The 86,847-nt window shown below is 74.8% G+C and carries 80 protein-coding genes, 1 pseudogene and 1 riboswitch; of the genes and pseudogenes, 52 read left to right on the plus strand and 29 right to left on the minus strand.

The annotated features are described in order from the left end of the window. Positions 1 to 1,812, minus strand: a 1,812-nt coding sequence (locus V6U77_RS15075) for an AAA family ATPase (protein ID WP_334606945.1), incomplete at its 3' end; no start/stop codon positions are given. 185 nt (positions 1,813 to 1,997) lie between these two features. Between V6U77_RS15075 and V6U77_RS15080 the strand changes: the two genes are divergently transcribed. The 5 genes from V6U77_RS15080 to V6U77_RS15100 all read left to right on the plus strand — a co-directional run bounded on the left by V6U77_RS15080 (position 1,998) and on the right by V6U77_RS15100 (position 10,418). After that, the gene (locus tag V6U77_RS15080; RefSeq protein ID WP_334606946.1) at positions 1,998 to 4,892 is read left to right on the plus strand and encodes a helix-turn-helix transcriptional regulator; all 2,895 of its coding nucleotides are present in this window, start codon (positions 1,998 to 2,000) and stop codon (positions 4,890 to 4,892) included. Positions 4,893 to 5,000: 108 nt separating this feature from the next. Then, complete coding sequence (locus V6U77_RS15085; RefSeq protein WP_334606947.1) at positions 5,001 to 5,771, plus strand: DUF5995 family protein; 771 nt, start codon at positions 5,001 to 5,003, stop codon at positions 5,769 to 5,771. Between the two features lie 318 nt (positions 5,772 to 6,089). Further along, positions 6,090 to 6,491: a hypothetical protein gene (locus tag V6U77_RS15090; RefSeq protein WP_334606948.1), complete on the plus strand. Its 402-nt coding sequence runs from the start codon at positions 6,090 to 6,092 to the stop codon at positions 6,489 to 6,491. 85 nt (positions 6,492 to 6,576) lie between these two features. After that, a complete protein-coding gene (locus V6U77_RS15095) occupies positions 6,577 to 8,670 on the plus strand; it encodes an amino acid transporter (RefSeq protein ID WP_334606949.1) in 2,094 nt (697 codons plus the stop codon). 215 nt (positions 8,671 to 8,885) lie between these two features. After that, entirely contained in the window at positions 8,886 to 10,418 is a 1,533-nt protein-coding gene (locus V6U77_RS15100) for a hypothetical protein (RefSeq protein ID WP_334606950.1), read from the plus strand. A 150-nt stretch (positions 10,419 to 10,568) separates the two neighbouring features. Here V6U77_RS15100 and V6U77_RS15105 read toward each other — a convergent pair whose 3' ends face one another. From V6U77_RS15105 to V6U77_RS15130, 6 genes are all read right to left on the minus strand, one after another. Beyond that, on the minus strand, positions 10,569 to 10,700 hold the full coding sequence (locus V6U77_RS15105) for a hypothetical protein (protein WP_334606951.1): 132 nt from the start codon (positions 10,698 to 10,700) through the stop codon (positions 10,569 to 10,571). Between the two features lie 440 nt (positions 10,701 to 11,140). After that, positions 11,141 to 11,347, minus strand: coding sequence for a hypothetical protein (locus tag V6U77_RS15110; RefSeq protein ID WP_334606952.1), 207 nt, complete (start codon positions 11,345 to 11,347; stop codon positions 11,141 to 11,143). A gap of 272 nt (positions 11,348 to 11,619) precedes the next feature. Then, positions 11,620 to 12,780, minus strand: a complete 1,161-nt coding sequence (locus V6U77_RS30055) for a helix-hairpin-helix domain-containing protein (protein WP_442934436.1) — start codon at positions 12,778 to 12,780, stop codon at positions 11,620 to 11,622. A 248-nt stretch (positions 12,781 to 13,028) separates the two neighbouring features. Continuing rightward, complete coding sequence (locus tag V6U77_RS15120; RefSeq protein ID WP_334606953.1) at positions 13,029 to 14,378, minus strand: FAD-dependent oxidoreductase; 1,350 nt, start codon at positions 14,376 to 14,378, stop codon at positions 13,029 to 13,031. Positions 14,379 to 14,394: 16 nt separating this feature from the next. After that, a complete protein-coding gene (locus V6U77_RS15125; RefSeq protein WP_334606954.1) occupies positions 14,395 to 14,745 on the minus strand; it encodes a TcmI family type II polyketide cyclase in 351 nt (116 codons plus the stop codon). 123 nt (positions 14,746 to 14,868) lie between these two features. Further along, a complete protein-coding gene (locus tag V6U77_RS15130) occupies positions 14,869 to 15,678 on the minus strand; it encodes an AfsR/SARP family transcriptional regulator (protein ID WP_334606955.1) in 810 nt (269 codons plus the stop codon). A 414-nt stretch (positions 15,679 to 16,092) separates the two neighbouring features. Here V6U77_RS15130 and V6U77_RS15135 point away from each other — a divergent pair, with 414 nt between their 5' ends. The 10 genes from V6U77_RS15135 (at position 16,093) to V6U77_RS15180 (ending at position 26,130) form a co-directional block, all read left to right on the plus strand. Then, complete coding sequence (locus V6U77_RS15135; protein ID WP_334606956.1) at positions 16,093 to 16,431, plus strand: TcmI family type II polyketide cyclase; 339 nt, start codon at positions 16,093 to 16,095, stop codon at positions 16,429 to 16,431. Beyond that, entirely contained in the window at positions 16,428 to 18,149 is a 1,722-nt protein-coding gene (locus V6U77_RS15140) for an acetyl-CoA carboxylase carboxyltransferase subunit alpha (RefSeq protein ID WP_334606957.1), read from the plus strand. Before V6U77_RS15135 ends, V6U77_RS15140 begins: the two co-directional genes overlap by 4 nt. A gap of 104 nt (positions 18,150 to 18,253) precedes the next feature. Next, a complete protein-coding gene (locus V6U77_RS15145; RefSeq protein ID WP_442934437.1) occupies positions 18,254 to 18,724 on the plus strand; it encodes an acetyl-CoA carboxylase biotin carboxyl carrier protein in 471 nt (156 codons plus the stop codon). A 13-nt stretch (positions 18,725 to 18,737) separates the two neighbouring features. Next, complete coding sequence (locus tag V6U77_RS15150) at positions 18,738 to 20,117, plus strand: acetyl-CoA carboxylase biotin carboxylase subunit (RefSeq protein ID WP_334606958.1); 1,380 nt, start codon at positions 18,738 to 18,740, stop codon at positions 20,115 to 20,117. Further along, positions 20,114 to 20,839 carry an SRPBCC family protein gene (locus V6U77_RS15155; RefSeq protein WP_334606959.1) on the plus strand — a complete coding sequence of 242 codons (726 nt, stop codon included), beginning with the start codon at positions 20,114 to 20,116 and terminating at the stop codon, positions 20,837 to 20,839. Before V6U77_RS15150 ends, V6U77_RS15155 begins: the two co-directional genes overlap by 4 nt. After that, entirely contained in the window at positions 20,832 to 21,236 is a 405-nt protein-coding gene (locus V6U77_RS15160) for a cupin domain-containing protein (RefSeq protein WP_334606960.1), read from the plus strand. The genes V6U77_RS15155 and V6U77_RS15160 overlap by 8 nt, the downstream gene beginning before the upstream one ends. 173 nt (positions 21,237 to 21,409) lie before the next feature. Next, the gene (locus tag V6U77_RS15165; protein WP_334606961.1) at positions 21,410 to 22,684 is read left to right on the plus strand and encodes a beta-ketoacyl-[acyl-carrier-protein] synthase family protein; all 1,275 of its coding nucleotides are present in this window, start codon (positions 21,410 to 21,412) and stop codon (positions 22,682 to 22,684) included. After that, positions 22,681 to 23,928: a beta-ketoacyl synthase N-terminal-like domain-containing protein gene (locus V6U77_RS15170; RefSeq protein WP_334606962.1), complete on the plus strand. Its 1,248-nt coding sequence runs from the start codon at positions 22,681 to 22,683 to the stop codon at positions 23,926 to 23,928. The genes V6U77_RS15165 and V6U77_RS15170 overlap by 4 nt, the downstream gene beginning before the upstream one ends. A gap of 83 nt (positions 23,929 to 24,011) precedes the next feature. Beyond that, positions 24,012 to 24,314, plus strand: coding sequence for an antibiotic biosynthesis monooxygenase family protein (locus V6U77_RS15175; RefSeq protein ID WP_334607020.1), 303 nt, complete (start codon positions 24,012 to 24,014; stop codon positions 24,312 to 24,314). A 430-nt stretch (positions 24,315 to 24,744) separates the two neighbouring features. Beyond that, positions 24,745 to 26,130 carry a class I adenylate-forming enzyme family protein gene (locus V6U77_RS15180; RefSeq protein ID WP_334606963.1) on the plus strand — a complete coding sequence of 462 codons (1,386 nt, stop codon included), beginning with the start codon at positions 24,745 to 24,747 and terminating at the stop codon, positions 26,128 to 26,130. Here the strand turns inward: V6U77_RS15180 and V6U77_RS15185 are convergent. Further along, on the minus strand, positions 26,061 to 26,816 hold the full coding sequence (locus V6U77_RS15185) for a 4'-phosphopantetheinyl transferase family protein (protein ID WP_334606964.1): 756 nt from the start codon (positions 26,814 to 26,816) through the stop codon (positions 26,061 to 26,063). The genes V6U77_RS15180 and V6U77_RS15185 overlap by 70 nt on opposite strands. 15 nt (positions 26,817 to 26,831) lie before the next feature. Between V6U77_RS15185 and V6U77_RS15190 the strand changes: the two genes are divergently transcribed. The 12 genes from V6U77_RS15190 (at position 26,832) to V6U77_RS15245 (ending at position 38,313) form a co-directional block, all read left to right on the plus strand. Further along, entirely contained in the window at positions 26,832 to 27,098 is a 267-nt protein-coding gene (locus V6U77_RS15190; protein ID WP_334606965.1) for an acyl carrier protein, read from the plus strand. After that, positions 27,098 to 27,343: an acyl carrier protein gene (locus V6U77_RS15195; RefSeq protein ID WP_334606966.1), complete on the plus strand. Its 246-nt coding sequence runs from the start codon at positions 27,098 to 27,100 to the stop codon at positions 27,341 to 27,343. The genes V6U77_RS15190 and V6U77_RS15195 overlap by 1 nt, the downstream gene beginning before the upstream one ends. After that, positions 27,336 to 28,418, plus strand: a complete 1,083-nt coding sequence (locus V6U77_RS15200; RefSeq protein ID WP_334606967.1) for a beta-ketoacyl-[acyl-carrier-protein] synthase family protein — start codon at positions 27,336 to 27,338, stop codon at positions 28,416 to 28,418. The genes V6U77_RS15195 and V6U77_RS15200 overlap by 8 nt, the downstream gene beginning before the upstream one ends. After that, the gene (locus V6U77_RS15205) at positions 28,415 to 28,987 is read left to right on the plus strand and encodes a beta-ketoacyl synthase chain length factor (protein WP_334606968.1); all 573 of its coding nucleotides are present in this window, start codon (positions 28,415 to 28,417) and stop codon (positions 28,985 to 28,987) included. The genes V6U77_RS15200 and V6U77_RS15205 overlap by 4 nt, the downstream gene beginning before the upstream one ends. Next, positions 28,984 to 30,600 carry a class I adenylate-forming enzyme family protein gene (locus tag V6U77_RS15210; protein WP_334606969.1) on the plus strand — a complete coding sequence of 539 codons (1,617 nt, stop codon included), beginning with the start codon at positions 28,984 to 28,986 and terminating at the stop codon, positions 30,598 to 30,600. Before V6U77_RS15205 ends, V6U77_RS15210 begins: the two co-directional genes overlap by 4 nt. Next, a complete protein-coding gene (locus V6U77_RS15215) occupies positions 30,597 to 31,835 on the plus strand; it encodes a beta-ketoacyl-[acyl-carrier-protein] synthase family protein (protein ID WP_334606970.1) in 1,239 nt (412 codons plus the stop codon). Before V6U77_RS15210 ends, V6U77_RS15215 begins: the two co-directional genes overlap by 4 nt. A 67-nt stretch (positions 31,836 to 31,902) precedes the next feature. Continuing rightward, positions 31,903 to 33,003 carry a 4-hydroxyphenylpyruvate dioxygenase gene (hppD, locus tag V6U77_RS15220; RefSeq protein ID WP_334606971.1) on the plus strand — a complete coding sequence of 367 codons (1,101 nt, stop codon included), beginning with the start codon at positions 31,903 to 31,905 and terminating at the stop codon, positions 33,001 to 33,003. After that, on the plus strand, positions 33,000 to 33,929 hold the full coding sequence (locus V6U77_RS15225; protein ID WP_334606972.1) for a phytanoyl-CoA dioxygenase family protein: 930 nt from the start codon (positions 33,000 to 33,002) through the stop codon (positions 33,927 to 33,929). The genes hppD and V6U77_RS15225 overlap by 4 nt, the downstream gene beginning before the upstream one ends. A gap of 1 nt (position 33,930) precedes the next feature. Further along, a complete protein-coding gene (locus V6U77_RS15230) occupies positions 33,931 to 34,941 on the plus strand; it encodes a thiamine pyrophosphate-dependent dehydrogenase E1 component subunit alpha (protein WP_334606973.1) in 1,011 nt (336 codons plus the stop codon). Then, positions 34,942 to 35,913 carry an alpha-ketoacid dehydrogenase subunit beta gene (locus V6U77_RS15235; protein ID WP_334606974.1) on the plus strand — a complete coding sequence of 324 codons (972 nt, stop codon included), beginning with the start codon at positions 34,942 to 34,944 and terminating at the stop codon, positions 35,911 to 35,913. It begins immediately after the preceding gene. Continuing rightward, positions 35,914 to 37,272 (plus strand): hypothetical protein, encoded by a 1,359-nt coding sequence (locus V6U77_RS15240; RefSeq protein ID WP_334606975.1) that lies wholly within the window; start codon positions 35,914 to 35,916, stop codon positions 37,270 to 37,272. A gap of 66 nt (positions 37,273 to 37,338) precedes the next feature. Beyond that, positions 37,339 to 38,313 carry a phosphotransferase family protein gene (locus tag V6U77_RS15245; RefSeq protein WP_334606976.1) on the plus strand — a complete coding sequence of 325 codons (975 nt, stop codon included), beginning with the start codon at positions 37,339 to 37,341 and terminating at the stop codon, positions 38,311 to 38,313. Between the two features lie 44 nt (positions 38,314 to 38,357). On the opposite strand, the gene V6U77_RS15250 is transcribed toward V6U77_RS15245, so the two are convergent. Next, positions 38,358 to 39,320 (minus strand): AraC family transcriptional regulator, encoded by a 963-nt coding sequence (locus tag V6U77_RS15250; protein WP_334606977.1) that lies wholly within the window; start codon positions 39,318 to 39,320, stop codon positions 38,358 to 38,360. Between the two features lie 324 nt (positions 39,321 to 39,644). Here V6U77_RS15250 and V6U77_RS15255 point away from each other — a divergent pair, with 324 nt between their 5' ends. Then, positions 39,645 to 41,159, plus strand: a complete 1,515-nt coding sequence (locus tag V6U77_RS15255) for a flavin-containing monooxygenase (protein WP_334606978.1) — start codon at positions 39,645 to 39,647, stop codon at positions 41,157 to 41,159. Positions 41,160 to 41,183: 24 nt separating this feature from the next. On the opposite strand, the gene V6U77_RS15260 is transcribed toward V6U77_RS15255, so the two are convergent. The 4 genes from V6U77_RS15260 to V6U77_RS15275 form a co-directional block, all read right to left on the minus strand. Next, complete coding sequence (locus V6U77_RS15260; protein WP_334606979.1) at positions 41,184 to 41,876, minus strand: SGNH/GDSL hydrolase family protein; 693 nt, start codon at positions 41,874 to 41,876, stop codon at positions 41,184 to 41,186. 94 nt (positions 41,877 to 41,970) lie between these two features. After that, a complete protein-coding gene (locus V6U77_RS15265) occupies positions 41,971 to 42,366 on the minus strand; it encodes an MmcQ/YjbR family DNA-binding protein (RefSeq protein ID WP_334606980.1) in 396 nt (131 codons plus the stop codon). Between the two features lie 9 nt (positions 42,367 to 42,375). After that, positions 42,376 to 43,611, minus strand: coding sequence for an MFS transporter (locus V6U77_RS15270; RefSeq protein WP_334606981.1), 1,236 nt, complete (start codon positions 43,609 to 43,611; stop codon positions 42,376 to 42,378). Continuing rightward, complete coding sequence (locus V6U77_RS15275) at positions 43,608 to 45,203, minus strand: class I adenylate-forming enzyme family protein (RefSeq protein WP_334606982.1); 1,596 nt, start codon at positions 45,201 to 45,203, stop codon at positions 43,608 to 43,610. Before V6U77_RS15275 ends, V6U77_RS15270 begins: the two co-directional genes overlap by 4 nt. A 298-nt stretch (positions 45,204 to 45,501) precedes the next feature. On the opposite strand from V6U77_RS15275, the gene V6U77_RS15280 reads away from it, so the two are divergent. From V6U77_RS15280 to V6U77_RS15310, 7 genes and pseudogenes are all read left to right on the plus strand, one after another. Then, positions 45,502 to 46,776 (plus strand): SGNH/GDSL hydrolase family protein, encoded by a 1,275-nt coding sequence (locus tag V6U77_RS15280; protein WP_334607021.1) that lies wholly within the window; start codon positions 45,502 to 45,504, stop codon positions 46,774 to 46,776. A 67-nt stretch (positions 46,777 to 46,843) separates the two neighbouring features. After that, entirely contained in the window at positions 46,844 to 48,064 is a 1,221-nt protein-coding gene (locus V6U77_RS15285) for a cytochrome P450 (protein ID WP_334606983.1), read from the plus strand. Then, positions 48,061 to 48,999: pseudogene (locus V6U77_RS15290) on the plus strand (alpha/beta hydrolase); the annotation flags it as partial. The gene V6U77_RS15285 and the pseudogene V6U77_RS15290, both read left to right, overlap by 4 nt. Before the next feature lie 71 nt (positions 49,000 to 49,070). Then, positions 49,071 to 50,195 (plus strand): alpha-hydroxy acid oxidase, encoded by a 1,125-nt coding sequence (locus V6U77_RS15295; protein ID WP_334606984.1) that lies wholly within the window; start codon positions 49,071 to 49,073, stop codon positions 50,193 to 50,195. 3 nt (positions 50,196 to 50,198) lie between these two features. Then, positions 50,199 to 51,527 carry an aminotransferase-like domain-containing protein gene (locus V6U77_RS15300; RefSeq protein WP_334606985.1) on the plus strand — a complete coding sequence of 443 codons (1,329 nt, stop codon included), beginning with the start codon at positions 50,199 to 50,201 and terminating at the stop codon, positions 51,525 to 51,527. A gap of 67 nt (positions 51,528 to 51,594) precedes the next feature. Continuing rightward, the gene (locus V6U77_RS15305; RefSeq protein ID WP_334606986.1) at positions 51,595 to 51,855 is read left to right on the plus strand and encodes a hypothetical protein; all 261 of its coding nucleotides are present in this window, start codon (positions 51,595 to 51,597) and stop codon (positions 51,853 to 51,855) included. A 148-nt stretch (positions 51,856 to 52,003) separates the two neighbouring features. Continuing rightward, positions 52,004 to 53,695, plus strand: coding sequence for a ribulokinase (locus V6U77_RS15310; RefSeq protein ID WP_334606987.1), 1,692 nt, complete (start codon positions 52,004 to 52,006; stop codon positions 53,693 to 53,695). A 208-nt stretch (positions 53,696 to 53,903) separates the two neighbouring features. On the opposite strand, the gene V6U77_RS15315 is transcribed toward V6U77_RS15310, so the two are convergent. Beyond that, complete coding sequence (locus V6U77_RS15315) at positions 53,904 to 55,343, minus strand: glycine hydroxymethyltransferase (protein ID WP_334606988.1); 1,440 nt, start codon at positions 55,341 to 55,343, stop codon at positions 53,904 to 53,906. 17 nt (positions 55,344 to 55,360) lie between these two features. Continuing rightward, positions 55,361 to 55,450, minus strand: a riboswitch (ZMP/ZTP riboswitch). 163 nt (positions 55,451 to 55,613) lie between these two features. Here V6U77_RS15315 and V6U77_RS15320 point away from each other — a divergent pair. Beyond that, positions 55,614 to 56,420, plus strand: a complete 807-nt coding sequence (locus V6U77_RS15320; RefSeq protein WP_334606989.1) for an SDR family NAD(P)-dependent oxidoreductase — start codon at positions 55,614 to 55,616, stop codon at positions 56,418 to 56,420. A 91-nt stretch (positions 56,421 to 56,511) separates the two neighbouring features. Beyond that, positions 56,512 to 57,363: a metallophosphoesterase family protein gene (locus tag V6U77_RS15325; RefSeq protein WP_334606990.1), complete on the plus strand. Its 852-nt coding sequence runs from the start codon at positions 56,512 to 56,514 to the stop codon at positions 57,361 to 57,363. A gap of 42 nt (positions 57,364 to 57,405) precedes the next feature. On the opposite strand, the gene V6U77_RS15330 is transcribed toward V6U77_RS15325, so the two are convergent. From V6U77_RS15330 to V6U77_RS15360, 7 genes are all read right to left on the minus strand, one after another. After that, positions 57,406 to 57,906, minus strand: coding sequence for a hemerythrin domain-containing protein (locus V6U77_RS15330; RefSeq protein ID WP_132234652.1), 501 nt, complete (start codon positions 57,904 to 57,906; stop codon positions 57,406 to 57,408). Between the two features lie 114 nt (positions 57,907 to 58,020). Continuing rightward, entirely contained in the window at positions 58,021 to 59,508 is a 1,488-nt protein-coding gene (locus V6U77_RS15335) for a S8 family peptidase (protein WP_334606991.1), read from the minus strand. A gap of 148 nt (positions 59,509 to 59,656) precedes the next feature. Further along, on the minus strand, positions 59,657 to 60,526 hold the full coding sequence (locus V6U77_RS15340; protein WP_334606992.1) for an NAD(P)H-hydrate dehydratase: 870 nt from the start codon (positions 60,524 to 60,526) through the stop codon (positions 59,657 to 59,659). After that, the gene (locus tag V6U77_RS15345) at positions 60,510 to 61,241 is read right to left on the minus strand and encodes a histidine phosphatase family protein (protein WP_334606993.1); all 732 of its coding nucleotides are present in this window, start codon (positions 61,239 to 61,241) and stop codon (positions 60,510 to 60,512) included. Before V6U77_RS15345 ends, V6U77_RS15340 begins: the two co-directional genes overlap by 17 nt. A 139-nt stretch (positions 61,242 to 61,380) precedes the next feature. Further along, positions 61,381 to 62,094: an alpha/beta hydrolase gene (locus V6U77_RS15350; RefSeq protein ID WP_334606994.1), complete on the minus strand. Its 714-nt coding sequence runs from the start codon at positions 62,092 to 62,094 to the stop codon at positions 61,381 to 61,383. Position 62,095: 1 nt separating this feature from the next. Next, positions 62,096 to 62,815 carry a DUF899 domain-containing protein gene (locus V6U77_RS15355; RefSeq protein WP_334606995.1) on the minus strand — a complete coding sequence of 240 codons (720 nt, stop codon included), beginning with the start codon at positions 62,813 to 62,815 and terminating at the stop codon, positions 62,096 to 62,098. 108 nt (positions 62,816 to 62,923) lie between these two features. After that, on the minus strand, positions 62,924 to 63,979 hold the full coding sequence (locus V6U77_RS15360) for a sigma-70 family RNA polymerase sigma factor (RefSeq protein WP_334606996.1): 1,056 nt from the start codon (positions 63,977 to 63,979) through the stop codon (positions 62,924 to 62,926). A gap of 160 nt (positions 63,980 to 64,139) precedes the next feature. Here V6U77_RS15360 and V6U77_RS15365 point away from each other — a divergent pair, with 160 nt between their 5' ends. Continuing rightward, entirely contained in the window at positions 64,140 to 65,123 is a 984-nt protein-coding gene (locus V6U77_RS15365) for a DNA polymerase domain-containing protein (RefSeq protein ID WP_334606997.1), read from the plus strand. Between the two features lie 41 nt (positions 65,124 to 65,164). On the opposite strand, the gene V6U77_RS15370 is transcribed toward V6U77_RS15365, so the two are convergent. Further along, positions 65,165 to 65,671: an Lrp/AsnC family transcriptional regulator gene (locus V6U77_RS15370; RefSeq protein ID WP_334606998.1), complete on the minus strand. Its 507-nt coding sequence runs from the start codon at positions 65,669 to 65,671 to the stop codon at positions 65,165 to 65,167. A 104-nt stretch (positions 65,672 to 65,775) separates the two neighbouring features. Here V6U77_RS15370 and pdhA point away from each other — a divergent pair, with 104 nt between their 5' ends. The 5 genes from pdhA to V6U77_RS15395 all read left to right on the plus strand — a co-directional run bounded on the left by pdhA (position 65,776) and on the right by V6U77_RS15395 (position 72,703). Then, positions 65,776 to 66,942, plus strand: a complete 1,167-nt coding sequence (gene pdhA, locus V6U77_RS15375; RefSeq protein ID WP_334606999.1) for a pyruvate dehydrogenase (acetyl-transferring) E1 component subunit alpha — start codon at positions 65,776 to 65,778, stop codon at positions 66,940 to 66,942. Further along, positions 66,942 to 67,958: an alpha-ketoacid dehydrogenase subunit beta gene (locus tag V6U77_RS15380; protein WP_334607000.1), complete on the plus strand. Its 1,017-nt coding sequence runs from the start codon at positions 66,942 to 66,944 to the stop codon at positions 67,956 to 67,958. The genes pdhA and V6U77_RS15380 overlap by 1 nt, the downstream gene beginning before the upstream one ends. Then, a complete protein-coding gene (locus V6U77_RS15385; protein WP_334607001.1) occupies positions 67,955 to 69,313 on the plus strand; it encodes a dihydrolipoamide acetyltransferase family protein in 1,359 nt (452 codons plus the stop codon). The genes V6U77_RS15380 and V6U77_RS15385 overlap by 4 nt, the downstream gene beginning before the upstream one ends. Positions 69,314 to 69,449: 136 nt before the next feature. Beyond that, on the plus strand, positions 69,450 to 71,114 hold the full coding sequence (locus V6U77_RS15390) for a right-handed parallel beta-helix repeat-containing protein (RefSeq protein ID WP_334607022.1): 1,665 nt from the start codon (positions 69,450 to 69,452) through the stop codon (positions 71,112 to 71,114). 320 nt (positions 71,115 to 71,434) lie between these two features. Continuing rightward, a complete protein-coding gene (locus V6U77_RS15395) occupies positions 71,435 to 72,703 on the plus strand; it encodes a L,D-transpeptidase (protein WP_334607002.1) in 1,269 nt (422 codons plus the stop codon). A gap of 101 nt (positions 72,704 to 72,804) precedes the next feature. Here the strand turns inward: V6U77_RS15395 and V6U77_RS15400 are convergent, their stop codons facing one another. After that, positions 72,805 to 73,824, minus strand: a complete 1,020-nt coding sequence (locus tag V6U77_RS15400; protein ID WP_334607003.1) for an SMP-30/gluconolactonase/LRE family protein — start codon at positions 73,822 to 73,824, stop codon at positions 72,805 to 72,807. A 153-nt stretch (positions 73,825 to 73,977) separates the two neighbouring features. Between V6U77_RS15400 and V6U77_RS15405 the strand changes: the two genes are divergently transcribed. Next, on the plus strand, positions 73,978 to 74,328 hold the full coding sequence (locus tag V6U77_RS15405; protein ID WP_334607004.1) for an STAS domain-containing protein: 351 nt from the start codon (positions 73,978 to 73,980) through the stop codon (positions 74,326 to 74,328). Between the two features lie 351 nt (positions 74,329 to 74,679). Here the strand turns inward: V6U77_RS15405 and V6U77_RS15410 are convergent, their stop codons facing one another. Together V6U77_RS15410 and V6U77_RS15415 are read right to left on the minus strand one after the other, a co-directional pair. Beyond that, positions 74,680 to 75,072 carry an FKBP-type peptidyl-prolyl cis-trans isomerase gene (locus V6U77_RS15410; RefSeq protein WP_334607005.1) on the minus strand — a complete coding sequence of 131 codons (393 nt, stop codon included), beginning with the start codon at positions 75,070 to 75,072 and terminating at the stop codon, positions 74,680 to 74,682. 171 nt (positions 75,073 to 75,243) lie between these two features. After that, complete coding sequence (locus tag V6U77_RS15415; RefSeq protein ID WP_334607006.1) at positions 75,244 to 75,819, minus strand: hypothetical protein; 576 nt, start codon at positions 75,817 to 75,819, stop codon at positions 75,244 to 75,246. Between the two features lie 191 nt (positions 75,820 to 76,010). Between V6U77_RS15415 and V6U77_RS15420 the strand changes: the two genes are divergently transcribed. After that, the gene (locus V6U77_RS15420; RefSeq protein WP_334607007.1) at positions 76,011 to 76,709 is read left to right on the plus strand and encodes a CBS domain-containing protein; all 699 of its coding nucleotides are present in this window, start codon (positions 76,011 to 76,013) and stop codon (positions 76,707 to 76,709) included. 281 nt (positions 76,710 to 76,990) lie between these two features. After that, positions 76,991 to 77,944, plus strand: coding sequence for a TerC family protein (locus tag V6U77_RS15425; RefSeq protein WP_334607008.1), 954 nt, complete (start codon positions 76,991 to 76,993; stop codon positions 77,942 to 77,944). Positions 77,945 to 77,998: 54 nt separating this feature from the next. Here the strand turns inward: V6U77_RS15425 and V6U77_RS15430 are convergent, their stop codons facing one another. Further along, positions 77,999 to 78,733: a helical backbone metal receptor gene (locus V6U77_RS15430; protein WP_334607009.1), complete on the minus strand. Its 735-nt coding sequence runs from the start codon at positions 78,731 to 78,733 to the stop codon at positions 77,999 to 78,001. Between the two features lie 146 nt (positions 78,734 to 78,879). Between V6U77_RS15430 and V6U77_RS15435 the strand changes: the two genes are divergently transcribed. After that, positions 78,880 to 79,746: a phytanoyl-CoA dioxygenase family protein gene (locus V6U77_RS15435; protein ID WP_334607010.1), complete on the plus strand. Its 867-nt coding sequence runs from the start codon at positions 78,880 to 78,882 to the stop codon at positions 79,744 to 79,746. 21 nt (positions 79,747 to 79,767) lie between these two features. On the opposite strand, the gene V6U77_RS15440 is transcribed toward V6U77_RS15435, so the two are convergent. Beyond that, a complete protein-coding gene (locus tag V6U77_RS15440; protein WP_334607011.1) occupies positions 79,768 to 80,334 on the minus strand; it encodes a GNAT family N-acetyltransferase in 567 nt (188 codons plus the stop codon). Between the two features lie 150 nt (positions 80,335 to 80,484). Here V6U77_RS15440 and V6U77_RS15445 point away from each other — a divergent pair, with 150 nt between their 5' ends. Both V6U77_RS15445 and V6U77_RS15450 read left to right on the plus strand, forming a co-directional pair. Then, the gene (locus tag V6U77_RS15445) at positions 80,485 to 81,369 is read left to right on the plus strand and encodes a hypothetical protein (protein WP_334607012.1); all 885 of its coding nucleotides are present in this window, start codon (positions 80,485 to 80,487) and stop codon (positions 81,367 to 81,369) included. Between the two features lie 341 nt (positions 81,370 to 81,710). Continuing rightward, entirely contained in the window at positions 81,711 to 82,979 is a 1,269-nt protein-coding gene (locus V6U77_RS15450; RefSeq protein WP_334607013.1) for a hypothetical protein, read from the plus strand. A gap of 441 nt (positions 82,980 to 83,420) precedes the next feature. Here the strand turns inward: V6U77_RS15450 and V6U77_RS15455 are convergent, their stop codons facing one another. Together V6U77_RS15455 and V6U77_RS15460 are read right to left on the minus strand one after the other, a co-directional pair. Continuing rightward, a complete protein-coding gene (locus V6U77_RS15455; protein WP_334607014.1) occupies positions 83,421 to 83,768 on the minus strand; it encodes a histone-like nucleoid-structuring protein Lsr2 in 348 nt (115 codons plus the stop codon). A 137-nt stretch (positions 83,769 to 83,905) separates the two neighbouring features. Continuing rightward, positions 83,906 to 84,547 carry a response regulator transcription factor gene (locus V6U77_RS15460; protein WP_334607015.1) on the minus strand — a complete coding sequence of 214 codons (642 nt, stop codon included), beginning with the start codon at positions 84,545 to 84,547 and terminating at the stop codon, positions 83,906 to 83,908. Positions 84,548 to 84,641: 94 nt separating this feature from the next. Between V6U77_RS15460 and V6U77_RS15465 the strand changes: the two genes are divergently transcribed. From V6U77_RS15465 to V6U77_RS15475, 3 genes are all read left to right on the plus strand, one after another. Beyond that, entirely contained in the window at positions 84,642 to 85,367 is a 726-nt protein-coding gene (locus tag V6U77_RS15465; RefSeq protein ID WP_334607016.1) for a sensor histidine kinase, read from the plus strand. Positions 85,368 to 85,424: 57 nt separating this feature from the next. Then, on the plus strand, positions 85,425 to 86,294 hold the full coding sequence (locus V6U77_RS15470; RefSeq protein ID WP_334607017.1) for a manganese catalase family protein: 870 nt from the start codon (positions 85,425 to 85,427) through the stop codon (positions 86,292 to 86,294). 69 nt (positions 86,295 to 86,363) lie between these two features. Further along, positions 86,364 to 86,847: putative manganese transporter (locus V6U77_RS15475; RefSeq protein WP_334607018.1), on the plus strand; the 484-nt coding region annotated here is incomplete at its 3' end.

Consider the following 86,847-nt stretch of genomic DNA (forward strand, 5'->3'; position numbering starts at 1 on the left):
CGGCGGACGATCGGCGGGTACGGGCACCGGCGGCACGGGGGCGGCGCAGGCGCCGACGGCGGCCGGCACGGACGTCGCGGCCCCCGGCGCCGGCCGCCCGGTCCGGCGGGCGAACGCGGCCCGCGCCGCCCGCGTCAGCCGGGCGTACGCGACCTCGCGGACCACCGGGTCGGCGACGGCGTACCGGCCGTCGGGGCGGGGGACCAGCAGCCCCGTCGAGGCCAGGGCGCTCAGCACCGGGGCGACCCGCCCGGGCGCCCAGTCGAGCAGGCGCGCCACCGTCGCGGCGGTGACCTCCGCGCCGACGGTCGCGGCGGCCATCAGCACGGCCCGTCGCGCCCCGTCGAGGCGGTCCAGCCGGGCGTCGACCTCCCGGCGCACCGCCTCCGGCACGCCCGGCGACGCGTCCAGCGACGCCACGTACGCGCCGGCCCGTCCCGGATTGCCCCCGACCAGCGGCAGCAGACGGGCGACCGCCGTCACCGGCCGGCCGGCCCGGCCGAGCAGATGGCGCAGGAGCCGTCCGCTCTCCACCGGGCGCAGCGGCGGCACCGCCAGCCGGTGCCGCCGGCCCCGTGGACCGGGCGGCGCGTCCGCCCACTCCGGACGGTGCAGTGCGACGAGCACCAGCGGCAGCGACCGCGCGGTGGCCGCCGCGAAGAGCCGGCGCAGGAAGTCGCCCAGCGCCGCCGTCGCCCGGTCGACGTCGTCCACCGCCACCACCACCGGCTGCCGGGCGGCGAGCCCGAGGAGCACCTCCCGTGCCACCTCGGCGCCCCGGGCCGCCTCGCCGGAGTCGTCCGGCGCGGCCAGCAGCGCCTGCAACGCGTACAGCGCCTCGGTCAGGGCGGCGCGCGGCACCAGCTCCGTGAGGGCGGCGGTGAGCCGTCGCCGTACGGTCGCGGGCGGGTCGTCGTCGCGCAGGCCGGCGAGCCCGCGCACCAGGTCCGCGACGGGTGCCAGGGGACGCGGGTACGGCGGGCAGTGCGCCACGCACCAGCGCACCGGCACCCCGTCCACGGTCCGCACCGCCCGGGTCAGCTCGTGCAGCAGCCGGCTGCGTCCGCTGCCGGCCGGGCCGACCAGCGACAGCCAGCGCGGGCTGCGCTCCCGGACGGTCCGGACGATCAGGTCCCGGGCGGCGGCCAGTTCCCGTCGCCGCCCGACCAGCGGCCCCTCGTGCCGGGCCGGGGCCGGTCGGGCCGTGCCGGTGGCGTGCCACACGTCGACCGGCAGCGCCTTGCCGGCCGGGGCGACCGGCGGCACGCGGCGCTGCTCGATCAGGCCCACGGTGGCGCGGTGGGTGGCCGCGCAGAGCGCCACCCCGCCCGGCGGGGCGTACTCCTGCAATCGGGCGGCGGTGGTGATGACCGCGCCGCTGGCCACGCCGTGCCCGCCGTCGCGCGCCGCGGCGAGGTCCACCAGCGCCTCGCCGGTGGCCACCCCGGCCCGCACCCGCAGGCGCGGCGCGCCGGGCGGCGGTCGCCGGTCGAGGGCACCCTGGATCTCCAGGGCCGCCCGCACCGCCCGGTACGCGTCGAACCCGTCGGACCGGCGGGCCCCGAACAGGGCCATCACCGCGTCGCCGACGTACTTCTCGACCACCCCGTGCCACCGGTGCAGCACCGCGGCGACGGTGCCGAAGTACGCCCGTTGCAGGGCCCGCACGTCCTCCGGGTCGAGCCGGTCGACGAGCGCGGTCGACCCGACGATGTCGACGAAGAGCACGGTGACCAGGCGCTTCTCCTCCGGCACCGGCCAGCCTGCCGACGTGAGGCGCCGCGGCACGGCGACGATGGTGGGTATGGGCATCGCACCCGCCTTTCCCCGCGGTGGCTGACGACGCCTCGGACACTGCCACCGATCGGCGGACGGGGGATCTGCCGAACGACGTATGTCGGGCCTGCGCGAACTTCGGTCGGGATGTCGACGCGGGGAGTACCACAGGCGCGAAAGACCCGTGGAACGGCGCGGGACCTGGGACTAGGCTGCGTGCCATGGCCAGCGAAGTGGACACGGCACCACTCGTCGGCCGGGCCGACCTGGTGACGACCGTACGATCCGTGCTGCTCGACGACGTCAGGCAGGGGCACACCGCCGCCGTCTTCCTCACCGGGGAGAGCGGCGTCGGCAAGACCCGGCTGCTGCGCGAGGTGGGCGCCCGGCTGCGCGACGCTGGCGCCCTGGTGCTCACCGGCTCCTGTCTGGACATCGGCGACGCGTCACCCCTGCACCCGCTGCTGCAGGCGTTGCGTCGCCTCGACGCCGAGCCGACCGGCGCCCACGCGCGGACCTCCTCGGCGGTCCGTGGGCTCCTGCGGATGTTCGCCGAGGAGACCGCCGGCCCGGACGGCGCCGGGGCGCTGCTGGAGCGGGTCTCGCAGGGGCTGCACCTGATCGCCGAGGGCCGGCCGCTGGTGCTGGTGCTGGACGACCTCCAGTGGGTCGACCGCAGCACCCGGCAGCTCCTGCTCTACCTGCTGGCCGGGCTGGGCGACCTCCAGCTGTCCGTGCTCGCGGCGGTACGGGCCGAGTCGTTGCAGGGCGCGCACCCGTTGCGCCGGGTGCTCACGGAGCTGCGCCGGCTGCGTACGGTGCGGGTGCTCGACCTGGCCCCGCTGGACCGCTCCGGCACCGACCAGCTCGCCGCCGTCGTGGTCGGCCGCCCGCTCGCCGGTGAGGCGGCGGAGCTGGTGTGGCGGCGCAGCGGCGGCAACCCGTTCGTGGTGGAGGAGCTGGCCCGCGACCTGCGCGACGGCCGGGACGGGCTCTCCGACACGCTGCGCGAGATCTTCCTGGCCCGGGTGGACGCGCTGCCGCAGCACGCGCACGCCGTGGTGCACGCGGTGGCCGCTGGCGTCGAGCCGGTGGAGCACTGGCTGCTGGCCCGGGTGGTGCGGCTGCCCGAGGACGAGCTGATCGAGGCCGCCCGGGCGGCGGTCGCGCACCGGCTGCTGGTGAGCGCCGACGACGGCTACCGGCTGCGGCACCGGCTGGTCGCCGAGGTGCTGGAGCACGAGCTGTTGCCGGCCGAGCGGGCCGCGCTGCACCGCCGCTACGCCGAGGCGCTCACCGCGGCCCCGGCCGAGCTGCACCAGGCGCGCCTGGCCCATCACTGGCGGCTGGCCGGCGAGCCGGCGCGGGCGCTGCCGGCGGCGATGGCGGCGGCCCGCGAGGCCGAGCGGCTGCACGGCTGGGCCGAGGCGCACCGGCACTGGTCGGCCGCGTTGCAGCTGGCCGCCGCGCCGGGCGTGACGGCGCCGGACGTGGACCGGGTCACCCTGCTCCGGCACGCCGCCGAGGCGGCCCACCACTGCGGCGAGCACGCCCGGGCGTTGGCCCTGCTGGAGGAGCTGGCCGCCGCCGCCGCCGACCCGTCGGCCTGCGCGCTGCACATCCGTCGGGCCCGCTACCTGGCCGCCGCCGGCCGGTCGGCCCCGGCGGAGGCGGAGTACCAGCGGGCCCTGGAGGCCGCCGACTGCACGCCCCGGGAGCGGGCCACCGCCGCGGCGCACCTGGCGGAGCTGCTGCTGCACCTCGGTCGCTACGCCGACGCCGGCCGGCGGGCCCGGGAGGCGCTGGAACTCTCCGCCGAGGTGCCGGGCTCCACGTCGGAGGTGGTGCTGGCCAGCGCCGCGCTCGGCTTCTCCGAGGCCTACCTGGAGGACCCGGACGCCGGGCTGGCGGTGATGCGGCGCGCGGTGGAGATCGCCGAGCGTGCCGGCCGCCCGGAGGACGTGGCGTGCGCGTACCTGCACCTGGCCGAGCTGCTGACCGGCCCGCTGAATGTCCTGGAGGAGGGCGTCGTCGTCGCCCGCCGGGGCGCCGAGCGGGTGGCCGAACTGGGCCTGGGCCGCACGTACGAGACCCGGTTGCTGGCCATCGCCACCAACGGGCTGTTCCGGGTCGGCCAGTGGGCGGAGGCGGAGAAGGTCGTCGCGGCGGCGCTGCGGCACCGGCCCTCCGGCGCGGACGCGGTGGAGCTGCTGCTGGCGCGCTGCCGGCTGTCGGTGGGCTACGGCGACATCGAGGCGGCCGACCGCGACCTGGACGCGGTCGCCACGGTGCTCGCCGGCGGCGGGGCGCGGCACGTGATCCCGTTGCTCACCCTGCGGGCGGGGCTGGCCATGTGGCAGGGCCGCCACGACCTGGCCCGGCAGACGGTGCAGCGCGGCCTGACCGAGAGCCGCTCCGACGACGTGGGCATCCTCGCCGCGCTGGTCTGGCACGGCCTGCGGGCCGAGGCCGAGGCGCACGCCAGCCGCGTCGTGCCCGTCGACCCGACGGCGGTACGGCGGCTGCGGGAGGTGGCCGACCGGGTCGCCCGCAAGAGCGAACACGCCGCCCGCCCGGTGCGCGACGTGGTGGACGGCTTCCTGGCGCTCTGCGCCGCCGAGGTGAGCCGCCTCGACAGCAGCGATCCGGAGCTGTGGGCCCGCTCGGTGGCGCAGTGGGACCGCCGGCACCACCCCTATCCGGCGGCGTACTCGCGGCTGCGGCAGGCCGAGGCGCTGCTGGCCCGGCGCAAGCGCAGCGCCACGGCGGCGAAGCTGCTGCGGCAGGCGTACGAGGTGGCGCAGGGGCTCGGCGCGGCGCCGCTGACCGCGGAGATCCGTACCCTCGCCGGTCGGGCGCGGGTGTCGCTGGAGGAGCGCCCGGCCGCGGGCGGCCCGACCGTCGGCGCGGACGGCGACGAGCTGGCGGCGCTGACGGCCCGGGAGCGGGAGGTGCTCGCCGCGGTCGCCGAGGGGCTGACCAACCGGGAGATCGGCCAGCGGCTGTTCATCAGCGAACGCACCATCGGCGTGCACGTGTCGCACATCTTCGACAAGCTCCAGGTCCGCACCCGGGTGCAGGCCAGCGCGATCTTCCTACGCAACCGGCGCGGCTGACGCACGGCGGGGATACGTCGTTCTACTGATCCGGCCGACCACCGCCGGCTGGCAGTGTGTGCTGCGTCGCCGACGGCACGGGGTGCCGGGAACCGCAGTGGAGGAGAGATGGCCGAACCGGTATGGGGGCCCGTGCATCGGGACGTCGTCGATCTGCTCGCGGACCATCCCGCCGATGTGCCGGCGGTCGTCGACCACCTCACCAAGCTCCAGGACATGCTGGTCCGGCTGCCTCCGTTGGAGGCGAGCTGCCCGCTGGCCGACTTCAACCGGCTGTACCTGACGATCACCGAGAGCGTGCTGAACGGCCTCTACGACGACCGGTTCGCCGATCCGGTGTTCCTGTCCCGGCTGGACGTGGAGTTCGCCGCCCGCTACTTCGACGCGATGCGGCTGTGGACCGACTCCAGCCCCGGCACGCCGAAGGCGTGGTCCTGCCTGTTCGAGCGGATGCGGGGCCCGGACGCCCGGCCGCTGCCGTCGGCGGCCGCCGGGGTCAACGCGCACATCAACTTCGACCTGCCGTTCGCGCTGGTGACCACGTTCGACAGCCTGGAGTCGGAGCCGGTGGACGGCACCGACCAGCACCGCGACTACCTGGAGATCAACAACATCTTCGCGGACAAGATCCCCGGGCTGCGACGTGGCTACCTGGAGCGGTGGCAGCTGCTCATCGACATGCTCAACGGCGACATCGACGACTGGTACCAGGGGGAACTGGTCGAGTACACCCGCGACGTCGCCTGGCGCAACGCGCAGAAGATCTGGCGGTGCCGGCACGACCCGGCCGCCCACGAGTGCGAGCGCGCGCGGTTGGACGACACCGCCGCGGCGCTCGGCCGGCTGCTGCTCTCGCCCCTCGGGGCGTTCCTGCAGTAGCCGTGACGGGGGGTCCCCGCGCTGCGCACCGGCAGGCGGAGCGCGGGGACACGTCCCCGGTGGGCCGGGGACCGGTCCGTCGGGGGCGCGGGCCCGTGGTGGAGGGGCGTCACGACCGGCCGGGGGGTACGCCGGGGCGGGGCGCAGGGTTCGCGGGGCCGGCCGGCCCGGGGGGTGTCGGCCGGCCCGCACGGGGTACGCCCGCGCCATGAGTGACCCGGCCCGTCGGCCCGCCGCCCGACCCCGCCCCCGTCCCACCGCCCCGTCCCGTCCCGCCCGACCGGGCGAGGCGCGCCGTACCGGCCGGGGCGGTGCGCGATGACCGGCGAGGCGAGCCGGTTCGCGTTCCGCTTCGACCCGCTCTTCCGGCCTGCGCTCGCGCTGATCGGTGTGCGGCCGGCGACGGCCTGGGTCGACGTCGACCGGGCCGAGCTGGTGGTCCGGTTCGGCCCGTGGCGGCTGCGCACGGCCCGGCGCAACGTCGTCGGCGTCGCCCCCACCGGGCCGTACCGGTGGTGGCGGGCGATCGGCACACGCGTCTCGCTGTCCGACGCCGGCGTCACCTTCGCCAGCAGCACCGCCAGCGGACTCTGCCTCCGCTTCGCCGAGCCGGTGCCCGCCGTGCTGCCCGGCAGCTGGGTCCGGCATCCCGGGGCGACGCTCACCGTGGCCGACCCCGACGCCCTGGCCCGGGCGTTGTCCGCGCCCCACGGCGACTGAGCCGTCCCGGCTTCACCGTTCCGGCGGGCGGCGCGCCGGCGACCGCCTACGGTCGGGTCAGGACCGCCGAGGGTGGGGACGGGACATGCGGGACGAGCACGGGCCGAGGCCGCGACGCACGCGTGGTCGCCGGCCGCCGCCCGCCGGGCCGCCACGGGACCTGCGCGCCGCCCGGGACCCGACCCGGCCCGGCGGTCGTGCCGGGCGCCCGGTCACCGTCCCGGAGGCACAGGCCAGCCCCGCCCGGCCCGCCGCGCCGCTGAGCCCGCTGCGGCGCTGGCTGTTCGCCCACCGGGTGCAGCCGGTCGGCCCCGAGGCGGCGGAGGGACAGGCCCGCTCGCACCCGTGGTGGCAGGTCATGTGCCTGACCGGGGTGGACTACTTCTCCACCCTGTCGTACCTGCCCGGGATCGCGGCGGTGGCTGCCGGGGCGCTCTCCCCGCTGGCCACCCTGCTCATCGTCGCGTTGACGTTGTTCGGCATGCTGCCCATGTACCGCAGGGTGGCCCGGGAGAGCCCGAACGGGCAGGGCTCGGTGGCGATGCTGGAGCGGCTGCTGCCGTTCTGGCGGGGCAAGATCTTCGTGCTGGTGCTGCTCGGTTTCGTCGCCACCTCCTGGATCATCACGATCACCCTCTCCTCGGCCGACGCCACCGTGCACCTGCTGGAGAACCCGCACGTGCCCGAGGGCTTCGGCGGCACGGGCGTCGCCGTCGGCGTCACGGTCGTGCTGCTGCTCGTCCTCGGCGGGGTCTTCCTGCTCGGCTTCCGCGAGGCGGTCGCGGTCGCCGTTCCGCTGGTCGCGGTCTTCCTGGTCCTGAACGCGCTGATCGTGGCCGACGGGCTGGCCGGGATCGCGGCGGACACGCGGGCACTGTCGGACTGGACCGCCGCGTTGACCGCCGGTGGCGGCCCGGGCGAGGTGGCGCTGACCGCCGTGCTGGCGTTCCCGCTGCTGGTGCTGGGGCTCTCCGGCTTCGAGACCGGGGTGAGCATGATGCCGCTGGTGGCCGGGGCGGGCGCCGACCGGGAGGCGCGGCTGGCGGCGCGGATCCGCAACACCCGCCGGTTGCTCACCGCCGCCGCGCTGATCATGTCGGTGTACCTGGTCTCGACCACCCTCGTCACCACGGTGCTCATCCCCGCCCGGGAGTTCGAGCCGGGCGGGGCCGCGAACGGCCGGGCGCTGGCGTACCTCGCCCACGAGCGTCTCGGCGAGGGGTTCGGCACCGTCTACGACGTCAGCAGCGCGTTGATCCTCTGGTTCGCCGGCGCCTCCGCGATGGCCGGTCTGATCAACATCGTGCCCCGCTACCTGCCCACCTACGGCATGGCGCCGGAGTGGGCCCGGGCCGTACGGCCGGTCGTGATCGTCTACACCGTCGTCAGCGTCGCGATCACCCTGGTGTTCCGGGCCGACGTCAACGACCAGGCCGGGGCGTACGCCACCGGCATCCTCGCGATGATGGTCTCCGCCGCCGTGGCGGTCACGATCTCCGCGGCCCGCCGCCGGCAGCGCCTGGCGGCCGTCGGCTTCGCCGTGCTCACCCTGGTCCTGCTGTACGCGCTCGCCGAGAACGTCATCGCGAAGCCGGACGGCATCGCCATCTCCGCGCTGTTCATCTTCGGCATCGTCGTCGTCTCGCTGGTCTCGCGGGTGAGTCGCACCACCGAGCTGCGCACGGAACGGATCGAGTTCGACGAGCCGGCCCGCCGGTTCATCGCCGAGTCACTCGCGCACGACGGCCGGCTGCACCTGATCGCCCACAAGCGGGCCGCCGGCGCGGTCAAGGAGTACACGGTCAAGGAGCGGGCGCAGCGGGGGATGAATCCCGTGCCGGGCGAGGGCGACATCCTCTTCCTGGAGATCGAGGTGGTCGACCCGTCGGAGTTCAGCCAGGTGCTGCGGGTGCACGGCGTCGAGGTGGGCGGCTTCCGGGTGCTGCGGGCCGCCAGCCCGGCCGTCCCCAACGCGATCGCGGCGATCCTGCTGGCGCTGCGCGACGCCACCGGCGTACGCCCGCACGCGCACTTCGAGTGGTCGGAGGGGGATCCGCTGGCGCACCTGCTGCGGTACCTGATCCTCGGCCGCGGCGACACTCCGCCGGTGGTGCGGGAGATCATCCGCAAGTCCGAGCCGGACCCGGCCCGTCGGCCCGGCATCCACGTCGGCGGCTGACCGGTCGGTGTTGCGCCACGTCGCCGTGGGGCCGTCGGGTCCCGGGTCCCTTCCTCTTTCGCCCTCGCCAAGGCGAATAATACGTTTATTCATGTTCGCCGGACTTGCCCGATTAGCGCCCGTAACGTGACCTTCGGCGGCTGTCGCGACGTCAGCCGTACCGCGTCCCGTTCGACGCGGCCGTGTCACGTACGCGCGAGAGGCAGGGAAGCCTGATGACGACGTATCAAGGAGACCGGCGGGCGGCACCACCCGGGCGGCGGTCGCGGTGGTTCCTAGCCGGCGGTCTCGTGGCGGGCAGCCTGGTGGCGGGGGCGGCCGGGCTGGCCGGTGTCGCCGCCGTGGCCGCCGACCGGGTCGCTCCCACCGCCGCGGACGCGCCGTCGATGGCGCTGCGGGCCGACGACCAGTCCGGGGAGCGCCAGGCCGTCGAGGACCGCGACCAGGCCCGCGAGGAGCGTCGCGGCGGCAAGCCGGAGGGCCACCCCGGGCGCCGGGGGCAGGGACAGCGCCCGGAGGTGGCGGTCCCGTGCGACTCCGCGAAGCTGATCTCGGCGCTGGTCCGGGCCAACGCCGACGGCGGCGCCGACCTGCGGCTCGCGTCGAAGTGCACGTACGAGCTCACCCACGCCTTCCAGCAGCCCGACGACTACGACGGCGGCATCCGCGACGCACGGGAGGCCGCCGACAGCGCGGAGAACCCCGGCGACGCCGAGGCGCCCCCGCGCGATCCGCGGCACGACCGGGCCGGGCTGCCGGTCATCTACCACCCGATCGCGATCCGGGGCGAGGGCGCCACCATCGTCCGGGACGTGCACGCCGAGGCGTTCCGGTTCTTCACCGTCCGCGACGGCGGGGAGCTGACGCTCTCCGACGTGCTGCTGCGCAACGGTCTCTCCGCCGCCGAGGGCGGCAGCATCCACGTCGTGCACGGCGCGTCCGCCGTGGTCGAGCGCACCACCATCGTGGGCAGCACCTCCCTGTCGGCGGAGGGGGGCGGCGGCGGGATCTTCAACGACGGTCACCTGGTGGTCAGCGGGAGCACGTTCGTCGACAACCACGCCGCCGGCACCGCGGGCAAGGGCGGGGGCCTGCTCAACGGTGGCGTGATGAGCCTGCAGACCTCGCAGTTCCGCAGCAACAGCGCCGTGGCGTACGGCGGCGGGCTCGCCAACTACCGGGGCGCGGCCGAGGTGCGCTCGAGCACCTTCGCGCACAACAACGCGGCGCAGGGCGGCGGCGTCGCCAGCTTCTCCGCCCGTACCCGGGTCGCCGACACGAAGGTGGTGGGCAACACCGCCCAGACCGGCGGCGGCATCGCCAACTCGGACGCGTTGATCTTCCTGCGCGGCCTGGAGGTACGCGACAACACCGCCACGGGCAACGGCGGCGGCATCTCCACCTTCCAGGGCCTGCTCCCGCTCGACGACAGCGTCGTCTCGGGAAACACGGCGCGGGGCTCGGGCGGCGGGATCCACGCCCAGAAGTCGAACCTCCTGGTGCGCCGCAGCGAGGTCGAGCGCAACCACGCCGTCGGCGCGAAGTCCACGGGCGGCGGCATCTTCGCGACGCTCGGCCAGGTCTCCCTCTACTCCAGTCGGGTGGCCGGCAACGTCGCCACCGTGAAGCCGGGCGGCCTCTTCGCCGACAAGGCCCGGGTCAAGGTCGACGACGAGACCGACATCATCGACAACGAGCCCACCAACTGCGAGGGCAGCCGGGTGCCGGTCGCGAACTGCTTCCGCTGAACCCGGCGGGCCGCCCCGACCGGGTGGCCCGCCCGATGCGCCGACGCATCCGGCCCCGTCCCGCCGTCACCGCGGGCGGGGCCGGACGCGTCGGCGTGCGCCCGTGGACGGGCCGGGCGCCCCGGGTGCGTGTCGTGCGGTGCGGCCGGCTCAGCCGAGGGCGCGCAGCCGCGCGGTGAGGTCGCCGGCGAAGAAGTCGAGGAAGCCGTCCGGGTCGGGGCCGGCGTCCCGCAGCACGACGTGGTCGTAGCCGGCCTCGGCGTAGGAGCGGACGGCCCCCACGTGACGGTGGGGCAGGTGACCCCGGTGGCCAGGCCGATCAGCTCCTCTTCGCCGCGATCGCCCCGAGCGCGCTCGAAGCCCACCTGCTCGGCCCGGACGGCCTGGCGGATGATCTCCTGGTTCCGCAGCGGCAGCGGCACGACGATCCCCGGAAACCCAGCCTCCTAGGATGCCGTACGCGGGGTGTGGCCCGCCACGACCACCGCCCACCGGTGCGCTCGGACGCGCGTCCGGTCGGCCGGGACGACGCGGAGCCGTCCGGGGATCGGACGGGGCGGGACCGACATCGCCATGCCCTGACCGCGAGCCGCCGGCGACAGCGGTGGGAGAGGCGGCGGCGCCGACGACCGGCACGGTGCGCAGCGGGGGCGCGCCGCGAGAGGCGCCCGGACACGGCTCGGCCCGCGCCCCGTGGGGGCGCGGGCCGGGGGACGGGGGTCCTACTTGGACGGCTGGGGCAGTTCGCAGTCGACCTTCGGGTTGGCCCCGATGTAGTTGAGCGGCCCGGCCACGATGGTCACCAGGATCGTGCCGGCCTCGGCACAGTTCGTGTCGTCGTTGTTGTAGTAGCCGCGTTGCCCGGCGGCGACCGCGCCGATGATCAGCCATATGACGAGCAGTACTCCGAATATCGACGTGCCGCGCATCGCTGCCTCCGCAAGGGTGTGTGGTGGATCGAGGTGCTGCTCGTTGTACCCAATCGCGGTGAACGGCTAACGGCGTCGTCGCCGAGCTGCCGACGGTCCGGCGGACGCAACGGACGGGCCGCCGGAGAGAAGACCGCGTCGCACCGCCGGACCGTGCAGGGCCGACAGCGCGGCGCCCCTCGTACGGGCGCCGCGCTGTCGGCGACGGTCGGTCGTGCGGTGGTGCCGTCCCCGAAGCCGAAGGCAAGGGCGGGCGACCGGGGCGGCGCCGGTCACGCGTCGGTGCCACCCACGGGGGCCGGCAGGGCGGTGGCCGCCTCCTGCGGAGCGCCGGCGAGCACCTTCGCCTGCTGCGGCCAGGTGGCCAGGCTCGGCGCGCCCCGCAGCCCGGCTGCCCGGATCGTCTCCCGCAGGGCGGCCTCGTCAAGCTCCGCCAGCTGCCGGTACGTCCGGATGCCGGCGGCCTGCAACGCCGCGGCCATCTTCGGGCCCACGCCCTGGATCCGCCGGAAGTCGTCGGCGGCGTCGGAATCGCTCGCGTCCGGGGTGGTCACCTCGCCGCGGGGCGACGGCACGACCACCGGCTCGGCCGGTACCTCGGCCGGCGTCTGCTCCGGCTCGGCGGGTGCCCCGACAGCCGTGACAGGTTCGTCCGCGGTGGCGGCCGCCGGGGCCGGCTCGACGGGCGTGGTGCGGGTCGGCTCCTCCAGGATGGCGCGGGTCGGCTCCGGCTCGATGGGCGTGGCGCGGGTCGGCTCCGGCTCGGCCGGGATGTCGGCCGGCTCCGGCTCGACGGGAGACGCGGCGGTGGGGAGGGACTCCGGCTCGGTCGGGGTCAGGGGCGCGCTCGCCGGCGACGGGGTGACGGCGGCCGGGACGGGCTGCGCCGTGGCGGTGGGAACGTCCTGCGGCTCGGTGGCCGCGGTGGGCTCCTGCGCGGGTCGGCGGTCGACGGGGCCGGTGACCTCGGCCGCCACCGGCAGGACGAGCTCGTGGTCCGGCCGGGCGTCGGTGGCGGTGTGCTGCGGTGCGGGGTCGGTCTCGGGCGCCGGCACCGGGTCGTCGGTCAGCGCCATGTCGGCCGGGTCGACCTCGTCGGTCCGGGACGCGTCGGCCGTGACGACCGTGGCCGGCGCGGCGGTGGCGGGGTCGGCGTCCGCGGGGGCCTCCGCCCCGGGTGCGGCGGGGACCCGGTCGGCGACCGCGTCCGGCGCGTGGTCCACGGTCGCGGCTGGCCGTTCTTCGTCCAGGGTGGCGACGGGAGGCGGATCGACCACCACGGCGGTCATCCCGGCGACCGGGTCACCGTCCACCATGGGGGAGTCGTGCGTGGCGGCCGCCGCGTCCTGCCGACCGCGCCAGAACCAGCCGCCCGCCACACCCACCACGAGGGCCACGATCAGTATCAGCCAGTGCCCGAAAGACCACGCCACGGCAAACCTCCCTATCGTTCACGTTTGGAAACCCGCGAGAAAAACTCGCCGCAGCTTCGCACACGCCGGATGTCGCCGGCCGGCAGGACCGGACGTTCACCGTGGCGGTGGGACGGTCCGCACCGGTGGTGTCCGGTGGGCGACGCAGGGTCGCCGTCCGCACGTCGCGGCCGGTGCCGGCGCACCCGACGGGCCGGTACGCGGAAGACCCCGGCGCCCGTGGCGGCGCCGGGGTTCCGGTCGCACGGTCAGTCCTCCTCGCCCCGGTAGCTGTAGAAGTCGTCGACGAAGCGGCGCGCCAGCCGTGGCACCCGGCTGGTGACGCCGAAGTAGCCCCGCGCGCCGAGCAGCGCGAGCCGGCCGACGACCGGCTTGTACATCCGGTCGTCCCCGCTGGTGCCGCTGCGGTTGAGCGAGTCGGCGACCCGGGCGAAGCCGTACGGCACCATCGCGGCCTCGTAGTCGGCCACCGCCTGCAGCAGCGTCTTGTCGCCGGCCGCGGCCTGCCGCAGTTGCCGGCAGAGCAGGGCGGCGTCGCGCAGGGCCGTGTTGGCGCCCACCCCGCGTCCCGGCGTCATCGTGTGGATGGCGTCGCCGAGCAGCGTGACGGTGCTGCTCTTCCAGGGCGGCACCGGTTCGCTGGTCACCACCTTGATCGGCAGGGCGCTGCCCGGGTCGCTGCGGGCGAGCAGCTCGCGCAGGCGGGGGTGCCAGTTGCGGGTGAGCCGCAGGGCGAGCAGGACCAGGTCCTCGCCACGGCGCTGCATGACGTCCGCCGGGAACCGGCGGGCCGTGCTCCAGACGACGAGGTTGATGTTGTCGCGGGTGTTGTCGTGGCGCAGCCCCGGCCACCCGCGCAGCAGTTCGGCGTCCGCGGGGTCGACGCCGGGCTTGAGCGCCCCGTCGCGGTCCCACTTGAAGTCCATCACGTGCAGCACGCCCATCATCCCGCCGGTACCGAAGATCAGCGAGATGCCCTGTTCGATCCGCTCGGGCAGCAGCCCCCGGGTGTGCGGGGTCAGGGGGATGCGGGTGGCGATGTTGATGGTGCCGGCGTCGCGGGTGACCGCGTGCGGCAGGTACTGGCGGCGCACCGCCGAGTGCGTGCCGTCGGCGGCGACGAGCAGGTCGCCGGTGGCGGTGCTGCCGTCGGCGAAGTGCGCGGTCACGGAGCCGTCGTCGTGCTGGTCGTACCGGGTGAAGGTCCTGTCGAAGTGGACCACGTCCTCCATGCCGGTGAGCAGGACCTGGCGCAGGGTCATCCGGGCCACGGACCGTTCGGTGTTCACCGGGTCGGTGTCCGGCCGGAGCGTGAACGAGGCCGTGCGCCGCATCCCCTGGGTGATGACGTTGAAGTAGCGGGGGGAGCGGGCGCAGGTGGCGAGGTAGACGTCGAACAGGGCGGGGGGCAGGCACTCGCGCAGGGCGCGGCTCCCGGTCGGTCCGATGCCGACCCGGTAGCCGAGCAGCCCCTCGCCGCGGGTGCGGTACCGCTCGTAGACGGCGACGCTGACACCTGCCCGGCGCAGGCCGTGCGCCAGGCAGAGCCCGCCGGTGCCGGCCCCGATGATCAGGACGTGGGGTGGTCTGGACGACATGGCGACAGCCCCTCGTTCAGCCGGCCGGCTGCGACGACGACGCCGCGTCGGCGGCGTCCCACCGGTAGAAGCACCCCGCGATCGCGTCGCGCGGCGAGCGCCAGGTCGGCAGGTACGGCGTGGTGTGCGCGGAGAGCCGCTCGTTGACCTGGCGGTAGAGCGGGTGGTTGCGGGCGTCGGCCAACGCGTCCGGGTCCACCTCGGCGGTCTCCATGAGGTGTACGTACAGGTCGTGCAGGCAGTACAGGGATCGATGACGGACTCCGGTGAGGGCGGGTAGCTCGGTCGCGTCGGACTCGGCGAAGATCTGCGCCACCCGACCCTCCGCGCCCGGGATGATCCTGCTGACGATCAGAAGACGGCTCATGGGACCCCTCTCGCCGGTGGTGCTCCGCGACCATGACGGAGCCCACGGACTGTTGTGCGGCCCACCGTGCCCCGGCGACTGTCACCTGTCCGTCACACCCGTCGCCGCGCCGGTGACGCCGCCTCAGCGCGCCCGGGGCGCGACCCGGGTGGTCGGTGTGTGGCCCGGCCCGGCCGGGGTGCCGCGGGTGGCCTGCCGGATGGGCGCGAGGGTGTCGTCGAGCAGGGCGGTCATCGCCGCCGACGGCTCCAGGCGCAGTTCCCGCAGCAGCAGGTCGCGGTAGACGTAGAAGGCGTGCACGGCCTCGAAGGCGTTGCCCTCGGCGAGGTGGATGCGCACCACCAGCCGGTGGGGCGTCTCGCGTAACGGCTCGGCGGCCATCGCCTCCAGCGCGGCTTCCAGCGCCGCGCCGTGGCGACCCGCCGACAGGTGCTGACCGGCCAGTTCCTCCAGCATGTGCAGGCGCAGCTGGCGCAGCCGCTCCCGGTCGGCCAGCACCCAGTCGTCGTACCAGCCGGGCAGCAGGTCGTGCCGGCCGGCGGCGAGCGCGGCGACGGCGCAGGGGTCGTCGCCGTCGCGTACCCTCGCCGCCGTGCCGACGAGCGCGTCGACGTCGACCCGGACGACCGGGCCGAGGGAGACGGTGTCGCCGGAGGTGATGATCGGGCAGCACGGGTCCTGTCGCAGCCGCCACAGCGCGGTACGCAGGGACGACAGCGCCCGATCCTCGGGCGCCTCGGGCCACAGCAGGCCGGCCAGGTGGCTGCGGGTGGCGCCGGGGCGCAGGCCGATCAACGCGAGGACCCGTTGCAGGCCCCGCGGCACGACCACCGGCGCGTCGCCGTGCAGCAGCCGGAACCCGCCGAGCAGGTGCAGGGAGATCTCGCCGTCGTCACGGCACCCGGTGGTCGGCGGCGACGGATCAGCGGCCACGGCGGCACCCCCTGCGGAACGCTCGTCCCGACTCGTCTGCTGTCCCCGGCGCGGCTGCCCATGACCCCACTGTCGGCGCTCCGCCGCGGCACGGCGTCGCACGCCGCGGCCGCCGGGCTGACCGTGACGAAGATTATCAATCGTGGTCACTCTGGGTCAATGTCTTGTGCGGGATCGCGCTTGCCTGCCGGTGTCCACGAAAACCCTTTCGAACTGCGGATAGTCCACTGAGGCGATCGGCATCGCACAGCGGATGCACACCAAGCGTCAACGCAGCGTCACGACGGCTGCGTCGCCGTCGGACGGTCGCCGGTGACGCCGCCGTGACGCCGGTGGCCGCATCGTGTCGCCAGTCGTCCGGCTCGGCCGGTGCCCTCGTCACCGGCGCCGGATGCCGTGGAGGGAGGCCCGCCCATGGAGCGTTCGCTGATCGTCGCGAAGGTGGTGCCGAGCGCCGAGGCGCGCGTCGCCGAGATCTTCGCCGAGTCCGACGCGACCGAGCTGCCGCGCCTGGTCGGCGTACGGCACCGGTCGCTCTACCGGCTGGGTGACCTGTACGTGCACCTGCTGGAGACGGAGACGTCGGGCGGGACGGCGGTCGAGGCGGCGCGGGGACACCCCGAGTTCGCCCGGGTGAGCGCCCGGCTGCGGCCGTACGTGTCGCCGTACCTGCCGACGTGGCGGGAGCCGCGCGACGCCATGGCCCGCTGCTTCTACCGCTTCGACGCCGCGCCCGTCGGTCGGTCGTCGTGACCGCCACCGCGCCCCGGCAGGGGCAGCCCTGGTCCCGGTGCGGCGGCTGCGCCACCCTGCTGTACCGCAAGCGCCTGCGGCGCAACCTCGACGTCTGCCCCGAGTGCGGGGCGCACGCCCGGGTGGACGCACCCGAGCGGCTGCTCCAGCTCGTCGACCCGGGGTCGTTCACCGCCCTGCCGGACCGGCCGGCCGGGGACGACCCGCTCGGCTTCGTCGACGTGCTGCCGTACCCGCACCGGCTCACCGCGGCCAGGGTCGGCACCGGGCTTCACGAGGCGGTCGTCTGCGGCACCGCCACGCTCGGGCGGCACCCGTGCGTGCTCGCCGTGATGGACTTCCGGTTCCTCGGCGGCAGCCTGGGCTGCGTCGTCGGGGAGCTGGTCACCCTGGCGGCCGAGCGGGCCCTGGGCGACGGGATTCCGCTGGTCCTCGTCACCGCCTCCGGTGGGGCGCGGATGCAGGAGGGCACCCTGTCGCTGATGCAGATGGCCACGGTCAGCCAGGCGATCGCCGCGCTGCGCGAGGCCGGCCTGCTCACCGTCAGCGTGCTCACCGACCCGACGTACGGGGGCGTGGCCGCCTCGTTCGCCACCAACACCGACGTAGTGCTCGCCGAGAGCGGCGCGCGGATGGGCTTCGCCGGCCCCCGGGTGATCCGGCAGGTCACCGGCCGGGACCTGCCGGAGGGCTTCCAGACCGCCGACTTCCTGCTGCGGCACGGCCAGGTCGACATGGTGGTGCCCCGGCACGCCCTGCGGGGACGGTTGGTGGCGCTGCTCGCCGCCGCCCGCGCGGGCCGCCGCCCCGCGTCCCGTGCCGGCGTACCCCGTCAGGAGCCGTCGCCGCTGGTGGCGCGCCCGGCCGGCCGGGCCGTCGCCGCGACGGCGCCGGGCCCGGGCGGCGACGCCTGGGAGACGGTACGGCTGGCCCGGCACCCCGGCCGTCCGACCACGCTGGACTACCTGGAGACGGCGTTCGACGGCTTCGTCGAGCTGCACGGCGACCGCCTCGGCGGGGACTGTCCGGCCGTGGTGGGCGGCCTGGCCCGGCTCGACGGCCGGGCCGTCATGGTGGTCGGGCACCAGAAGGGACATACCACCGCCGAGCTGGTGGGGCGCAACTTCGGCATGGCCAGCCCGGCGGGGCACCGCAAGGCGCTGCGGTTGGTGCGGCTCGCGGCCCGTCTCGGCCTGCCGGTGGTCACGCTGGTCGACACCCCCGGGGCGGATCCCGGCGTGCGGGCCGAGGAACAGGGCCAGGCGGCGGCCATCGCGGAGAACATCCTCGCCCTGACCGTGCTGCCCACCCCCGTCGTCGCCGTGATCACCGGCGAGGGCGGCAGCGGTGGGGCACTGGCTCTCGCGGTGGCCGACCGGGTGCTGATGCTCCAGCACGCCGTCTATTCGGTGATCAGCCCGGAGGGCTGCGCGGCCATCCTCTGGCCGGACCGGGGCGCCGCGCCGCAGGCGGCCCGTGCCCTGCGGCTGACCGCGCCCGACCTGTGCCGGCTCGGGATCGTCGACGACCTCGTCCCGGAGCCCGCCCCGGCCGCCCACCACGACCCGGCCGGCGCCGCCCGGGCGCTGCGCGAGGCGGTGCTGGCGCACCTGCTGCCGCTGCTCGACGTGCCGCCCGCCACGCTGGTCCGCCGCCGGCGGCAGCGCTTCCGGAGCTTCGGCGCCGCCCGTCTCGGTGCCCGGGCAGGTGCCCGGTGAGCGCCGGCGGGATCCGGGCCGCCGTGCCACCAGCGTCCAACCCGGAGCCGGTGCCTGAGGCTCGGCCGGTGCCTGAGGCTCGGCCGGTGCCTGAGGCTCGGCCGGTGCCCGAGGCCCGGTCGGCGCCGCAGGAGGCGGGGCACCGCGTGGACGTCGTGCTGACCGGGCTGCGGCGGCACGCCGGGCACCTCGTGGCCGAACTGCCCGGCCCGCTGCGGCGGATCCGGCTGCGCGGCGGCGACACGGTCCTGGAGGTGGAGTGGCACGCCGCCCCGGCCGGGACCGCCCCCACGGCGAGCCCGGTACCCCCGTCGACCGACGCGCCCCCGCCGGAGCGGTACGCCGTGCGGTCGCCCATCGTCGGCACGTTCCACCGCGCCCCGGAACCGGGTGCCGCGCCCTTCGTCGCCGTCGGCGACCTGATCCGGCCCGGGCAGGTCGTCGGCGTCGTCGAGGCCATGAAGCTGATGAACGAGGTGACCGCCGACCGGGGCGGCCGGGTCGCCGAGGTCCTCGCCGCCGACGGCCAGCCGGTCGAGTACGACCAGCCGCTGGTCGCGCTGGATCCGGAGTGAGGGGCGGGCCGCGATGTTCGAGAAGGTGCTGATCGCCAACCGGGGGGAGATCGCCCTGCGGGTGCTGCGCGCGTGCCGCGAGCTGGGGGTGCGTACGGCGGTGGTCTACTCCACCGCGGACGCCGACTCCGCCGCCGTACGCCTGGCCGACGAGGCCGTGCGGATCGGGCCGCCGCCCAGCCGGCGCAGCTACCTCAACGCCGCCGCGATCGTGGAGGCGGCCCGGCAGGTGGGCGCGCAGGCGGTGCACCCCGGCTACGGGTTCCTCTCCGAGGACGCCGACTTCGCCGAGATCTGCGCCGACAACGGCCTGACCTTCATCGGCCCGCCACCCGAGGTGATGTCGGTGCTGGCCGACAAGTCCTCGGCGCGGGCGTCGATGCGCCGGGCCGGGCTGCCGCTGCCGCCGGGCAGCGTCGCGCCGGTGCCCACCGCCGCCGCGGCGGCGGAGGTGGCCGCCGAGGTGGGTTACCCGGTGATCGTCAAGGCGGCGGCCGGCGGCGGGGGCCGGGGCATGACGGTGGTCGCCACCGCGGCGGAGCTGCCCCGGGCGTACGCGCGGACCCGGGCCGCCGCCCAGGCCGCCTTCGGCGACGACCGGGTGTACGTGGAGCGGTACCTGACCGGCGCCCGGCACGTCGAGGTGCAGTTGCTCTGCGACTCCCACGGCAACGGCGTGCACCTGGGCACCCGCGACTGTTCGGTACAGCGCCGCCACCAGAAGCTGGTGGAGGAGGCGCCCGCCCCGGCGCTGTCGGCCGGCACCGCGGAGGCCATCACGGAGTGCGCGCTGCGCGGGGCCCTGCACGCCGGCTTCACCGGCGCCGGCACCGTGGAGTTCCTCGTCGACCCCGACGAGCGGTTCCACTTCCTGGAGATCAACTGCCGGATCCAGGTCGAGCATCCCGTCACCGAGATGATCACCGGAATCGACCTGGTGCACGAGCAGCTGCACATCGCCGCCGGGGTGCCGCTGCGCTGGCGGCAGGAGGACATCCGGCCGCACGGGGTGGCCGTCGAGTGCCGGGTCAACGTGGAGGACCCGGACCGTGACTTCGCGCCGACGCCCGGGCGGCTGGACCGGTTCGTCCCGCCCGGCGGCCCGTTCACCCGGGTCGACACGCACGGCCACGCCGGCTACCTGTTCGGCCCGCACTACGACTCCCTGCTGGCGAAGGTGGCGGTCTGGGCGCCGGACCGGGAACTCGCGCTCAACCGGCTGGAACGCGCCCTCGACGAGTTCGACATCGCCGGCCCAGGGGTCCGCACCACGATCCCGTTCGTCCGGCGGGTGCTCGACGACGCCGGGTTCCGCAAGGGCCGCTACTCCACCGGCCTGGTCGAGCAACTGCTCGCCGGTCCGCCCGACGCACACCACAGGAGGCACCGATGACCGTCACCCATGGCCGTCCGCTGACCGCCGAGATCACCGACATCCTGGTGGCGAACTGCGGGCTGGACGCCGACGCCGCCGCCCGCGCCCCGGCCGCGTCCCTGGAGGAACTCGGCATGGACTCGCTGGCGCTGCTGGAACTCTCCGCCGTGGTCGCCGACCGGTGGCAGGTGCAGATCCCCGAGCAGGCCGGACAGCTCAGCATCGCGGGCGTGGCCGAGCTGGTCGCCCGCGGCGCCGGGACGCCCGGACACACCGAGAACAGCATCCTCATCGCCGCGCCGCTGCCACTGGTGTGGGACGTCACCAACGACGTCGCCAACTGGCCGGAGCTGTTCACCGAGTACGCCCGCGCGGAGATCCTGCACCGCGACGGCGACACCGTGCGGTTCCGGCTCACCATGCACCCCGACGAGAACGGCACGGTGTGGAGCTGGGTCAGCGAACGCACCGCCGATCCCACCACCCGGCAGGTCGACGCCCGGCGGGTGGAGACCGGGCCGTTCGAGTACATGCGCATCCACTGGCGCTACGCCGAGGAGCCCGGCGGGACCCGGATGACCTGGGTGCAGGACTTCGCCATGAAGCCCACCGCGCCGGTGGACGACGCGGGCATGACCGACCGGATCAACGCCAACAGCGCGGTGCAGCTCGCCGTCATCAAGGAGAAGATCGAACGGCTGGCCGGCGTCGAGCGGGCGACGGGAGCCGGCGATGAGTGAGCACGCCCTGCGGCTGGTCGCCGCCGCCGAGGTCGCGCCGGACAGCCGCCGCGGCGGCGAACTGCGGGTGCTGCTCGGCCCGAAGACCGTCGGCAGCACCTCGGGCTTCATGGGGGTGGCGACGCTGCGCCCGGGCGAGCGGATCGCCGAGCACTACCACCCGTACAGCGAGGAGTTCCTCTACGTGGTCCGGGGCGCGATCACCGTCGACCTGGACGACGAGCCGGTGCCGCTGGGCGCCGGAGAGGCGCTGTTCGTGCCGCGCAACGTCCGGCACCGGCTGCGCAACACCGGTGAGGAGCCGGCCGAGGTGGTCTTCCACCTCGGACCGCTGGCGCCCCGGCCCGAGCTCGGGCACGTCGACACCGAACTGGTCGAACAGCGGGGCGGATCGTGAGTGCGAGGAGTGAGCCGGGGTTGCGAGCCCCGCAGTCGCGAACTGAGGTGGCGTCGTGAGTGCGAGGAGTGAGCCGGGGTTGCGAGCCCCGCAGTCGCGAACTGAGGTGATGTCGTGAGTGCGAGGAGTGAGCCGGGGTTGCGAGCCCCGCAGTCGCGAACTGAGGTGATGTCGTGAGCGGGCGCCGCACGGTGGTGACCGGCGTCGGGGTGGTCGCCCCCGGCGGCGCCAGCCGGGACCGGTTCTGGAAGACCATCACCGAGGGGCGTACCGCCACCCGGCGGATCACCTTCTTCGACCCGTCGCCGTTCCGGTCGCAGATCGCCGCCGAGTGCGACTTCGACCCCGTCGCCGCCGGCCTCACCCCGACCGAGCTGCGGCGCGCCGACCGCTACGTGCAGTTCGCCCTCGCCTGCGCCGCCGAGGCCCTCACGGACTCCGGCCTGGAGCTCACCGACGCGCAGCGGGACCGTACCGGCGTGGTGCTCGGCACCGCCGTCGGCGGCACCACGGCCCTGGAACAGGAGTACGTCACGGTCAGCGACGCCGGCCGCCGGTGGCTGGTCGACGCCGGACGCGGCGGCCCGTACCTCTACCAGGCGCTCGTGCCCAGCAGCCTGGCCGCCGACGTGGCGTGCCGGCACGGGCTGCACGGCCCCGCGCAGGTGGTCTCCACCGGCTGCACCTCCGGCATCGACGCCATCGGGTACGCCCACCAGCTCATCGCCGACGGCGAGGCCGACATCGTGCTGGCCGGGGCCGCCGACTCGCCGATCTCCCCGGTCACCGTCGCCTCCTTCGACGCGATCAAGGCGACCAGCCCGGACAACGACGACCCGGCGCACGCCTCCCGCCCGTTCGACGCGGACCGGCACGGCTTCGTCCTCGCCGAGGGGGCGGCGGTGCTGGTGCTGGAGGAGGCCGGGCACGCCCGGCGCCGCGGGGCGCACGTCTACTGCGAGGTCGCCGGCTACGCCAGCCGCAGCAACGGCTACCACATGACGGGGCTGCGGCCCGACGGGCTGGAGATGGGGCTGGCCATCTCGGCCGCGCTGAAGCAGGGGCGCATCGCCCCCGAACAGGTCTCCTACATCAGCGCCCACGGCTCGGGCACGCGGCAGAACGACCGGCACGAGACCGCCGCGTTCAAGCGGGCGCTGGGCCAGGCCGCGTACGGGGTGCCGATCAGCTCGATCAAGTCCATGGTCGGGCACTCGCTGGGCGCGATCGGCTCGATCGAGATGGCGGCGTGCGCGTTGGCCGTCGAGTTCGGCGTGGTGCCGCCGACGGCCAACTGGAGCACCCGCGACCCGGAGTGCGACCTGGACTACGTCCCGAACGAGGCGCGGGAGCTGCCGGTCGACGTGGCGCTCTCGGTGGGCAGCGGGTTCGGCGGTTTCCAGTCGGCGATGGTGTTCCGCCGGCTGCCCGCCGGGGTGCCGGCGTGACCGCGCGGGCCGTGGTGACCGGCATCGGCGTCGTCGCGCCCAGCGGGATCGGCGTGGACGCGCACTGGCGTACGGTGCTCGCCGGCACCCGCCGCACCGGGCCGATCACGCTGTTCGACCCGGCCGGCTACCCCACCCGCCACGGTGGGGAGGTGCCCGGCTTCGACGCCGCCGCGTACGCCGACACCCGCCGGCTGGTGCAGACCGACCGGTGGACGCACCTCGGCTTCGCCGCGACCCGGCTGGCGCTGGCCGACGCCGGCCTGCCCGAGCGCGCCCCCGACCCGTACGGCTACGCCGTGGCGCTGGCCAGCTCCTCCGGTGGGAACCTGTTCGGGCAGCGGGAGCTGCAACGGCTCTGGGGCGGGCCGTCGCGCACGGTCGGGGCGTACCAGTCGATCGCGTGGTTCTACGCGGCCAGCGTCGGGCAGCTCTCCATCCACCACCAGTTCAAGGGGCCGTGCGGGGTGCTGGTCGCCGAGGCGGCCGGCGGGCTGGACAGCCTGGCGCACGCCGCGCGGGCGGTACGCCGGGGCACGCCGGTGGTGATCGCCGGGGCGACCGAGTGCCCGCTGAGCCCGTACGCCCTGGCCTGCCAGCTGCGCTCCGGCCTGCTCAGCGACTCCGCCGACCCGGAGCGGGCCTACCGGCCGTTCGACGCGGCCGCCAGCGGCTACCTGCCGGCCGAGGGCGGGGCGGTGTTCGTCGTCGAGGAGCTGGGCCACGCGCTGTCGCGGGGCGCGCGCGTCTACGGCGAGGTGACCGGCTGGGGCGCCACCCACGACGCCGTGCACACCGGCCCGGACACCGCCGGCGACCCCGGGCAGTACGCCCGCGCCATGCGGTTGGCCCTCGACCGGGCCGGCGTCGCGCCGGAGACGGTCGACGTGGTGCTGCCCGACGCGCTCGGCGTGCCCCGCTACGACCGCAGCGAGGCCACGGCGCTGCGCGCCGTCTTCGGTGACCGCCCGCCCCCGGTGAGCACGCAGAAGCCGCTGACCGGCCGCGCGCACCAGGGCGGCTCGGCGTTGGACGTCGCCACCGCGCTGCTCGCGTTCGGCCACGACACGCTGCCGGCGTCCGCCGGGCCGGACGAGGTGGCCGAGGGCTGCGAGTTGGACTTCCTGCGGGAGCACCGGCGCCCGCGCAGCCGGCTGGCGCTGGTCTGCGCCCGCGGCTTCGACGGTTTCAACAGCGCGCTGGTCCTGCGCGGGGCAGCGCCACAGAGGGGAGCGACGCCGTGAGCGAGCAGGTCACCGGCACCACGCCCGACGGGTCCCGGGTCGGGGCGCAGCGGGGAGCCGACGCGGGCGCGCGCCGGGCGCGTGTGGTGTTCCTCGTGCGGGTGCCGTCCGAGCGTACGGAGGCGTTCCTGGCCGCGTACGAGGCGGTTCGGCACCTCGTGGCCGGCGGCGTGCCCGGGCACCTCGTCGACCAGGTCTGCCGGTCGTCGGCCGACCCGGAGCAGTGGCTGATCACCAGCGAGTGGGCGAGCCTGGCGGACTTCGAGGCGTGGGAACGCAGCCCGGAGCACCGCGACCTGGTGCGGCCGATGCGGGAGTGCTTCACCGACGCCCGGTCGCTGCGCTTCCTCGTCCTCGCCCAGACTCCCGCCGCGTACCCGGCCTGAGCCCCGCCCCGCACCGCCTTCCCGGCCGTCGCGCCGTCCACCTGCATCCGACGTCCCCACCTCGTCGTCGACCGTCGGCGAGGACCTTGGCCCGCCCCCGTCGCCCGGCCTGTCCCGCCCGGCCTGCCCGGCCCGCCCTCCGGCTCGCCCCGCGCGGCCGTATCGGCGTGCCCGAAGAGCACCATCGGCCGTCCGGTGGACGTGCCGCGCCGTACGCACGATGGGTCATCCGGCGGATACCCTCAGTCGGCGTACGCGCCCGATCCTGCCCGCCGAAGCGGTCGTGGGCAATCCGGCCAGCCGCCCTTTCTGATCTAGCCATTTGCATCTAGCTATGCATCCGGACGGCGTCGTAAGGTTCCCCGCAGCACCCCGACAGGCACACCTTATGGGCGATTCCGCCCTGTTCGAGGCTGGGCGGTGAACGGTAGTGACGACGGGAAATCCTGCGCCGACAGACCCGATCTGGGTCGATGAAATTCTGCTCCGAGGCCGTTCCACCGACATTTGTCTCCGGCTTCCCGAACCGGTCGACCGGGGCGCCCTGCGCCGGTTGGTGGCCGACGCGCAGGTTCGCCTCGCCGCCGCCGGACTGCGTCCCGGCGGAGCGGCGGCGCTGCGGATGCCGCCCTCCCTGGCCTACGTGGTGAACCTGCTGGCCACCTGGCGCAGCGGCGCGCAGGCGATCCTGCTCGACCACCGGCTCACCGACCACGAGGTCGACCGGGCCCTGCGGCGGCTCACCCCGCAGGTGGTGGTGGCCCCCGTCCGCACCGGCGACAGTGGACTGCGGGTCTTCGTCGACGTCACCGAGGGCGTCACCGCGTACGCCGACCGCCCGGCGGTCAGCGGGCACGCGGTGATCCAGCTCAGCTCCGGCTCCACCGGGCCGTCCAAGGTGATCGGGCGTACCGCCGACGACCTGGTCGCCGAGGTGCTCCGCTACAGCCGCATCGACGGCGTGGCGCTGCCCGGCGAGCGGATCATCCTGTTGCCCTCGATGGTGCACGTGCTCGGCCTGGTCGGCGGCCTGCTCCACGGCCTGCACGCCGGCGTCGAGCTGGTGCCGCCGCAGCGGCTCGCCGGCGACGCCGTGCTGGCCGCGATCGCCGCCGACGACTCGCCGGCCACCGTGCTCGGCGTGCCGTTCCACATCGGACTGCTCGCCTCCACCCGCCCCACCGGGCCGCTGCCGCAGTTTCGGCGCATGACCACCGGCGGGGAGCTGGTGCCGGCCGCCGTCGCCCGCGCCTTCACCGACCGCTACGGCGTGCCGCTGGGCAACATGTACGGGATGACCGAGGTCGGCGTCATCGGCACCGACCTGCACGGCCGGCACCGTCCGTCGATCGCCCCGGCGCCCGGGATCGAGGTCCGCGACGTCGACGGTGAGCTGTGGGTGAGCTGCCCCGCGTCGCCGTACGTCGGGCTGAGCGACCCCACCCGCTGGGCCGACGGCTGGCTGCGCACCCGCGACGCCGGCACCGTGGACCGGGACACCGGCCTGGTCACCGTCCGCGGGCGGCTCGACTCGCAGGTCTCCGTCGGCGGCCTGAAGGTCGACCTGACGGAGGTGGAGGCGACCGTCGCCGCCCTGCCCGGCGTCGCCGCCGCCGTGGTCGTCTTCGACGGCGGCATCACCGCCTACGTGCAGCCGGACGGGCCGCTGTCGGAGGAGGTGCTCGACAAGCTGCTCGCCGAGCGGCTGGCCGGCTACAAGCGACCCCGCACCCTGCGACTGGTGGATCAGTTGCCGCGCACCACCACCGGCAAGCTGGTCCGCTCGACCGACGCGCTGCGGGCGGCCGCCTCGTGAGCGCTGCACCGCGCCGCCGCGACCGCCCCGTCCGATTCGACCGACACCACCCGGACCGGCACCGCCTCGTCGGCGGCTACCGCGACCGCCAGGACCAGGCCCCCGCCCAGGCGGGGATGCCCGACGCGCAACCGCGCGGCGCCCGGCGGCCGCAGCACCCCGTCGAGGGCGTCGGGCACCGGTCGCAGCACCCCGTCGAGGGCGTCGGGCGCCGGCATGAGCCGCCGCAGACCGCCGTCGCGCAGCCCCGTCCCGAGCGCCTTGCCCACGGCCTCCTTCGCCGTCCACAGCCGCAGGAAGTCATGAGCCCGCCCGTCGGCGCCACGCCCGGCCAGCCACGCCGCCTCGGCCGGCGCGAACCATCGCCCGGCCAGCGCCAGCGCGGGCAACGGGCGGCACCACTCCACGTCGACCCCCACCGGGCCGGCTGCCCGGGCGGCGACCGCGACCACGCCGTCGGCCCGGCTGACGCTGACCGGAAGCTCCACCCGGACCCCCGCGCCGGACACCGCGACCAGCGGACGCCCGTCGCGGCCGTGCTCCACCACGATCTCCGCCTCCGCGCGGCCGAGCAGCGCGGCACCCGCCCGCCGCAACAGCCGCCCGGCCGGGGTCGGCCGACCGCCCACACCCCGACCGATCCACACGTACGCGGTGTCCCGACCGGGCACCGGTAACTGGCTCACGGAAAGAGGTTAACCATGCGACCCGAGATCCGCGCCTTCGTCGTCGAGCAGCTCGAGGACATGAACTACGACGTCGAGGGCATCGACGACGACACCACGCTCGGCCCGTCCGGAGTGGACCTGGAGTCGCTGGCCCTGGCCGACCTCGCCGTACGCGTCGAGGACCGCTACGGCCTGAAGTTCGCCGACGACGAGTCCGAGAAGCTGGCCCTGATGACGGTCGGCGAGTTCACCACGATGATCGCCGACCGGGTCGCCGGGGCGACGAGCGACAACTCCTGATGGCCGGTCAGCCCGACCTGGGGCGCGCCGAGCTGGTGGCCATGCTCGCCGACCTGGCCGGCAAGCCACCCGCGGAGGTCGGTGACCGGATCGGCTCCATGGAACTGGCCTGGCTCGTGCACCTCGTCGAGCAGCGCCACGACCGGCGGCTCGACCTCACCGACGACCAGCTCGCCGCGATCCGCACCGTCGACGACGCCCTGGCGGTCTTCCGGACCGCCCTGACCGCCGCCGCCGATGGCTGAGCCGGCGGCCGTCCGGCTCACCGGCGTCCACGCGAGCAGCGCGTTCGGCAGGGGAACCGACGCGCAGCTCGCCGGTGTGCTCGCCGGCGAACCGGCGTTCCGGCCGGTGGACCGCTTCGACACCGCACCCCGCCGGGTCGACGCCGCCGCCACCCTGCCCGACGCCGGCGACCTCGCCGACGAACTCGCCGAAGCCGTCGACGCCGCCTGCCGGCACGCCGGCCTCGACGCCGGCCGCCGGGCCGGCACCGCCCTGCTGCTGGCCGTGCACGGCGGCACGGACGTGCCGGCGCTCACCACCGCGCTGGCCGCCCGGACGGGGCTCACCGGCCCCACCCGGGCGTACACCACGGCCTGCGTCTCGGCCGGCAGCGCGGTCGTCGACGCCGCCGCCCTGATCCGCCGGGGCGACGTCGACCGGGCGGTGGTGGCCGCCGGCTACCTGGTCGAGCCGGACCAGTACGCGCTCTTCGACGCCGGCCGTGCCCTCGCCACCGACGGCGCGGTGCGCCCGTTCAGCGCGGGCCGCACCGGCCTGCTGCTCGGCGACGGCGTCGCCGCGGTCGTGCTGGAGGCGCGGGCCGGCGCCCGGGAGGCGGTCGCCGACCTGCTCGGCTGGGGCCGGGCCGGGGACGCGTTCCACCCCTGCCAGCCGGAGCCGGGCGGGCGCGGCCTGGCCCGCGCGGTCACGGCGGCGCTGCGCCGTGGCGGGCTCCCGGCGGAGTCGATCGGGTACGTCAACGCCAACGCCACCGGCGCCGTCCACAGCGACGCCGCCGAGGCGAGCGCGCTGCGCACCGCGCTCGGCGCGGCCGCGACGCACGTGCCCGTCAGCTCCACCAAGGCGCTGCACGGGCACGCCCTGGAGGCCTCCGGCCTGCTGGAACTGGTGGTGACCGTGCTCGCCCTGCGGCACGGGAAGCTGCCCGTCAACGCCGGCTGGCTCGGCCCCGACCCGGCCTGCCCGCTCGACGTCGTGCGCGCCGCGCCCCGGCCCGTCACCAGCCGGTACGCGCTGAGCCTCAACGCCGCCTTCGGCGGCGCCAACACCGCGCTGCTGGTCGGTGCGCCATGAGCGCAACCGCCGCCGACCCCGCCGGGCACCTCGCCGTGCTGGCCGAGGCGGCCTGGCCCGAGCCGGGCGACGGGGCGCCACCGCCGGTGCCCGGGTACGTGCACTCCAGCTTTCCGCCCCTCGTCGCGGCCGTCGCCGAGCGCTGCCTGACCCGGGCGTACGGCCGGCGGCCGGCCCCCGGCGGTGAGCGGACCGCGGTCGTGCTGGTCAGCGCGACCGGGGACCGCGCCAGCGCGGCGCACGTGCGCGCCACGGTCGCCGCCGGCGGCCGACCCGGACCACTGTTCTTCTTCCAGTCGGTGCCCAACAGCGTGGCCGGGCACGTGGCCGCCCGCTGGGGCCTCGGCGGGCCGGTGGTCTGCCTCGCACCGACCGGCGACCCGCGCGCCGAGGGCATTGCCGAGGTCGCGCTGCTGCTGCACGACGGCGACGCCGACCGGGCGTTGCTGGTCCTGATCGAACAGGCGCCCGACGACGACGGCGGCGCGGACCGCCGGGCCGGTGCCCCGGGCGGGGCACCCGGGACCGGCACCGTCGCGGTGCTGCTGGGGGGAGGAGACGCACCATGAGGAACAGGGGACTGCGCGCGGCGCTGGCCGCCGACGAGCGCGTCGGCGCCGGCAACGTGCTGACCCGGGTGCTGGCGCACGGTGCCGACCCGGACGGGCCGGGCCTCACCTTCGACACCGCCGTGGACGGCCACCCGGCCGGGCGGGAGCTCACGCTCGGCCGGCTCGAAGAGCGGGTCGCCGCCCGCGCCGCCTGGCTGCACGAGCGGGGGATCCGGCCCCGCGACCCGGTCGCCGTGTGGGCCACCGCCGCCGCCGACATGGTGCTCAGCTTCCTCGCGCTGGCCCGCCTCGGCGCGATCCCGGCGCTGATGAACGGCGGGCTGCGCCCCGAGATAGCCGCCGAGTACGTGCGCCGGCTGCGCGGCGTCGGGGTGCTCGCCGACGACGCGCACGGCGCCCTGCTGGCGGGCCACGACCTCGGCGTGCCGGTGCTGGGTACGCCGACCGAGGCCGGCACCGGCGACCCCGCCGCCGCGCCCGAGCACTACCGGCACCACGCCGACGACCCGGTCGTCATCACCCACACCTCCGGCACCACGGGGGTGCCCAAGGCGGTGCTGCACTCGCACGCCAGCCTCTTCGCCGCCACCCGGCACCTGCTCGCCATGCCGCAGGCGCAGGGCACCCGTCGCATCCTCAACGCGCTGCCCGCCCCGCACACCGCCACCGTGCTCATGGTCAACCAGGCCCTCGGCAACTGCGCCGAGATGCTCCTGCTCTCCGAGCAGGGCGGGGAGCGGGTGCTGGAGGCGATCCAGCGCTGGCGTCCCGACGGGGTGTTCGGGTTCTCCGTGACCTGGGCGGAACTGGCGCGCTTCGACCTGTCCGCGTACGACCTGGACTCGGTGTCGCTGTGGTTCAACACCGGCGACTGCTCGCACGAGCCGCACGTACGCCGGCTGGTCGCGGTCGGCTCCCGCGACGTGGTGACCCGCGACGGGGTCACCCGCGTGCCCGGCTCGGTCTTCATCGACGGGCTCGGCTCCAGCGAGATGGGGCACTCGATGTTCCACGTCACCCACCGCGTCGACACCGACCGCTACGGCCGCTGCGTCGGGCGGCCCTACCGGTTCGCCAGGGTCGCCGTGCTCGACGCCGGGGGCGACCCGGTGCCGGCCGGCGAGGTGGGCCGGCTCGGCATCGACTCACCCTCGCTGTTCCGCGGCTACTGGAACGACTCGGCCACCACGTACCGGTCCCGGCAGCGCGGCTGGTACCTCACCGGCGACCTGGTGTACGCCGACGACGAGGGCCGCTACTACCACCTGGACCGGGCCGTCGACGCGGTCGACGCCGGGGACGGGCGGTGGTTCTACACCGCCCTGTCCGAGGAGCGGGTCCTCGCGGCCTGCCCGGACGTCACCGACTGCACGGTGGTGATCACCTCGGGGGCCGACGGGGTGGTCACCGACGTGCTGCTGGAACTCGCCGCCGGCGCCGACCCCGCCGAGGACCGCACCGGGCGGGTACGGACCGCGCTCGGCCCCGACGTCGGCGCGACCCTGCGCCGGGTCGTGCCGGTCCGCTCGGCGGACATCCCGGTCACCGTCACCGGCAAGGTGCGCAAGGTGGCCCTGCGGGAGCGGTACCTCACCGAGTCGCCGTCATGACCGCCGTGATCACCGGGATGGGGCTGTTCACCCCCGCCGGGCGGGGCGTCGACGCCACCTTCGACGCGCTCTGCTCCGGCCGTTCCGGGCTGGCCCGACCGCCGGCAGGGCATCCGGCGGCCGGGTCGCTGGAGGTGGCCGGCCTGCTCCCCGACGTCGACCCGCGCACCGTCGCCTCCGGGCCGGAGACCAGGGTGCTGGACCGGGTCGTGGTGCTCGCCCTGCTCGCCGCCGCGGACGCGCTCGCCGACGCCGGCCTCGAGGTGGGCCGGGACGTGGACCCGGGCCGGATCGGCGTGATCGTCGGCGGCGTCGGCGGGCTGGCCACCCTGGAGGCGCAGGTGCTCACCCGCGCCGAGCGGGGCCGGGCGGCGGTCAGCCCGTACCTGCTCACCGGCATCCTGCCGAACATGCCGTCGGCCCGCGTCGCCATCCGGTACGGCATCCGCGGCTACACCTCGTCGGTCGGCACCGCCTGCGCCTCGGGCGCCCAGGCGATCGCCGACGCGGTGCGGCTGATCCGTGCCGGGGAGGCCGACGTGGTGGTCTGCGGGGCCAGCGAGGCGCCGCTGTTCCCGACCTTCGCCGACACCTTCGGCAACGCCCGGGCGCTCGCCCGGGGCTGGGCCGACGCGACCGCGGCGAGCCGGCCGTTCGACACCCGCCGCAACGGGTTCGTCCTCGCCGAGGGCGCCGCCCTGCTGGTTCTGGAGAGCGCCGCGCACGCCGCCGCCCGGGGCGCCGCCGGCTACGCCGAGGTCGCCGGGTACGGGGTGAACACCGACGCGTACCACCCCACCGCCCCGCGACCCGACGGCGCCGGCGCGGCGGAGTGCATGCGGCGCGCGCTGGCCAGTGGCGGCGTGCCCGCCGCGCGGGTCGGCTACGTCAACGCGCACGGCACCGGCACGAAGCTCGGCGACATCGCCGAGACCGCCGCCCTGGCCGAGGTGTTCGGCGACGGCGGCGTGCCGGTCAGTTCCACCAAGGCGCTCACCGGCCACCTGCTCGGCGCCTCCGGGGCGCTGGAGGCTGCGGCCACCGCGCTGGCGCTCGGTCGGGGCCTGCTGCCGCCGACGCACAACCTCGACGACCCGGACCCGGCCTGCCCGGCCGACCACATCCGCCGCGAGCCGCGCAGGACGGACACCGGTTACGCGTTGACCAACTCCTTCGGCTTCGGCGGACAGAACGTGAGCCTGCTGCTCACCCGGGCCGCCCGGCCGAGGGACTGACCACGCTCCATCCCGGGCGGACCGCGCCCGGACGGCAACCACGGGCAACCGTGAAAGGGCTGAGGACATGGACATCCGTGGGATAGACCACATCGAACTCTTCGTGGGCGACGCCCGGCAGGCGGCCTTCTACTTCGACCGGGCGGTCGGCTTCCAACTGCGCGGCCAGGGCGGCCCCGAGACCGGGCTGGCCGACCAGCGGTCGCTGCTGCTGAGCCAGGGCGACGTCCGGATGGTGCTCACCACCGGGCTGACCGCCGAGCACCCGGCGTCGAGGTACGTGCAGCGGCACGGCGACGGCGTGGCCGTCGTCGCGCTGGAGGTGGACGACGCCGCCGGCGCGTACGCCGAACTGCTGCGCCGGGGCGCGGTCGGGGTGACGCCGCCGACCACCTACACCGGCGCGGACGCCGAGGTGGTGACCGCCGAGGTCGGCGGCTTCGGCGACGTGCTGCACCGCCTCGTGTCCCGCCGCGGCGACGCCGACGAGTTCCTGCCCGGGGCGGTCGAGACGACGCCTCCCGACGGCGGCGGCAAGCTGCTCGCCGAGATCGACCACCTGGCGGTCTGCGTGCCGCCCGGCCAGCTCGCCGGGACCGTCGGGCACTACCGGGACGTGTTCGGGTTCGCGGAGATCTTCGCCGAGCACGTGGAGGTCGCCGGGCAGGCGATGAACTCCACGGTGGTGCAGAGCCCGTCGGGGCGGGTGACCCTGGTGCTGCTGGAGCCGGACCGCTCGCGCCGGCCCGGGCAGCTCGACGCCTTCCTCGACCGGCACGTCGGCGCCGGGGTGCAGCACCTGGGGCTGCGCACCGACGACATCGTCACCGCGGTCGCCACCCTCGCCGAGCGGGGCGTGCGGTTCGCCGGCACCCCGGCCAGCTACTACGACGCCCTGGAGGCGCGCGTCGGCCCGGTGGACGCGCCGCTGGAGCGGCTGCGCGACCTCGGCGTGCTCGTCGACCGCGACCACGGCGGGCAGCTGCTGCAGATCTTCACCGAGTCCATGCACGTGCGCCGCACGCTCTTCCTGGAGCTGATCGAGCGGCGCGGGGCGCGGACCTTCGGCAGCGGCAACATCAGGGCCCTCTACGAGGCCAAGGAACGGGAACTGGCCGCGGCGGGGACCACCGTCGCGGCCCCGACACCGCAGGAGGTGCGGGCGTGACCGCGACCGAGTTCGAGCCGGTACTGACCGCCGAGGAGGAGGCACTGCTGCCCTCCGAGGAGGACGTGGCGTTCTACGCCGCGCACGGCTGGTACCTGTCGAAGAAGCTGCTCACCGACGACGAGGTGGACGCCCTCGCGGCGGCCGCCGAGCGCTACTACGCCGGCGAGCGGGACCGCCGCCTGCCGGTGCGCCCGCCGAGGCTCGCCTACTGGGAACCGTCGAAGGGCACGGTGCAGCGGCACAACGACTACGTCCACCACGAGCACGACGGGCTCGGGGCGATCCTGCGCAAGCCGCTGATCGGCGCGGTCGCCGCCCGGCTCGCGCGGGCCACCGAGATCCGCGTGTTCCAGTCCACCCTGATCTACAAGCCGCCGGTCTCGGGCGAGCCGTCCAACATCGTGCCCTGGCACTTCGACAAGCACTACTGGGCGTCCTCGTCGTCCCAGGACATGCTCACCGCGTTCATCCCGTTGCACGACTGCGGCGAGGAGATGGGCACCATCACGATGGTCGACGGCTCGCACCGCTGGGCGGAGACCGGCGCCGACGACACGGTGGTGCGTCACTTCGCCGACCGCGACCGCGACCAGCTCGAGGACATGCTCGCCGAGAACGCGGCCCACAACGGCGCGGAGATCCGCAAGGTGCCGATGGTGATCCCCAAGGGGCACATGAGCTTCCACCACTGCCGCACCTACCACGGCAGCGGCGCCAACGTCAGCGGCCGCCCGCGCCGGGCGATCTCGCTGCACCTGCAGGACGGCGACAACGCCTGGCGGGAGTACCGCCTCTCCGACGGCACCCTCGCCGCGTACAACCACGACGTGCTGGTCCGCCGCACCCACGACGGGCGGCCGGACTACGCGGACCCCGAGTACTGCCCCGTCATCTGGCGCCACCGCGCCCCGCGGGGCGGCTGACATGTCGCGCCACGACCGGGGGCGGACCCACCCGGGGGGCGACGGGCCGGACGAGGCGGTCCGGCTCTACCGGACGGTGCGGCTGATCCGCCGGTTCGAGGAGCGGGCCATCGAGCTGGTCCGCTCCGGGCACGTCGTCGGGGGCATCCACCCGTACCTCGGGCAGGAGGGGATCGCCGCCGGGGTCTGCGCCGCGCTGCGCGCCGGCGACGTGCTCGCCGGCACCCACCGGGGGCACGGGCACGTGCTCGCCAAGGGCGCGGACCCGGCCCGGATGATGGCCGAGCTGTGCGGCCGGGTCACCGGCCTCAACGCCGGCCGGGGCGGCTCGATGCACGCCGCCGACTTCGGCGTCGGCGTGCTCGGCGCCAACGCCATCGTCGGCGCGTCCGGGGCGATCGTCACCGGGGCGGTCTGGGCGCGCCGCCGCCGGGGCGACGACGTCGTCGGGGTGAGCTTCTTCGGCGACGGCGCGGTCAACGAGGGGATGCTGCTGGAGGCGTTCAACCTGGCCGCGCTGTGGCGGGTGCCGGTGCTGTTCGTCTGCGAGAACAACGGCTACGCCACCACCATGCCCGTCGCGGGCGCGGTCGCCGGCAGCATTCCCGGCCGGGCCGCCGCCTTCGGCATCCCGGCCGCCGTCGTGGACGGCCAGGACCCCGAGGCGGTACGCGCCGCCGCGAGCGCCGCCGTCGACCGGATGCGAGCCGGCGGCGGCCCCGAGCTGATCGAGGCGCGGACCTACCGGTTCGACGCCCACCACACCTTCGAGCACGCGGTACGCCTCGACTACCGCCCGCCCGAGGAGGTGGCCCGGGGCCGCTCCCGCGACCCGGTGGACATCCAGGGCGGACGGCTCCCCGCCGCCGACCGGGCGGAGGTCGACGCCGAGGTGGAGGCCACGCTGGACGCGGCCGTGCGGTTCGCCCTCGCCGGCGCCGAACCGGATCCGGCCGACGCGCTCGCGTACCTGTACGCCAGCGGGCTGACCGCCCGCACCGGAGGTGGGTAGATGCCCAGGCTGTCCTACCGCAGGGCGCTCACCCGGGCGCTCGCCGACGAGTTGGCCCGCGACGAGTCGGTGTTCCTGCTCGGCGAGGACATCCGGGTGGCCGCCTCGAACGTCACCGCCGGGCTGGTCGCGCGGTTCGGCCCGGAGCGGGTGCGCGACACCCCGCTGTCGGAGCAGGCGTTCACCAGCTTCGCCACGGGGGCGGCCCTGGCCGGGATGCGGCCGGTGGTCGAGTTCCAGATCCCGTCGCTGCTGTTCCTGGTCTTCGAGCAGATCGTCAACCACGCCCACAAGTTCCCGCTGATGACCGGCGGGCAGTGCGCGGTGCCGGTCACCTACCTGGTGCCGGGCTCCGGTTCCCGTACGGGCTGGGCGGGGCAGCACTCCGACCACCCGTACGGACTCTTCGCCCACGTCGGGGTGACCACCGTGGTGCCGGCCACCCCCGCCGACGCGTACGGCCTGCTGGTGTCGGCGGTGCGGTGCGACGACCCGGTGGTGGTCTTCGCCCCCGCCGCGGCGCTGGACGTGCGCGCCGACGTCGACCTCGCCGCCCTCGCGCCGGTGCCGCTGGGCCGCGCCCGGGTGCACCGGCGCGGCGACGACGTGACCGTGGTCGCGGTCGGGCACCTGGTGCACGACGCCCTCGCGGTCGCCGAGGAGCTGGCCGACCAGGTGTCGGTGGAGGTGTTCGATCCGCGCACGCTCTACCCGTTCGACTGGGACGCGCTCGCCGAGTCGGTGGCGCGCACCGGACGGCTGGTGGTGGTGGACGACTCCAACCGCTCCTGCGGCATCGCCGGGGAGATCATCGCGACCATGGTCGAGCGGGTACGGCTGGTCGCGCCGCCCCGGCGGGTCACCCGCCCCGACGGCGCGGTGCTGCCGTTCGCCCCGGCGCTGGACCGGGCCGTGCAGCCCAGCCGCGAGCAACTCGTGGCCGCCATCGGACACGTCATGAAGGACGGTTGAATGAACGACGCCGACTACCGCTGGCCCTCGGCCGCGCGCGCGTGGCTCGACCTGCCCGCACCGGTGCGCGCCGACATGGTGGCCGCCGGGGCCGAATCCTGGCGGGAGGTCTTCGACGGCCGGGCCACCTACAACGAGCAGTGGCGCCTGGCCCGGCCGCCGGTGATGGACGAGACGTCGCTGGGCGTGCTCAACGCCGTCTCCGACCGGCTCGCCCAGCTCATCTTCGAGGCGTGCCGGCGGCGGGCCGGCACGGCGGGGGAGCTGCGCCGGCTGCTGAACGTCGCCGACGGCGAGACCCGGCTGCTCGACGACGACGAGCCGCTCACCGAGGCGCTGCTGGACGCGTTCCGCCCGGACGTGCTGCTCTGCGACGGGGTGCCCCGCTTCGTCGAGTACAACATCGACAGCAGCCTCGGCGGCGCGTTCGACGCGGACACCACGGTGCGCCGCTTCGTCGAGCTCTACCGGCGCCGCGGCCTCACCGACCGGGTCCGGCTGGCGGCGGCACCCTCGGCGGTGGACCGGCGCTTCGCCGCGATCCGCGCCGGTCTCGGCCTGCCCGAGGGCGCCCGGGTCGCCATGCTTGTCGACTTCGACGCCGAGTACCCGGGACTCGACGACCCGCAGCGGTTCATCAGGCTGCTGTCGCCGGTGGTCGAGCGGGCCGCCGCGTCCGGCCTGGACCTGGTCATCGCGCCGGTCTCCCAGGTCGGCCTCGACGACCGGAAGCGCCTGGTGGCCGGCGGCGCCCCGGTCGACGGGGTGTTCCGGCTCTTCGTGCCCAACCGGGTCACCCCGAGCGCCGGGGTGGACGCCCTGGAGGCGGGGCTGGCGGCGGGCACGGTGCCGATGTGGGTGTCGGCGGCGGCCTGGCTGGTCGCCAACAAGCGCGCCTTCGCCTGGCTCTGGGAGGACGCCGACGCGCTGCCCGTCGCCGACCGCGACCTCGTGCACCGGTACGTGCCGCGTACCTGGTCGCTGACGGCGCAACTGCTCGACCGGGCGGTGGCCGACCGGGCCGGCCTGGTGGCGAAGCCGGCCGACGGCTCCGCCGGGGTGGACGTGCTGATCGGCCGGGAGACCGACCCCGACGCGTGGCGCGACGGCCTGACCCGCGCCGTCGGGCGGGGCGGTTTCATCCTCCAGGAGTACGTGAAGGCCGACGACGTGCCGCTGGACTTCGTGCACATCGGCACCGGCGAGACGGTGGCCGCCGACGTGCCGTACAGCATCGCCCCGTACCTGTTCGGCCGCCGGCCGGCCGGCGCGTGCATCCGTACGGGCTTCCCGGGCTGCGACGGCGTGCTCAACCTGGCCCGCGGCGTCCTCCTCTCCGGCCTCCTGACCACCCCCTGACCCCACCCGCCCTCGCCCCCGCCCCGCCCCTCAGACGCGGGGGTGGGGGTGGGGGAGGATCGGGGGGTGGGGGATCGGGTGGGGTTGGGGGTCGGGGAGCTGCGGGCGGTGGCGCGGGCGGCCTTCGGGGGCCGGCGGGCGCTGGTCGCGGTCGAGCGGTTGGCGGGCGGCACGAAGAAGGGCGTCTACCGGCTGACCCTGGACGACGGGTCCACCGGCATCGCCTACGTGTGGCATCCGGCGGAGGACTACTGGCCGGCGCAGGCGGCACCGGAACGTGACGGCCTCTTCGGGCACGCCACCGGAGCCGACCTCTTCGTCGCGGCGCACCGGGAGTTCAGCGCCGCCGGGGTGCGGGTGCCCCGGCTGCTGCTCGCCCCCACCGCCGGCCTGCTGCCCGGGGAGGTGGCGGTGGTGGAGGACGTCCGGGGCGGCACCCTCCAGCACCTGCGGGAGCGCGACCCGCGCCGGGCCGGGGTGGTGCTGGCCCGGCTCGGTGACGCGGTCCGGAGCATGCACGCCCGCCGCCGCGACCGGTACGGCCGCCCGGGCGTGCACGGGCCGGCATCCGGCCGGCCGGTGGAGGCGATCGTGCTCGACCGGGCGCTGCGGGACCTAGCCGAGGCCGCCGCCCGGGTGCAGCGGATCGCCGTCGTACGGCAGCGCCTCGCCGACGCCCTCGCCGAGCGCCGCGCCGCCGTGGCCCCCCGTTCCCGGTACGGCCTGATCCACGGTGAACTCGGGCCGGACCACGTGCTCGTGGACGCGCGGGACCACCCGGTGCTCGTCGACATCGAGGGCGCGATGTTCCTCGACGTGGAGTGGGAGCACGCCTTCCTCGAACTGCGCTTCGGCGACGCCTGGCCGGCGCTGGCCGTCGACGGTCTCGACGGGCACCGGCTGCGCCTCTACCGGCTCGCGACGCACCTGTCGCTCGTGGCCGGTCCGCTGCGCCTGCTCGACGGCGACTTCCCCGACCGGGCCGGCATGCGCGCCATCGTCGAGCACAACGTCAGCGAGACGCTGGCCCAGCTCGCCTGAGCCGCCGCCGCCGTCGCCGTGGGTACGAGACGAGGTCCGACCGGTCAGCGGCGCAGGGTGCTGGACGGCGACTCCCCGAAGCGGGACCGGTACTCGCTGGCGAAGCGGCCCAGGTGGGTGAAGCCGTGGTCGAGGGCGACGCTCGTCACGGACATGCCCGGGGCGGCCTCGCGTAGCGTGGCGTGGACCGCGTCGAGCCGGCGGGCACGCAGGTAGGCCATCGGCGTGGTCTGCAGCTCGCGGCGGAAGCAGTCCTGCAGCGTCCGTACGCTCACCCGCAGTGCCTCCGCGACGTCGCCCACCGTGAGTGCCTCGTCGTGGTGTTCCGTCATCAGCGCGCAGGCGCGTTGGACGAGGCGTCCGGGCGCCGGGTGCCTCGTCGGCTCGGCGAGCAGGTCGGTGTGGTTGTGGCGGTGGGTCAGCAACAGCTTGCCGATGAGCGCCTGCTCGAAGCGGCGGATGACCTGTGGGTGGTCGAGGAGGGAGCCACCCTGCGGTTGGGACAGCTCGTCGGCGAGGAAGTCCACCCCGCGTGCCCAGGCCGCCGCCGAGGGGGTGCGCATGACCATGCCGAGGTCGAAGCGGAGCTGGCCGTCCACGGGTCGACCGAGCAGTCGCGTGAGCTCCCGGTCGACCGTCTGCCGGTCGGCGTAGAAGATCCGGTGCGCGGACGCCTCGGACCACCGCATGTCCGACGGGTCGTAGGGGGAGAGGACGGAGGCGGTGTCCGGCGTCGAGGTCACGCTGCGTCCGGCGTGGCGGACCTCCGCCGTGCCGCCGCGCGGCATCTGTACGAGGTAGAAGGTCTCCAACGCGGCGGGCTGGATCCGCACCGCCTGCGCGTACTCGAGGTCGACGACGCCCACGCCGCCCGACCGGCGCGCCGTCATTCGCAGGCGGACGCCGTGGACGCCCGCCTGGGGCGTGAGCCGGTGCGGACAGAAGACGCGACCCACCTCCGTGCGGGCGCGCTCGATGTCGTCCGTCCTGACCGTCGTGGCAGCCATCTGGGACCTCCTGATCGGGCCGGGCCGGGGCGGCCGCGCGCCGCTGGTGACACGCGGAACAACGGTTCGCCCGGGGACTGGGGCCCTGCGCCGGGACGCCCTGCTGCGCCGAGACTAGGACCGGAGCGGAGCACACGACAGAGGCGTGCTCCAAACCCGACACAGGACAGCGCGCGACGCCACTTCCCCCGGCCGCGCTAAGCGGATGTCGCCCGCGTCCAACGGATAGCTGCCCTGCCGCCGGGTTCGTTAGCGTGCGATCGCCGCCGGCGCTCTGCTGTCGCGGCTCCCACCATCGGGTCGCGGAGTCTTTGGAGGTTCGCCATGAGGATCGCCGTCGTCGGTGCCGGATTCGCCGGCTTGAGCGCAGCGAAGGTGCTGCGGCAGAGCGGATTCGAGGTCACCGTCTTCGACCGGACGCCCGACGTCGGAGGCGTCTGGAGCAGCACCCGGAGATACCCCGGGCTGCGCACCCAGAACAACAAGGGCACCTACCACCTCTCCGACCTGCCGATGCCCGCCCACTACCCGCAGTGGCCGTCGGGCGAGCAGGTCCAGCGCTACGTCGAGAGCTACGTGGACCGGTTCGGGCTCGGCCCCGTGCTGCGACTGTCCACGGAGGTCGTCGCCGCGCGGCTCGTGGACGACGAGACCGCGTGGTTGATCGCGTCGCGCCCGACGGGCGGCCGGGACCCCGCGACCTGGGAGCGGTACGACCACCTCGTCGTCGCCAACGGCATCTTCTCCGACCCGTACATCCCGCCCTTCGAGGGACGTGCGGACTTCGTCGCCGCCGGGGGACGCGTCCTGGCCTGCGGGGAGTTCCACGATCTCGAGGCGGCGCGGGGAAAGAACGTCCTCGTCGTCGGGTACGGCAAGTCGTCCTGCGACGTGGCGGTCCCACTGAGCGACGTCGCCGCGCAGACCCACCTCGTCGCCCGCCAACTGCTGTGGAAGATGCCCAAGAAGCTCGGCGGGGCGGTCAACTACAAGTACCTCCTGCTCACCCGGTTGGGTGAGGCGCTGTTCCGGTACATCGACGTGAAGGGCTTCGAGCGGTTCCTGCACGGCCCGGGCGACGGTCTGCGTCGCGGCATGCTCGACAGCGTGGGGTCGGTCGCGACCCGGCAGCTCAAGCTGCGCGAACTGGGTCTCGTGCCGCACGGGACCTTCGAGGACATCGCGCGCAGCACGGTCAGCCTCGCGACGGACGGCTTCTTCGAGCGGGTCGCCGACGGTCGGATCAGCGTGCACCGCGATCGTCAGATCGGCGAACTCCTCGTCGACGGGGGGCGGCCGGCCGCCCGGCTCGACGACGGCACGGTGCTCCCCGCCGACCTCGTCATCTGCGGCACCGGATTCCGGCAGCACGTGCCCTTCTTCGACGCCGCCCTGCACGCCCGGCTCGAGGACGCCGCCGGCAACCTCATGCTCCACCGCCAGATCCTGCCGGTCGACGTCCCGCGCCTGACCTTCGCCGGCTACAACTCCTCGTTCTTCAGCCCGCTCGGCGCCGAGATGGCAGCGGTGTGGACGGCCGCGTACCTGCGGGGTGGGATCCCGCTGCCGTCCAGGGACCGGATGCGGGAGCAACTGCGGACGCGGCTGGCCTGGATGGCGGCGCGGACCAACGGGCAGCACGCCCGTGGCACGAGCATCATCCCGTTCTCGATGCACAACATCGACGAGGTGCTCGACGACCTCGGGCTCAACCTCGGCCCGTTGGCCCGCGCCCGGCAGTGGCTGCTGCCCGTCGACCCGCGCGCCTACCGCGGCGTCACCCCCCGCATGATCCGGCGCACCGCTGCGACGGCGGCCAGACGGTCAGCGCGCGTCTGACCCGCCGGGCGGTGGTGGGCCAGCTCAGCCCCGGTGCCGGGCGCCCGCGAGGTGGGCGCCCAGGCGGCGGACGGTCTCGGCGGCGGCGACCGCGTCGCTGCGGGCGCTGCCGTGCCGGCCGTCGCCGCCGTACATCGACGGATCGGCGACGAGCGGGTGGTCGGTGAGTCGCACGTGCAGGGTGCCGAGCCGCTCCGCGAGGGCCCCGGTGCGCGCGGAGAGCCGGCGCATCCGCTCGCCGAGGCCGGCCCGGTGCCGCTCCGCCACGGCCGGGCTGAGCGACACGTCGAACATGCCGACGGTGATCACGTCCGCGCCGGCGGCCCGCAGCGCCTCGACCATCGCGGCCAGCTCCGCGTCGACGGCGTCCGGGTCGTAGGCGCGGCTGAAGGCGTCGTTGCCGCCGCAGACCACCAGCGCCAGGTCGGGGCGGAACGCCAGCGCCGGGGCGAGCTGGGTGGCGCGCACCTCGTGCGCCCGCAGCCCCCGCAGGCCCAGGTTGAGGTACGCCAGCTCCGGCCGGACGACCCGCAGTTCGGCGGCGATCCGGTCGGCCCACTGCACGTCGGGATAGCCGTCGACGGGCTCGCAGAGCCCTTCGGCCACGCTGTCGCCCAGCACCGCGAAGCGTCGCCACGGGTGGCCGTGCAGCAGCGCCGCGCTCTCCCCGTCGCGCAGGCACCACGGATCCGTTGCTTCGGTCAACGTCGATGGCATGCCGGCACGCTAGCCCACGCCGGGCGCGCGGAACATAGTCCGTCGCCCGACCCCGGGTGAGCCGTGCCGGCAGTGGGAACGGTGCATTGGTCGGTTACGCCTGCCGCTTTGCCCGGTAGGTCGCCGCGAGGCGCTTCGGCGCCCGGTCCTGCCACGCCTCGACGACCAGTTCGGCCAGCTCGTCGGGGTCGATCCGGTCGAGCCGGACCAGCACCACGGGGTAGCCGTCGAAGTGCGGGGTGGTGAGGTAGACGGCGGGGTCGTCGGCGAGCAGCGCCTCCTTCGCGCCCAGGTCCGGCACCCGTACGCCGAGGACGGGGCCGTCGGGCGCGGCGTCGCCGAGGGCGTCGAGGTCGGCACGGCGCAGCGGCCGTTCCCAGACGAACGCCCGGTCGCGGACCCTCCACGCCGGCAACCCCTGGTAGGAGGGGTGTTCGCTCGTCTCCGGCAGACCCAGCGCGATGCGGCGTACGTCCTCCCAGGTGGCCATGGTGCGACCCTACGCCCGACCCACGACACCCGGTGCCCGCTCGGCCGGCGCGTCAGTGGACCGTGGACGAAGGCCGGGCAGCAGCGGCAGCAGGGTGACGGCGAGGCAGAACGCCGCCATGGCCAGCAGGGCGGGGCCGAGGCCGAGCGTGGTGGCCGACCAGCCGCCCAGCAGCGCGCCCAGCGGCAGGCCCGCGAACGCCAGCGACCCGGCCAGCCCGATCACCCGGGTCTGCAGCCCGGGAGGCACCCGCTCGTAGATCGCCACCCCGAGCAGCGGGTTCACCGCCGCGATGCCGATCCCGGAGGCGAAGGTCACCGCCAGCACCACGGCCAGGTCCTCGCTCAGCGCCAGGACCAGCAGCCGCGGGGCGCCGCCGAGCGCCGCGCCGACGACGAAGGACAGGTAGCGGGGCAGCCGGGGACCGAACGCCGTGAACAACACGTTGCCCAGCAGCGCGCCGGCCGAGAACGCCCCGAGCACCAGCCCCAGCCCGGCGGGGCTGCGCAGCACGTCGGCCACCCAGAGCGGGATGTAGACCGCGACGCTCGCGTTGACCACCATGTTCAGCGCCGAGATCACCAGCAGCATGGTCAGCAGCATCCGGTCGCGGCCCAGGTGGCGGAACCCGCCCGCGAGCGCGCGCAGGTACCCCTGCGGGGCCGCCGGTTCCGCCGGGGCGGCCGGCGGGCGGACCAGCAGACCGACGAGCAGGGCGCAGGCGGCGAAGCTGGCCGCGTCGATGAGGAGCGCCTGCGTCACCCCGAACCACCAGACGAGCAGCCCGCCCAGCCCCGCGCCGAGCAGGGTGACCAGTCGGCCCAACCCGTCGTAGACGGAGGTCAGCCGGATCAGCCGGACCCCGGCGGCCTCCGCCGCGGGGCGGAACATCACGTGCTTGACCCGGTCGCCGACACCGCGCAGCGCACCCACCACGGCCACCAGGGCGAGCAGCGCGCCGAACCCGAGCCACGGGGTGAGGGCCACCGCCACCATCAGGGCGGCGCTGCCGACGTCGGCCATGATCGAGGTGCGCCGCAGCCCGATCCGGTCGGCCCAGGGCGTGCCGAGGGCGCTGGAGAGCAGGTAGGGCAGCGTCTCGGCGGCGGCCACCGCGCCCATCTTCGCCGGGCTGCCGGTGGTCTCCAGCACCAGCCAGGGGATGGCCACCACCGAGATCCGGCTGCCCAGGTTGGAGATCAGGTCGGCGGCGACCAGGACGGTCAGTTCCCGCCGGGGGGTCACGCCAGACTGCCGATCGACGCCTCCGGGTGCTCGACCGACGACGGGTGCTCCTCGGCGTAGCGGGCCCGCAGCGCGCGCTTGTCCACCTTGTTGGAGCGGTTGAGCGGCACCCGGTCGACGAACTGCACCCCGCCCGGCGCCCAGGTCTCGCTGAGCTCGGCGGTCACCAGGTCGATCAGCTCCGCGGCGGTCACGGTCGCGCCGGGCGCCGGCACCACGAAGGCGTACGGCAGTTCGCCGGCCGCCTCGTCCGGCACGCCGATGACCGCCGCCGCCCGTACCTGCGGGTGACCGGCCAGGGCGTCCTCGATGGGGCGGGAGTGGATCGGCCAGCTGCGCCGCCGGGTGAGGATCCGGTCCTGCAACCGGTCGACGAGGTAGAGGTAGCCGTCGGCGTCGAGGTGCCCGACGTCGCGGGTACGGACCCAGCCGTCGACGAGCGTCTCGGCGGTCAGCTCGGGCTGGCCGTGGTAGCCGGCGAAGCGCAGGTCGGTGTGCACCCACACCTCACCGTCGACGCCGGGCGGCAGCACCGTGCCGTCCTCGGCGCGGATCTCGACGCGCACGTCGCCGTACGGCCGGCCGCAGGAGCGCAGCCGCTCCGGGTGCGCCGGGTCGTCGGTCAGCCCCGGCAGGGCGGTGACCACGACGGCCTCGCTGAGGCCGTACACGATGCGCAGCACGGGCCCGAAGCGGGCGATCGCCTGACGCAGCCGGGCGGGCGCGGCCGGCCCGGCGCCCACGTTGAACATGAACATGGCCGAGAAGTCCGCGCCGTCCAGGGCCGGGTGGTCGAGCACCTCGTAGAGCATCGGCGGGGTGACGAAGGTCGAGTTGACCCGCTCCCGCCCGACGGTGTCGATGAACCCCGCCGGGTCCCAGCCGTCGCGCGGGAACAGCACGCCGCCGGTGAAGAGGTTGAACAGGGTGGTGATCTGGCCGCTGGCCAGCCACATCGGCGAGTGCGACAGGTGCCGCAGCGGCGGGTGGCCGGCGGCGCGGAAGTCGGCGGCCAGGGCGAGGACCTGCGTGTAGAAGCTCTCCCGGTGGTGCACCAGCTTCGGGGTGCCGGTGGTGCCGCTGGTCTGCAGGAACGACTCCGGCACCGGCACCTCGGCCGGCAGCGTGACCGCCCGGTCGCGCGCCGCCGTGGCGAGGAGGTCCGGGCCCGCGCCGCCCGGGCCGAGGCAGAGCACCGGCACCCCGGGCAGCCCGGCGGCCAGCTCGGGGCCGAGGCCGGCCGGGTCCCGGGCGTCGTAGACGAACGCGTCGGGGCGGGCCAGTCGGACGAACTCGTCGACCTCCCGGCGGGACGTGACCGGGGCGATCCACATCGTCCGGCAGCCCAGCAGGTGCAGGGCGAGCTGCACCAGCGGCCCCTCCACCGGGTTGCCGAGCGCGAGCAGCACCGCCTGCCCCGGCCGTACGCCGTGCCCGAGCAGGGTCGCGGCCAGCCCGCGCACCTGCGCGGCGACCTCGGCGTAGCTGAGCCGGTGTCCGTTTCCGACCAGCGCCTCCCGGTCGCCGAAGCTCGCGAACAGCTCCAGCGCCCGGTGCACGTAGCCGGTCCGTCGCTCCGGTCGGTCGGTCATCCGACAGCCCCCTCGCCGCAGAAGTGTGGCCGCGCACCGGCAGCCCGGGACGGCGCGGCGGCCGGGCGACCGCACCGCCGCCGTCCGTGAGCGTAGGTAGCACCGACCGTCACCGGACAGAGCCTGAACGGCGCTCCGGACGGACTGGAGGACATTTGATCACGTCGATCAGGTTGATTGACGTTCGTGAAACGGGACGGCTAGGTTTCTGGACCATCGTCCAGGCGGTGCCGTCAGCGGACGGCCCTGGGCTGCCAACGATGGAGGTTCAATGTCGACCCCGAAGAGATGGCATGTCATCGCGTCCGCGGCCACCCTGCTCGTCGCCGGCACCCCGGCGATGGTCGCCAGCGCCGGCCCGTCGGACAGCGAGGCGTCCCACCGGCGCACGGTCTGGGCGGGAAGCTGGGCCGCCGCAGTCACCAGGGGGAACGCGACCGGCCTGACCAACAACGGCCTCAACGACCAGAGCGTGCGGATGGTCGTGCGCACCACCGTCGGCGGGGAGCGGTTGCGGGTCCGGCTGAGCAACTCCCACGGCGAGCAGGCCGTGCGGGTGGGCCGCGCCACCGTCGCGAAACCGAACACCGCGACCCCCGACGACCTGTCCGACATCGACCCCTCGACGCTGCGGACGCTGACGTTCGGCGGCGCCACCTCGGCCACCATGAACCGCGGCGCCGAGCTGGTCAGCGACCCCGTCGCGCTGCCGGTCGGCGACCAGCAGGACCTGGTGCTGACGGTGCACTTCCCGACCCCCACCGGGCCGGTGACCTTCCACGGCCAGTCCCGGCAGACCAACTTCATCGGCGCCACCGACCTGACCTCCGCCGCGGGCGGGGCCGGGTTCACCATCCGGCCGAACTGCTGCTGGTTCTTCCTGTCGGGCGTCGACGTGCAGCGCCGGCACAGCCCCGGCTCGGTGGTGGTCTTCGGCGACTCCATCGCCGACGGCAACGGCAGCACCGTCAACGCCAACAAGCGCTGGCCCGACCTGCTCGCCGACCGGCTCGTCGACGCCCGCCCGGACGTACGCACCCCGGGCGTGCTCAACCTCAGCCTCGCCGGCAACCGGCTCAACCACGAGGGCCCCGAGCCCGGGGCGGGCGGCTTCCCCGGCTACCACGAACTCGGCCCCAACGCCCTGGCCCGCCTCGACGAGGACGTCTTCGCGCAGACCGACGCCCGGACCGTGATCACCCACCTGGGCATCAACGACATCTGGATGTCGGGCGACTCCGCCGAGCAGGTCATCGCCTCGCTGCGACAGGTCAACCAGCAGGTGAAGGCGCGCGGCCTGCGCAGCCTCGTGTCGACGCTCACCCCGTACGAGGGGCACGGCAACCCGGGGGTGTGGACGCCGGAGAAGGAGGCCACCCGGCAGGCGGTGAACGCGTGGCTGCGCGGCAGCGACGAGTTCGACGGGCTGCTCGACTTCGACCGGGTGCTGCGCGATCCGGCGCAGCCGAGCCGACTGCTGCCCGCGTACGACTCGGGCGACCACATCCACCCGAACGACGCCGGCAACCAGGCGCTGGCGGACGCCGTACCGCTGCGACTGCTCGGCCTGTGACACCAGCGCGGGCGGCGGGCGACCCCCCGCCGCCCGCGACACCCGCGACGGGGGAGACCGAAGGACCGTGGACGTCACCCAGCTGCTGACCCGCCTCTACAGCGACGAGGGCCGGCAGGACCCGTACCCCTGCTACGCGGCCCTGCACGGGCTCGGACCGGTCAGCCCGGTGCCGGCGCGCGCCGAGCACCGCTCGGTCGACGCCGTGGCCGTCGGCTACGACCTGGTCAGCCAGGTGCTGCGCGACCCGCGGTGGTACAAGCAGGCGCCGCCGGGCTGGCAGGAGCAGGAGGTGCTGCGCACCCTGCAGACCTCGATGATGTTCGTCAACCCGCCGGAGCACACCCGGATGCGGGCGGTGTTCGCGAAGACGTTCACACCGCGCCGGCTGGGCGCGCTGGAGCCGGCCGTGCACCGGGTCGTCGACGGGCTGCTGGACCGGATGGCCGACGCCGGGGACGCCGCCCTCGACTTCGTCGCGGAGTTCGCGTACCCGCTGCCGGCCCTGGTGATGGCCGACTTCATCGGCATCCCCGCCACGGACCTGGACTTCTACCGGCAGCGGGTCGAGCGCATCGACGAGTTCCTGGACGTGGCGGGCAAGACCCCGCAGCGGCTCGCCGCCGCCAACACCGCCGCCGCGGAACTGCGGGACTTCTACGCGGAGCTGATCGCCCACCGGCGTCGCCGACCCGGTGACGACCTGATCGGCGCGCTGGTGGAGGCGGTCGACTCCGGCGACGTGGAGCTGACCGCCGACGAGCTGGTGAGCAACCTGATCGTGCTGTTCAACGCCGCCTTCGTCACCACCGTCTACATGTTCGCCAACGGGCTGCCGCTGCTGCTGGCCCATCCCGACGTGGCCGCCGCCCTGCCCGGCGACGACGCCCTGACCCGGGGCACGGTCGAGGAGATCCTGCGGCTGGAGGCGCCCGTGCACTTCCTCGCCCGGGCCGCGCCCGAGGACACCGACGTGGGCGGGGTGCCGGTCGGCCGCGACCGCAACGTGCTGCTGATCCTCGCCGCCGCGAACCGCGACCCGGCCCGGTTTCCCGACCCGGACCGCTTCGACCCGCGCCGCGACGGGCCGCCGTCGCTGGCCTTCGGCGCCGGCCTGCACTTCTGCCTCGGCGCCGCGGTGTCCCGGCTGGAGGGCCGGCTCGCGCTGCCCAGACTGCTGGCGCGCTTCCCCGGGCTCACCGTCGCCGAGGCGCCGACGTACAGCGGCAGCCTCTTCCTGCGCGGCGTCGACAAGCTGTCGGTGCACACCCGAGGAGGACCCGCGTGAACGTCCATCCGCAGGTGGCGGCGTACCGGACCGCCCGCGAGGCGGCCGGCACCCCGCCGCTGTACACGCAGAGCCTCGCCGAGGCCCGCGCCGCCGACCTCGCCGCGATCCGCGCCGGCGGCGGCGCGGTCGAGCCGGTGCACGAGGTACGCGACGCGCGCGTGCCCGGCCCGGCCGGCGACCTGCCGGTGCGCGTCCACCGGCCGGCGGGGCAGGGGCCGCTGCCCACCCTCGTCTACTTCTTCGGCGGCGGGTGGACCCTCGGCAGCGTCGACACCGCCGACGGCATCTGCCGGCGGCTGGCCAACGCCGTGCCCTGCCAGGTGGTCACCGTCGGCTACCGGCTGGCCCCGGAGCACCCCTTTCCCGCCGCCGTGCACGACTGCCACGCGGCCACCCGGTGGATCGTCGCGCACCCCGAGGAGTTCGGCGTCGACCCGCGGCGCGTGGCGGTCGGCGGGGACAGCGCCGGCGGCAACCTCGCCGCCGCCGTCACCCTGCTGGCCCGCGGGCGCGGCGGCCCCCGGCTCGCCGCCCAGCTGCTCGTGTACCCGAACACCGACCAGAGCGCCGAGCCCGACGGCGACGGCGAGGACCCGCTGCTGTTCAACCGCCGTTCGGTCGCCTGGTACCGCGGCCACTACCTCGCCGACCCCGCCGACGCGCGGCACCCGCTGGCGTCGCCGCTGCTCGCCGAGGACCTGACGGGCCTGCCGCCGGCGCTGGTGATCACCGCCGAGCACGATCCGCTGCGGGCGCAGGGGGAGAGGTACGCGCACCGGCTGCGCGACGCCGGCGTGCCGACCACCCTCACCCGGTACGCCGGCATGATCCACGGCTTCTTCGCCATGCCCGCCGCGTTCGACGACGGCCGCCGCGCCCAGGAGCAGGCCGCCGCGTTCCTGCGCGACCGGTTCGGCACGTCGGACGACGGCGCGGCGGGTGGCGGATCCGCCGACGCGGCGACCGCCAGTGGAGGCGGTGCCGCAGGGAAGGGAGACCGGTGATGGTGGAGGGCGTGCCGCCGAAGTCGGACCCGCCGGTGGCACAGCCGTCGCCGGCCTGCCTGGCCGACTTCGCGGGACCGGCCCGGGCGGTGCTGCCGCCCGACGTGTGGGACTACGTCGAGGGCGGCAGCGGCGCCGAGACGACGCTCGCCGCCAACCGCCGCGCGCTGGACCGGGTGGCCGTGCTGCCCCGGGTGCTGCGCGGCGTGCACACGCCCCGCACCGAGGCGCGGCTGCTCGGCGTGTCGTACGCGATGCCGGTGGCCGTGGCGCCGATGGCGTACCAGCGGCTGGTGCACCCCGACGGGGAGCTGGCGCTGGCCGCCGCCGCGGGCGCGGCCGGCGTGCCGTACGTGGCGAGCACCCTGAGCAGCGTGCCGATCGAACAGATCACGCGGACCGGCGCGACGGTCTGGTTCCAGCTCTACTGGCTGCGCGACCGGGGCCTGGTCGCCGACCTGCTGGACCGGGCGCACGCGGCGGGCTGCACCGCGCTGACGGTGACCGTGGACGTGCCGATCCTCGGTCCGCGCCGACGCGACGTGCGCAACGCCTTCGCCATCCCGCCGCAGGTCGTGGCGGCGAACCTGCCGGCCGGCCGGGACCACCTCGCGCACATCGCCACCCCCGGGGTCTCCGCCATCGCCGCGCACACCGGCGAGGTCTTCGCGCCCGCGCTGAGCTGGGCCGACCTGGAGTGGCTGCGTGGCCGTACCGCCCTGCCGCTGGTGGTGAAGGGCGTGCTGGACCCGCGCGACGCGGAGCTGGCGGTGGCCGCCGGCGCGGACGCCGTGGTGGTCTCCAACCACGGTGGCCGCCAGCTCGACGGCGCGCCGGCCACCGCGACCATGCTGCCGCAGGTGGTGGCGGCGGTGGCCGAGCGGTGCGAGGTGCTGCTGGACAGCGGCGTGCGGGACGGCGTCGACGTGCTGCGCGCGCTCGCCCTGGGCGCGCGCGGGGTGCTGGTCGGCCGGCCGATGCTGTGGGCGCTCGCCGCCGGCGGCCGGGCCGGGGCGGGCACGGCGCTGGCGCTGCTGGCCGGCGAGTTCCGCGACGCCCTGGCGCTGGCCGGCTGCGCCGATCCGGAGGCCGCCCGCGAGCTGCGCGTGGTCGGGGAGGGCTGAGCGGTGCCGGAGACGGTGGACCTGCGCGTCGCCGACCTGCACCCGGCGGTCGACGACCCGGCGCTGAACTCGATGAACTTCCTCAACGAGGTGGCCCAGCACTATCCCGAGGCGGTGTCGCTGGCGGCCGGGCGGCCGTACGAGGAGTTCCTCGACGTAGCGGCGCTGCACCGGCACCTGGAGACGTTCCGCCGGCACCTGGCCGACGACCTCGGGCAGAGCCCCGCGCAGGTGCACCGGACGCTGTTGCAGTACGGCCGCACCAAGGGCGTCGTGCACCACCTCGTGGCCCGCAACCTCGCCGTCGACGAGGGGATGACGGTCGACCCGGAGGCGATCGTGGTCACCGTCGGCTGCCAGGAGGCGATGTTCCTGGTGCTGCGGGCGCTGCGGGCCGACCCGCGCGACGTGCTGCTCGCCGTCGCCCCGACGTACGTGGGGCTGACCGGTGCCGCCCGGCTGCTGGACCTGCCGGTGCGCCCGGTGTCCGGCGGTCCGGCCGGCATCGACCTGACCGACCTGCGCGAGCAGGTGCGCCGGGCCCGGTCGGCGGGGCTGCGCCCGCGCGCCTGCTACGTGATGCCGGACTTCGCCAACCCGTCCGGCACGAGCATCGGTCTGGCCGACCGTCGGCGGCTGCTCGACCTGGCGGCCGAGGAGGACCTGCTGCTGCTGGAGGACAACCCGTACGGTCTCTTCCCCGCCTCGGACGCCGGTCGGCCGCCGACGCTCAAGGCGCTGGACAGCGCGCGGCGGGTGGTCTACCTGGGCTCGTTCGCCAAGACGGTGCTGCCGGGCGCCCGGGTGGGCTACGTGGTGGCCGACCAGCGCGTCGCCGGCGACGACGGCACCGTGGGCCTGCTCGCCGACCAGCTCGCCAAGATCAAGAGCATGGTCACGGTGAACACGTCGGCGATCGCCCAGGCGGTGGTCGGCGGGGCGCTGCTGGAGCACGGGTGCAGCCTCGTGGCGGCCACCGTCCGGGAGCGGGCCGCGTACGCCCGCAACCTGCGCCACCTGGTCGACGGCCTGGCCCGGCGCTTCCCGGCGGCGACCTCGCCGGTGCGGTGGAACGTCCCGGCCGGCGGGTTCTTCGTGGTGGTCACCGTGCCGTTCGGCGTCGATGACGCCCTGCTGCACCGCTCCGCCCGCGAATACGGGCTGCTCTGGACGCCGATGGCGCACTTCTACGATGACGGCGCCCCGGTCGACGCGCTGCGGCTGTCGGTCAGCGCGGTCACCCCGGAACAGATCGACCTCGGGCTGGACCGGCTGGCCGCGCTGGTCGCCGACGAGACCGCCCGGCGGACGGCGACCGCCGAGGTCAGATGACACACCGCGTTCACCGCACGGCAAAGCGCTACTGCCCGCGTTCCGCCGTCCTTCGTGGACACCCATAATGGACGGCATGATCGCCTGGGAGTACGCGTTGCTGGTCCGCCGTTATCAGGGGCAGGGCCGCAACTTTCACGTCAGCTTCATCTGGTACGGCCCGGACGGGTCCCGCCGCGACATCACCGCGTACGGCGACACGGCGATCGCGCACCTCAACCGGGCCGGCCGGGAGGGCTGGGAACTGGTCTCCGCCGCCGAGGACGTCAACAACGTCCAGGGCAGCACCGAGGTGCACCGCTACCACCTGAAGCGACCCATCGCCTGAGGCCCCGGCGGTCCCTCTCTCCCCGTCGCCCCGCCGCCGGCCGTCGGTCGCGTGCCGCAGGCGTGGTGGTGTTGCTAGCGTTTCCTCCACTGCCGCCGCCGACCGGCCACCCGCCCAGGCACCGGCGCGCGCGGCGGGAGGAGGAACCGTGGCGGCAGGAGGGAACGCGGCACCGTCGGCGACCGGGCCGGCCCGGTTCGTCGTCGGCGTCGACTTCGGCACCCTCTCCGGCCGGGCCGTCGTGGTCGACGTCGCCGACGGCACCGTGCGGGGCGAGGCCGTCCACGCGTACCGGCACGGGGTCATCACCGAGCGGCTGCCCGACGGGACGCCGCTGCCCCCGGACTGGGCGTTGCAGCACCCCGACGACCACCGCGAGGTGCTGCGCGTCGCGGTGCCCGCCGCGCTGCGCGCCGCCGGGGTCCGGCCCGAGGACGTGTGCGGCGTCGGCGTCGACGCCACCTCCTGCACGATGCTGCCCACCCTCGCCGACGGCACCCCGCTCTGCGAGCTGCCCGAGCTTGCCGGTCGGCCGCACGCGTACCCGAAGCTGTGGAAACACCACGCCGCCCAGCGGCAGGCCGCGCGGATCAACGACGTTGCCGCCGCGCGCGGCGAGCGCTGGCTGCCCCGCTACGGCGGGCGGGTCTCCGCCGAGTGGCAGCTCGCCAAGGCGCTGGAGGTGCTCGAGGAGGATCCGGCGGTCTTCGACCGGGCGGAGCGCTTCATCGAGGCCGCGGACTGGCTGGTCTGGCAGCTCTGCGGCCGGGAGACCCGCAACGTCTCCGCGGCCGGCTACAAGGGGCTGCGGCAGGACGGGCGGTACCCGTCGGCGGAGTTCCTGCGCGCCCTGCACCCCCGCCTCGACGGGCTGCTGCCCCGCGTCGACGGCCCGCTCGTGCCGATGGGCGCCCGGGCCGGCGCGCTGACCGCCGAGGCGGCCGGCTGGACCGGGCTGGCGGTGGGCACCGCCGTCGCGGCGGGCGCCATCGACGCGCACGTCACCGCCGCGGCGGCGCGCGCCGTCGAGCCCGGCCGGATGCTCGCGGTGCTCGGCACCTCCACCTGCCTGATCATGAACGCGGAGGAGTACCGCGAGGTGCCCGGCGTGTGCGGCGTGGTCGACGGGGGCGTCACCACCGGGGCGTGGGGCTACGAGGCGGGGCAGAGCGGGGTCGGTGACATCTTCGACTGGTACGCCCGCAACGCCCTGCCGGCCGCCTACGCCGACGAGGCGCGCCGCCGGGGGCTCAGCCCGTACGAGCTGCTGGACACCCTCGCCGCCGACCAGCCGGTGGGCGGGCACGGGCTGCTGGCCCTGGACTGGCACAGCGGCAACCGCTCGGTGCTGATGGACCACGAGCTGAGCGGCGTACTGGTCGGGCTGACCCTGGCCACCCGGCCCGAGGAGATCTGGCGGGCGCTGCTGGAGGCCACCGCCTTCGGCGCCCGTACCGTCGTCGACGCGTTCACCGCCGCCGGGGTGGCCGTCGACGAGCTGACCGTGGCCGGCGGGCTGACCCGCAACCGGCTGCTGCTGCGGATCTACGCCGACGTGCTCGGCCGGCCGCTGCACGTGCTCGACGCCGCGCACCCGGCGGCGCTGGGCGCGGCCATCCACGCGGCGGTCGCCGCCGGGGCGTACCCGGACGTGCCCGCCGCCTCGGCGGCGATGGGCGCCACCCGGCGTGAGACCCGGCACCCCGACCCGGCCCGGGCGGCGGCCTACGACGAGCTGTACGCCGAGTACCGCGCCCTGCACGACCACTTCGGCCGCGGCGGCACCGACATCCTGCACCGCCTCCGCACCCTCCGCACTCCCCGCCACCACCCCCACTAACCCACCCACCCCGCCCCACCCCCACCCCAGCGCGTCGATCATGCAGTTGTGGTGGGGGACAACAGGGCATCAGAGTGGGTGGAACGGGCACCGAAACTGCATGATCGACGCGGCGTCGGGGCGGCCGCCCCGGGGGTGGTGGGGGGCGTGCGGGACGGGGACGCCCCCCGCGCGGTGGGCCGGGCGGGGGGCGTCGGGGTGGTGCGGTTCAGCCGAGGTCGACGGCCGGGTAGAGCGGGAAGCCGCTCAGCAGGTCGCTGGCCTGCTTGGCGACCCGCTCGGCGACGGTGGGATCGAGGACGTACTTGGCCTTGGACGCGGTGCCGTCCGGGTTCGCGCCCGGCCTCGTCTGGCTGAGCACGGTGTGGATCAGCTCGGCCGTCTCGTCCATCTGCGCGGTGCCCAGCCCCCGGCTGGTCAGGGCCGGGGTGCCGACCCGGATGCCGGAGGTGTACCAGGCGCCGTTCGGGTCCTGCGGCACGGAGTTGCGGTTGGTGACGATGCCCGAGTCGAGCAGCGCCTGCTCGGCCTGCCGGCCGGTCAGCCCGTAGCCGGAGACGTCGATCAGCACCAGGTGGTTGTCGGTGCCGCCGGTGACCAGCTTGCCGCCGCGACGCAGCAGCCCCTCGGCGAGCGCCTGGGCGTTGTCGACGATCCGCTGGGCGTAGTCGGCGAAGTCGGGGCGGCGGGCCTCGGCGAGGGCGACGGCCTTGGCGGCCATCACGTGTGGCAGCGGGCCGCCGAGCACCATCGGGCAGCCCCGGTCGACCTGGTCGGCCAGCTCGGGCTGGCAGAGCACCATGCCACCGCGCGGGCCGCGCAGCGACTTGTGCGTGGTGGTGGTGACGATGTGCGCGTGCGGCACCGGGTCGAAGTCGCCGGTGAAGACCTTCCCGGCGACCAGGCCGGCGAAGTGCGCCATGTCGACCATGAAGGTGGCGCCGACGGAGTCGGCGATCTCCCGCATGATCCGGAAGTTGACCTTCCTCGGGTACGCCGAGTAGCCGGCGACCAGGATCAGCGGCTTGAACTCGCGGGCCGCCTCGGCGACCTTGTCGTAGTCGACGAGGCCGGTGACCGGGTCGGTGCCGTAGCTGCGCTGGTCGAACATCTTGCCGGAGATGTTCGGCCGGAACCCGTGGGTGAGGTGGCCTCCGGCGTCCAGCGACATGCCGAGCATCCGCTGGTTGCCCAGCTCCCGGCGCAGCGCGAACCAGTCGGCCTCGGTGAGCTCGTTGACCTGGCGCACCTGGGCCTTCTTCAACGCGGGCGACTCCACCCGGTCGGCCAGGATCGCCCAGAACGCCACCAGGTTGGCGTCGATGCCGGAGTGCGGCTGCACGTACGCGTGGGCGGCGCCGAACAGCTCCCGGGCGTGCTCGGCGGCGAGCGCCTCGACGGTGTCGACGTTCTGGCAGCCGGCGTAGAAACGGCGCCCGACGGTGCCCTCGGCGTACTTGTCGCTGAACCAGTTGCCCATGGTCAGCAGCGTCGCGGGGGACGCGTAGTTCTCGCTGGCGATGAGCTTGAGCGACTCGCGCTGGTCGGCGAGCTCGGCGCCGATGGCGTCGGCCACCCGGGGCTCGACGGCGCGGATCACCTCGAGGGCGCTGCGGAAGGCGGTGGATTCGGCGTTCAGCGACGACATGCGACCTCCAGTGACGTGCGGAAGGCCCAGGCGCTCGGCATGCGTCCTCATGACGGGACCGCTTCCCGATGGTTCTCCATCCCTACGCGCCAGTCACGGCCCGTGCCGATCCTACCGGGTCGGGCCCGCCGGTTTCCGCCCCACCTCGCCCCGGCGGTGCGCACCGGGCGGCGGGTACCGACGTGGGATTGACCGGCCCGCGGCGGGGCACAGCACATCCGGGACCCGCCGCGGGTGCGGGCGACCCGCCGACGAGGGGAGTGACGAGAGATGACCACATCGGGCACGGACCGGCCGTTCGCCGTGGTGACCGGCGCGTCCAGCGGCATCGGGTACGAGCTGGCGGTCCAGTTCGTCGAGCACGGGTACGACGTGGTGGTCGCCGCCGAGGACGACGGGATCGGCACGGCGGCCGAGCGGCTGCGGCGCGACGGCGGGCCGCGGGTGCATCCGGTCCGGGTCGACCTGACCCGCGCCGAGGGGGTCGAGGAGTTGGCGGCGGCGGTGGCCGCGACCGGCCGTCCGGTCGACGCGCTGGCCCTCAACGCCGGGCGGGGCGCCGGCGGGGAGTTCGTCGGGGGCACCGCGCTCGCCGACGAGTTGGCCGTCGTCGACCTCAACGTGCGCTCGACGGTGCACCTGGCCAAGCTGCTGCTGCCCGCCATGGTGCGGCGCGGCGCGGGACGGGTGCTGTTCACCTCGTCCATCGCCGCCACCATGCCGGGTCCCTTCCAGGCCGTCTACAACGCCTCGAAGTCGTTCGTGCAGTCCTTCGCGGAGGCGCTGCGCAACGAGCTGAAGGACAGCGGCGTCACGGTGACCTCGCTGATGCCGGGGCCGACCGACACGGAGTTCTTCGACCGTGCCGAGATGCGGGACACCCGGGTCGGCTCCGGGCGCAAGGACGATCCGCGCACCGTGGCCGAGCAGGGCTTCGCGGCGATGCTGCGGGGCGACCAGACGGTGACCGCGGGTTCCCTGCTCAACAAGGTGCAGACCGCCGCCGGCAAGATCGTGCCGGACAAGCTCAAGGCGGCGCAGCACCGCAGGATGGCTGAGCCGGGTTCGGGCACCTGACCCCGTCCCGGTGGCGGCGGAGGGCCGCGGGTCCGGCGGGGGACCGGTGCCCGTTGCGCGGCCGGGCGCGCCGCTGCCTAGGATCAGCGGTATGGCGGGGGAGGACGGCGAGGGCGGCAGCCTGCTCGCCATCAGCGACCTGCACGTCGGTCACCGGGACAACCGGGAGGTGGTCGAGGGGCTGCGCCCCGGGTCGCCGCGGGACTGGCTGCTGGTCGCCGGGGACGTGGGCGACACCGTGGCCGACGTCGAGTGGGCGCTCGGCCTGCTCAGCCGCCGCTTCGCGAAGGTGGTCTGGGCGCCGGGCAACCACGAGCTGTGGACCCCGCCGGCCGACCCGGTGGCGCTGCGCGGCGCCGCGCGCTACGCGCACCTGGTGGACGTCTGCCGGCGGCTGGGCGTGCTGACCCCGGAGGACCCGTACCCGGTGTGGCGGGGGGCGGGCGGCCCGGTGCTCGTGGCGCCGCTGTTCCTGCTCTACGACTACAGCTGGCGCCCGGACGGGTTCGACACCCCCGAGGCGGCGCTGGAGGAGGCGTACCGGACGGGGATCGTGTGCACCGACGAGTTCCTGCTGCACCCCGATCCGTACCCGAGCCGGTCCGCGTGGTGCGCCGCACGGGTCGCCGAGACCGCGCGTCGGCTCGCCGAACGGGAACCGGGGCTGTCGACGGTGCTGGTCAACCACTGGCCGCTGCTGCGCGAGCCGACCCGGGTGCTGCACTACCCGATCTTCGCCCAGTGGTGCGGCACCGAGTCCACCGCCGACTGGCACCTGCGCTTCGACGCCGCGGCGGTGGTCTACGGCCACCTGCACATCCCCCGTACCACCTGGCACGACGGGGTGCGGTTCGAGGAGGTCTCGGTGGGATACCCGCGGGAGTGGCGGCCCCGGGGCGCGCCGCCGGCGCTGCGGCGGATCCTGCCCGCGCCCCCGGCATGACGCCGGGCCCCGGCGCACCGGGGCCCGGGGAGTTCCGTCCGCTCAGGCCGTCACGGCGTCCAGCGACTTCTTGATCGCCTTCGGGTCGGTCGGCTTGCGTGGCGCGTCGGCGCGCAGCGCGATCATCCGCTCGCCGATCTCCTGGAGCTGCTTACGGCCGAGTGCCTCGCGCACCTTCGGGAACCACTCCTGCTCCTCCTCCTCGACGTGGTGCAGGACGTTCTCGATCAGCACCGTGGTCTTGGCGTTGAAGCGCTCGTCACCCGCGTCCATGGTGAACAGCTCGGCGCAGAGCACGTCGGCGACGTGGTGCTCCTCGTACGACTCGAGGATGTCGTCCTCCAGGTCGGGCAGGAGCTTGCGGACCTCGGGGTACATCACCTCGTTCTCGAGGTAGGTGTGGACCGTGAGCGCTTCCAGGATCTCGTTCACCAGCTTCTGCCGCCGCGCCGCCGGACCCTCCTCGGCATCCTGGAACGCCTTGAACAGGCGGCGCATCTCCTTGTGGTCCTCTTTCAACAGCACGATGGCATCGGTGGACACCGTCGACCTCCTCGGCTCGTCTGACAACTCCTCCCGTACCCCTGCTGTGAGCAGCGAAAACGGGCGGGGCCCGGCGGATCACCGCCGGGCCCCGCCACTGGTCGTGCCGTGCTGTTACCGCACCACGTTGTACGCGTTGACCATGCCCGCGCCGTAGAAGCCGTTGCGCTTGCCGCCGGAGCAGGTCGCGTCGTAGGCGTTCGGACCGGCCGCGATCAGCGGCACCGGGTTGTAGACGCCGCCGGGGCACGCGATCGCCTCGGCGGTGTTGCCCAGGAAGGCCGACAGCTGACCGGACGTCATGCCCGGGTGCGCCGAGACGGCCAGGGCGGCCACGCCGGCGGCGTGCGGCGAGGACATCGAGGTGCCCTGCTTGTAGCCCCAGCCGTTGGTCTTCGTGGTGGTGTTGTAGGTGGTGGACAGGATGCCGTCGGAGAGGGTCGAGCTGGCGCCCCGGGTACGGAAGCGGGTGTCGCCACCCGGCGCCGTCACCTCGACCACGCCCTGACCGTACGAGGAGTAGTAGCTCTTCTGCCCGGTCGGGCCGACCGCCGACACCGTCACCACGCCCGGCGCCTCGCCCGGCAGGACGAGGCAGGAGTTGGTGAGGTTCTCGCGCTCCTCGGGGGTGCCGTTGTTCGGGCTGCCCGTGTCGGTGACCTTGTGGGCGAGGTCGTAGTTCGAGTTACCCGCGGACGCCACGTGCAGCACGCCCTTGCTCTGCGAGTAACGCAGGGCCCGCTGGACCGCCTTCCACACCGGACGCTGGCGTGCGTCGTTGCGGCAGTTGAGCTCCCACGGGTCGATGTAGTAGCTGTTGTTGGTCACCCGCATGCCCTGCTCGGCGGCCCACATGAACCCGCAGACCGCGGCCTCCGGGAAGATGTAGCCGTCGTCGTTGACCACCTTGACGGCGGCCACCTTGACGCCCGGGGCGACACCGGCCACGCCGACGCCGTTGACGGCGGCGGCGATGGTGCCGGCCACGTGGGTGCCGTGGTCGGAGGTCGTCGGGTTCCAGGCGGACTCGGTGGTGTCGGTGACCCCACCGAGGCAGGACGTGCTCTTGTTCTTGGCGATCTGGCTGGCCAGGTCGGGGTGGCTGGAGGAGATGCCGCTGTCCAGCACGCCCACCACCACGTCGGCGCGGCCGGCGTTGACGGCGTGGGCCTGCGGGACGTCGATCATCGGCATGTCCCACTGCTGACCGAAGAGGGGCTCCTTGGTCGGGTCGGCGGTCGTGTTGGCCGCCTCGGCCGCGGAGACCTCCAGGGTCTCGCCCTCGTCGAGGGCGGTGCCCAGGCCGGCGGTGGACGCCACCGAGTCGACGCCCGCGCCCGCCACGTCCGTGACGAAGTCGGGGTTGGTCGACCGGACGACGAGCACGCCGATCTGGTCGTAGCTAGCCACCACGGTGCCCTTGGCGGCGGCCACGCGGGCGACCGCCTTGTCGGTCTTGGCGCCCTGCGGGGCGAGCACCAGGAACGTGGTGTCCGGGCCGGCGGCCGACGCCGCCGGGGCCACCCCGCCAGCGACGGCGAGGCCGACGCCGAGCGTCACGGCGGACGCGGCAGCCAGTGTCTTGCGACGGAGGTTCTTCACACAGACTCCCAGGGGCTGTTTCCAGCCGGGGTACGCCCCCTGGCGAGGGGCGACCGGCGGGAGGCGGGCGGGATGCACGCCTCCGCAAGCACCAGCGCCACGGAGTCGGGTGGCGTTACACGCGTCCGTGCGGGCTCGACGAAAGGTGTCAGACGGTCGCCAGGGTGTGGGGGATCTCGTCGAGCAGCTCCCGGGCGAGGAAACCGATCCGGCCGAACCGGGGAACCAGCCGCTGACCGCTCACCGCGTGGGCGAACGCCGCCCAGCACGCGGCCTGCGCCGGCTCCGCGCCCCGCGACAGCAGCCCGGCCAGCAGCCCGGCGCGCACGTCCCCGCTGCCGGAGGTGCCGAGGCCGGCGTCGCCGCTCTCCTCCCGCCAGCTCCGGCCGTCGGGGGTGGCGATGTGGCCGTAGAGCGAGACCACGGCGTCGTACCGGCGGGCCAGCTCCGTCGCCTCGGCGTCCAGGTCGTCGCCGGGTTCCCGGTCGAGCAGGTGCCGGGCCTCGGTGAGGTTGGGGGTGAGCACCGCCGGCCGGCCCGACCCGACCAGCAGGTCCGGGGCGTGGCTGAGGGCCCCGAGGGCGTACGCGTCGAGCACCAGCGACGTCTCCGGGCCGGCCGCGTCGAGCACCAGGCGCAGCAGGCGGCCGGTCTCGTCGATGTCCTTGAGTCCCGGGCCGACGGCCACCACGTCCGCCTGCGCCACGAGGTCGCCCAGCAGCTCGCCGGGCTGTCCCGCGACCGCCCCCTCGGCGGTCTCCGGCAGCCCCACCACCAGCGCCTCGGGCACCTGGATGCTCAGCGCGGCGGCGGTGGACTCGGCGGCCGCGAGCTGGAGCACGCCGGCACCGGCCCGCAGCGCGGCCACGCCGGCGAGCAGCACCGCGCCGGGGGTGAACCGTGAGCCGCCGACCACCAGCACCGTGCCCCGCGCCTCCTTGCCGCCGGTCGGCACGGGCAGCGCCCAGTCCCGCAGCAGCCCGGGGGTGATCACCCGGGTGTCAGACCGGTTCGGCATGGACCTCGTCCTCCCTGGTCGCTCGGGCACCCTGCTCGCGCAGGTGGCCGACGTCGTTGAACACGTCCGGGGTCAGCCGCCCGTCGGACCCGGCGGACCAGCCGGTGATCGAGCAGTTGGCGATGACGTGCTCGCGGGTCAGCGCCATCAGCTCCGCCTCGGTGAGCCCCTCCACCAGGTAGCGGGTCAGGAAGACCAGGGCGTCGTGGCCGAACAGCAGCACGCGCCGGCCCTCGTGGTCGCGGCGCAGGTCGCCGAGGAGGGCACGCAGGCGCAGCGCCACGTCGGTCCAGGACTCCCCGCCCGGCGGCCGGTAGTAGAACTTGCCGAGCCGGTCGCGGCGCGCCGCCTCCTCCGGGTGCCGCCGACGCACCCCCTGCCCGGTCAGCCCGTCCAGGATGCCCAGCTCCCGGTCGCGCAGCCGCTCGTCTCGGCTGAGCGGGATGCCGGTGCCGGCCAGGGCCAGCTCGGCGGTCCGCACCGCCCGCAGGTACGGCGACACCACCGCCACGTCGGGCCGGCGCGCCTCGGGCAGCCCGGCCAGCCACCGCGCGGTGGCCCGCGCCTGCTCCTCGCCGGTGGGACTCAGCGGCACGTCCGCGTCGCGGTGGGTCAGCTCGATCAGCTCGGCGCCCGACGCCTCGGCCGCCGTGGCCGCCACGTTCGCCGTGCTCTCGCCGTGCCGGATGATCCAGAGCGTCGCCAGTTCCGCCATGCCGCACCCCTACCCGGGGGCCGCCCCGGGTAACCGCGCCCGCCACCGGTGTCGGTCGGCCCGGGCCGCGGAGAAAGACGGCGCGCCGGGGGCCGGGTGCCGATTCCGCACCGGCCCCCGGCTCACCGGTCAGCGCCGGCTATCCGGCGTGGGGCCGGGCGACCTCGCAGACCTCCCGCCGGATCTCCTCCAGCCGGTCGGCCAGCTCCCGCGGCCGGCTCAGGGCCACCGGGTGCCCGCCGTCCATCTCGTCCGGGGTGATCCCCAGCCGGTCGGACACCAGCTTCCGCAGGAAGTCGACGGGGAAGAAGCGGTCACCGCGGCAGAGCAGCGCCCGGGTCGGCACGTCCGGCCAGGCGGCGAGCGGCCAGGGCCTCTCGAACGGCGTCCCCGACTGGTCGCGGGCGTTCGCCGTGGCGTCCTCGACCAGCCGGGGCGGCAGCTCGTGGAAGAAGACGACGTTCGGGTCCTGGTCCTGCTCCGGCGTCCAGCCCTCGCGTTCCGCCTGGGCCTGCCGGGCCTGCGCGTAGCCGGTGCCGCCCCACCACTGGCCCGGCGACTCGCCGGCGGCGGGCACCATCGGGGTCAGCAGCACGAGCAGGTCCGCGTGGACCCGCTCGCACACCAGCGGGCCGGTGAACGCGCCGAACGACTGGGCCACGACGACCAGGTCCGTGCGGTCCCCGATGGCCCGGACGGCGGCGTCGGTGTAATCCGCCAGCCCCGCCGAGTCGTCGGCGCACGGCAGGTCGACCGCCACCACGTCGTGCCCCCGGTCGCGCAACTGCTCCGCGAGCAGGTGCCAGTACCAGGGCCCGCTGCCCGCGGGCGGGATCAACACGTAGGTCGCCACGTCAGTGAACCTCCAGTTCCGGGGATTGGCCGATGGCCCGCGCGGGCAGTGCGTCGCGGCGCCGAGTGCCGTGGCGCCGGTCGTCGTAGCGGTCGTGGTGCCGCCACCACTGCTGCGGACGTTCCAGCCCCTCCTCCTGCCGGCCCAACGCCGTCAGGTCCAGGTAGTTGTAGGTGTTGATCAACGCGTCGCCGCCCCGGGAGAAGGACGAGTAGGTGTGGAAGACGTCCGCCCCGTCGCGGAGGAACACGCTCAGCCCGGAGCATTCCGCGTCGTCCCTGGTGGCCCCGAAGTCGGGATTGAAGTCCCCACCGAAGGACGAGAACCAGGCGACGGTCCACCCCATCCGCCGCCGGAACGGCTCGATCCTGGTCAGCGGCGCCCGGGACACCAGCACCAGGTTGGTGTCCCGCGCGTGCAGGTGAGCCGGGTGGCCGAGGTTGTCGACCTGTAGGGAGCAGCCCACGCAACCCTCGTCCCAGTCGGGGTGGAACATGAAGTGCCGGACGATGAGCTGGCGACGACCGTCGAACAGACCCGGCAGATCCACCGGGCCGTCCGGGGAGTCGAAGAAATACTCCTTGTCGATCCGGACCATCGGTAGCCGGCGCCGCTGAGCGCTCAACGCGTCGCGTGCCCGGGTGAGTTCCTTCTCGCTGGCGAGCAGTTCCGCACGCGCCGCCTCCCACTCGTCTCGGCTGACAACTCTCGGCTGGGCCATGGTTTCTCTCCTGCCTCCGTCCTTCCGGCGACGTCGGCGTCGCGCCGCACCGCCGGCCACCCCGTTGAGACGGCGGGGCGCGCAAGAACTCATCGCCGCCGCCATCCGTCAACGGGCCAGCGGCAGCCCGAAGGCCGGAAAGACGCGGGGCGGGAACGCGGTGACCTCCACGACCTCGCCACCCTCGATGCGGAGCACGTCGAGGCCCAGCGCGTGGTAGCGGGACCGGCCCGGCTCACGCACGTAGCAGGCGACGGCGGGCTGGCGGTTGGCCCGGGTGGGCACGTGCCACCAGTCCTTCCAGGCGGTGGGCCCGACCAGCGCGGGCGCCCAGCACTCGATGATCGCGTCCCGTCCCTCGTACCAGGTCGGCTCGGGCGGCATGGTGAAGCGGGCGTCCTCGCGCAGCAACGCCGCCAGCGCCGTCAGGTCGGCGCTTTCGGTCGCCGCCACGTACCGCTGGAGCACCGCCCGTTCCTCGGCGCTCGGGTCGGTCGCCACCGGCCATTCCGTCCGCCGTTCCGGCAGCCGCTGCCGGAGGGTGGCGCGCGCCCGTTGCAGGGCGCTGTTGACCGCGGCGACCGTGCCGTCGAGCAGCGCGGCGGTGTCCGCCGCCGGCCAGCCGAGCACGTCGCGCAGGATGAGCACCGCCCGTTGCCGGGGCGGCAGGTGCTGGATCGCGGCGAGGAACGCCAGCTCGATGGTCTCCTTGGCCACCAGTGCCGCGTCCGGCTCGACGTGCGGCGGGGCGGGCGGATCGAGCAACCGGTCCGGACAGGGCTGGAGCCAGGGGATCTCCGCCTGCGGCAACGGGGCCCGCCCGGGCCCGGGGACCCGGGACGACGTCGGCGCGACGAGCGGAGCGGGCTGCCGCTGGCGGCGGTCGAGGAAGTCGAGGCAGGCGTTGGTGGCGATCCGGTAGAGCCAGGCCCGCACGGTGGAGCGGCCCTGGAAGCTCGCCCGGCTGCGCCAGGCCCGCAGGAACGTCTCCTGCACGAGATCCTCGGCGTCGTCGAACGACCCGAGCATCCGGTAGCAGTGCACCCGCAGCTCCCGCTGGTGCCGGTCGGCCAGCTCCGCGAAGGTTTGCTCGTCGCCCGACCGGAGGGCCGCACCGACGGCGGTCCGCCCGGTCCCGTCCTCTCCCGCCCCGCCCCCGCCCACGAACCGCCTCCCCGTTGCGTCACCTGGTCATCCACGCACCGTAACCCACCGGTGTGACGGCGAAGCGGCGGAGTCGTCACCGCTGTCCGGTTCCGGCCCGGGGACGTCGACCGGGAGCGTCGGCGGTGACGGGGCGTGCCGGCCGGCCGGGCGGGTTACGGTGTCAGGCGTGGCGACGGCGGCGGCCGAGGAGATCCGGGTGGGGGAGCGGCTGGTGCGCGTCTCCAGCCCCGACAAGCCCTACTTCCCGGAGCTCGGGCTGACCAAGCTGGACGTGGTGCGCTACTTCCTCGCCGTCGGCGACGGCATCCTGCGCGCCCTGCGGGACCGTCCGACCATGCTGGAACGGTGGCCGCGCGGCGTCTTCGACGGCGCGAAGATCGGCACCCGGCAGGACAACCGGGGCGACGCCTTCTACCAGAAGCGGCTGCCGGCGGGGGCGCCCGACTGGGTGCGCACCGCCCACATCACCTTCCCGAGCGGGCGTACGGCCGACGAGGTCGCGCCGAGCGAGCTGGCGGTGGTGATCTGGGCGGCCAACCTGGGCACGCTGCGGTTCCACCCGTGGCCGGTCTCCGCCGCCGACGTCGAGCGGCCCGACCAGCTGCGCATCGACCTCGACCCGATGCCCGGGGTGGGCTTCGACCAGGTGGTGCCGGTCGCCCACGAGGTGCGCGCGTTCCTCGCCGAGCTGGGCCTGACCGGCCACCCGAAGACCACCGGCGGGCGGGGCCTGCACGTCTACCTCTCCATCGAGCCCCGGTGGAGCTTCGGCGACTGCCGGCGGGCGGTGCTGGCGCTGGGCCGGGAGGTGCAGCGCCGGCTGCCGGACCTGGTGACCACCACCTGGTGGCGGGAGCAGCGGGACCGGCCGGTCTTCATCGACTACAACCAGATGTCCCGGGACCACACGATGGCCTCGGCGTACTCCATCCGCCCCACCCCGCGCGCGCTGGTCTCCGCGCCGCTGGACTGGTCGGAGCTGGACGACGCCCGGCCGGAGGACTTCGACGTGACCACGATGCCCGCCCGGTTCGCCGAGCGCGGCGATCCGCACGCGGGCCTCGACGAGCGGCGGTTCTCCCTCCAGCCGCTGCTGGAGCTGGCCGACCGGGAGGGGCTGGAGGCCCCGCCGGAGCGCTGAGCTGCTCGGGCGGGGCCCGCCGGGGAAGCTGAGCGGCCGGTTCACTGCCACGGGCTGCGTTCGCCGTCGAACTCCTCGAAGACCAGCCAGGTGCGGGTGGAGAGCACGCCCGCGATGCCCTGCACCCGGCCCAGCACCACGTCGCGCAGGGTGGCGTTGTCCGGCGCCCGGACCAGGGCCAGCACGTCGTGGTCCCCGCCGAGCAGGGCGGCGTGCTCGATGTAGCGGACCCGGGCCAGCTCCGCCGACACCTCCCGCCACGTGTTCTGCTCGATCTTCAACGCGATGTACGCCGAGGTGCCCAGCCCCGCCGCCTCGGGCGCGACCTGGGCCCGGAAGCCGGTGATCACCCCGTCGCGCAGCAGCCGCTCGACCCGGGCGTACGCGTTGGTGCGGGAGATGTGGATCCGCTCCGCCAGGGTGCGCACCGACGTACGGCCGTCGCGCACCAGCTCGTCGAGGATCCGCCGGTCGACGTCGTCCAGTGGTCGCGCCGAACGTCCCGTTCCAGCCGCCCGCTCCGCCGAGCCCCCGGACTCCTGGCTCACGTCGCCGCCCTTCCCGTGCCATCCGTCCCGCGTTTGTCCTGGATCTTGAGTCAATCATCCGACAGCAGGAGCATAGGCCCACCACACGTCCAGGAGGTCCCGCCGTGACGACCACACCCGAGGCGGTCCGCAGGGCATCCCCGCGCAGCCGCCGGGCGGCCACCCCGCCCGACCCGGCCAAGCCGCTGCTCCCGGCCACCGAGCCCGTCCGCCTGCTCGACCCGACCGGCACGCCGCTGCGTGCCCCGGCCGACTACCCCGAGCCGCCCGTCGAGGCGCTCGTCGAGATGCACCGGCGGATGGTCGTCGGCCGCCGCTTCGACGTGCAGGCCACCGCCCTGACCAAGCAGGGCCGGCTGGCCGTCTACCCGTCCTCGCGCGGCCAGGAGGCCTGCCAGGTCGGCGCCGTCCTCGCCCTGCGCGACACCGACTGGGTCTTCCCGACGTACCGGGAGTCGATGGCCCTCGTCAGCCGGGGCATCGACCCGGTCGAGGTGCTGACCCTGCTGCGCGGGGACTGGCACTGCGGGTACGACCCCGCCGAGCGGCACACCGCCCCGCAGTGCACCCCGCTGGCCACGCAGTGCGTGCACGCCGCCGGGCTGGCCTACGGCGAGGCGTACCAGGGGCGCGACACCGTCGCGCTGGCGTTCATCGGCGACGGCGCCACGAGCGAGGGCGACTTCCACGAGGGCGTCAACTTCGCCGCCGTGTTCAAGGCCCCCGTCGTCTACTTCGTGCAGAACAACCGGTACGCGATCAGCGTCCCGCTGTCCCGGCAGACCGCCGCGCCGTCGCTGGCGTACAAGGGCGCCGGCTACGGCGTGCCCAGCGAGCAGGTCGACGGCAACGACCCGGTGGCCGTGCTCGCGGTGCTCACCCGCGCGGTGGAGCACGCCCGCTCGGGCAAGGGCCCGTTCCTGGTCGAGGCGCACACCTACCGGATGGAGGCGCACACCAACGCCGACGACGCGAGCCGCTACCGCGACGGCGCCGAGGTCGAGGCGTGGCGCGACCGCGACCCGGTGGCGCGGCTGGAGACGTACCTGCGCGCCCGCGGCGCGCTCGACGACGCCGCCGTCGCCGCGGTCGCCGAGGAGGCCGAGGCGTACGCCGCCGACCTGCGCACCCGCATGAACGCACAGCCGACGGTCGACCCGATGAGCCTCTTCGACCACGTCTACGCCGAACCCACCCCGCAGTTGGTCGAGCAGCGCGAGCAGGTCCGCGCCGAGATGGCCGCCGCCGCAGACGAGGAGGGTGAGCGCTGATGGCCGCCCTGACCATGGCGAAGGCGCTCAACGCCGCGCTCGCCGACGCGATGCTCGACGACGAGCGGGTGGTCGTCTTCGGTGAGGACGTCGGCGCGCTCGGCGGCGTCTTCCGGATCACCGACGGTCTGCAGGCCCGCTTCGGCGACAAGCGTTGCTTCGACACGCCGCTCGCCGAGGCCGGCATCGTCGGCTTCGCCGTCGGCATGGCCATGTCCGGGCTGCGCCCGGTGGTCGAGATGCAGTTCGACGCGTTCGCCTACCCGGCGTTCGAGCAGATCGCCTCGCACGTGGCGAAGCTGCGTAACCGCACCCGGGGCGCGCTCAGCGTGCCGATCGTCATCCGGGTGCCGTACGCCGGTGGCATCGGCGGCGTCGAGCACCACTGCGACTCCAGCGAGGCGTACTACGCGCACACCCCCGGCCTGAAGGTCGTCACGCCGGCCACGGTCGAGGACGCGTACTCGCTGCTGCGCCAGGCGATCGACGACCCCGACCCGGTCGTGTTCATGGAGCCGAAGAAGCTCTACTTCTCCAGCGCCGAGGCGCAGCTTCCGGCGACCGCCGCACCGATCGGCCGGGCGGTCGTACGCCGTGCCGGCCGCGACGCCACCCTCGTCGCGTACGGGCCGGCGGTGCCGGTGGCGCTGGAGGCCGCCGAGGCCGCCCGCGAGGAGGGCTGGGACCTGGAGGTCGTGGACGTGCGCAGCATCGTGCCGTTCGACGACGAGACCGTCACGGCCTCGGTCCGGCGTACCGGGCGGTGCGTGGTGATCCAGGAGGCGCAGGGCTTCGCCGGGGTCGGCGCCGAGATCGCCGCCCGGGTGCAGGAGCGCTGCTTCCACGCCCTGCACGCCCCCGTGCTGCGGGTGTCCGGGCTGGACATCCCGTACCCGGCGCCGATGCTGGAGCACACCCACCTGCCGTCGGTGGACCGGGTCCTCGACACGGTGGCCCGGCTGCAGTGGGACGACCAGCCCGACGGGCGCTGGCTGAGCCGGGGGAGCGCGGCATGACCGCCGTGGACGGGACGCAGGTCTTCCTCCTGCCCGACCTGGGCGAAGGGCTGAGCGAGGCCGAGATCGTCGAGTGGCGCGTCGCCGTGGGCGACGTGGTCACGGTGGACCAGAGCGTGGTCGAGGTGGAGACCGCCAAGGCCGTCGTCGACGTGCCCTGCCCGTACGCCGGGCGGGTCGTGGCGCTGCACGGCGCGGCGGGCGAGACCCGGCCGGTCGGCCAGCCGCTGATCAGCATCGCGCCGCTGGCCGGCGACGGCGGCGCGGGCGACGAGCCCGCCGGGCACGCCACCTACCGCGAGGAGGAGCGCGCCGGCTCCGGCAACGTCCTCATCGGGTACGGCACCGGCCACGGCGGCGCGGGCCGGCGTCGGCGTCGTCCCCGCCTCGTGGCCGCCACCGAACCGACCGCGACCGTCGCACCGGCGACGCCGGCCCCGGCCGAGCAGCCGCACGACGTGGCGGCGCCCCTGGTCATCTCGCCGATCGTGCGCCGGCTGGCCCGCGAGCACGGCCTCGACCTGACCGCCCTGCGCGGCACCGGCCACGGCGGCGTGGTGCGCCGGGCCGACGTGGAGGCCGCCGTGGCCGGGGCGGCCAGGCCGCCCGCCCACCTGGCCGCGGTGCCGGACGAGCCCGCCGGATCGGCGGTCCCCGGCGCCGAGGACGTGGTCGTCCCGCTGACCGGCATCCGCAAGGCGATCGCCGACAAGCTGTCCCGCAGCCGCCGGGAGATCCCCGAGGTCACCATCTGGGTGGACGTGGACGCCACCGGGCTGCTGGAGACCCGCGCGGCGATCAACGCGGCGGCCCCGGACGCGCCGGTGAGCATCCTGGCCCTGCTGGCCCGGATCTGCCTGTCCGGGCTGCGTCGGTATCCGCAGCTCAACGCCCGGGTCGACACCGAGGGCCAGCGGATCGTCCAGTCCGCCGCGGTGCACCTGGGCATCGCCGCCCAGACCGACCGGGGGCTGGTCGTGCCGGTGCTGCGGGACGCGCAGCGGCTGACCACCGCCGAGCTGGCGGCCGAGCTGACCGCGACCACCACGGCCGCCCGGGCCGGCACGCTTCCCCCGACCCGGCTGACCGGCGGCACGTTCACGCTGAACAACTACGGCGTCTTCGGCGTCGACGGCTCCACCCCGATCATCAACCACCCGGAGGCGGCGCTGCTCGGGGTGGGCCGGATCGTGGACAAGCCGTGGGTGGTGGACGGGCAGCTCGCGGTGCGCAAGGTGACGCAGCTCAGCCTGACCTTCGACCATCGGGTCTGCGACGGCGGGGTGGCCGGCGGCTTCCTGCGGCACGTCGCCGACTGCGTCGAGCGGCCGGCGGTGCTGATCGCCAACGTCTGACCCGGCCGCGACGACCCCGGCTCCGCCCCGGCGGAGCCGGGGTCGTCGCCGTCACGGGTCCGCGTTTCCCCGGGGAAGGGCCGGGAATGCGGGCCGGGCAGTCGTGCCGAGGGGAGGACGAGTGGCGTACCCGGACATGCCCTCTGCCGGCGGGGTGCGCCGCCACCCGGTGGCCGGCGCCCCGCTGCTCTGCGACGCCCGGGAACACGGCCTGGTCGGCGACGGGGCGGCCAACGACCAGCCGGCGCTCGCCGCGCTGGTCGACCGCCTCGGCGACGCGTACGCCGCCGACGGCCGGGCCCGGGTCATCTACTGTCCGCCCGGGGTCTACTCGATGCGGGACTCGGGCACCGTGTGGCGTACGGGCGTGTCGCTCGTCGGCGCCGGCCCGGGGGCGACCCGCTTCGTGCTCAGCAACTCGGGCAACCGCGCCGACCCGGCGCCGTTGGCCTTCTACACCGCGCTCCAGCACGGTGCCGACCGGAACCGTGCCCTGGCCGACTGCACCTTCTCCGACTTCGAGATCGACGGTTCGGGGGTGGCGTCGGCGGACTACAACCCGCTGGCCAAGGGCCTCGGACTGCAGTACGTCGTCCGGGGCACCTTCCGCAACCTGTACATCCACCACACCGCCGCCACCGGGCTGGGCTGCGACTTCCTGCAGGACTGCCTGATCGAGGGGGTGCTCGTGCTGGGCTGCGGGCGGCTGGACAACGGCACCGAGATGGGCGGCGCGGGCATCGGCATCGGCATCGGCGGCTGGGGCACGGTCGAGCGGTTCAACATCATCAACTGCAGCGCGGTGGCGAACGCCACCAACGGCATCTTCCTCGAACTGCAGGAGGCGGACCATCTGCGCCCACGGGGGGTGCGGATCATCGGCTGCCACGCCCAGGGCAACCGCTTCGGCATCTCCGACTGGGGCGCGAACGGCCTGATCGTCTCCGCCTGCACCATGACCGGCAACCTGGAGGCGGGCTTCCACGTCTCGGCGAAGGGCACCACGCACACCGCCGGGCGGGGGGGCATCCTCACCGACTGCGTCATCGACGGCAACCTGCGCGACGGGGTCAGCATCGGCAACACCCCGGGCCCGTACACGATCCGCGGCAACCGGATCAGCGGCAACGGCCGGTACGGATACCACCAGCGCAACCTGGGTGGTTCCGAGGAGCACGTCGCCGAGGAGATCGTCATCGAGAGCAACGACTTCTACGGCAACAGCGCCGACGCCATCCGCATCGACCGTCCCGTCCGCGACGCCTTCCTGGTGGGCAACCGGATCCGGAACAACGGGCGGCAGTGGGCGCCGGCGACGAGTGAACACGGCGACTCGGTGCGGTACACCGAGAAGTCGGTGGTGAACCGGCGGGCCACCTGGCCGAACGACGGCCATCGGGGCAAGGTGGTGCGGGTCGGCGAGCAGATCGCCGTGGTGGCGGCCAACGACGACACCGAGCTCACCCTCGCGCCGATCCGGCCGGACTCCCCGAGCGGGTGGAGCGGGGCCACGCCGGCGCCGGGCACCCCGTACGAGCTGCCCGCCGGTCCGCCGGTGCGGGCCGGCATCGCGATCAACGCCGCCGTCGAGTCGGCCACCATCCGGGGGAACCGGGTCTGGGACAACCGGGAGCCGAGCACGCAGAACCACGGACTCTGGATCACCGAACAGGGCAGCTGCGTGGACTGTCGGGTCGAGGACAACGACTTCGCCGGGAACGCGGACTCCGCCATCCAGATGGACACTCCGCCGGTCGGCGGCCGGTGGGACCGCAACCACGGCGACGACGACCGGACGTGAGAGCCCTCCCGCCGCCGACGCCGTGCCGGGGGTGACCTCGTCCCCTGCGGCGACCGGGACGACCCGTCCGCCGTGTCGCGCGCGGCGACCGGGTCCGGCCCGCCCCACGGGGTGGCTGCGACCGGGACGACCGGGGCCGGCGGTGGCGGGTCGGACGAATCCGACGGGAAACCGGAAGGCGGGCGCGAGCGGCATGATTCCGGTGCAGTTCGGTAAATGCCGCCCGTAATTGCTTTCCCGATTCCGTCGAATTGCGCGACCACCCGACACGGCATGGAGAGAATGTGGCTGAGGGACACCAATTAACGGGGGGACGCATCATGGAGTTGAGGCGGCGACTGACGGTGCTGGCCGTGACCATCGCGGCCGCGCCGTTGGCCCTCGGCGGGTGCACCGCCGACCGCGAACCGGGCGCCCGGCCGGCCGAGGGGCGGGCCCCGGGGGCACCGGAGTTGACCGTGACACCCGCCGACCGCGCCCGGGAGGTGCCGATCACCGCCGAGGTGGGGACCGCGGTCAGGCACGGGAAGATCACCGCCGTCCGGATCACCGACGACAAGGGGACGCGGGTCGAGGCGGAGCCCCGGGAGGACGGCTCCGGCTGGGTTCCGACGGCGCCGTTGCAACCGCGACGCACCTACACCGCGGAGGTCACCGCCACGGGCGACTCGGGGACGACGACCACCCGCAGGACCACCTTCACCACGATGCCGAAACCGACGAAACCGGAAATCACCAGCACGTTGTACTTCGCCGGCAATCGGACGTACGGCACCGCCATGCCGGTGACCGTGGCGTTCGACCCGCCCATTCCGAAAGAGGCCAGGGCCGACGTGCAACGCCGATTGTTCGTGAAGACGGATCCACCCCAGCCGGGCGCCTGGTCGTGGGTGTCCGACGGCAGCCAGGCCTATTACCGGGCACCCGACTTCTGGCGTCCGGGGACCAGCATCAGCGTCCGCGCCGGCCTGGAGGGCCTGCCGATCGGCAAGGACCGGGTGGGCGACTCCGACCGGAGAGCCACGTCGAAGATCGGACGGCAGGTGGCGCTGGAGATCGACAACGCGACCAAGCAGATGTCGGTGCTGCGTGACGGCAAGGTGGTGCGCAAGATCCCGGTCAGCATGGGCAAGCCGAGCACGCCGACCTCCAGCGGCAAGATGGTGATCATGGAGAAGCACGACTTCACGACGTTCGACACCCGGGGTTCGGCCGATCCCTACGTGGTCGACGTCGAGGACGCCCAGCGACTCACCTGGGGTGGTGAGTTCATCCACGCCGCGCCCTGGTCGGTGGGGGACCAGGGCAGCACCAACGTCTCGCACGGCTGCACCAACGTGTCCAACGAGGCCGCGGACTGGCTGATGGGCGTCACCCAGGTCGGCGACCTGGTCACCATCAAGGGCACCGAGGTCGAGTTGACCGAGGGCAACGGCTGGACGGCCTGGAACGTCGGCTGGGACGAGTTCGTCAAGGGCAGCGCGCTGCCCGTGCCGGCCGGGCTGCGGCCGTCCCCGTCGCCCGTTCCGCACCCGGGCGCGGTGGCCGGGGGCTCGCCGGAGCCGGCGCCGTCCGTGCGTGGCGGCTGATCCGACGGTACGCACGCCGGGAGCCGGTCCGCGCCCTGCGGGCCGGCTCCCGGCGCGTCGGTCGGCGCGCGCCCGATCCCCGGCGCGTCCGTCGGCGCGGTTCAGCCCAGCGGCACCCGGGCCACCCCGCGACCCGTGAGGCTGCCCAGCCACAGGTGGCCCCCGTGCTGGCGGACGCCGGTGATCATGTCGTAGCCCCCGCGCGGGCCGTGCAGGGTCCGCAGTACCCGCCCGTCGCCGTCGACGAGGGCCACCAGGCCGTAGCGCAGCGGCTTCGGCTGCACCGCCGCCGGCAGCAGGGCCACCAGCTGCCGCAGCCGGGGGTGGGGCAGCAGCCGCTCGACCACCGGCACCCGGGGGCTGGGCAACGCCATCCAGTACGTCCCGTCGCCCACCGCGGTCAGGTTGTCCGGGTACGCCGGCAGGTCCGCCAGCACGGTGACCGTGCCGTCGGCCAGCGCGACCCGTACCAGCCGGTGGGTGGCGGTCTCGACCAGCAGCAGCGCCGACTCGTCCGGGGTGAGCGCCAGCCCGTTGGGGAAGTGGAACCCGGCGCGCACGACGTCGGTGCGTCCGCTGCGCGGGTCGTACGCCAGCACCCGCCCGTTGGGCCGGTGTTCCAGCAGGTCCCGCTTCCAGTGCGCGAGCGGGAAGCGGTCGGAGGAGTCGGTGAAGTAGACCGTGCCGTCACGGGCCACCGTGGCGTTGTCGGCCAGGTGCGCCCTCGCCCCGAGCCCGCCGAGCTCGCGCACCACCCCGTCACCGGTCACCCGGAGCAGCCCCCGGTACGCGTCGCAGACGACGAGGCTGCCGTCGAGCGGGTCGACCTCCACACCCAGCGGCCGGCCGCCGGTGTCGGCGATCAGCCGCGGCCGGGTGCCGGCGGGCGCCTCCACCGGCCACCACCAGAGCCGGCCGTCCTCGGTCCCGCTGACCACCCGCCCGGACGGGTCGACGACCACGTCCTCCGGGCCGGAGACCCCGTCGGGCAGGGGCAGCAGTTCCACGGAGTCGAGCCGTCGGTCGACGGGGGCCCACGCACCGTCGAGCGGCGGCGGGACCGTGGCGGGCTCGCGGACGGGGCGGATCAGCCGGGGCGCGCGGGGGCGGGAGGCGGCCATCGGCCCATTCTCGCCCGCGACGTCGCAGCTCGCAGCCCTGGTCGCGTCATCCCTGAGGAGGATCCGGGAGGACCCGCGGGCGACCCTGGGCTTACCCGGATCCGGTCCCTCAGCAGGGCGGAAATGTCGGTGGCGGGGGATAGGTTCGTCGGTATGCGACAGCGCGACGACCGGCTCCACGTGCAGATCACCGTGGACGACGACCATGTGGAGGTGCGGGCGACCGGCGAGGTCGACATCGCCACGGTCGCCGCGTTCCGCTCCGCACTCTGGGCCGCCCCGGCCCGGCCCGTGCTCCGGCTGGATCTCTCCGGCGTGCGCCTGCTCTCCGCCGCGGGGGTGCGGGCGCTGGTCGCCGCGCACCTGCGCGTCCGCGCCCAGGGCGGGGAGCTGGTGTTGGTGCGCCCCGACCCGGTGGTCCGACGCGTGCTGCGGGCCACCGGCCTGCACCGGGTCATCCCGATCGTGGATCCGTGCGCCGAGCGGGAGCTGGTGCCCTGCTGACCCGGCCCCGGGTCCTGCTGGCCTCATGCTCCGGGTCCTGCTGACCGCTGGGGCTTCGTGCCCTGCTGACCGCTGGGGCTTCGTGCCCTGCTGACCCCCTGGCGACAGGTGCCCGGCCTCGGTCGCCCGCTGCCCAACCTCGCGTCCGTGCCCGCGTCCGCTGCCCAACCTCGCGCCGGTGTCCGGTGTCCCGGTCCCTGGCGTGCGGGCCGGTGCCGACGGCGTCGTCCGCCATCGGCACCGACCTGCGGCCGGGTGAGCGACCGTCCGCGCGGGGCCGACCGTCGCCCCGCGGTCAGCCGTCAGCCGTCAGCCCGCGACCGGCCGTCAGCTCGGCGGCTGGTCCGCCGCTCAGCGGACGCCGAGCAGGTCGACGACGAAGACCAGGGTCTCGCCCGGCTTGATGACGCCGCCGGCGCCCCGGTCGCCGTAACCCAGGTGCGGCGGGATGGTCAGGCGACGCCGGCCGCCGACCCGCATGCCCACGACGCCCCGGTCCCAGCCGGAGATGACCTGTCCACCGCCGAGCGGGAACTCGAACGCCTCGCCCCGGTTCCACGAGGAGTCGAACTCGCGGCCGGTGGAGTGCGAGACCCCGACGTAGTGGACGCTCGCCAGCTGTCCCGGCTGGGCCTCCGGCCCTTCGCCCACGGTGATGTCGTCGATGACGAGATCGGCGGGGGGCGCGCCCTCGATCGGACCCACCTCGGGCTTGCCCGAGCGGGCGCCTGCTGCCTGGCTCATTCGAGAGTCTCCTACCGTTTCGGTCCTGATGTCCGTCACCCCAGATCCTGCCCGATGGCCCACGGCCACCGGGCGGCGGACCCGGAGGAGGCGTGCGTTGCCACCGGGCGGGCACGCGGAAGCGGGCGTCACCGGTGGTGACGCCCGCTGGGGGAGGTGTCGCGCCGCGGGTCACCGCAGCCAGGGGAACCGCCGCACGATCGGGAGCTTCGCCCACGTCGCGCCCAGGCCGAGGGTCGCGCCGGCGTTGACCAGTGCGAGACCGACCAGCAGTGCCGCGTTGATCAGGTGGTCGTCCATGAAGGGGTTGTTCTCGGGAGGCAGGACGACCGTCCACATCATCACGTAGAGCACCGCACCGGCGATCGCGGCGACGCGCATCCCGATGCCGAGCAGCAGCGCGACGCCGATCGCGGCCAGGCCGGTCATGAAGAGCACGTCGGCCCAGGCCGCCCCGGCGATGCCCTGGTAGAAGTCCGCGAACGGACCCGCCGCGCCGAAGGTCAGGAAGCCCTTGGTGGGGCTGCCGCCGTTGACCCAGGCGTTCTTCGCCTCGGTGGCGAAGCCCAGGCCGAAGACCTTGTCCAGGAACGCCCAGAGGAAGGTCCACCCGAGGGCGATGCGGATGCCGGCGAAGACGTACCGTGCGGCCCGCTCCCTGGTGGTCTCGCCGATCTGCCGCGTCTGCGCCGCGGGAGCGTTGGTCCTGGCGGTGGTGCGCTCGATCGCCGCGGTCATTGTCTCCACGTCCCTTCGTGTGCCTCTCACCGCGCTTTCCCGGTGGCATCTCCATTTGACGCCCGCCGGCGCCCCGCGGGCAGGGCCGACCGGGCCCCACCGGGGCAGGACCTTTGCCCCCTTCCGGCCCGGTCCGGCGGCCCTGCCCCGGCGGCCTGCGCGTCCGTAGCGTCGCCGGTGGGAACGACAGGGAGGTCGTGATGAGGACGTGGCAGGTGGGCGACGTGATGACCCGGGAGGTCACGACGGTGGGGGAGGAGACCCCCTACCGCGAGATCGTCGACGCGTTGGTCCGGCGGGGCATCAGCGGGGTTCCCGTGGTGGACGGCTTCCGCCGGGTCCTCGGCGTGGTGTCCGAGTCGGATCTGCTGCACAAGGTCGAACGGGCGGGGCACCCGGACGAGCGGCGGGTCTTCGAGGGGCGCCGCCGCCGCACCGCCCGGGAGAAGGCCGACGCCCTGGTGGCGCGTGACCTGATGACCGCACCGCCCGTGACGACCTGGCCGCAGGCGACCATCTCCGCCGCCGCCCGGGAGATGGACCAGGAGTCGGTCAAGCGGCTGCCGGTGCTCGACGACCTGGGCCGGATCGTCGGCATCGTCACGCGCGGCGACCTGCTGCGGGTTCACCTGCGCACCGACGCGGAGATCCGTGAGGACGTGGTGCAGGAGGTGCTGCGCCGGGTGCTCGCCGTGCGGGACGGGCTGGTCACCGTCCGGGTGCGCGGTGGCGAGGTGACGCTCGACGGCCGGTTGGACCGGCGCAGCGCCGTCGAACTGGCGGTCCGGTTGGCCGGGCAGGTCAGTGGCGTGGTCCGGGTGACCAGCACGCTCGCCTACGACGTCGACGACAGCGCGCTCGTCGACCTGCACGCCGCCCGGGTCACCCCGGTGGCCTGACGCCGGCGCGGGGGCGCGCGTGACGTCGCCGTGGGCCGGGAACCCTGACCAACGCGGTGGGCCCGGCCCGCGGCGACTTGTCCGGAGCGCCGCCGGCCGGTTGGCGGCTCGCCTAGGCTCGGGATCGGACAAGCTCCGCAGCCGCCGGGCCACCGGGGCCGCACCCTCGCCGCCGGTACGCCGGCCAGGCGTCCGCGCCGCGGGTCGCCGGGGACGCGCCCCGCGTCGGCCGGGACGGTCGCCGGGAGCGGAGCCGCCGTCGGGATGCGGAGGGCGCCGGGGTGGACGAGGCGACGTTCACGGCACCGCTGTGGGCCTGGGCGGCGGTCGCCGCCGTCATCGCCGTCATGCTCGCCGTGGACATGCTCTCGCACCGCGACCACCACGTGATCGAGCTGCGCGAGGCGCTGCTGTGGAGCGGTGTCTGGATCACCGCGGGGCTCACCTTCGGCCTGGTGATCTGGCTGTGGCGCGGCGGCGAGCCGGCCGTGGCGTACTTCTCCGGCTATCTGCTGGAGAAGGCGCTCTCCGTCGACAACGTCTTCGTCTTCGCGCTGCTGTTCGGCTACTTCCGGGTGCCCGCCGCGTACCAGCACAAGGTGTTGTTCTGGGGGGTCGTCGGTGCGCTCGCGTTCCGGCTGGCCTTCATCTTCGCCGGCGCGGCGCTGCTCGAACGGCTGACCTGGGCCGGCGTCGTGCTCGGCGCCTTTCTGATCTGGACGGGGTGGCGACTGGCGGTACGCGGCGAGCCGGACGTCGACCCCGACCGCAACGTCGCGGTGCGGGCGTTCCGGCGGTTGGTGCCCACGGAGCCCCGCTACCACGGCGGCCGGTTCACCGTCCGGGTCGACGGCCGGCGCAGGGCCACCCTGCTCCTGGTGGCGCTGGTCGCCATCGAGGCCACCGACGTGGTCTTCGCGATCGACTCCGTGGCGGCGATCCTCGCCATCACCACCGACACGTTCCTCGTCTGGACGGCGACCGCGTTCGCCGTGCTCGGCCTGCGCAGCCTCTACTTCTGCCTGGCCGGGCTGCTGCGGCACTTCGGCTACCTGCGGTACGGGCTGGCCGTGCTGCTGGCGTTCGCCGGGGTGAAGCTGATCCTGGCCGAGACGCCGGTCGGGAAGCTGCCGGTCTGGTTGACCCTCGCGGTGGTGGTGCTGACGCTGTCGATCGCGATCGGGTGGAGTGTGGTGGGCGCCCGCCGGGAACGGCGCCGGCGCGCGGGCGGCTGACCGCGCCGGCCGGGGGGTGTGCGCCGGCGGTCCCGGCGTCGCCGGCCGGAGGGGCTACCGGCGGCCCGGAGAAACGACCGGGTCGGCGAGTTGTGCGCCGAGCACGGTGGGCGCCTCGGCGAGCGAGGGGCCGTACCAGGTCAGGTGCCGCCCGGACAGCAGGGCGCAGGGGATCCCGGGGAACGCCTCCGGGCCGTCCTCGGCGGTGAACCGGTACGGCTCGTCGGGCAGCACCACCAGCTCGGGCGTGTGGGCGCGCAGCTCGTCGAGGCTCGGCCGGGGATAGCGCTCGACGCCGTCGGCGTACGCGTTGGTCACGCCCAGCCGGCGCAGCACGTCGCCGGCGAAGGTGTCGGCGCCCAGCACCACCCACGGCCGGCGCCAGACCGGCACCACCGCCCGGCGGACCGGCCCGTCCGGGGGCGGCCCGGCCCACGCGCGGCGGGCCACGGCGAGCCACTCGGGTTCGGCCGGGGCACCCAGGTCGCGCAGCAGGTCCGCCAGCTCGGTGAGCGCCTCGTCGACGGTACGCGGATAGGTCACCCGCACCGGCACACCGGCGGCGGTCAGCGCGTCGGCGTCCTCGCGGCGGTTCTCCTCGACGTTGAGCAGGACCAGGTCGGGCCGCAGCGCGACCACCCGGTCCAGGTCGGGGTACTTGCTCCCGCCGACCCGCGTCACCTCCAGCCCGACCGGGTGGGTGCACCAGTCGGTGGCCCCGACCAGCAGACCGGGCAGGGTCAGCGCGACGGCCTCGGACAGCGACGGCACCAGTGACACGACCCGCATCCCCGCGCACCTCCCGGTCTCCGCGCGCCGACCGTCGGCGTACGCGTCGATCATGCCCCGACCGCGGACCCGGTGGTCGGACCGGCGTCCCTTGCGACGAATCTACAACGTTGTAATACTCGCCTGGTCACCCCTCGGGAGGTTCGATGAGGTCCCATTCCGCCCCGCCCGCGCCGCGCCCCGGCCAGCCCGCCCCCGTCGAGGAGGAGGTGCCGCTGGAGGCCCTCGGCGACCTCTACCGGGACGGCATCACCGCGTGCCGCGGGGCCTTCCCCGTGGACTGGGTGGAGCGTGTCGGCGAGGACGTCGAGGCCGCCTTCCGGGAGGCCCGTTCCCGGCCCGACGGCGCGGTCGGCCGTGGCCCGCAGCGGTGGTACGTGGAGATCCACCCCGAGCAGCTGCGCGGCTTCGTCGACCTGGTGACCCACCCGTGGGTGGTCTCGGTGTGCCGGGCCGTGCTCGGCCCCGAATACCAGATCGTCGAGCTCGGCTTCGACATCCCGTTCCCCGGCGCGGTCGTGCAACCGTGGCACCGGGACTTCCCGATGCCGGAGGACACCCGCCGGCAGCGGCGGCTGACCTCGCTGGCCTTCAACCTCACCACGGTGGACACGGTGGAGGAGATGGGGCCGTTCGAGATCGCCCCGGGCACGCAGTGGGACGACGGACGGGACTTCGAGCACCAGATGTTCCCGCCCAGGGAGCGCTACCCCCGCTACGAGCAGCGGGCGGTGCGCAAGTATCCGCGCCGTGGCGACATCTCCGCCCGGTCCGCGCTGACCATCCACCGCGGCAGGCCGAACGTCTCCGCCCTGTCGCGGCCGGTGCTGGTGCTCGGCGTGGACGCGCCGGGAGCGGGCAACGCCGAGCACCACGACATGGCGGTCACCCGGGAGTACTGGCAGCGCCTTCCCGAGCAGGTGCGCGCGCATTTGCCCTGCCCGGTGGTCGACGCCCTCACGCCGATCCGGCAGAAGCACACCATCGAGGGCCTGGTGATGGGCGCGCAGTAGTCCGAGCGGCCACGCCCGCACCTAGTCGGCGGCGCGGCGCAGCCAGTGCTCGCGGGTCAGCGCGTACTCCACCTCGCCGTGCGCCGCGCCGTCGATCATCTCCGGCCAGTCACCGACGTACGTCCGGACGAGCCGCAGCCCGGACTTCTCCATGACCCGGCGCGACGCGGCGTTGACGGTCATCGTGTTCGCCGTGACCCGCTGAACGCCCAGCTCGGTGAAGCCCTTGTCGATCAGCGCCCGGCAGCCCTCGGTGGCGAGCCCGGCGCCCCAGGCGGCCCGCCGCAGCCGGTAGCCCAGCTCCACCTCGCGGGCGTCGCCGTCACGTGTCGGGCGGAACTCGAACCAGCCCAGGAAGTCGCCCGACTCCCGGCCCAGCGCCGCCCACCAACCCAGCCCCGGTGGTAGTCGGTAGTGGGCGAGGATCCGGGGCAGGACGCGCTGCCGGACCGTCTCCGGCGGGGTGGGGCGTCCGCCGGTGAGGTACCGCATCACCTCGGGGTCGCCGTCCAGCTCGACGAGCCGGTCGGCGTCGTCGGAGGTGAACTCGCGCAGCACCAGCCGTGGGGTGCTCAGGAAGACGTCCACCCGCCCATCCCAGCGGCACTTCAGCGGGGCCTCAACCGATTTCCGGGCGCCCGGGGGACACCACCGCCGAGCCCGTCATGATCGAAGACCTAGACTCGCCCCGGCCGACGCGTCGGCCTGCGATCGGCGGCGGGACGGACGGATCAGGCGATGACGAGCACCGGTGGTCAGGGCGGCTCCTGGCTGCGCACGATCGTCGGGGACGGCGGGCGGGGCCCGCTGCTCGCCCGGGGCGGCCACCTCGTGCACGGCCCCCGCCGACTCGGCGAGTTGGCGCAGGGGCGTCCGCCGGGCGTCACCGGCAACCAGTGGAACACGGCCAGCCGGGAGGGCTACGACCTCGTCGTCTGCGCCGCCGACACGGCCCGCCCGGTCTTCGCCGTCGAGATCGGCCCCGTCGCGCCCACCGGCTCCGCGGGGCAGCGGGTCGAGCGGCTGAAGAACGCCGTCGCCGAGGCGGTCGGCCTGGCGGTGCTGCGGATCGGGTCGCCGACGCTGCGGGCCGATGCCCACGGCCGCCGGATCGCGGCGTACGTCATCGACGCGCGCGCGTACGCGGCCCTCGGCGCGGGGGAGCCGGACGACGCCGAGGCGCCGCCGGTCGGCTTCCGCGACATCCTGGGGCGGCTGCCCGACGGTCGGACCGGTCACGTCAACGACCTCGGTGCCCTGGCCCGGGCCGCCGCCGTCGAAGCGTACGTGGCGCGGCGGTTGGTCGACCCGATCGTCCGGGGCCTGCACGTGCGCTGGGCGGGCGGGCCCGCCGAGGGGTGGAGCTGGGTGCAGGTGGGTCCCGGCGTCTGTCTCGTCGAGCGGGTGACGGTGCACGAGCAGCGCGTCTCCGCCGGGGTGGACCCGGGGCGGCTGGCCGAGGACCTGGCGGCGCTCGCCGGCGGCGAGCGGATGCGCGCGCCGGACCCGGCCGGGTCGGTGCTGACACCCCGGGACGAGTTGCTCGCCGCGATCCGGCGGCTGGAGTCCCGACGCGAGGAGATGACGGGCGGCTTCGCGTTCGCCCACCTCTGCGCGGACTGAGCCGCCCCACCTCTGCGCGGACTGGTCCCGCCCAGGAGGTCGCTGCGCCCGCCGCTCAGCCGCCCCGCCTCTGCGCGGACCGCCCGTCGGCGGGGTTGGCGACGCGTTCCGATTTCCGCGCACCGCGTTGAACCTTCGCGCCGGGCGTGCCGTACTCCTGCGGGAATGGACATGGTCTCCCCGACCGCTCCCGCGGCGCGGAAGACGGTGCGGAAGGGGCATCGTCGGTCATCGACGTGCCACCGGTTCGCCGCGACGGTCCCCGTCGGGGCGTGCCCCCCATTTCCGTCGGTCCGCCGAGGTCTCGAATCAACTACCGGATCGCGAAGGAGAGCAATTCGATGCGCAGGTCCACACGGGCGCGCCGGTCATCCGGTAACGCGCGGAGCAAGCGACTGCTGGCCGTCGTCGGCACGCTCGCGGTCTTCGGCGGGATCGTCGCCGTGACCCAGATCTCGTCGGCGGAGGACCGGCGGTCGGGCCCGACCCGGCCGGCCTCCGCCGCCTGCGTGCAGCCCAGCCCCGGCGCGACCGCCCCGAGCGGGCGGGGCACCAGCCGGACCTGGCAGGACGGTCGGTGGGTGCGCAACCACTGGGGGGACGGGCAGCAGACGGTCGCCGAGTGCCAGCAGACGTGGGGCGGCGGTGCCGACAACGGGGGCTCCGCCGTGGCCTGCCCGGACGTGGCCGGCCGACTTGCGCGGGTGCCCGATCGCGCCCGGGCCGAGGTCGACCGGAACCTGAACCTGCTGTCGACCCAGATCGCCGAGGCGGACCGGCGGCTGGCCGCCGAGGGGCGGCGGGGTGAGGAGTTCGTCCGGACCGCGATCCTCCAGCCGTTGGCCGCCAAGCGCCAGGCGACGCTGGAGCGGATCACCGTCGCGATCGACCGGGGGGGTCCCCGGCCGCAGGGCCTGGCCCGGCTCGCCCAGTGCCAGGTCGCACCGACCGGCAACAACGGTGGTGGGAACAACGGTGGTGGGAACAACGGTGGTGGGAACAACGGCGGTGGGAACAACGGTGGTGGGAACAACGGTGGTGGGAACAACGGCGGGCCCGGTGCCGGCCTGGGGGTGATCGCGAACGACTGCGACGACAGCCGGCTGCCATCGCACGACGGTTTCCAGAACGGCAACCGCTGCGTCAGCACCGCGTTCGGCGAGGTCGGTGCCGCCGCCAACAATCCGTCGCTGCTGATCACCGAATTCCCGGATCGGGTGAACGCGAACCAGCCGTTCACCCTGCGGGTCTCCACCCGCAACCTCGTCCGTGACCGCTTCCTCGCCGCCGGGCAGGGCGGGTACTACGTGGAGAGTTCGCTGCTCGACGGGCAGGGGCTGGTGCGGGGCCACTTCCACACCGCCTGTCGGATGCTGGGCAGCCTCCGGCAGCCCCCGCAGCCGCAGGAAGTGCCGGCGTTCTTCGTCGCCACCGAGGACAGCCGTGGCGGCGCCGAGCCCGACGACGTGGTCATCCAGGTGCCGGGGCTGTCCGGGGCCGGCACCGCCCAGTGCGCGGTCTGGGCCGGTGACGGCTCGCACCGGGTGCCGATGATGGAGCGGGCCAACCAGACCCCGGCCTTCGACGTGGTGCGCATCCAGGTGGACTGACCGCCGGTGCGGGGCGCCCGGGTATGCCCCGGCGCCCCGCGACCGGTGCGCTCCCACCAGCGCCGCCGCCTCCCGCGGGACGGGCGGCGCCGCGGCGGGGCACCGCCGGCCGTACGGCCCCTCGTCGCGTCGTCCGTGGTGATGCCGGTAATGCTCGACAAATCTGTCGCTCATTACCCTCGGGAAGGGCGGGCATCGTGCCCCGCGCCGTGCGATCGTGGCGATGATCACGTCGCGCGATCGTCCGGCGTCTCGTTCTCCGGCCGGCTCGGCGCGGCCCGGCGACTCGCCAGCGACCGCGGCCGGCAATGGGACGCGCCGGGAATGGACCCGCCGCCGGGCACGGGCCACGCGAATGGACGGCCGTGGGAAAAGACCGGCGGGGCCGCGTTGATTCCTCAGCGTGACCCCGCACGCGTCCGAGCGTGAGCCCGGCGCCGGTCAGCGGTTCTTGTACGCCTCGACGACCTCAACCGGGATGCGGCCACGCTCGGAAATCTTGTAGCCGTTCTTGGTGGCCCATTCCCGGATGGCCCGGTTCTGCTCCCGGTCCATTCCGGCGCCGCCCGACACGCCCGCCCGCCGAGGTGGCCGGCCGGTGTCGACGGATCCGCGACCGATCCGCCGGCCGGCGTTGATGTAAGGATCGAGGGCCTTGCGCAGTACGCCCGCGTTCTCGTCGGAGACGTCGATGGTGTAGGCCACGCCGTCCAGACTGAACTCGACGGTCCGATCGGCCTTTCCACCGTCGAGGTCGTCGGTCAGGACCGTGATTACTTTTCTCGCCATCGTCAATTACTCCCTGTGTGGGGCGGGGTGTGGTCAAAGTTTGACGTATCCCATGGCGAATCCGCAACAATGCGCGTCGTCCTCATTTCGGCGCGTCGCGCTATCGCGGGAAAACAGCCCTACGCAAAGCCCGGGGTTCAGTCGCCGAGCAGACCGGCGTGACCCGCGAGCGCCGCCGCCTCGGTCCGGGTGGATACCCGCAACTTCCGCAGTAGCGCTGCCGTCATCCGCTTCACCGTGCGTTCCGAGACGTGCATCCGCGCGGCGATCTCGAGGGTGCTGCATCCCGCCGCGATTGCCCGCAGCATCACCCGTTCCTCGTCGTCGAGGTCGACCGGGGCCGCCCGGCCGGGGCGCAGCAGCGCGCGGAGCAGATGTCCCGGCAGCACCGCCCAGCCGTCGAGGACGGCCAGCAGCGGAGGCAGCAGTTCCTCCGGCTCGGCGGTCTTCGGCAGGTACCCCTCGGCGCCCGCGCGCAGCGCCTCCAGGGCGGGAGCGGGGTCCTCCCCGCCCGACATGGCGACCACCCGGACGTGGGGCGTGGTGCGCCGGATCGCCGCCACCGCCCGGATCCCGCCCGGCGGGGGCATGTGCAGGTCCACCAGCGCCAGGTCGGGCAGGCAGCGACTGACCAGTGCGGCGGCCGCCGAGGCGTCGCCGGTGGAGCCCACCACCTCCGCCCGTCCGTCGGTCGTCGCCGGAAGCAGCAACTGCAACCCGCGGACGAACAGCGGGTGGTCGTCGACGACGGCCAGCCGGACGACGGGAGGCGCGGGCATGCCTGGTCCGTTCCCGAGCGGGTACCGATCATGCGGCCGAACGAGGGAGGTCGGGCGGATGCGCGGACGGTACGGGAGGCGAGGGCCGCTGCGAATGCTCCCGTGGGCGGGACCCGAGGCCGGTCCCGCCGATCCGGCGGCCCTCGACACCGACCCCGAGTTGCTGCTGCGCGTGCTCTGCCACGAGTTCCGTACGCCCGTCAGCGCCCTCACCTCGCTCACCCGGGCCCTCGCCGACGACCGGCTCGCGCTCACGGGCGACGATCGGCGCGCCCTCACGGCACTGGCCCACGAGCAGGCCGTACACCTGCAGGGTCTCCTGCGTGACGCGGCCGCCGGCACCGGTGCTCTCGCGCCGGCGGCGGACCCGGTGGCGCCGCTGTCGGAGATCCTGCGCGGCGCGGCGGCCCTGGTGCCGCCACACCGGCGGCTGACCGGCGTGACCCGGCGGGCCGGCGGCTGCCCGGTGCCGCGGCGGCGGACCCGGCAGGTGGTGACCAACCTGGTGGAGAACGCGCTGCGGCACGGCCCGCCCGCCGGCCGGATCGGCATCCACGCCGCGCTCGGCCGCTGCGGTCTGCGCATCGTCGTCACCGACGAGGGCCGGGTCGACCCGCCCCTCGTCGACGCGCTGTGCCGGCCCGCCCCCGGCGCCGGGGCCTCCGGGCTCGGGCTGTGGATCGTGCGGCGGCTGCTCGCCGCCGACGGCGGACGGCTGCGCCTGCACCGGCTGCGACCGCGCGGGGTGGCCCTCGAGGTGGTGCTGCCCGTGCTCGGCGGCGGGCGGCCGACCCCGAGGGGCCACGGGTTGACCCGATAGGACCGGCCGTCGTGGGAACCGCCTCGGTGACAGCCCGACCGGCACCGAGGAGGACACGTGTTCAGCCACATCAAGGACCTGCAGTTCGAGGCCAAGCCGGACGGCCCCGACGCCGCGTTCGCCCGCCGGCTCCAGGAGATCCTGGGCGGCAAGTGGGGCGAGATGACCGTCGCCAACCAGTACCTCTACCAGGGCTGGAACTGCCGCCTGCCGGGCAAGTACAAGGACCTCTTCCTCGACGTCGGCACCGAGGAGATGGGCCACGTCGAGATGATCGCCACGATGATCACGCGGCTGCTGGAGAACGCCCCCCTGTCACTGCAGGAGGCCGCCGCCGACAACCCCATGGTCGGGGCGATCTACGGCGGGTCGAACCCGGCGCACTTCATCCACGGCGGCGGCGGGGCGCTCCCCGTGGACAGCGCCGGCGTGCCCTGGAACGGCAACTTCATCACCGCCAGCGGCAACCTGATGGCCGACTTCCAGCTCAACGTCACCGCCGAGGCGCAGGGCCGGCTGCAGGTGGCCCGCCTGTTCAACATGACCGACGACCCCGGGGTCAAGAACATGCTGCGCTTCCTGCTGGCCCGCGACACCATGCACCAGAACATGTGGATGGCGGCCATCGAGCAGCTCAAGGAGGACGGCCTGGAGGAGATGCCGGTGCCGGACGCGTTCCCCGACTCCAAGGAGTTCACCGAGAAGTTCAGCTACACGTACCTGGACTTCTCGCCGGGCACCGACGCGTCGGAGGGGCGCTGGGCGTCCGGGCCGGCGCCCGACGGCAAGGGCGAGTTCCGCTACGACCACAGCCCCCGCGCGCACGCGCCGGAGCCGGTCCTGCCGCCCGGTGACCCGCGGCTCTACGGGACGAACCCGGGCCTGGCCAAGGGCGCCGTCAACAAGGTCAAGAGCAAGCTCACCTGACATCGTCGCGCCGGGCCGTCCGCGAGCGGCGGGCGGCCCCGGCGGCACCGTACCCGACGGAGGTGTGCCGTGACCGAACTCGTGCTCCGCCCGCTCGCGGACGCGTTCATGCAGGTGGGTGTCTACGTCGCCGTGATGGTGGCACTCTTCGGCTGGCTGCGCTGGCGCTACGGCGACCGGATCACCGACGGGCTCACCAGCCGGCCCCGGCTCGGCCCGCTGGTGGGCGCCCTGCTGGGCGTCAGCCCCGGCTGCGGCGGGGCGATCATCCTGATGCCGCTCTACGCCCGGGGGAAGGTCTCCTTCGGCACCGTGGTCGCCGCCCTGGCGGCCACCATGGGCGACTCGTCCTGGGTGGTGCTCGCCTGGAATCCCGTGTTCGCCCTCAAGATCCACGCGCTGCTGTTCGCGGTCGGCCTGGTGACCGGGTACGTCGTCGACGCGCTCGGCATCGACCCGGCCCGCGCGGCCGACCGCCGGGTCGCCGCCGCGCCCGCGCCGGTCGGCCTGGCCGCCGCGGGCGGGCCGGACCTCGCCGGGGCGCGGCGGCTGC

It is taken from the genome of Micromonospora sp. CPCC 205546 (genome assembly GCF_036902715.1).
Lineage (GTDB): Bacteria > Actinomycetota > Actinomycetes > Mycobacteriales > Micromonosporaceae > Micromonospora.

What these genes read in the sequence shown, in the direction of transcription:
- V6U77_RS15255 (WP_334606978.1), top strand. Translation starts at nt 39,645, where the DNA reads ATGAGGATCGCCGTCGTCGGTGCCGGATTCGCCGGCTTGAGCGCAGCG.
- V6U77_RS15190 (WP_334606965.1), top strand. Translation starts at nt 26,832, where the DNA reads ATGCGACCCGAGATCCGCGCCTTCGTCGTCGAGCAGCTCGAGGACATG.
- V6U77_RS15460 (WP_334607015.1), bottom strand. Translation starts at nt 84,547, where the DNA reads ATGCCCGCGCCTCCCGTCGTCCGGCTGGCCGTCGTCGACGACCACCCG.
- V6U77_RS15345 (WP_334606993.1), bottom strand. Translation starts at nt 61,241, where the DNA reads ATGGCGGAACTGGCGACGCTCTGGATCATCCGGCACGGCGAGAGCACG.
- V6U77_RS15195 (WP_334606966.1), top strand. Translation starts at nt 27,098, where the DNA reads ATGGCCGGTCAGCCCGACCTGGGGCGCGCCGAGCTGGTGGCCATGCTC.
- V6U77_RS15445 (WP_334607012.1), top strand. Translation starts at nt 80,485, where the DNA reads ATGACGAGCACCGGTGGTCAGGGCGGCTCCTGGCTGCGCACGATCGTC.
- V6U77_RS15450 (WP_334607013.1), top strand. Translation starts at nt 81,711, where the DNA reads ATGCGCAGGTCCACACGGGCGCGCCGGTCATCCGGTAACGCGCGGAGC.
- V6U77_RS15455 (WP_334607014.1), bottom strand. Translation starts at nt 83,768, where the DNA reads ATGGCGAGAAAAGTAATCACGGTCCTGACCGACGACCTCGACGGTGGA.
- V6U77_RS15400 (WP_334607003.1), bottom strand. Translation starts at nt 73,824, where the DNA reads ATGGCCGCCTCCCGCCCCCGCGCGCCCCGGCTGATCCGCCCCGTCCGC.
- V6U77_RS15240 (WP_334606975.1), top strand. Translation starts at nt 35,914, where the DNA reads ATGAACGACGCCGACTACCGCTGGCCCTCGGCCGCGCGCGCGTGGCTC.
- V6U77_RS15405 (WP_334607004.1), top strand. Translation starts at nt 73,978, where the DNA reads ATGCGACAGCGCGACGACCGGCTCCACGTGCAGATCACCGTGGACGAC.
- V6U77_RS15150 (WP_334606958.1), top strand. Translation starts at nt 18,738, where the DNA reads ATGTTCGAGAAGGTGCTGATCGCCAACCGGGGGGAGATCGCCCTGCGG.
- V6U77_RS15100 (WP_334606950.1), top strand. Translation starts at nt 8,886, where the DNA reads ATGACGACGTATCAAGGAGACCGGCGGGCGGCACCACCCGGGCGGCGG.
- V6U77_RS15320 (WP_334606989.1), top strand. Translation starts at nt 55,614, where the DNA reads ATGACCACATCGGGCACGGACCGGCCGTTCGCCGTGGTGACCGGCGCG.
- V6U77_RS15120 (WP_334606953.1), bottom strand. Translation starts at nt 14,378, where the DNA reads ATGTCGTCCAGACCACCCCACGTCCTGATCATCGGGGCCGGCACCGGC.
- V6U77_RS15410 (WP_334607005.1), bottom strand. Translation starts at nt 75,072, where the DNA reads ATGAGCCAGGCAGCAGGCGCCCGCTCGGGCAAGCCCGAGGTGGGTCCG.
- V6U77_RS15395 (WP_334607002.1), top strand. Translation starts at nt 71,435, where the DNA reads ATGGAGTTGAGGCGGCGACTGACGGTGCTGGCCGTGACCATCGCGGCC.
- V6U77_RS15380 (WP_334607000.1), top strand. Translation starts at nt 66,942, where the DNA reads ATGGCCGCCCTGACCATGGCGAAGGCGCTCAACGCCGCGCTCGCCGAC.
- V6U77_RS15155 (WP_334606959.1), top strand. Translation starts at nt 20,114, where the DNA reads ATGACCGTCACCCATGGCCGTCCGCTGACCGCCGAGATCACCGACATC.
- V6U77_RS15125 (WP_334606954.1), bottom strand. Translation starts at nt 14,745, where the DNA reads ATGAGCCGTCTTCTGATCGTCAGCAGGATCATCCCGGGCGCGGAGGGT.
- V6U77_RS15160 (WP_334606960.1), top strand. Translation starts at nt 20,832, where the DNA reads ATGAGTGAGCACGCCCTGCGGCTGGTCGCCGCCGCCGAGGTCGCGCCG.
- V6U77_RS15315 (WP_334606988.1), bottom strand. Translation starts at nt 55,343, where the DNA reads ATGTCGTCGCTGAACGCCGAATCCACCGCCTTCCGCAGCGCCCTCGAG.
- V6U77_RS15430 (WP_334607009.1), bottom strand. Translation starts at nt 78,733, where the DNA reads ATGCGGGTCGTGTCACTGGTGCCGTCGCTGTCCGAGGCCGTCGCGCTG.
- V6U77_RS15325 (WP_334606990.1), top strand. Translation starts at nt 56,512, where the DNA reads ATGGCGGGGGAGGACGGCGAGGGCGGCAGCCTGCTCGCCATCAGCGAC.
- V6U77_RS15260 (WP_334606979.1), bottom strand. Translation starts at nt 41,876, where the DNA reads ATGCCATCGACGTTGACCGAAGCAACGGATCCGTGGTGCCTGCGCGAC.
- V6U77_RS15265 (WP_334606980.1), bottom strand. Translation starts at nt 42,366, where the DNA reads ATGGCCACCTGGGAGGACGTACGCCGCATCGCGCTGGGTCTGCCGGAG.
- V6U77_RS15275 (WP_334606982.1), bottom strand. Translation starts at nt 45,203, where the DNA reads ATGACCGACCGACCGGAGCGACGGACCGGCTACGTGCACCGGGCGCTG.
- V6U77_RS15205 (WP_334606968.1), top strand. Translation starts at nt 28,415, where the DNA reads ATGAGCGCAACCGCCGCCGACCCCGCCGGGCACCTCGCCGTGCTGGCC.
- V6U77_RS15215 (WP_334606970.1), top strand. Translation starts at nt 30,597, where the DNA reads ATGACCGCCGTGATCACCGGGATGGGGCTGTTCACCCCCGCCGGGCGG.
- V6U77_RS15200 (WP_334606967.1), top strand. Translation starts at nt 27,336, where the DNA reads ATGGCTGAGCCGGCGGCCGTCCGGCTCACCGGCGTCCACGCGAGCAGC.
- V6U77_RS15305 (WP_334606986.1), top strand. Translation starts at nt 51,595, where the DNA reads ATGGACGGCATGATCGCCTGGGAGTACGCGTTGCTGGTCCGCCGTTAT.
- V6U77_RS15110 (WP_334606952.1), bottom strand. Translation starts at nt 11,347, where the DNA reads ATGCGCGGCACGTCGATATTCGGAGTACTGCTCGTCATATGGCTGATC.
- V6U77_RS15095 (WP_334606949.1), top strand. Translation starts at nt 6,577, where the DNA reads ATGCGGGACGAGCACGGGCCGAGGCCGCGACGCACGCGTGGTCGCCGG.
- V6U77_RS15250 (WP_334606977.1), bottom strand. Translation starts at nt 39,320, where the DNA reads ATGGCTGCCACGACGGTCAGGACGGACGACATCGAGCGCGCCCGCACG.
- V6U77_RS15090 (WP_334606948.1), top strand. Translation starts at nt 6,090, where the DNA reads ATGACCGGCGAGGCGAGCCGGTTCGCGTTCCGCTTCGACCCGCTCTTC.
- V6U77_RS15295 (WP_334606984.1), top strand. Translation starts at nt 49,071, where the DNA reads ATGGTGGAGGGCGTGCCGCCGAAGTCGGACCCGCCGGTGGCACAGCCG.
- V6U77_RS15420 (WP_334607007.1), top strand. Translation starts at nt 76,011, where the DNA reads ATGAGGACGTGGCAGGTGGGCGACGTGATGACCCGGGAGGTCACGACG.
- V6U77_RS15235 (WP_334606974.1), top strand. Translation starts at nt 34,942, where the DNA reads ATGCCCAGGCTGTCCTACCGCAGGGCGCTCACCCGGGCGCTCGCCGAC.
- V6U77_RS15385 (WP_334607001.1), top strand. Translation starts at nt 67,955, where the DNA reads ATGACCGCCGTGGACGGGACGCAGGTCTTCCTCCTGCCCGACCTGGGC.
- V6U77_RS15080 (WP_334606946.1), top strand. Translation starts at nt 1,998, where the DNA reads ATGGCCAGCGAAGTGGACACGGCACCACTCGTCGGCCGGGCCGACCTG.
- V6U77_RS15435 (WP_334607010.1), top strand. Translation starts at nt 78,880, where the DNA reads ATGAGGTCCCATTCCGCCCCGCCCGCGCCGCGCCCCGGCCAGCCCGCC.
- V6U77_RS15230 (WP_334606973.1), top strand. Translation starts at nt 33,931, where the DNA reads ATGTCGCGCCACGACCGGGGGCGGACCCACCCGGGGGGCGACGGGCCG.
- V6U77_RS15135 (WP_334606956.1), top strand. Translation starts at nt 16,093, where the DNA reads ATGGAGCGTTCGCTGATCGTCGCGAAGGTGGTGCCGAGCGCCGAGGCG.
- V6U77_RS15340 (WP_334606992.1), bottom strand. Translation starts at nt 60,526, where the DNA reads ATGCCGAACCGGTCTGACACCCGGGTGATCACCCCCGGGCTGCTGCGG.
- hppD (WP_334606971.1), top strand. Translation starts at nt 31,903, where the DNA reads ATGGACATCCGTGGGATAGACCACATCGAACTCTTCGTGGGCGACGCC.
- V6U77_RS15390 (WP_334607022.1), top strand. Translation starts at nt 69,450, where the DNA reads ATGCCCTCTGCCGGCGGGGTGCGCCGCCACCCGGTGGCCGGCGCCCCG.
- V6U77_RS15355 (WP_334606995.1), bottom strand. Translation starts at nt 62,815, where the DNA reads ATGGCCCAGCCGAGAGTTGTCAGCCGAGACGAGTGGGAGGCGGCGCGT.
- V6U77_RS15085 (WP_334606947.1), top strand. Translation starts at nt 5,001, where the DNA reads ATGGCCGAACCGGTATGGGGGCCCGTGCATCGGGACGTCGTCGATCTG.
- V6U77_RS15465 (WP_334607016.1), top strand. Translation starts at nt 84,642, where the DNA reads ATGCTCCCGTGGGCGGGACCCGAGGCCGGTCCCGCCGATCCGGCGGCC.
- V6U77_RS15210 (WP_334606969.1), top strand. Translation starts at nt 28,984, where the DNA reads ATGAGGAACAGGGGACTGCGCGCGGCGCTGGCCGCCGACGAGCGCGTC.